We start from the raw sequence: 112,900 nt of genomic DNA, 5'->3' as shown, positions 1-112,900 counted from the left end.
GGGTCACCTCCGTCTCCGGTAACGGGGACGGCCGCTGGAGCGTCCAGGTGCCGGGCGAGACGCTGGACGCCGACGCGGTGGTGCTCGCCGTACCGCAGCGCGAGACCCACGACCTGCTTCCCGCCGGTGCCCTCGACGCCCCCGAACGGCTCCTGGAGATCGGCACCGCGCCCATCCTCAACGTCCATGTGGTCTACGACCGGAAGGTGCTGACCCGGCCGTTCTTCGCCGCGCTCGGCAGCCCGGTGCAGTGGGTCTTCGACCGCACCGCGGCATCCGGTCTGCGTGACGGGCAGTACCTCGCCCTGTCCCAGTCGGCGGCCCAGGACGAGATCGACCAGCCCGTGGCCGTGCTCCGCGAGCGGTACCTGCCCGAACTGGAGCGCCTGCTGCCGCTCACCCGCGGTGCCGAAGTGAGGGACTTCTTCGTCACCCGGGAGCGCACCGCGACGTTCGCTCCCACCCCCGGCGTCGGGCGCCTCAGGCCCGGCGCCCGCACCAAGGCATCCGGCCTCTGTCTGGCCGGAGCGTGGACCGCCACAGGGTGGCCCGCGACCATGGAGAGTGCGGTCCGCAGTGGCGTCGGCGCGGCGGACGCCGTGCTGGACGCCCTGGGCCGGCCCCGCCCTCGCCACCTCTTCGAGTTCGAGGAGGCGGCGTGACGCTCGATCAGGGCAACGCGGCGGGCGGCCCCCGCACCCTCGGTACCGCAACAAGAGGAGAGACTGTGCCCACTGTGCCCCCGGCCTCGAAGGCCGCTCGAGAGACCGCGGTGGACGTGGCCGCGCTCCTGGAGCGCGGCCGGACCCTGGCCTCGCCGGTACTGCGGGCGGCCATCGACCGCCTGGCACCTCCCATGGACACTGTTGCCGCCTACCACTTCGGATGGATCGACGCCCAGGGCAGGCCGGCCGAGGGCGACGGCGGCAAGGCCGTGCGCCCCGCCCTCGCCGTGCTGTCCGCCGAGGTCATGTCCGCCGCCCCCGAGACCGGCATCCCCGGCGCCGTCGCCGTGGAACTCGTCCACAACTTCTCCCTCCTCCACGACGACCTGATGGACGGCGACGAACAGCGCCGGCACCGCGACACCGTGTGGAAGGTGCACGGCCCCGCCCAGGCCATCCTGGTCGGCGACGCCCTGTTCGCCCTCGCCAACGAGATGCTCCTCGAACTCGGCACCGTCGAGGCCGGCCGCGCCACCCGCCGGCTGACCACCGCCACCCGCGCCCTGATCGACGGTCAGGCCCAGGACATCTCCTACGAGCACCGCGACCGCGTCACGGTCGAGGAGTGCCTGGAGATGGAGGGCAACAAGACCGGCGCCCTGCTCGCCTGCGCCAGCTCCATCGGCGCGGTCCTCGGCGGCGCCGACGACCGCACCGCCGACACCCTCGAGAGGTACGGCTACCACCTGGGCCTCGCCTTCCAGGCCGTCGACGACCTCCTCGGCATCTGGGGCGACCCGGACTCGACCGGCAAGCAGACCTGGAGCGACCTGCGCCAGCGCAAGAAGTCGCTGCCGGTGGTGGCCGCGCTCGCGGCGGGCGGGTCCGCCTCCGAGAGGCTCGGCGAGATCCTCGCCGCCGACGCCAAGAGCAGCGACTTCGAGAACTTCTCCGAGGAGGAGTTCGCGGCCCGGGCCGCCCTCATCGAGGAAGCCGGCGGCCGCGAGTGGACCGCCGACGAGGCGCGCCGTCAGCACACCATCGCCATCGAAGCCCTCGACGCCATCGACATGCCCGACCGGGTGCGGGACCAGTTCACGGCGCTCGCCGACTTCGTTGTCGTACGAAAGAGATGATCACTATCGGCCGAATAGCCCTCGCGTAGTCGCCGGCCGGTGCCGCGAGACACCACGGAGCACCGGCCGACGGCGGACCCACAGCAGCTGCACACCTTGCACCACTGCACGAAGGGGAAGCCATGACAGCGACGACCGACGGAAGCACCGGGGCCCTGCCACCCCGCGCCGACGCGGCCAGCGAACACGACATCGAGACCCCCGAGGCGGCCGGGGTACGAGAAGCCGCCGCACACGCCGCACGGCGCGCCACCGACTTCCTGCTCTCCCGCCAGGACGCCCAGGGCTGGTGGAAGGGCGACCTCGAGACCAACGTCACGATGGACGCCGAGGACCTGATGCTACGTCAGTTCCTCGGGATCCTCGACGAGAAGACCGCACAGGCCGCGGCGCTCTTCATCCGCGGCGAGCAGCGCGAGGACGGCACGTGGGTCTCCTTCTACGGCGGACCGGGCGAACTCTCCACCACCATCGAGGCGTACGTCGCCCTGCGCCTGGCCGGTGACGCGCCGGACTCCCCGCACCTGGCGAAGGCCTCCGCCTGGATCCGCGAGCAGGGCGGCATCGCCGCGGCCCGGGTCTTCACCCGGATCTGGCTGGCCCTGTTCGGCTGGTGGAAGTGGGAGGACCTGCCCGAACTCCCGCCGGAGCTCATCTGGTTCCCGAAGTGGATGCCGCTCAACATCTACGACTTCGGCTGCTGGGCCCGGCAGACCATAGTGCCGTTGACGATCGTCTCCGCGAAGCGGCCGGTACGTCCCGCGCCCTTCCCGCTCGACGAGCTGCACACCGACCCCGGCCGGCCCGACCCGCCCAGACCCCTCGCGCCGGTGTTCAGCTGGGACGGGGCCTTCCAGCGCATGGACAAGGGCCTGCACGCCCTGCGGAAGATGGCGCCACGCAGACTGCGCCGAGCCGCCATGAACAGCGCCGCCCGCTGGATCGTCGAGCGGCAGGAGAACGACGGCTGCTGGGGCGGCATCCAGCCCCCCGCCGTGTACTCGATCATCGCCCTGCACCTGCTCGGCTACGACCTTCAGCACCCCGTGATGCGCGAGGGCCTGGCCTCCCTGGACCGGTTCGCCGTGTGGCGCGAGGACGGGGCCCGGATGATCGAGGCCTGCCAGTCGCCGGTGTGGGACACCTGCCTGGCCGCGATCGCGCTCGTCGACGCCGGACTGCCCGCCGACCACCCGCAGTTGGTGAAGGCGGCGGACTGGATGCTGGGCGAGGAGATCGTCCGCCCCGGTGACTGGTCGGTGCGCCGGCCCGGGCTGCCGCCCGGCGGCTGGGCGTTCGAGTTCCACAACGACAACTACCCCGACATCGACGACACCGCCGAGGTGATCCTCGCGCTGCGCCGGATCACCCACCACGACCCGGTGCGGGTCGACAAGGCCGTGGGGCGCGGGATGCGCTGGACCCTCGGCATGCAGTCGAAGAACGGGGCGTGGGCCGCCTTCGACGTCGACAACACCAGCCCGTTCCCGAACCGGCTGCCGTTCTGCGACTTCGGCGAGGTCATCGACCCGCCCTCCGCCGACGTCACCGCGCACGTCGTCGAGATGCTCGCGGTGGAGGGCCTCGCCCACGACCCGCGCACCCGGCGCGGCATCGAGTGGCTGCTGGCGGAGCAGGAACCGGACGGCTCGTGGTTCGGACGCTGGGGCGTCAACTACGTCTACGGCACGGGATCCGTCGTCCCCGCCCTGGTCGCGGCCGGCATCCCCGGGGCGCACCCGGCGATCCGGCGGGCGGTGAGCTGGCTGGAGTCGGTCCAGAACGACGACGGCGGCTGGGGCGAGGACCTGCGCTCCTACAAGTACCCCAAGGAGTGGAGCGGCAGGGGCGCCTCGACCGCCTCCCAGACGGCATGGGCCCTGATGGCCCTGCTCGCGGCGGGGGAGCGGGACTCCAAGGCCGTCGAACGCGGCGTCGAATGGCTCGCCGCCACCCAGCGGGAGGACGGCTCCTGGGACGAGCCGTACTTCACGGGGACGGGCTTCCCCTGGGACTTCTCGATCAACTACCACCTCTACCGGCAGGTGTTCCCGCTCACCGCGCTCGGCCGGTACGTCCACGGGGAGCCCTTCGCCGACCGGCTCCAGGACAGCTGATGAGCACCCGGCCCGCCCCGGCCCCGCTGCTGATCGCCTGCGCGCTCGGCATCGAGCAGCTCGCCCTGCGGGCGGGGGAGCGCGGCGGCGCGGGCGGGCCGGTGACCGTGCTGCGCACGGGCATGGGGCCCGCGGCGGCCGAGCGGTCCGTCACCCGGATGCTCGCCGACACGGCCCTGCGCGACGCCGCCGTCCTGGCCACCGGCTTCTGCGCGGGACTCGCCCCCGGCATGCACCCCGGGGACCTGGTCGTCGCCGAGGAGACCCGCGACCCGCACGGCACGACCGCCTGTGTGGGGACCGAGCGGCTGGTCAAGGAGCTGGCCCGCGCCGTGCCCGGACGGACCGTGCACACCGGTCCGCTCACCGGCTCCGACCATGTCGTGCGCGGCCACGAACGCTCCGATCTGTTCGCGACCGGCGCGATCGCGGTCGACATGGAGTCCGCTGCCACGCTGCTGAGCGCCGTGCGCGCGGGCGAGCGCCCGGTTGCGGCCGTCCGGGTGGTCGTGGACGCTCCTGAACATGAACTGGTCCGGATCGGCACGGTGCGCGGTGGAATATCAGCTTTCCGTGTCCTTCGCTCCGTCTTTCCCGCTTATCTCGAATGGCACCGTTCCTTGCTGCTCCCCAGGAGGTGAGCCAGATGGCCATGCCGCTCCGACAGTCCATCAAGGTCGCTACGTACTTGGCTGAACAGAAGCTTCGCCGGCGGGACAAGTTCCCGCTCATCGTCGAGCTGGAGCCGCTGTACGCCTGCAACCTCAAGTGCGAGGGGTGCGGCAAGATCCAGCACCCGGCCGGGGTGCTCAAGCAGCGGATGCCGGTCGCCCAGGCGGTGGGGGCGGTGCTGGAGTCCGGTGCCCCGATGGTGTCCATCGCCGGCGGCGAGCCGCTGATGCACCCGCAGATCGACGAGATCGCGCGTCAGCTGGTGGACAGGCGGAAGTACGTCTTCCTGTGCACCAACGCACTGCTCCTGCGCAAGAAGATGGACAAGTTCAAGCCCTCCCCGTACTTCGCCTTCGCCGTGCACATCGACGGGCTGCGCGAGCGGCACGACGAGTCGGTGGCGAAGGAGGGCGTGTTCGACGAGGCCGTGGAGGCCATCAAGGAGGCCAAGCGGCGCGGCTTCCGGGTGACCACGAACTCGACCTTCTTCAACACCGACACCCCGCAGACCGTCGTGGAGGTGCTGAACTTCCTCAACGACGACCTGAAGGTCGACGAGATGATGATCTCGCCCGCCTACGCCTACGAGAAGGCCCCCGACCAGGAGCACTTCCTGGGCGTGGAGCAGACCCGCGAGCTGTTCAGGAAGGCCTTCGCGGGCGGCAACCGGCGCCGCTGGCGGCTCAACCACTCGCCGCTCTTCCTCGACTTCCTGGAGGGCAAGGTCGACTTCCCGTGCACCGCGTGGGCGATCCCGAACTACTCCCTCTTCGGCTGGCAGCGCCCCTGCTACCTGATGAGCGACGGGTACGTGCCGACGTACCGGGAACTGGTCGAGGACACCGACTGGGACAAGTACGGCCGTGGCAAGGACCCGCGCTGCGCCAACTGCATGGCGCACTGCGGCTACGAGCCCACCGCCGTCCTCGCCACCATGGGGTCCCTGAAGGAGTCGCTGCGCGCCATGCGCGAGACGGTCTCGGGAAACCGGGAGTGACGCCATGACCGCCGTCCCCCTGGGGGTCCCCGAGGTACCGGCCCGGCCGATCGCGGAGCGGCGCGTCTCGCGCCGGATCCAGGTCGGTCCGGTGGCGGTCGGCGGCGGGGCCCCGGTGTCGGTGCAGTCGATGACGACGACCCGCACCTCCGACATCGGCGCGACCCTCCAGCAGATCGCCGAGCTCACCGCGTCCGGCTGCCAGATCGTCCGGGTCGCCTGCCCCACGCAGGACGACGCGGACGCGCTGGCGACCATCGCCCGCAAGTCGCAGATCCCGGTCATCGCCGACATCCACTTCCAGCCCAAGTACGTCTTCGCCGCCATCGAGGCGGGCTGCGCCGCCGTCCGCGTCAACCCCGGCAACATCAAGCAGTTCGACGACCGGGTCAAGGAGATCGCCAAGGCCGCCCAGGACCACGGCACCCCGATCCGGATCGGCGTCAACGCCGGGTCGCTGGACCGGCGGCTGCTCCAGAAGTACGGCAGGGCGACACCGGAGGCGCTCGTCGAGAGCGCGCTGTGGGAGGCGTCCCTGTTCGAGGAGCACGGCTTCCGGGACATCAAGATCTCCGTCAAGCACAACGACCCGGTCGTGATGATCGAGGCGTACCGGCAGCTCGCGGAGGAGTGCGACTATCCGCTGCACCTGGGCGTGACGGAGGCGGGCCCGGCCTTCCAGGGCACGATCAAGTCGGCGGTGGCCTTCGGGGCGCTGCTGTCGAGGGGCATCGGCGACACCATCCGGGTGTCGCTGTCGGCGCCGCCGGCCGAGGAGGTCAAGGTCGGCATCCAGATCCTGGAGTCCCTGGGGCTCAGGCAGCGGCGGCTGGAGATCGTCTCCTGCCCGTCCTGCGGCCGCGCCCAGGTCGACGTCTACAAGCTCGCCGACGAGGTCACGGCCGGACTCGAAGGCATGGAGGTGCCGTTGCGCGTCGCCGTCATGGGCTGTGTGGTCAACGGCCCCGGCGAGGCCCGGGAGGCCGATCTGGGGGTGGCCTCCGGCAACGGCAAGGGCCAGATCTTCGTCAAGGGCGAGGTCATCAAGACCGTCCCCGAGTCGAAGATCGTCGAGACGCTGATCGAAGAGGCGATGAAGATCGCCGAGCAGATGGAGCAGGACGGCGTGGGGTCGGGGGAGCCGGCCGTCACCGTGAGCTGAGCAGCACGGATTTCGAAGGGGGCCCGAGCGTGACGATTCTGGAGAGCATCCGGGGACCACGTGATCTGAAGGCGCTGTCCGAGGCGGAACTGGGGGAACTGTCCGACGAGATCAGGGAGTTCCTGGTGCACGCGGTCGCCAGGACCGGCGGGCACCTGGGACCCAACCTGGGCGTGGTCGAGCTGACCGTCGCCCTGCACCGGGTGTTCGAGTCACCGGTCGACCGCATCCTGTGGGACACCGGCCACCAGAGCTACGTCCACAAACTGCTCACCGGACGCCAGGACTTCTCCAAGCTGCGCGGCAAGGGCGGCCTGTCCGGCTATCCCTCTCGCGAGGAGTCCGAGCACGACGTCATCGAGAACAGCCACGCCTCCACGGCGCTCGGCTGGGCCGACGGACTCGCCAAGGCCCGCCAGGTGCGGGGGGAGAAGGGCCATGTCGTCGCGGTGATCGGCGACGGCGCCCTGACCGGCGGCATGGCCTGGGAGGCGCTGAACAACATCGCCGCGGCCAGGAACCGCCCGCTGATCATCGTCGTCAACGACAACGAACGCTCCTACGCCCCGACCATCGGCGGCCTCGCCAACCACCTCGCGACGCTGCGCACGACCGACAGCTACGAGCGGGTGCTGGCCTGGGGCAAGGACGTGCTGCAAGGCACGCCCCTGGTGGGCAACACCCTCTACGAGGCGCTGCACGGAGCGAAGAAGGGCTTCAAGGACGCGTTCGCGCCGCAGGGCCTCTTCGAGGACCTGGGCCTGAAGTACCTCGGGCCGATCGACGGGCACGACATCGGGGCCGTGGAGTCCGCGCTGCGGCGCGCGAAACGCTTCCACGGGCCGGTCCTCGTCCACTGCCTCACGGAGAAGGGCCGCGGCTACGAACCCGCCGTCGCCCACGAGGAGGACCACTTCCACACCGTCGGCGTGATGGACCCTCTGACCTGCGAGCCGCTCGCGCCGTCGGGCGGCCCTTCCTGGACCTCCGTGTTCGGCGAGGAGATCGTGCGGATCGGCGAGGAACGGGACGACGTGGTCGCGATAACGGCCGCCATGCTGCACCCGGTCGGTCTGGGCAGGTTCGCGGAGCGTTTCCCGGACCGGGTGTGGGACGTCGGCATCGCCGAGCAGCACGCCGCCGTCTCCGCGGCGGGCCTGGCGACGGGCGGCCTGCACCCGGTCGTCGCCGTCTACGCCACCTTCCTCAACCGCGCCTTCGACCAGCTCCTGATGGACGTGGCCCTGCACCGCTGCGGGGTGACCTTCGTGCTGGACCGGGCCGGCGTCACCGGCGTCGACGGCGCCTCCCACAACGGCATGTGGGACATGTCCGTCCTCCAGGTCGTCCCGGGCCTCAGGATCGCCGCGCCCCGCGACGCCGACCAGCTGCGCCTTCAGTTGCGCGAGGCGGTCGCCGTCGACGACGCGCCGACCCTGCTGCGGTTCCCCAAGGAGTCCGTCGGCCCGTCGATCCCGGCGGTCGACCGGGTGGGCGGACTCGACGTGCTGCACCGTTCTCCCCGACCGGGAGTGCTCCTGGTGGCCGTCGGGGTCATGGCGCCCGTCTGCCTCCAGGCCGCCGAGCTGCTTCAGGCCCGCGGCATCGGCTGCACCGTCGTCGACCCCCGCTGGGTCAAACCCGTGGACCCGGCGCTCCCGGCCCTCGCCGCCGCACACCGCCTGGTCGCCGTCGTCGAGGACAACAGCCGGGCGGCCGGGGTCGGTTCGGCCGTCGCGCTGGCCCTCGGCGACGCCGACGTCGATGTCCCCGTACGGCGCTTCGGGATCCCGGAGCAGTTCCTCGCGCACGCCAAGCGCGGCGAGGTGCTCGCCGACATCGGCCTGACACCCGTGGAGATCGCAGGGCGGATCAGCGCGAGCCTGACCGTCAAGGAAGAGCTGTCCAAGGAGCCACAGGAATGACAACCGCCGAACCCGCGTCGGAGTCGTCGCAGGCCGGGGCGTTCGACCTCGGCGAGCTGCTGGCCGAACGCGGAGCCGAGCGCTACGAGCTGCACACCCGGTACCTCAACCACCAGCTCCCGCGCATGCTGCACACCATCGGCTTCGACAAGGTCTACGAGCGCGCCGAGGGCGCCTACTTCTACGACGCGGACGGCAACGACTACCTGGACATGCTCGCCGGGTTCGGGGTCATGGGGCTCGGCCGCCACCACCCCGTCGTGCGCAAGGCACTGCACGACGTCCTCGACGCCGGACTCGCCGACCTCACGCGTTTCGACTGTCAGCCACTGCCCGGCCTGCTGGCGGAGAAGCTGCTCGCGCACAGTCCGCACCTGGACCGGGTGTTCTTCGGCAACAGCGGCACGGAGGCGGTGGAGGGCGCGCTGAAGTTCGCCCGGTTCGTCACCGGCCGGCCCAGGATCCTGTACTGCGCGCACGCCTTCCACGGCCTGACCACCGGCTCCCTCTCCGTCAACGGCGAGTCCGGCTTCCGGGACGGCTTCGCCCCGCTGCTGCCCGACACGGCCGTACCACTCGGCGACCTCGACGCGCTGGAGCGGGAGGTGAGGAAGGGCGACGTCGCCGCCCTGATCGTGGAGCCGATCCAGGGCAAGGGCGTGCTGGCGCCCTCGCCCGGCTATCTGCGGGCCGCCCAGGAGCTGCTGCACCGGCACAAGGCGCTGCTCATCGCCGACGAGGTGCAGACGGGCCTCGGCCGGACCGGCGACTTCTACGGCTACCAGCACGAGGAGGGCGTGGAACCCGACCTGGTGTGCGTGGCCAAGGCGCTCTCCGGCGGCTATGTGCCCGTGGGCGCCACCCTCGGCAAGGACTGGATCTTCAAGAAGGTCTACTCGTCGATGGACCGGGTGCTGGTCCACTCGGCGAGCTTCGGGTCCAACGCACAGGCCATGGCGGCGGGACTCGCGGTGCTGTCGGTGCTGGAGGACGAGCAGATCGTCGCGGGCGTGCGCGGCACCGGGGAACTGCTCAGATCGCGGCTCGCGGCGCTGACGGACAAGTACGAGATGCTCGCCGACGTGCGCGGGCGGGGCCTGATGATCGGGATCGAGTTCGGCCGGCCGAAGTCGCTGAAGCTGCGTGGCCGCTGGGCCATGCTCCAGGCCGCGCGCAAGGGACTGTTCGCTCAGATGGTCGTCGTCCCGCTGCTCCAGCGGCACCGGATCCTCACCCAGGTATCCGGCGATCACATGGAGGTGATCAAGCTGATCCCGCCGCTGATCATCGGCGAACGGGAGGTGGACCGGTTCGTCGACGCCTTCACCGCCGTGATGGACGACGCGCACGACGGCGGGCTGGTCTGGGACTTCGGCAGGACGCTGGTCAGGCAGGCGGTCGCGAACCGCTGATGTGCCGCCGTTCGACGGCCGGCCCCGAGTTTTGCCTGTGAGGCAAGAAATTTGCCGCAGAGGCAAGACTCGGGCTGAATGGAGTCATGAGCTCCTCCGAGCCCGAGCGTACCTCCGGGCCGCACACCGAGTCCGGGCCGCACACCGAGTCCGGGCCGCATCCCGCGTCCGGGCCGCACACCGAGTCCGAGCCGTCCGACGGTCCGGCCGGTGCGCTGCCCGCCGTCGCGCCACGGCTGCGGGCGCTGCGGCGCCAGGCCTCCCTGACGCTGGAGGCCGCCGCCCGCGCCGCCGGGCTGTCGCCCGCGCACCTCTCCCGGCTGGAGACCGGGCAGCGCCAGCCCTCGCTGCCGATGCTGCTCGCACTCGCCCGTGTCTACGGTACGACCGTCTCCGAGCTGCTCGGTGAGACGGCCGCGGACCGGGACGCCGTGGTGCGCGCGGCCGACATGGAGCCGACCGCGGCGGGCGGCTGGACGTACTGGCAGGCCGGCGCCTCCGGGCGCGGGATGCAGGCGCTGCGCGTCCACGTCCCGTACGGCTCGCAGGGGGACATCGTGCGCGTCCATCCGGGCGAGGAGTGGCTCCATGTGCTGCGGGGGCGGCTGCGGCTGCGCCTCGGGGACACCACTCACCGGCTGGCGCCCGGCGACAGCGCGCACTTCGACTCGCTCACCCCGCACCGGATCGCCGCCGAGGACCACGACGGCGTCGAACTGCTCTTCGTCCACACCCTGTTGCAGAGTCCCACGGCCGCACTGTGCCTGGGCCCCACCCCTGGAGATCTGTCATGACCGACATGGAGGAGAAGTTTCCCCGCGCGCTGTGGGTGCGATTGCTGATCTACCTCGTGGTGGGGCACATCTTCGCCGCGTTCGTGTGGTTCCTGTTCGAGGCGGGGGCCCGCTAGCCGCGCCCCGTCATTCGAGCAGCCGCTCGCGCAGCCGCTTCCGGTCCTGCGGCGTGAGCCCGAGACCCTCCTCCAGATAGGCGTCGACACCGCCCCAGTTCTCGTCGATGGTGTCGAAGGCCGCCGTCAGGTACTCGGCGCGCGCGTCGAACAGGGGGCTGAGCAGCTCCATGACCTCGGGGGAGTAGGCCGAGGCGGCGGAACTGCTGCGGTGCACCTTGTAGCGGCGGTGCTTGGCGTTCGACTTCAGGTAGTCGTCGATGATCGCCTCGCGCTCGACGCCCAGGGCGAGCAGCGTCACCGCGATGGACAGGCCCGCGCGGTCCTTGCCCGCCGCGCAGTGCATCAGCGCGGGGACGCTGTCCTCCGCGAGCGCGTGCAGCACCTGGGAGTGCTCGGCGGTGCGGTGCTTGATGATCGTGCGGTAGGAGGCGATCATGCGGCCCGCGCCCTTGCCGTCCGAGAGGATCTCCCGCAGCTGGTCCAGGTCCCCGTCGCGGACCATCCTCCAGAACTCCGCGCCGTCGGCCGGGTCGCTCAGCGGCAGGTTCACATTGCGCACGCCCGGGAGCTCGACGTCCGGCCCTTCGAGCTTCTGGTCGGCCGCGTTGCGGAAGTCGAAGATCGTGTGCAGGCCCAGGCCGGTCAGGAACGCGGCGTCCTCCCCGGTCGCGTGCGCGAGGTGGCCGCTGCGGAAGAGCACCCCCTGCCGCACCCGACGCCCGTCCACGGTCGGCAGCCCGCCCACGTCACGGAAGTTGCGCACTCCGGCCAGCTCGGGTTCGGTCGACGGGACCTGCTGTGTCACGGGGGCTCCTCCCATTCGGCGCCCGTCGCCGCGGCTCGGCGACGGGCACCACTCGACGATACGACATGGCTGCCAGGGGCAATCAGTTGTCCACAGGCGTTGCCTGGAGCCCCCGAAGCACTCGATGATGTTGGGGCCTGGTCGCACCTGGTCGGGCTTGTTCGAATCTGTGAGGCCTTGATGCTGGACATCTCCGAAGACGGTCGTACCTGGCTCCTCTCGGGGCCGGCCAGCAGCTACGCCGTCCACGTCACCGACCGGGACGAGCTGCTGCACCTGCACTGGGGCCCGCGGATCGGCCTCGCCGACGCCGAGGCCCTCGCGGTCAGCCCCCTGCCCGACTACTGGCCTTTCGAGTCCCCGCTCGACGGACGCGAGGAGTACCCGGTCGAGGGCGGGCCCCGGTTCGTCCGCCCCGCCCTGTCCCTGCGCACCGGCGAGCGGCGCGGCACGGAGTGGACCTATGAGGGACATGACACCGAGGGCGGCGAGCTGCGGCTCCGTTTCCGCGACGGAGACCTGGCCGTCACACTGCACTACCGGATGCGCGACGACGTGATCGAGCGCCGGGTGACCCTGGAGAACCACGGTCCGGCCGTCGAGGTGCTGCGCGCCGACTCCGCCACCTGGACCCTGCCCGACCGCGACAGCTGGCGGCTGTCCCAGCTGCACGGCCGCTGGGGCGCCGAGTCCCGCCTGGAGCGCTCCCTCCTCACCCACGGCGAGAAGGTCATCGGCAGCCGCCGCGGCCACACCTCCCACCAGCACCTGCCATGGGTCGCGCTCGACACCGACGCGACCGAGGAGCGCGGCGAGGTCTACGGATGCGCCCTGGGGTGGTCCGGGTCCTGGCGGATCGCCGTGGCCCAACTCCCCGATGCCCGCGTGCAGATCACCGGCGGGGCCGGGTACGACGACTCGGGCCTGCTGGCGCTGGGCACGGGGGAGTCGTACACCACCCCCGTCTTCGCCGGGCTCTGGAGCGACGGCGGCTTCGGCGGGGCCAGCCGCGCCTGGCACGCCTACCAGCGGACCCACGTCGTCCCGGACGCGGACCAGGACCGGCCGGTGCTGTTCAACTCCTGGGAGGCCACCGAGTTCGACATCTCCGAGGAGCAGCAGCGGGCGCTCGCCGAGCGGGCCGCCGCCATGGGCGTCGAGCTGTTCGTGGTCGACGACGGCTGGTTCGGGACGCGTACGAGCGACCGGGCCGGGCTCGGTGACTGGACGCCGAACCCCGACCGCTTCCCCGGCGGGCTCAAGCCGCTCGCCGACCAGGTGCACGGCCTCGGCATGCAGTTCGGGATCTGGGTCGAACCGGAGATGGTCAATCCGGACAGCGACCTGTACCGCGCCCATCCGGACTGGGTGCAGTACCAATCGGGACGAAAGCGGACGGAATTCCGTAATCAGCTCGTACTGAACCTCGCCCGTGAGGACGTCCAGGAGTACCTCTGGGAGCAGCTCGACGGGCTGCTCTCCAGCGCCCCGATCGACTATGTCAAGTGGGACTTCAACCGCTGCTTCTCCGACGCCGGCTGGCCGGACGACCCCTACCCGCAGCGGCTGTGGGTCGACCACGTCCGGGCCCTGTACGCCCTGCTCGACCGGCTGCGGGCCGCCCACCCGGGGGTGGCCTTCGAGTCCTGCTCGGGTGGCGGTGGCCGGATCGACCTGGGTGTGCTGGGCCGCACGGACCAGGTGTGGACCTCCGACAACACCGACCCGCTCGACCGGCTCGCCATCCAGCACGGCTTCAGCCAGATCCACCCGGCCCGGGTCATGGCCGCCTGGGTCACCGACAGTCCGAACGCCATGCTCAACCATCGCGCCAGCTCCCTGCGGTTCCGGTTCGTCAGCGCCATGGCCGGTGTGCTCGGAGTCGGCGGTGACCTCACGAAGTGGACCGAGGAGGAGCTCGCGGAGGCGCGGGGCTGGGTGGAGCTCTACAAGGAGATCCGGCCCGTGGTGCAGCGCGGCGACCTCTACCGGCTGCGCGCGCCGGAAGGCGGCCTGAGCGCGGTGCAGTACGTCCTCGGCGGCGAGACCGTCGTCCTCGCCTGGCTCCACGCGCAGCGCTACGGCGAGCCCGTTCCGGCGCTCAGGCTGCACGGCCTCGACCCGTCGGCGACGTACGAATGCCTCAAAACGGGCGAAGTTCACCGAGGGGCCGTGCTGCTCCATCACGGATTGCGGGTCGGTCTGCGCGGGGACCTGGACGCCACGGTCGTCCGGCTTAAGCGGAAGTAGTCGTTCTGTCCGAATAAGGCGCTTCGGTGGCTTCGATATAACGTGCCCCAAAAGTAAAGGAGATGGGGTTCAGGTGTGTGGGCATCGTCATATTCGTGACGATGTGTTGTCGCCATGTTCACGTAATTCTGGCGATATTCAGGGCCTTTGAGGGGAGCGGGAGGCCGGCAATCCACGCTCGGTGACGGGAAATGTGCCGACGCGTCAAGGAAAACGCCGTCATGCGCAACCGCAAGCTTGTCCCATTGCGTCTTGGTCGCTTACGTTCCACACCAATCCGGACGGACGCCCAATCCTGCCGCCGCCCGGAGCCCGCACACACTGACCCGTGAACGGCAGGAGCGGGGGACCCACAGGTACGACGCCTGTTCCGGTTCCCGGAACGGCTTGGGGTTAAGCCGCGCCTCGGCGCGGCCGGGCATCTCCAGCCCGAACCCGACAGCTCACCTCGCAGGCGCCGGAGAGGAATTCGCCATGCCCGCGAAGGGTAAGCACCGCCGTCCCAAGACCCAGCGTTTCACCCGCTCCATAGCCGTCGCCGGAACCGGCGGCGCCGCCCTCGCCCTTCCCCTCATGGGGGCCGCCGGCGCCCACGCCGCCACTGTGCAGTCCGCCCCGGAAAAGGCCGTCCAGTCCGCTCCGGCCGCCGAGAAGACGACCGCCGAAAAGGCCACGGGTGACCACACCTACACGGTGAAGGCCGGTGACTGGCTCGCGAAGATCGCCGACGACCAGCACGTCAGCGGCGGCTGGAAGAAGCTCTACGCGGACAACCGCGACGCCATCGGCGACGACCCGTCGCTGATCCACCCGGGCCTGAAGCTCTCCGTCGGTGAGAAGGCGGCGAGCGCGCCCGAGGCGAAGCCGTCCGCGCCGAAGGCGTCGGCCGAGAAGTCGTCCGCCGCCGAGTCGTCCCCCAAGACCGGCACCGCCGCGAAGCCCGCCGCGGCCAAGCCGGCCGCCGAGACCAGCGCCGGTGGCTTCACCCTCCCGGTGGACGGGGCCACCGTCGGCACTCCGTACCACATGTCGGGCAGCATGTGGTCCAGCGGCTACCACACCGGCGTCGACTTCGTCGTCCCGACGGGTACCTCCCTCAAGGCCGTCGGCGCGGGCACGGTCGTCTCCGCGGGCTGGGGCGGCGCGTACGGCAACCAGGTCGTCATCCAGCTCGAGGACGGCAAGTACGCGCAGTACGCCCACCTGTCCCAGCTCTCCGTCTCGGCCGGCCAGACCGTGACGGCCGGGCAGCAGGTCGGCCTGTCCGGCGCCACCGGCAACGTCACCGGACCGCACCTGCACTTCGAGATCCGCACCACGCCGGACTACGGCTCGGACGTGGACCCGGTCGCCTACCTGCGCGCGCACGGCGTCTCCGTCGGCTGACCGACCGCACCACCTGCCTGACACGCCTCCGAAGGCCGGGCCCCGATCCCCGGGTCCGGCCTTCGGTGTGCGCGCGGCGGCGATCGCCTCAAGGGATCGACAGCGGGCGGCAGTTGGGCCACAGTGATCCCGTCGTGAGTGCAAGCGCTTTCTGAAGGAGCTGTGTCCCGTGCCGACCACCCGCAGAACGTTCGGAGCCCTGGCCGCCGGAGCCGCGCTGGCGGCCCTCACCCCGACCGGGAGCGCCGACGCCGCACCCCGGCACCGACGCCTCGTCGCCCACGACGACTTCCGCCACGGCCTCGCCCAGTGGGTGACCGAACTCCAGACCGGCGGCACCGTCACCGCCTCCCGCGGCGTGCTGGAGATCGACGTGCCCGGCGGGGCCACCGTATGGTTCAAGCGGCGACTCCAAGGCCCGTACGTCCTCGAATACACCGCCACACCCGTCTCCGAGGGCGGGGCCAACGACCGGGTCTCGGACCTCAACAACTTCTGGAACGCGACCGACGTCCGCTCCCCGGACGACCTCTTCGCGACACCGCGCGGCGGGGCGCTCGAAGAGTACGACCACCTGACGACGTACTACGCGGGTTACGGCGCCAACTACAACACCACGACCCGGCTGCGGCGTTACGTGGGTCAGCCCGGCGTCCGTCCCCTCGTCCTCGACTACACCGAGCCGCTGCTCGTGCCGGGCGAGCCGAACCGGGTCCGGATCGTCTCCGACGGCTCGACGGTCCGGTGGTGGAACAACGGGCGGCTCGTGTTCGACTACCGCGACCCGGAGCCCTACACGGGCGGGCACTTCGCCTTCCGGACCGTGTGGAGCCACTTCCGCATCACGGGCTTCCGGGTCTGGTCGACACCCCAACATCCCTGACATGCAGCCTATTCCGGAGTTGGTGAACACTTTAGGAGTGGCTTATGTCACCGCCCGTCAACCCCTTCCTACGGTCGCGTAGGTCACATTCGAAGGTGAATCATGAGCTGCTGTGGCAGACGATTCGAAGAGTGACAGCAGAGCAGTGATCGGGTCGTACGTGGCAGTGGGGGACAGCTTCACCGAGGGCGTCGGTGATCCCGGCCCCGACGGGGCGTTCGTCGGCTGGGCCGACCGGTTCGCCGTCCTGCTCGCCGACCGCCGGCCCGAAGGCGACTTCCAGTACACCAACCTCGCCGTGCGCGGAAGGCTCCTCGACCAGATCGTGGCGGAGCAGGTCCCGCGGGCCGTCGACATGGCCCCGGACCTCGTCTCGTTCTGCGCCGGCGGCAACGACATCATCCGGCCCGGCACCGATCCGGACGAGGTGGCCGAGCGTTTCGAGCGGGCCGTGGCGCGACTCGCCGCGGTGGCGGGCACGGTCATGGTGACGACCGGGTTCGACACCCGGGGCGTGCCCGTGCTCAAGCATCTGCGCGGCAAGATCGCCACCTACAACGGGCATGTCCGGGCCATCGCCGACCGGTACGGCTGCCCGGTGCTCGACCTGTGGTCCCTGCGCAGTGTCCAGGACCGCAGGGCCTGGGACTCCGACCGGCTGCACCTGTCCCCGGAGGGGCACACCCGGGTGGCGCTCCGCGCGGGGCAGGCGCTCGGCCTCGACGTACCGGCCGACCCTGAGCAGGAATGGCCCCCGCTGCCGCCGCGCGGCACGCTCGAGGTCCGGCGCGACGACGTGCACTGGGCACGGGAGTTCCTGGTGCCGTGGATCGGGCGGCGGCTGCGCGGGGAGTCGTCGGGGGACCACGTGACGGCCAAGGGCGCGCTGTCGCCGGACGACATCAGGCTGCGGATCGCTTCGGTCGCGTGACGGTGCGGGTGCCTCCGGCGGTCGGGCCGGGGCACGGGCGCCGTCGCCGGGCTGGTGCGTCGGGCCGCGCCGGGGGCAGGCATCCTCCGGCGCGGTGCGGCGCGACGGTGCCGGACACCGGTGCTGTTCAGCCTCGGACGGGTCTGAACACTTCGTCTTCGACGCGCCGCGGTACGGCTTCCTCCTGGCCGGTGCCGCCGTCACCCCGCTCGGCGCCTCGGCTTGCCGGGCCCTTTCAGGCATGGGACAGGGCGAAGGAGACCAGGAAACCGCTGACGGTGACCAGTCCGATCGCCACATGGGCTTCCTCGAACGCCTCCGGGATCATCGTGTCGGCGACCATGGCCAGGATCGCGCCCGCGGCCACGGCTGTCACCGCCGCGATCACAGTGGTGGAGAAGCCCCCGACGACGGTGTAGCCGAGCACCGCGGAAACGACGCTCGCGGCGGCTATGGCCCCCCATACGCCGAAGACGTAGCCCTTGCCGCGTCCGGCCCTCTTCATTCCGGCCGAGCTGGACAGCCCCTCCGGGACGTTGCTGATGAACACCGCCGCCACCGTCACCATGCTGACGGCGCCGCCCTCGAGCAGGCTGACACCGATGACGGCGGATTCGGGGACGCCGTCGAGCAGCGCGCCCAGCGCCAGGGCCAAGCCGGAGCCGCCGTGCTCTTCCTCCGAGGGCTGCGCCTGATCGGAGCGATGGCCGGAACGCTTGCGGTGGCGCGCGCCGCGGCCTGCCAGCCACAGGTTGCCGACCGTGTAGGCCGCCGCCCCCGCCAGCGTTCCGACGACCGCCGGGGCGAGTCCGCCCTCCTCGTAGGCTTCGCCGACCAGTTCGAAGGACACCGCTGAGAGCAGCACGCCGGCACCGAAGGCCATCACCAACGCGATGACTTTCTGCGGCACGCGCAGCCGGTAGCCGAACACCGCTCCCAGCAGCAGCGCGGATCCGGCCAGCAGCCCCCAGCCGCCTGCTTGAATCACCTCTGGCATGGCGCCCGTCTACCCGCGCCGGGCGTGCCCACCCACGCACCCGGTGGGCTGATCGGTGGCCGGCCTGCTACGACCCGGTCGAGCCGACCGGGTGCAGGCCCAGTTCGCGGACCAGCAACTCGTCCACCCACTCCTGGGCACGGGCCCGCGGCACCGCGTCCGCGTAGGACGTCAGCTGCACGGCCAGACCGTCGAGGAGAGCGGTCAGGCGGAGGGCCGTGCCGTGCGGGTCGGGGCAGTGGAACTCGCCCGCGGCCACGCCCTCCGCGATGACCTCGGTGATGGCCGCCTTCCACTGTCGGTCGAGGTCCTGGGTGACCTCCCGCAGCGCGGGCTCGCGCAGGGCCGCCGCCCAGCCCTCGATCCACAGCCGCCAGCCCTTGGCCTGGCCCGTGGGGGCGTACCACCGGACGGCCGACCGCAGCCGGCGCAGCGCCGACGTACGGCGGCCGAGCAGCTTGCGCAGCTGCGCGAGGTCGCCCTCCGCCGCGTGCCGGAACGCGGCGGCGACCAACCGCTCCTTCGTCGAGAAGTGATAGAGCACCAGCGCGTTGCTCACGCCGAGCGCCGACGCCACGTCGGCGATCCGCACCGCCGCCACGCCCCGGGCCTCGATCTGCTCGACGGCGGCCCGCAGCAGTTCCCCGCGCCGCTCCGCCACGCTCAACCGGACTCTCGTCACGCCGTCACCCTACACACGCGCCCGCGCCCCCTCGACGCCGTGATTCGGCCGCTCCGCACGGCCCGCGGCGCCTCAGCGGTACCAGCCGAACCGGTCCGCCAGCTCCGGCAGCCGGTCCTCGACGATGGCGTGGGCGGCGGCCCGCGGAGTCGTCCCGTCGGCCTGCGCGCGGGCCAGCATCCGCTCCACCAGGGCCCGCATCGAGCGGCGCACGTGCGCGAACGCCTCCTGCGCATCGGCGCCGACGTCCCCGAACAGCGTCCACCACCACCAGGCGTTCGTCCCGGAGTTGACGACGACGTCCGGCAGCACGGTCACCCCGCGCGCGGCCAGCAGCAGCTCCGCCTCCGGCCGTACGGGCATGTTGGCCGCCTCGACCACCCAGCGGGCGGTGATCCGATCCTGGTTGCCGGCGTCGATCGCGTACGAGACGGCCGCCGGCACCAGGACGTCCGTGTCGGCCGACAGCCAGGCCTCGCCCGGCAGTTCGCGGTCGCCGGACCGCAGCGCGGAGCGGTCCACGGTCCCGTACGCGTCCCGTGCGGCGAGCAGCGCCTCGACGTCGAGGCCCGCCGGGTTGGCGATCGTGCCCTTGATGTCGGCCACGGCCACGACCGTGAGCCCAGCGCGGGTGAGGAAACGTGCGGTGGCTCCGCCCATGGTGCCCAGCCCCTGGAGGGCGACCCGCGTCCCCGTGTACGGAACGCCGGCCCGGTCCAGTGCCGTGAGGGTCGCCTCGGCGACACCGCAGCCGCCGGCCAGCTCGTCCAGCCCGATGCCGTCCACCTCGACCGCGAACGCGTCCGCGAGCCGCCGCCGTGCCTCCGCCTCGTCGTCCAGCAGCGGATACACGGCCTGGACGGAGGAGACCAGCCCCGCCTCGGCCGCGGCCCGGTCCACCAGGTCCTGGGTGAGCCCGAGGTCCTCGCCGGTCGTCCAGACGCTCTCGACGTACGGCCGCATGGCGCGCAGGTAGCGCACCAGCAGCGGGTAGGCCTCGGGGTCCCGCGGGTCGCAGTCGATGCCGCCCTTGGCGCCGCCGAGCGGGACGTAGCGGCTGTCGGGGTCGTAGTGCAGGGCTTCCTTCATGGTCATGCCGCGGGCCAGCCCGGTGACCTCCTCCAGGGTGCAGCCGGCCCGCATCCGCAGTCCGCCGCTGGCGACGCCGCGCACCAGCCGGTCGACGACGAGAAAGCCCTGGTGGCCGGTGAGGTGGTCGGTCCAGGTGAGGGACAGCAGGGGGGCGGCCATGCGGGCTCCTTCGCCGGGTTACTGAATCAGCGTTCAGTATGACCCTCGGCGGGACCCCTGTGTCCCGGTGTTGTCGGAGGGGGCGACCATAATGGAAAGCCTGACCGACTCCACCTGGAGGTACCGTGGCCGGTTCCCGTTCCCTGAGCTCCGGGCTCCGTGTGCTGCAGCCCGGGGCGTTCGGCGCGGATCCGCGCGGTGAGCGCATGGCCCGCATCCGCAGATCGCCCCACTTCAAGGACGGGGTCTTCCAGAACCCCGGCGGCCCCGCACGCACCCGCCCCTCGGGCTCGACCCTGGACTTCGCGAAGGTCTTCTTCGACAAGGAGACCCGGCCCCGGCGCAGCCCGAAGGGCACGGTGCCGGTGCACCCGACCACGCTCGCCGACATCGCCCGGCCCCCGGCCACGGGACTGCGACTGACCTGGATGGGGCACTCCAGCGTGCTCGCGGAGATCGACGGCACACGGGTCCTGTTCGACCCGGTGTGGGGCGAGCGCTGCTCCCCGTTCTCCTTCGCCGGCCCCAAGCGGCTGCACCCCGTGCCCCTGCCGCTGGCCGCGCTCGGCCCGGTCGACGTCGTGGTCATCTCGCACGACCACTACGACCACCTGGACATGCCCACCATCAAGGCCCTGGCCGGCACGGACACGCTGTTCGCCGTGCCGCTCGGCGTCGGCGCGCACCTGGAGCACTGGGGCGTGGCCGAGAGCCGGCTGCGTGAGCTGGACTGGCACGAGTCGACCAAGATCGGCGGCCTCACCCTGACCGCGACCCCCGCCCGGCACTTCTGCGGCCGCGGGCTGCGCAACACCCAGCACACGCTGTGGGCCTCCTGGGTCGTCGCCGGTGACGAGCACCGCGTCTACCACAGCGGCGACACCGGCTACTTCGAGGGCTTCAAGGAGATCGGCGCCGAGCACGGGCCGTTCGACGCCACGATGATCCAGCTCGGCGCGTACTCCGACTTCTGGCCCGACATCCACATGACGCCAGCGGAGGGGCTCCGGGCCCAGCTCGACCTGCAGGGCGGCAAGCCGCACGGCGTGCTGCTGCCGATCCACTGGGCCACGTTCAACCTCGCCACGCACGCCTGGGCCGAGCCGGGGGAGTGGACGAAGGACGCGGCCGAGGAGGCTGGTCAGGCGGTGGCGTTCCCGCGGCCGGGTGAGCCGTTCGAGCCGGCGGGGAAGCTCCCGGTGGAGGCGTGGTGGCGTGGGGTGTCCCATCCGATCGCTCACCCCTGGCGTCGGCCCCAGCTGACGCAGGCTGCTGCCGAGGTCCCCAGGGAAGATCTCGACCTTGCGGGGGAGCGCTGACAGCAAGCGAGGCCGACCTCCGTCAGACCGCGGTGTGAGATCCGCCGGCCGGCTCGCCCGGACGGGCTCGGGCCACAGCAGTCAGGTCGTAGCCAGCCATGCCAGGTACCAGTTTCGGAAGTCCGGCCCCGGTGTCGGGCCGCCCCAGTCAGGATCGTCGAACCAGACCTGGCCGGCGTTCCTCCCTGTGACGACCAGCCGGTGGAACATGCCGCAACCGGACTCCCCGATGACCAGACTCCCTCCGACCGAGTAGGTGGCCTCACCGTCCTTACCCGGCCCCGGCCACTCGTGCGTGTGCGGAAACGGCGTGGACAGGAAGCCCGCGCGCCGGCCCTCTTCTCGAGGTCGTGCAGAGCCTCTTCGTCGTCCACTTCCTCTGAGAGGCCCACAAGCCCGTAGTCCGGTCCCGCTCCTCCGTCGGCGACATCCTTGAGGAGCTGCGGTAGGAAGCGGGGAGCCGGACACCATGCTGCTGCTCGAACAGCCGGATCGTGTCCTCTGGGAGAGGATCGCCGCCGTACAGGCCGTTATGCAGATGGGGCGGCGTCCGACGCCGTCTTCGGCGGCCGCCGGTGTGGTGGCGGCCCGTGTCGCCCTGCCCCGCACGGGCGAAGTGCGGCACCCCTGGCCCAGGCCGACACGGTGAGTGACGAAGGGTGCCATCGGGAGAAGGGTGCCGGAGGCCCTCGGGCGCTCCCGGCGAGCCGACCCGGGGTTGTCGGCGGATCGACGGCGAGGGTCCGGGGGTGAGAGGCTTCCCGGCCCTCGCCGCCTGCGTGTGACCGCTTCTGACCAGGTCAGATCGGATCGGGTTCGTTCGTGAACCGATACGCGAGGGAGTTATCGGTCTGTCGTGCGAGACCTCATACCAGGGCAGGACGCTTGCCGTATGAGTTTGTCAACTGCCCACCGCACATGATGCGCTGACGACTACTGTCAGTGTCCGTCGGTAAGCAGGCGGATCAGGGAGTGGGGACCGGCACGTGCAGGCGCAAGGCGGACGAGGGAGTCGACGCGAGGGAGAGCCCCGCTCCCCGCGCACGACGGACGCCGGCGACGGGCGGAAGCGACCGCGCGAGCCCGGTCGTACCCCCGCACGCCCCCCTGGCGACCAGGCCCGACGGACCAGTACGAGGACACCGATGTCTCACCTCCGTGCCCCGGCCGCACGCGCGGACCGCCGTGAGGGCGGGCGCCACGGGCGGCCGGCCTCACGCACCGCACCCGCGCTGCCCGAGACCCACATACGGCCCCAGCTGCTGCGGATCGCCGTGCTGCCGCCCGTCGCCGTAGCCCTCAGCGGCTGCGCAGCCGTCCTCTTCACCGTCCGGTCCACCGGGACGCGGCCGGGCCCCACGCTGTGGGCCGTGCTCGCCGGGGCGGTCTCGGTGGCCCTGGTCGGCATCATCGTGGCCGCCGTGGCCGCCAACCGCGCCGCCCGGTCCGTGCACGACCGCGTCGGCGTCCTGCGCCGCACCACCGCACGGCGCGAGGCCGACCTGCGCGCCCTGGTCGAGACACTGCGCCGCGGCGACGGACCGCCCCAGCACGTGCCGTACGGCCCGCGGGGCGGCACCCCCGACGACGCGGACGACTTCGACCTGCTCGCCGCCGACCTGACCCGGGCGCACGACGGCGCCGTCACCGCCGTCGTCCAGGCCTCGCAGCTCTCCAGCCAGGCCGGCAGCGAACAGAAGCTCGACGTGTTCGTGAATCTGGCCCGGCGCCTGCAGTCTCTGGTGCACCGCGAGATCTCCATTCTCGACGAGCTCGAGAACGAGATGGAGGACCCCGAGCTGCTCAAGGGGCTCTTCCACGTCGACCACCTCGCCACCCGCATCCGCCGCCACGCCGAGAACCTCGCCGTGCTCGGCGGGGCCGCCTCCCGCCGCCAGTGGAGCAACCCGGTCCCCATGACCGAGGTGCTGCGCTCGGCCATCGCCGAGGTCGAGCAGTACTCGCGGGTCAAGCTGGTGCCGCCGATCGAGGGCACCCTGCGTGGACACGCCGTCGCCGACGTCATCCACCTGCTGGCCGAACTCGTCGAGAACGCCACGGTGTTCTCCGCGCCGCACACCCAGGTGCTGCTGCGCGCGGGCCTCGTCACCTCGGGGCTCGCCGTCGAGGTCGAGGACCGGGGGCTCGGCATGCCCCTGGAGGAGCAGACGCGGATGAACGCCCTGCTGGCCGATCCCGACCAGGTGAACGTGGCGCGGCTCCTCGCGGACGGCCGCATCGGGTTGTTCGTCGTCTCGCAACTGGCCCGGCGGCACGGCATCACCGTCCGCCTCCAGAGCAACATCTACGGCGGAGTGCAGGCGGTGCTCGTCGTGCCGCAGGCGCTGCTCGGGAGCGACGCCAATGCGGCCGATGGCGGCGCGGGCCGGCCGGAGATTGTGGCGACGGGTATGGGCGGTCCGGCTGTACCGGCGCGGCAGCACGGGCAGCAGCCCGTGCCGGCCGGGCAGGGCGGGACGGACGGGCACACCGTTGCGGAGTCCCGCGCGGCGTCCGTGCCCGGATTCCCACCGGCACCGGCACCGGCACCGGAATCGGCCTCGACCTCGGCGTCGGGTTCGGTGCCCGTGACCGCGTCCGACTCGCCGTCGCCGGTCCCGCTCGCCGCACCCGCCCCACCTCCGGGCCTCCAGCAGGAGTTCCAGCCGGCCCGGGGCGCAAGCCCGTCGAGCGGCCGGCCCGCGCCCCTGCCCATGCGCGGAACCCGCCGGGAACGTCCCAACCCGGCCGAGGCGAGGCCCGGCATCCGGCCCGACGACCGGCACGTCCTCGCCGAGAACGTGACCGAGCTGCCCACCGCGCGGGGCGCCACCGTGCGCGGCACCATGGGCAAGCCGCGACTGCCCCGGCGCCGCGCCCAGGAACACATCGCGCCCCAGCTGCGTGACGGCCCGGTGCCCCGCCAGGAATCGGACCACCTCGTCGGCCACGACCCGGGCCTGATGGCGGCTTTCCAGCGCGGCATCAGCCTCGCCGAGGCACAGCAGCACTTCGAGGCCGGAAACGCCGAGAACGCCGACAACGGGCAGTGGGACGCCACCCAGACGGAGCCCACCCACGCCGAGCCCGCCCACACGGAGCCCGCCCACGCGGAGCCGTTCCCCGCAGAGCCGTCACTCCAGGACCACCTCACCATCCGGCCCGACGGGAGCGCGCCCGCCGGATGACCACCCCCGTTTCCACCCCCACCCCCAGCGCTCCCGCAGACCTTCGTACCCCAAGGAGTCGATCCACCATGGCGAGCGATGCGCCGACCGCCCAGGTATCCGATCTCGACTGGCTGATGAGCGGCCTCGTGCAGCGCGTACCGCACACGACCGCCGCCGTGCTGCTGTCCTGCGACGGGCTGGTGAAGTCCGTGCACGGCCTCGACCCGGACAGCGCCGACCACATGGCCGCCCTGGCCTCCGGCCTCTACTCCCTCGGCCGCAGCGCCGGTGTCCGCTTCGGCGACGGTGGCGACGTACGGCAGGTCGTCGTCGAACTCGACTCGACGCTGCTGTTCGTCACCACCGCGGGCTCCGGCACCTGTCTGGCCGTGCTCGCCGGCCGCGAGGCCGACGCGGCGGTGCTCGGCTACGAGATGGCGATGCTGGTCAAGAGCGTCCGGCCGTATCTGGTGACCGCTCCCCGCCAGCAGTCCGCCGGATCCCCCGCGATGAGGCCTTGAACGTGGCGGCGGCCGGCGACGGGCCCTGGCTCGACGACGCGGCCGGGCGGCTGGTGCGCCCGTTCACGGTCAGCGACGGCCGAACCCGTCCGACCGTCGCGCTCGACCTGATGTCGCAGCTGATGGCCACCGGGGCGACCCCCCTCGGCTATCTCGGCCCCGAGCACACGCAGGCGCTCGATCTGTGCCGCGCGCCCGTCCCGGTCGCCGAGGTCGCCGCCCATCTGAAACTGCCGGTGGCCGTCACCAAGGTGCTGCTGGCGGACCTCGTCGACTGCGGGGCGCTGACCACCAAGCCCCCCGCGTTCCACCACAACCCGACGGACCGGGCCCTTCTGGAGGCAGTGCTCGATGGACTACGACGACAGCTCTGACTACACCGACGGACCCGGCCACGGCGCCGACCCGTTCCCCACCGCACTGAAGATCCTGGTCGCGGGCGGGTTCGGCGTGGGCAAGACGACCTTCGTCGGCGCGGTCAGCGAGATCGCGCCGCTCAGCACGGAGGAACTCCTCACCACCGTCAGCGCCGCGACCGACAACCTCGACGGCATCGAGAACAAGGTCGAGACGACCGTGGCCATGGACTTCGGCCGCATCACGCTCGACCCCGAACACGTGCTGTACCTGTTCGGAACCCCCGGCCAGGAACGGTTCTGGTTCATGTGGGACGAGCTGTGCGAAGGCGCGCTCGGGGCGGTCATCCTCGCCGACACCCGCCGGCTCCAGGAGTGCTTCGCGGCCGTCGACTTCTTCGAGCAGCGCGGCCTCGGTTTCGTCGTCGCCGTCAACGAGTTCGACGGCGCCCATCGCTACGACCCCGAGGAGGTGCGCGGCGCCCTCGACCTGACCGAGGAGATCCCCGTCGTGTGCTGCGACGCCCGGATCTCCAGCTCCGGGGTCCGGACCCTGCTGACCCTCGTACGCCACCTCATCGCCCACACGCCGGCCCCCGCGACGGGGTATGGCGCCCACATGTGACACCCCAACACCTCCCAGGGAGCCCGTATATGACACATGACCACCACCCAGGAGCACGCCCATGAGCTACGACCCGCCCCGCCCGGCCGGTCGTCTGCTGCTCACACCCGAGGACAAGGAGGCCCCCGCCCGCGTTCGCCGCCTGCGCGAGCTCGGCCTGGGGGAGCACCCCGAACCCGCGCTCGACGCCTTCGCGCAGCGCCTCGCCGAGCTCACCGGGGCGCCGTACGCCATGGTCAACTTCCCGCACGAACGAGGGCAGTTCTACGCGGGACTGTACGTCCCGGACGTCGTGCCGGTCGTGCGCGGCGACGGCACCAGCCCCCGGGTGGGCCGTGCCCTGCCCCGCGATCACGGGTTCTGCCCCCACGTGGTGGCGCGACGCAAGGCCCTGGCCCTGGAGGACGTCCGCGACTACCCGCGGTTCGCGGGCAATCCGATGGTCGACGAGTTCGGCGTCCACTCCTATCTCGGGGCACCGCTCATCGACGGCACGGGTCTCGTGCTGGGCACGGTCAGCGTCGCCGACGTCGCCCCACGGCCGTGGGGTCAGCCGGGCCTGACCACCATCAAGGAACACGCCGCACAGCTCGCCCTGGAACTGGAGGGCCGGGACGGCCGGCTGCCCTACTGACCGCCCGGCGCTCCGCGGCGCACCCGGGCGGGCGTGAAGCAGAGCTGAGGCGGCGCTTAAGAAATCCTCGATGGACCGGCGCGGCCGCCGTACGGCAGATTGCAGTGCGATCCCACTCCTCTCCCGGCTCAGGGGTTTCTTCGGCATGCCCGGAGCCGGGACTCACCCCCAGGAGCCGTAGCGGTGAAGGCGCTGGTCAAGCAGAAGGCGGAGCCCGGACTCCGGCTCACGGACGTCCCGGAGCCCGAGGTCGGGCCCGGCGACGTACTGATCAAGGTGCTGCGCACCGGTATCTGCGGCACCGACCTGCACATCAGGGCCTGGGACGGCTGGGCGCGGCAGGCGATCCGCACCCCGCTCGTGGTCGGCCACGAGTTCGTCGGCGAGGTCGTCGAGACCGGACGCGACGTCACCGACATCGCCGTCGGCGACCGGGTGAGCGGCGAGGGCCACCTGGTGTGCGGCAAGTGCCGGAACTGTCTGGCCGGCCGGCGCCACCTGTGCCGGGCCACCGTCGGGCTGGGTGTCGGCCGGGACGGGGCCTTCGCCGAGTACGTGGCCCTGCCCGCCGGCAACGTCTGGGTGCACCGGGTGCCCGTCGACCTCGACGTGGCCGCCATCTTCGACCCGTTCGGCAACGCCGTGCACACCGCGTTGTCGTTCCCGCTCGTCGGCGAGGACGTCCTGATCACCGGCGCGGGCCCCATCGGCCTGATGGCCGCCGCCGTGGCCAAACACGCCGGCGCCCGCCACGTCATGATCACCGACGTCAGCGAGGAGCGGCTGGAACTGGCCCGCAAGATCGGTGTGAGCCTCGCACTCGACGTCTCGGGTGCCACCGTCGCCGACGGGCAGCGCGCGCTCGGACTGCGCGAGGGCTTCGACATCGGCCTGGAGATGTCCGGCCGCCCCGAGGCGATGCGCGACATGATCGCCAACATGACGCACGGCGGCCGGATCGCGATGCTCGGCCTGCCCGCCGGGGAGTTCCCCGTCGACTGGGCCCGGATCGTCACCTCGATGATCACCGTCAAGGGCATCTACGGCCGCGAGATGTTCGAGACCTGGTACGCGATGTCCGTGCTGCTCGAAGGCGGCCTCGACCTCGCGCCCGTGATCACCGGCCGGTACGGCCACCGCGACTTCGAGGCCGCGTTCGCCGACGCGGCGAGCGGCCGCGGCGGCAAGGTCATCCTCGACTGGACCGCGTAAGTCCCCCTGTCCCGCAAACACCTCAGGAGCCCCCTGTGTTCGACTCCGTGCGCGACGACCTGCGCGCCACCCTCGACGAGATCCGCGCCGCCGGACTGCACAAGCCCGAGCGCGTGATCGGCACACCGCAGTCCGCCACGGTGAACGTCACCGCGGGCGGGCGGCCGGGCGAGGTCCTCAACTTCTGCGCCAACAACTACCTCGGCCTCGCCGACCACCCCGAGGTCGTCTCCGCCGCCCACGAGGCCCTGGACCGCTGGGGCTACGGCATGGCGTCCGTCCGCTTCATCTGCGGCACCCAGGAGGTGCACAAGGAACTGGAGGCGCGGCTGTCGGCGTTCCTCGGCCAGGAGGACACGGTCCTGTACTCCTCCTGCTTCGACGCCAACGGCGGCGTCTTCGAGACGCTGCTCGGCCCGGAGGACGCGGTCATCTCCGACGCGCTCAACCACGCGTCGATCATCGACGGCATCCGGCTCTCCAAGGCCCGCCGCCTGCGCTACGCCAACCGTGACCTGGCCGAGCTGGAGGCCCGGCTCAAGGAGGCCTCCGACGCCCGGCGCCGGCTCATCGTCACGGACGGCGTCTTCTCCATGGACGGCTACGTGGCCCCGCTGCGCGAGATCTGCGACCTCGCCGACCGCTACGACGCGATGGTCATGGTCGACGACTCGCACGCCGTCGGCTTCGTCGGCCCCGGCGGCCGCGGCACGCCCGAGCTGCACGGCGTCATGGACCGCGTCGACATCATCACCGGCACCCTCGGCAAGGCGCTCGGCGGTGCCTCCGGCGGCTATGTCGCCGCCCGCGCCGAGATCGTCGCCCTGCTGCGCCAGCGCTCCCGGCCCTACCTCTTCTCGAACACCCTCGCCCCGGTCATCGCGGCGGCCTCCCTGAAGGTCCTCGACCTGCTGGAGTCGGCGGACGACCTGCGCGTCCGGCTGGCCGAGAACACGGCCCGCTTCCGGAGCCGGATGACCGAGGAGGGCTTCGACATCCTCCCCGGCGACCACCCCATCGCCCCGGTCATGATCGGCGACGCGTCGGTCGCCGGTCGCATGGCGGAGCTGCTGCTGGAGCGCGGTGTGTACGTGATCGGCTTCTCGTACCCGGTGGTGCCGCAGGGGCAGGCCCGGATCCGCGTCCAGCTGTCGGCCGCGCACTCGGCGCAGGACGTCGACCGCGCCGTCGACGCCTTCGTGACGGCACGGGCGGAGCTGGCCGGCTGAGCGACGCCGGGAACCTGAGAGAATCGATCGCATGATCGAAGCGCGGCGGCTCCACATCCTCCGTGCGGTGGCGGACCACCGTACGGTGACGGCGGCTGCCGCCGCGTTGTATCTGACCCCGTCGGCGGTGTCCCAGCAGCTCGCCGCGCTGGAACAGGAGACCGGCCACCGGCTCGTCGAGCGCGGCGCCAAGGGCGTACGGCTCACGGCCGCAGGAGAGATCCTGCTCGGCCACACCAACGCGGTCCTCGCCCAGCTGGAGCGGGCCGAGGCCGAACTGGCCGCGTACAGCTCGGGCGCGGCCGGCACCGTCACGGTCGCCTCCTTCGCCACCGGCATCGCCCTGGTCGTCGCGCCCGCGGTGGCCCGGCTCGCCGAGTCGGCGCCCGGGATCCGCATCCGCGTCCAGGACGCCGAGGGCGACGCGAGCCTGCCGATGGTGCTGGACCGGCAGCTCGACGTCGCCGTCGCCGTCGAGTACCGGGGCGCCCCGCCCGCCGACGATCCGCGACTCACCCACGTACCGCTGTACGCGGAACCCTTCGACGCGGTCGTCCCGGTCACCCACCGCCTCGCCGATGCGGCGGAGATCCCGCTCGCCGAGCTGGCCAAGGACCCGTGGATCGGCCCGTACCCCGGCAACCCCTGTCATGACGTGGTCGTCCTGGCCTGCGAGAACGCCGGCTTCCAGCCCCGTATGGAGCACTCCTCGGACGACTTCCGCGCGGTCGTCGCCCTCGCCTCGGCCGACGCCGGCGTCGCACTGGTGCCGCGCTCGGCGCTGCGCGGCATGGACCTCACCGGGGTGCTCGTCCGCCCCGTCGACGGCACGGCTCCCACCCGGAGGGTCTTCGCCGCCGTACGCCGGGGAGCCGAGGAGCACCCCCTGATCCGCCCCGTACTGGACGCGCTCGGCGCGTCGGCCCAGGCGCAGCCCCTGCCGGTGTGAGGACTCCGCAACAGCGGCGTCTCATATCCGGGATAACGTCCCGGATATGAGAACGGATGACGACCTGGACGCCGTCGACGCCCGGCTCGGCGCCCGCCTGGCCGAGCTGCGGGCCGAACGCGGCTGGTCCCTGGGCGAGTTGGCCGAACGCAGCGGAGTGAGCCGGTCCACCCTGTCCCGGGCCGAGCGCGCCGAGACCAGCCCCACGGCCGCGCTCCTGAACCGCCTGTGCGCCGTCTACGGGCGGACCATGTCCCAGTTGCTCAGCGAGGTCGAGGCCGAACCGGCGCCGGTGACGCGCGCCGCCGACCAGCCCGTGTGGCAGGACCGCACCTCCGGATTCGTACGGCGGTCCGTGTCGCCTCCGCACCCCGCCCTGCGCGGCGAACTCGTCGAGGGACGGCTGACCGCCGGCGCCGACATCGCCTACGACCGTCCGCCCGTGGCCGGCCTGGAGCAGCACATCTGGATCCTGGAAGGGGCTCTCGTGGTGACCGCGCAGGAAACCGAGCACCGTCTCGGCACCGGTGACTGCCTGCGGATGCGGGTGTGGGGGCCGACCCGCTTCCGGTGTGCCGCTCCCGACGGCGTCCGGTACCTGCTGGCGGTGGTGCGGCCGTGATCGTCGACCGACTCGACGCGGTCCGGCTGGCCGCGAGCACGGGCCCGTTGGCCGACCTGCTGGCCGATACCGTCGACGCCGGCGCCTCGGTCGGCTTCCTCGCGCCCCTCCACCGCGCGGCGGCACAGAGGTGGTGGGAGGAGCGGGCCGCGGACGTGGCCGCGGGCCGGCTCGCCCTGTGGGCGGCGTACGACGGGGACCGGGTGCTCGGCACCGTGAGCCTGGCCTTCCCCGACAAGGCCAACAGCCGTCACCGCGCCGAACTCGTCAAGCTCATGGTGCACCGGGACACCCGGGGCCGAGGCCTCGGACGCCGGCTCCTGGGCGTCGCGGAGGACGCGGCGGCGGCCGCCGGAATCACCCTGCTGCACCTCGACACCGAGACCGGCAGCCCCGCCGAGCATCTCTACCGGTCCGCCGGCTGGACCGCGATCGGCGCGATCCCCGACTACGCGGCGAACCCCGGCGGAGAGCTGCGGCCGACGACGATCTACTACAAGCAGGTACCGGCAGGCGCTCTCACCAGGTGAGTGTCAGTGGCAGCGGCTACCGTGCCTGCCATGCCGGATGCCGAAGACGTACGCCGTATCGCCCTGTCCCTGCCGGACACCACGGAGAAGATCGCCTGGAGCATGCCCACGTTCCGGGTCGCGGGGAAGATGTTCGCCACACTGCCGGAGAACGAGACGTCCCTCGCCGTGCGCTGCCCCAAGGTCGAGCGGGACGAGCTGGTGCTCGCCGAGCCGGGGAAGTTCTGGATCGCTTCCCACGAGGCGCAGTTCGCCTGGGTGCGGGCCCGGCTCGACGCGCTGGAGGACGAGGGCGAGCTGCGGGACATCCTCGCCGACTCCTGGCGCCAGGCGGCCCCGACCAGGCTCCTGGAAGCACACCCCCGGCTGGGCCTCCCGGCGGCGGAGTGACGGCACCCGGGTCTCATACGGGGGCGACGGCCGCCCCCGTCCCGAGAAAGCTCCCGATGCGCTCCCGCAGTGACCGGGCGTCGAGGCCGTGGGCGGCGACATGCTCCTCGAGCTGCCCGTACCGGCGCAGTTCGCGACGGCCCACACCCAGCCCCAGGACGCGGTGGGGCACCTCGGACAGCGCGTCGTTCGCGGCGCCCGTCGAGGTGCCCGCCAGGTAGGGCTCGACGAGCACGACATCCGTCCCGGCGGCCCGGACGGCCCGGCGCAGGGCGGCCCCGTCGAACGGTCGGACGGTGGTCGCGTACAGGACGGTGACGTCGAGACCCTCGGTGGCGGCGAGCACGGCGTCGAGCACCGGCCCGACGGCGACCACGACACCGGACCGCCCCTCGCGGACGGTCCGGAACCGATCCCCGTCGACGGGCAGGGCCCGCGCGTTGGCCTGGAGCGACAGCCGCACGTACACCTTGTCGTCGCCCGCGGCGACCGCCTGCCGGAGCAGCGTCTCGGCCTCGTCCGGGTGTCCCGGCACATGGACGGTCCAGCCGTCCAGGGTGTCCAGCAGTGCCACGTCGCCCGGCGCCATGTGGGTGTAGCCGCCCGCGGGCCAGTCGAAGGAGGCGGCGGCGCTCACCAGCACCGCGCCCGCCTCCTGATGACCGAGGTCCAGCTTGATCTGCTCGAAGGGCCGCTCGACGAGAAAGCTGGCGAAGGTGTGCACGACGGGCCGCAGCCCCGTGAGGGCCAGCCCCGCCGCCGCCCCGACCAGGAGCTGCTCGCGGATGCCGACGTTGACGACCCGGTCGGGATGGCGGCGGGCTGCCTCGTCGAAGCCGGCCGCGCCGATCTCGGCGAGGACCACGGCGACCCGGGGGTCCTCGTCGAGCAGCCGCGAGACGACAGGGGCGAAGCGGTCACGCATGGTGTCCATGGAGTTCGGGTTCCTTTCGGGCAGGGAGGTTCAGGCGGACTTGGGCTCGACCCGGGCCACGACCACGTGCGGACGGCCCGGGTGCGGCGCGGTGAACGCCCCGTACAGCGCCTCGTGGTCACGGCCGTCGACGGTCAGCGCGGACCAGCCGGCCGCCTCGAAGCGCGCGGCGATCCCGCCGGGCCGCGGGTACGACGCCGAGGAGTTGTCGACCACGACGGTGTGCAGCCGGTCGAGTCCGGCCGGCCCGGCGAAGGCGATCGCCTCGTGGTTGCTGCCCTCGTCCAGCTCCGCGTCACCGATCAGCGTCCACACCCGCGGCTCGTGGAGCCCCTGGGCGCGCAGCCCCAGCGCGGTGCCGACGGCGATCGGCAGCCCGTGCCCCAGTGATCCGCTGCCGATCTCGGCCCCCGGCACCAGCGTGCGGTCGGGGTGGTGGCCGAGCGGGGAGTCGTACGAGCCGAAGCCCGGCAGCCACTCCACCGGCACGAAGCCCCGGGCGGCCAGCACGGCGTAGTACGCCATCGGCCCGTGCCCCTTCGACAGCAGGAACCGGTCCCGCTCCGGGTCGGCCCACCGCTCCGGGCTCACCCGCAGCACCCGGTCGTAGAGCACCCACAGCACGTCCAGCGTGGAGGTCGCGGCCGGGCCGTGCTTCTCGTCGCCGGTCATCAGGCCCATCAGCCCCGGCAGGTCGGCGTAGGTGTACGTCGTGTCCGTCGCGTTCGTCATGCCGACAAGCGTGCAACCTCAACCAAGATTGAGGTCAAGTGCGGGCCGCCCGGAAACGGATGCGCGATCACCGGTGTGAGTGCGGTATTGTTTCCCTGCGCGCTCGGCCGGGGGAATCCCCAGGTCAGACGGGCAACGGGACGTGGCGCAGCTTGGTAGCGCACTTGACTGGGGGTCAAGGGGTCGCAGGTTCAAATCCTGTCGTCCCGACAGAATCGACAGCGGGCCCGCCGGAAACGGCGGGCCCGCTGACGTTTCCCGGGTCAGCCGCCGCCGTCCAGATCCTCGCGTCGGCGCAGCACCGACAGCTCATGGCCGCGCAGTTCCATCTCGTAGAGCTTGCCGCGCGCGTTCTCGAAGGGCCGGTGGAGGATCATCATCAGGCGGCCGTCGAAGGTGTGGAACAGCATGCCGTGGCCGCTGTCGTCGCGGACCAGCGGGCGCTGCTGCTGCCAGGGTCCCGTGAGTGCTCCCGAGCGGGACACCGCGTACGTCTGCACGTACCCGCCGCTGACGGTGCCGTCCTGGCCGGCCGTGTTCTTCTCGTAGGTCGACCAGAGCATGAGCAGTGACCCGTCGGGGGCGCGGTACAGCTGGGGGCCGTCGGTGATGTACGGCGGGAGCTGGTGCGGTACGCCGGCGGGGATCTGCTCGGCGGTCCAGGGCGCGTCCGAGGCCTTGAAGAGGTAGACCGGGTCGCCGACCGTCCGGGACAGGTCAGGGGCCAGCCGGACGGCCTCCATGGTTCCGTCGATCGTCTGCAGCCACTCGTGCGCGTACACCATCCAGGGCTGCCCGGTCGGGTCCACGTACAGCGTGCCGTCGAGGGTCATGAGGTGCTCGGGCGGGACGGGCCGTGAGGGGTCGAGCACGGTGAAGGGGCCGAGCAGTGAGTCGGAGACGGCGGTGATCGTGCCGCGCATGTGGGTGGGGGTGCGGAACGGCACCCCCCACTGGTTCGGTGCCGGGACCGGGAGGGGCCGGTTCTCGTCGTGCAGCGTGGTGAACAGGTAGTACCTGCCCTCCCAGGCGTGCACCTCCGGCGCCCACGCGCCGTCCGTCGCCCAGATGCCCTCCTGCCCGGCGGTCCGGAACACCACGACGGGGCGGGTCCAGTCGCGCAGGTCGGAGCTGCGGTAGACCATCGTGCCCGTGCCGTCCACGCCCGACACGGACGGGACGTTGGACGTGTAGAGGTGGTAAGTGCTGCTCTCGTCGTCGGCGACGACGAACGGATCGTGCAGCGGCATGTCGGGAAGCCGCATCGGCTCACCCCCTCGTGACGGCCCGCCCTCGGTCAGATCGCGCAGCCCGCGTGCGCCAGCGCCTGCTTGAGCAGCACCCCGTGGCCGCCCGGCATCTCGCTCTGCACCGCTTCCGACACGGCGTCCTGCGGGCTGAACCACACCAGGTCGAGCGCGTCCTGCCGGGGCCGGCAGTCGCCCGTCACCGGCACGATGTAGGCGAGGGACACCGCGTGCTGGCGGGGGTCGTGGTACGGGGTGATGCCCTGCGTCGGGAAGTACTCCGCGACCGTGAACGGCTGGAGGGACGCCGGGACGCGGGGCAGGGCGACCGGGCCGAGGTCCTTCTCCAGGTGGCGCAGCAGGGCGTCACGGACGCGTTCGTGGTGCAGTACGCGGCCGGAGACCAGTGTCCGGCTGACCGTACCGTCCGGCCCGATGCGCAACAGCAGGCCGACACTGGTGACTTCGCCGCTGTCGTCGACGCGGACCGGGACGGCCTCGACGTACAGGATCGGCATGCGGGCGCGTGTCATCTCCAGTTCGTCGGAGGACAGCCAGCCGGGCGTGGTTTCGGTCATGTCAGACATTGCTTGATCATACTTTCAGCCGTTCGGACTTCCTGGATAGCCGCTCCTGGAGAACTGTGACCGGCCCCACGTCGTTCAATCGTCATTCAGCCCGTAGATCCGCAGGGCGTTGTCCCGTCCGGCCCACCGGGCGAAACGCAGCGCGTCCGGCAGGGACAGCTCGTCGGCGTCCACCCGCTCCTGGAGCAGCCCCGCCAGGCCCTGCCGGAAGGCGAGCGCACCGAGGTGGTGGAACTCGGCCACACCGTAGGCGTCGGAGCTGTACAGCAGTTTGCGGAACGGTGTGATCTCCAGGGCCTCGGCGAGCACCGCACCCGCCCGGGCGGGGCCGACGTGGTGGAGCGTGAGGCCGACGTCGAGGTACACCTGCTCGAAGACGGCCGACAGGTAGGCGGCCTGCCGCTGGTAGGGCCAGCAGTGCAGCAGCAGCACCGGGATCGTCCCGGCGGTCAGGTGCAGCCAGTCCGTGAGCAGGGCCGGGTCGGCCCGGTGCAGCCGGATGTCGTTGTCGCCGAAGCCGGTGTGCAGCTGGAGCGGCAGACCGAGGTCGACGGCCGTCCACAGCAGGTGCCTTACCAGGACCGGGTCGTCCAGGCGGCCGCCCCGGAGCAGCCAGTGCCGGGCGGCCTCGGTGATCTCCGCGTCCGGCGGGCGGGCCGGATCCAGACCGAAGCCGGTGCGGTAGGCCGCCACCGACTTCACCGCCACCACGCCGGGCCGCCGCACGGCGTCCAGTGCCGCCGCGCGGAAGGCGTCCGCGTACGCGTCCGGCTCCACCCCGGCGGCCCGCACCGACTCCGCGACGCTCTCCAGCCGTACGACCTCGTACGCGGACCCGCCCGCCGCCTCGGCGACCTCGTGCGGAGTGGTCAGCGGCTCGGGCGAGTAGCCGGTGTCGACGCAGAAGACGTCCGCGCCCGAGGCACGCAGGAAGCGCAGTTGCACCTCCCGCCAGCCCAGTCCGGAGCGCCGGGCGAGGTACTCCTCGGCGGGGGCGTGCCGTGGCAGGTCCAGCACCGGAGCGCAGTGGCGGCGCACGGCCACGCCCACCGGGCTGTCGAAGGGCGAGACGCCCGGCCAGGCGTCGCCCTCCGTGAGGAGCGGCTCGAACGCTTCCCGGCCGAGGTCGCCGGTCACCGTGCCGTGGCAGTGGTGGTCGACCAGCCTCAAGGCGTCGAGCGCCTCGCGGACCGCGCTCACCTCAGTACTTCCAGCGGTACGCCGCCGCCACCTGGTCGTCGTCCAGTCCGGCGACGGACTCCAGCTCCCCGAGCCGCACCGCGATCACCGCGTCGGCCAGGACCGGACCGAGGGCGGCCCGCAGCGGTTCGTCCGCGCGGAACTCCTCGACGGCCTGCTCCAGCGAGATCGGCAGCCGCCGGACGCCCCGGGCCGCCGCCTCCACCGCGGTCAGCCGCGCCGGGTCCCCGGTGATCTCCCCGGGCAGCGCGGCGGAGGACGTCAGGCCGTCCAGCCCGGCGGCGATCAGGCAGCCGAGCGCCAGGTAGGGGTTGGCGGCCAGGTCGACCGGCTTGACCTCCAGGTTGGCCGCCTGGTCGCGCAGGCCGGCGGTGCCGGTGACGACACGCAGGGCGGTCTCCCGGGTCTCGCGGCCCCAGGCGGTGAACACCCCGGCCCACTGGGAGGGCCTGAGCCGCAGATAGCTGGCGGGGCTCGGCGCGGTCACCGCCGTGAGGCCGGGCAGATGAGCCAGCAGTCCGGCCGTGAACGACTCGGCCCCGGCCGTCATGCCGTACCGGCCCTCGCCCCCGGAGTGCAGATTGACCCCGTCGCGCCAGACGGAGAGGTGGACGTGCCCGCCGTTGCCGACGCCCTGCCCCACGACGGCCGGGGCGAAGGAGACGCGCAGCCCGTGCCGCTGCGCCACCGCCCGGACGGTCTGCCGCACCAGCACGCTGCGGTCGGCCGCGGCCACCGGATCGACGGCACCCACCGAGATCTCGAACTGCCCGGCCGCGTACTCGGGATGTACCTGCTCGACGTCGAGGCCCTGGGCCGCGCACGCCGCCAGCAGGTCGGCGGTGTAGTCGCCGAGTTCGACCTGCCGGGCAGCCCCGTAGGCCGGTGCGGTCGTCGCCGGTACGAACGCGTCGCCGGGCGCGTCGCCCCGGGCCACGGTCCACTCCACCTCCACGGCCGCCTTGAAGGCCAGACCGTGCCGCTCGGCCGCCTCGGCGACGACATGGCGCAGGAACGTGCGGCTGCAACCGGGGTGCCGCTCCCCGTCCTGAGTGACCCGGTCGACCGGCGCCCACGCCCAGCCGGGCTGCCCGGCCAGCACCACGAGCTGGTCGAGGTCGGGGTAGAGACGCAGGTCGCCGTCGGGGGAGCCGAGCACGTCGGTGGTGACGATGGAGTCGTTCGCCAGGAACGTGTCGAACACCGGGGACATCCCGACGCCCCAGGCCGCGGCGGAGGCGAGCCTGGCCGTCGGGACGGTCTTCACCCGGCCGATGCCCGCGGTGTCGACGTAGGCCAGTACGACGCCGTGCACGCCCCGCCCGGAGAGCTCGCCGGCCGCCGCGGTGGCCCGCTCGACATCGCCGGGAAGGCCGCCGGGCACGGGGTCGGCCAGCGTGGTCATGCGTCCTCCTCGACGAGCGGGCTTCAGGCCTTCACGGCCACCGCGCCGTACTGCGGCACCAGCACGGCGGAGCCGGCCTCGGCACGCCACTGCCCGCACGACACCATGCCCGGCTCCAGCAGCTCCAGGCCCTCGAAGAACGCGGCGATGTCCGCGCCGCCGCGAGCGGTGATCGGGGGAGTGGCGTTCTCATTCCAGAACTTCATGGCCGGGATCTGGCCCGCGCCGCCGAGCTCGTCGTCGAAGGTCGGGTGGGTGAGGACCAGAAAGCTGCCGGAGGGGACCGCGGCCATCACGCGGCGCACGATGTCCCGGGCCTTCTCGGAGTCCAGGACGAAGTTCAGGATGCCCAGCATCATCACGGCGACGGGGCGGTCGAAGTCGAGGGTCTGCCGGGCCCGTTCGAGGATGGCGTCCGGGGCGTGCACGTCCGCGTCGACGTAGGCGGTGACACCGTCGTGGCTGCCGGTCAGCAGGGTGCGGGCGTGCACCAGCACGATCGGGTCGTTGTCGACGTAGACGATCCGGGAGTCGGGCGCGATCCGCTGGGCGATCTCGTGGGTGTTGTCCGCCGTGGGCAGCCCCGTGCCGATGTCGAGGAACTGCCGCACCCCGCGCTCGCCGGCCAGGAACGACACGGCCCGGCCCAGGAAGTCCCGGTCCGCCCGGGCGATGTCCCGGATGATCGGGAACATGCCGGCGACGTGCTCGCCGACCTGCTGGTCGACCTCGTAGTTGTCCTTGCCGCCGATCCAGTAGTTCCACACGCGCGCGTTGTGCGCCACACCGGTGTTCAGCCGCGCCGAGCCGCTCGGCGGGGTGTGGCTCTCACTCACGTCTCTTCCTCTCCTCGCACGAGCGACCGAGGCCGGTCGTCGCCGCCCATTGTGCCGCTCCGGTGATCACGCTGTCCCGGGATTCGGCGGAGCCGGCGGGGCCGTCGGCGCGCTGCGGGGAGAGGCGCGGGGCCGGGCTAGTCGAACTCGCTGGGATTCGACGAGGGCGTCTTGCCGGCCAGCACGTCCTTCAGGCGCTGGGTGCCGAGCTTCACCGCCTGGTCGACGGAGTCCTGCTCGCCGCCGTCGAGCCCGCCCGCCGTGACGGTGATCGCGTCCTCGCCGACCCGGACGGCGGCGACGTCCAGGGTCAGCGTGGCCTGCGTGCCCCCGGTCGTGCCCTGAACCGTCACGCGCAGCCCCTCACGGGCGTCGCCCACGTTAGGCAGCGACGTCTCGACGACCTGGACGGTGCGCTGTTCGCCCTTCTGGGTCGCGGTGAACTGGGCGCACTTCTCCGGCAGGGTCGCCATCCACTTCAGGGAGTCCTGCGGGTCGGTCCGGTCGTAGGAGGCCACCTGGTACAGCAGCCGCGAGTCGCCCTGTGTGAAACCGCGCAGTGCGGACACGCCCGACGGCCTGCCCAGGAGGTCGTCGCCGAAGAGCGAGTCGAGCAGCCGCTGGCAGTCGGCCGCGTCGGTCTTCGCGGTGAGGAAGTCGGAGACGTCGACCGTGCCGATGAGCAGGGTGTCGTGCCAGTCCTCGGCCTCCGTCTGCTTGACCTGTGTCCAGTCCTCCTCGATGTCCGCCTCGGTGATCAGTGCGGCCCGGGCGCCGTCCTCGCTGAGGGTGGCGGTGGGAGAGGGGGACGGGGTCTGCCGCTTCCCGGCCACCTGTGACGCGGTGACGCCCGACACCCGCGAGCCGTCCCGGTCGCCGTCCCCCGACGAGCAGGCCGCGATGGTCAGCAGCGTGCCCGCCGCCAGGGCGCAGGACAGGACGCGGGCAAGCCGGGGCGGACGACGGGTCATCGCGAGTGCCTCCTGGGAACGTGGCGCGTGACCTCAGCGCACCACCGGCACCGACGGCCCACCACCGGCACCGGACCGTTCGGGTGAGTGCCGCCCGCGACGCCGGCGCCTCATGCCTGGAGCCGCCGGTGTCGCGTGCTGGTACGCGTCCGACGGTGTCATCGGCACGCACGACCACCCCTTCGAGGAGTCGTACCTGATCATCGAGGGCGTGGCGGAGGCGACCCTCGACGGCGAGCGGTACCGGCTGGAACCCGGGGACCTCGCCTGGGCGGGCACCGGTTGCGTGCATGGGTTCGTCAACGCCGGGCAGGGGCTCTCGCGGTGGCTGGAGACACAGGCGCCGCAGCCGCCGTCACGGCACTCGTACCGGTGCACCAGGGACTGGGAATACCTGCGCCTGGCGCTTGAGGAGGGCTCATGAGCAACGTCCTTGTCGTCGGCGGCACGTCGGGGATCGGCCTCGAGTTCGCGCGGACCCGCGCCGAGCGCGGGGACGAGGTCGTCCTCACCGGCCGCGACGCCCACCGCGCCGGCACGGTGGCCAAGGAGTTCGGCGCCCGCGGCATCGCCCTGGACCTGTCGCGGCCGCTGGAGATCGCGGCGGCCGTGGCCGACGTCGGGCGGGTCGACCATCTGGTGATCGCGGGCGTCTCCCGGGACGACAACAAGGTGACCGAGTACGACATCGGCGCCGCCCTGGACCTGGTCACCCTCAAACTCGTCGGCTACACCGAGGTCGTGCACGCGCTGCGTCCCCGGCTGCACGACGACAGCGCCGTCGTGCTGTTCGGCGGCCAGGCCAAGGAACGCCCCTACCCGGGCGCGACGACGGTCGCGACGGTCAACGCGGGGGTGCGGGGCCTGATGAACTCCCTCGCCGTCGAACTCGCCCCCATCCGGGTCAACACCGTGCATCCCGGTGTCGTCGGCGACAGCCCGTACTGGCAGACCAAGCCGGAGAAGGTCCTGGCGACCCTGCGCACCGAGACGCCCACCGGGCGGCTCGCCTCGATGGCGGACGTGGTGGACGCGGTCGACTTCCTGCTGCGCAACCGGTCGGTCAACGCGGTCGAACTGACCGTGGACGGAGGGTGGTTGCTGGGCTGACCCGGTTCGTCACCCGGCGCGCCGCAGCGTGTCCTCGGCCACGTCCTTGTCCACCGCCGCCCGCACGAGCGCCGCGGCGAGAACGGCCGGATCGGTGCTCCCCGCCAGGTCGACGAGGCGCTCCGGGTCCTTCGGCAGGTTCAGGCGCTCGGCGCCCTGGAGGGCCCTGGCGTCCAGGCAGGGTGCCGCCTCCGGCCAGACGCCCTGCGCCTCGCGCAGGAAGATGTCGGTACCGGCCGGCCCCATCCCGGGGAACTCCTGGAGCAGATGGCGCAGTTCGGTCACCTTGCCGTCCGCCTCCCGGCGCAGCCGCCGCAGGTCTCCGCCCCACCGCTCGGTCAACAGCTCGGCCCCCTCGCCGAGTTGGGTGGCGGTGCGTTCGTCGTAGCGCCGGTAACCGCCCCGGCCGAGCGCGTCGACGCGTTCCTGCCAGGTGGCCTCGGCCATGCGGCGCGGATCGCGCAGCCCCGCCTCGTGCAGGGCACGGGCGGTGGCCAGCGCGATCGAGCCGCGGATGCGGGCGCTGAGCAGATGGGACAGCACCAGCAGCCGGTACAGCGGCTGCGGGGTGTCCTTGAGCGGGATGCCCGCCTCGTCCGCGTAGGTCCGGCCGTGCGCGCCGACGAGTTCGCGGACGACGCGCTCCTGCCGGCGCACGGCTCAGCCCTTCAGCGGGTCGTGGCCGACGGTCATCAGCCGGCGGCGACGGCGGGTGTCGGCCTCCGTCACCTCGGGCTCCGGCTCGTTCTCCAGGTCCACCTGCGAAGTGACCGTGTCCACGACCTTCCGCATCACCCGCAGATCGTCCTCGGTCAGGTCGGTGCGCCGCTTCTGGAGGATCGCCAGGACGTGCTGCCCGGTCTTCGTGCCCGCCTGCTCGGGCAGCGGCTCCGTCTCCTCGTCGGCGTCCCGCATCCGCAGCCAGGCCGCGAGCTCCTGCGAGGTCATGTTCACCACGCGGTGGAAGTCCTCCCACAGCGCGTCGAGTTCAAGGGCGTCGGTCATCGGGTGCCCCTTCCGTACGGTACGTGCGCGCCGGTCAGCCCTCGCCGGGGCCGTTCTCCGCCTCGAACATCCAGCGCTGCTTCTCCAGCTCGGCGGTGATGCCGATGAGCAGGTCCTGGGTGACCGGGTCGGCCTTCTCGGTCGCGTCGATGCGTTCGCGCAGCCGGCCGACCGCGTCCTGGAGCGAGTCCACCATCACCCGCACGGCGTCCGAGTCACGCACCCAGCCCTCGTCGGGGGCGGGCAGGGTGAAGGTCTTGGCGATGGTCTCGGGACGGCCGTCCGGCGGGACGCCGAGCGCCGCGGACCGCTCCGCCACCGTGTCGGCGAAGGTCCGCGAGGCCGAGACGACCTCGTCGAGCTGGAGGTGGATCGACCGGAACCGCGGTCCGACGATGTTCCAGTGCGCCTGCTTGCCGATCAGCGACAGTCCGAGCAGGTCCACCAGGGTGTCCTGGAGTGCCTCGCAGACGACGCGCCGGGCGTCGTCGGGCAGCGTGCTCCTCACTGGCGTCATAGGGCGCTTCTCCTTCCCGCGTCGTTCGTGGTCCGGAGCAGTGCGTCGCGCTCCTCCTCGCAGGTCCCGCCCCACACGCCCGAGGTCCGGCCACTGCTCAGCGCGAAGCTCAGGCACTGGTCGGTCACCGGGCAGCGCGAGCAGATCCGCTTCGCGGCCGAGATGTCCCGCAGGGACGGGCCCGTGGTGCCCACGGGGAAGAACAGCTCGGGGTCCTCGTCCGCGCAGGCGGCGCTCCGCAACCACTCCATGGACGCGCGGGTGCCCCGGGCGCCCTGGTGCAAACGCGACATGCGACGGATCCGGGCCGCTCCCGTGGCGACGCCGCTGCCTGCGACAACGTCCTCCGTGAGCGCCTGGGCCCGCGAAACCTTCCCTGGAGGGGGCCGAGGGGCTATAGTCCGAAACTAGCAGTGCTAATTAATGTGCGGTGTGAGGAGTCCTCTCGTGCGTCCCGTCCACTTCGCGGCCGCCCGCCGCACCCCCATCGGCAAGCTGAGGGGCTCGCTCTCCCCGGTACGGCCCGACGACCTCGCCGCGACCGTCGTCCGCGCCCTCGTCGCCGGCGTGCCGGCGCTGGACCCGGCCCGCGTCGACGACGTCTACTGGGGCGCCGCCAACCAGGCCGGCGAGGACAACCGCAACGTCGCCCGCATGGCCGCACTGCTCGCCGGCCTCCCCGAGTCCGTGCCCGGCGCCACGGTCAACCGGCTCTGCGCGTCCGGCCTGGAGGCCGTGACGACCGCCGCCCGCACCATCGCCGCCGGCGAGGCCGACATCGTGATCGCGGGCGGCTCCGAGTCGATGAGCCGCGCCCCCTTCGTCCTGCCCCGCCCCGACGAGGCCCTGCCGCACCGCATCGAGACCGCCGACACCCGCCTCGGCTGGCGCCTGGTCAACCCCGCGATGCGCGACCTGCACGGCCTGCTGTCCATGGGAGAGACGGCGGAGGAGGTCGCCGCGCGGTACGGCATCCCGCGCGAACGCCAGGACGACTTCGCCCTGCGCAGCCACCGACAGGCCGCCCTGGCCCGCAAGGACGGCCACTTCGACGACGAACTCCTGCCCGTGGAACGCCCCGACGGGGTGGTCGTCGACACCGACGAGTGCGTCCGTGAGGACACCTCCCTGGAGAAACTGTCCCGGCTGAAGCCGGTGTTCCGGGACGGCGGCACGGTCACCGCAGGGAACGCCTCCCCGATGAACGACGGCGCCGCCGGCCTCCTCCTGGTCAGCGAGGACGCTCTGAACGAGCTGGGCCTGGAGTCCCTCGGCCGCTACGTCGCCGGCGCCTCCGCCGGAGTCCACCCCGACGTCATGGGCATCGGCCCGGTCCCCGCCACCCGCAAGGCGCTCACCCGCGCCGGCTGGAGCATCGGCGACCTCGACGAGGCCGAGTTCAACGAGGCCTTCGCGGCCCAGGCCCTGGCCTGCGTCGACGAACTCGGCATCGACCCCGGCCTCGTCAACCCGAGCGGCGGCGCGATCGCCCTCGGCCACCCCCTGGGCTGCTCGGGCGCCCGCATCCTGACGACGCTGCTCCACCGCATGCGGCGGACCGGGGCCGGGCGTGGGCTGGCGACGATGTGCGTCGGGGTCGGGCAGGGGAGCGCGCTCCTGGTCGAACGGGCGTAGCGCGGGGGCAGCGCAACCACCAGGCGAGACGGCTCTGCGCGCCCCGGTTCGTTGCACATAGCATCAGTGTTCGCATGAACACCATGACGCTCTGGCACATCACCGGCTGGGAGTTCGCCGCGCTCGCCTTCGCGGCCCTGCTCGTCGGCTTCTCCAAGACCGCCGTGAGCGGGGCCAACACGGTCAGCCTCGCCGTCTTCGCCGCGGTGCTGCCCGCCCGCGCCTCCACCGGCGTCCTGCTGCCGGTCCTGATCGCCGGGGACCTGCTGGCCGTCGCCACCTACCGGCGGCACGCCCACTGGCCCACGCTGTGGCGGCTGTTCCCGGCGGTCGCCGCGGGCGTCGTCGTCGGCACCGTGTTCCTGATGTGGGCGGACGACGCGATCATGCGGACCTCGATCGGCGCGATCCTGCTGCTGATGGCGGCCGTGACGGTGTGGCGCAGGCGTACGGCGGACAAGGCGGAGGAGCCGGACTCGGTCACCAGCCGGGCGGGCCGCCTCAAGGCCCGTTCGTACGGAGTCCTCGGCGGGTTCACCACCATGGTCGCCAACGCGGGCGGCCCCGTGATGTCGATGTACCTGCTGTCCGCCGGCTTCCGCAAGCTCGGCTTCCTCGGCACCTCGGCCTTCTTCTTCCTGATCGTCAACGTCTCCAAGCTGCCCTTCAGCGCCGGGCTCGGCCTGATCGACGCCCGCTCGCTCCTGCTCGACCTGGCACTCGTGGTGTTCGTCGTGCCCGGCGCGCTGTTCGGCAAGTGGGCCGTGCACAGGATCAACCAGCGGCTGTTCGAGCAACTGGTCATCGCGGCGACCGTCGTGGGCGGTCTGCAACTACTGCTGCGCTGACCCCCGCAGCAGCCCGGGCAGGTCCGCGAACGAGTCGATGACGTGGTCGGGCGTCCCATCGGCGGCCCGGAGCGTCTCCGGCTGGAACTTGCCGGTCCGCACGAGGACCCCGGTGACCCCGGCCCGCTGGGCCGCGAGCACGTCGGACTCGACGTCGTCCCCGACCATCACGGCATCGTCCGCACCGACGCCCAGCCGGGCGAGCGCCGCCTCGAAGAACGCCCGCGCCGGTTTGCCGGTGACCTCGGCCTCCACCCGGGCGGCCTGCTCCAGACCGGCCAGGAACGCCCCGGAGTCCAGCCGCAGCCCCTCGGCCGTACGCCAGTACAGGTTGCGGTGCATCGCCACCAGCCGTGCCCCGCGCTGCAGCTGCCCGAAGGCCCGGTCCAGCGCCTCGTACCCGAACTCCGGCCCCGCCCCGCCGACCAGCACGACATCCGGCACGGCACCGGAGTCCGCCGCGTCCACCACGGTCACACCCTCGAGGTCCTCCTCGATGTCGCCGCTGTTCAGCAGGGCGCACCGGGCTCCGGGACAGTGCTCGGCGAGATACGCGGCGGTGGCGGCCGGCGCGGTCAGGATGTCCTCGGCGGACACCGGGAACCCCGCCTCACCGAGCGTCGCGGCGATCGACGCCCGCGTACGCGAGGTGGTGTTCGTGACCAGCAGGACGGCGAGCCCGGCCTCCCGGACCTCCCGCAACGCCTCCACGGCCCCCGGCAGGGGCCGCCAGGACACGGTGAGCACCCCGTCGATGTCGACGAGCACGGCACGCACGGACTCCATGCCTGGACGATAGCCAACTGGAGCCGGTCAGTCGCGGGAGCGCCGGCGCAGCAGATACGTGTCCATGATCCAGCCCTTGCGCTCGCGGGCCTCGGCGCGCAGCCGCTCGATACGGGGCGCGGCCTCGGCGATCGGGCCGGAGACGAGGATCTCGTCCGGGGTGCCCACGTAGGCGCCCCAGTAGATGTCGATGTCCTCGTGCGCGTACCGCCGGAAGGCCTGGTGGGCGTCGAGCATCACCACCACGTCGTCCACGCCCTCCGGAAAGCCCTCGGCGAGCCGCCGTCCGGTCGTGATCTGTACCGGCCGGGCCACCCGGTTGAGCCCCGTCCGGTGCCGGGCGGCGAGCGCCGAGACGCTGGAGACGCCCGGGACGACGTCGTACTCGAACGCCACCGAGCCCCGCTCCAGCACGTCCTCGAGGATCCCCAGCGTGCTGTCGTACAGCGAGGGGTCTCCCCACACGAGGAAGGCCCCGGTCTCGTCCTCGCCGAGCTCCTCGCCGATCAGCCGCTCGTAGACGCCGGCCCGGGCGCTGCGCCAGTCCCCGACGGCGGGGGCGTAGGCCGCGCCCCCGGCGGTACGGTCACGCTCCGGGTCGCTCGCCTCGACGACCCGGTACGTCCTGTCCGGTACGTGCGTGTCGAGCAGGTCCCGGCGCAGCCCGGTGAGGTCCGCCTTGATCTCGCCCTTGTCCAGGACGAAGAACACGTCCGTGCCGCGCAGTGCCCTGACCGCCTGCAGGGTCAGCTGCTCGGGGTCGCCCGCGCCGATACCGATGACCTGAATCCTTCGCACGTCCCGAGTCTGCCGCACACCGCCGACCACCCCCACCCCGGCGCCGTCCGGAGTCAGGGACGCGCGTCCGCTCCCCGCAGCCGGGGCGCCCGCGCCCCCGCGTCCACCGGACGGCCGTCCCGCTCCACGTCCCGGGCCAGCTCCCGCGCCCACGCGGCGACCTGCGCGACGTCGATCCCGTACGGGACCGCCCGCCCTGAGCCGGACACCCACGCCTCGGCCGCGCCCGCGCCGCGCCGCAGCAGCCGCGCCCCGCCCGTGAGGTTGCCGCGGGCGGCGTGCGTCAGCCCCACGGCGAGCTGCGCGAGCCCGCGCCACAGCTCCCGCTCCTGGTCGGGCCCCGACTTCCAGGCGTCCTCGAAGACCTCGTGCGCGTGGAACGGTTTCCCCTCGTCCAGCAGCCGCTGCGCCTCGGCCACGGTCTCCTCCGGGGCGCGGACGACGCCCTCGGGCTGCCGGGGCACGCCCGGCGCGTCGTACGGCAGGGGCCGTCCGAGACCGTCACGCGGACGGGCGTTGCGCGCCCGGCCCTCGCTGTCGCGGTCCCGTGCGTCGGCCCGCCTTCCTGTGCTGCCGCTGCTCGTGTTGCCCATACGCCGATTGTCCCGCCCGGGCCGTTTTCGGTGCGGCCAGGGGTGTGGGGTAAAGTGCTGTTCGCGCGATCACGCGGTCCACCGCGGCCGAACGCGCACCGGGACGTGGCGCAGCTTGGTAGCGCACTTGACTGGGGGTCAAGGGGTCGCAGGTTCAAATCCTGTCGTCCCGACTTGCGAAGCGGCAGGTCGGAGGTCATTTCCGTGTGATCGGAAGTGGCCTCTTCGTCGTTCTGGGGCCGGGCCGTCACCGTGACGTAGGCCACCCATGTGCGGCCACGTCGTGCGGGTTTGGCGTCGCGTATGGCTGGAAAGCGGCTCTGTGGACACCGGACGTGACAATCCGGTGGATAGAGGCCCAAAGCAGAAAGAGGAGGTTCGATGTCCTCGAAGCGACGTCGTAAGAAGAAGGCCCGCCGCAAGAACGGCGCGAACCACGGCAGCCGTCCGCAGTCCTGAGCGAGTCCTGCGGGCGCGTCGACGCCTTCGGGTGGGTGGCAGTCGCCACCCACCTTCGTCATTTCCGGGCCGTGTCCCTCGCCGCCCCCTCCTCCTCACCTGCGGGCAAGGTCGGGCGGCGGTCACTGCTGGAGACCATGGTGACCATCGAGGCGAGCTGTCTGCAGGCCAGCGCGATCTCCCTTTCCGCCTGGGCGCGTTCGCTGACCGCCGCCGCGAGCAGGAGGGCGGTCAGCGAGGCGGAACCGTTGAACGCCTGAAGGGAGATCATGTTGGTGAACAGGTCGTGGCCGGCGAACGGACCCGTCTTCTGGCCGGCCGCGATGATCGCGAAAGTGGACACGGCGAGAGCGCAGGGCGCGGCCCCGGCCAGCTGGAAGCGGAAGGCCGCCCAGATCAGCAGGGGGAAGCCGAGGAACAGCAGCGGCGTACTGCTGGTCTCGACGAACCCGACGCAGACCGTGGCCGCGAGCAGCAGGACCCCCTCCGCCCAGCGGGACGGCGAGGCGCCCCCGGGCCGGCGTGCCGAGCGGAGGACGAGCAGGACAGGCGTGACGGCCAGCACGCCCATCGCGTCACCGGTCCACCAGACCGACCACGTGGGCCAGAAGTCGCCGGCGTCCAGCGCACCGGTGAGCAGGAGCGTCCCGGTGCCGACCGTGGAACTGACCAGCATGCCGGTGAAGGCGCCGAGGAAGATCAGGGCGAGGGCGTCCCGCAGGCGGTTCATCTCGTGCCGGAACCCGACACGGCGGAGCAGGGCGTGCGAGCAGACAGGTGCGAGCGTGTTGCCCGCCGCGATGGCGAAGACGGACAGGACCGAGGGCCCCAGCCAGACGTTGGCCAGGAACGCGCCGATCGCGATCCCGGGCCAGACCCGCCGCCCGAGCAGGAGCAGGCCGGCCAGCGCGATACCGCTCGGCGGCCACAGCGGGGTGACCTGGCCGCGCACCAGCTGCTGGAGCAGTCCGAGCTCGGCCGAGCCGTAGTACAGCGCGGCGACGGCGCAGATCTCCAGGGCGACCAAACCGTGGCGCCGGGGCCAGGTGTGCCGCGCGACAGTCATCGGGGACCTTCCCGTCGACATCCCCTCGACCATCATCCACCGGATGCACCGGAACCTCCACGGCACCATCCTCAGGCGAAGGAGCCTCAGGCGGGCGGGGTGCGCACGGCGAGGACGGCCATGTCGTCGTGACCGTCGCTCGGGTGGTGATCGGCGAGTGCCCGCACGAACTCGGGCAGGGGCCGCGCCGCGTGAGTAGTGGCGAGATCGGCGAGCACGTCCAGGCTCTCGTCGATGGGGCGGGCGGGATGCTCGACCAGCCCGTCGGTGAAGAACACCACGGTGGAGCCGGGGACGAGGAACCGGGAGTGGTCGGGCCGGGGTTCCTCGAGGTCCACACCGAGCGGCAGCCCGGGCTCGGCCAGCAGGTACTCCGCCGGACCCCCAGGGGGGATCAGCAGGGACGGCACGTGGCCCGCCGTACTCCAGTGGATGCGCCAGCCCGGTTCCTCCGGTTCGATACGGGCCAGGGCGGTGGTCGTGACCGGGTTGGTGGTGATGGCCTGGAGCGTGCGGTCCAGCCGGGCCAGGAGCGCACCGGGTGTGCTGCCCCGGTCGAACACCAGGGCCCGCAGCATGTTGCGGGTGGAGGCCATGGCGGCCGCGGCCTTCAGATCGTGGCCGACCACGTCACCGATGACGACCGCCACCGCGTCGCCGGACAGGGGGATCGCGTCGTACCAGTCCCCGCCCAGCTTGCTGGGCTCGGCCGCCGGCCGGTAGACGGCCGCCGCGCTGAAGGGCCGCAGGTCGGGCAGCGCGGGCAGGAGGAGCCGCTGGAACTGCTCCGCTCCGACCCGCACCTGCTCGAACAGGCGGACGTTCTCGATGGCGATGCCGGCGGCGCTGGCCAGAGCCGTGACGACGTTCTCGTCGTGGATGTCGAAGGGCTGCCCGTCGCGCCGCTCGGAGAGGTACAGGTCGCCGTAGACCTCGCCGCGGACGCTGATGGCGACACCGAGCAGCGTGCGCAGGCGCGGATGGCCGGGCGGGAAGCCGACGGAGGCCGGATGGGCCTCGATGTCGTCGATCCGGTGGGGTTCGGGATGGCTGATCAGGTGCCCGAGGACGCCCAGCCCGCGCGGCAGGTCGGTCCCCGCCAGATCGGTGCGTTCCCGCTCGGAGAGACCGGCCGTGATGAACTTCTCCAGGCGCTCGCCGGACTCGTTGAGCACCCCCAGCGCCCCGTAACGTGCGCCCACCAGCTCCATGGCGGTGGTCACGATGCGGTGCAGCACCGCGGTCAGCTCCACCTCCCGGCTGATGGCCACTACCGCGTCCAGCAGCCCCTGCATCCGGTCCATGGCGTCCACCAGGGCACGCAACTGCTCGTCGATCCGGCCCAGCTCCGTACGCAGGCGCACATGCAGGTCGGGCAGCTGCGGCTGCCTCGGCTGCGGTCCTCGCCTCTCTCCTGCCATCACGAGCGCCTCGTGGCCTGGTGTCACGCCGCCATGGCGTGCTTTCCCGCCTGGTTCAGCTTAGTGCGCGCCGAGTTCGTGGGACCGTGGAGAGAACCGGACATCCGGACCTCCGGAAGGAGCACCGGCCATGACCACCCGTCCCGCCCACCCCGGCGCCCGGTCGATCAGGACCACCCCCGAAGGCCTCATGTGGGAGCCCAGCGAGCGCTGGGTGCGCGGCCGCAAGGGCGACGTCACGGTCGTCGACAGCCGGCATCCGGTCCTCGTGTGGGAACCCCACCTGCCCGTGCCGCAGTACGTCTTCCCGGACGCCGACGTCCGCACCGACCTGCTCCGCCCGGCGAAGCACCCGCCCAACGGCACCCACACCGGCTCCCGGACCTTCTACGACCTCGACGCCGACGGCGAGGTGCGCGCCAACGCCGCCTGGCGGTTCCCCGCCGACGACCTGGCCGGCCATCTCGCCTTCGAGTGGTTCCTGCGCACCGACACGGGCCTCGACCACTGGTACGAGGAGGACGAGGAGATCTTCATCCACCCCCGTGACCCGCACAAACGCGTGGACGCGCTGCCGAGCAGCCGCCACGTGCGGGTCGAGATCGACGGGCGGCTCGTCGCGGAGACCCGCGAGCCCGTCCTGCTCTTCGAGACCTCCCTGCCGACCCGGTACTACGTCCCCCGCGAGGACGTCCGCCTCGACCTCTTCGACGCCACCGACCACAGCACCGGCTGCCCCTACAAGGGCACCGCCGAGTACTGGTCGTGGCGCGGCGAGGGCGACGTGCCGCCCAACATCGTCTGGAGCTATCCCGACCCGCTGCCCGCGGTGGCGGCGGTCCAGGGGCGCCTCGCCTTCTTCAACGAGGCCGTGGACATCACGCTGGACGGCGAGCGCCTGGAACGCCCGGAGACGCCCTTCAGCCGGATGCTGCGCAAGCGGTGACCCGGCCCCCTCACGGCCTCACCAGCAACTGGAAGTCGAAGGTGTAGCGCGAGGCCCGGTAGATGTGCGTGCCGTACTCCACCGGGCGCCCGGTGTCGTCGTACGCGGTGCGCTGCATGGTGAGCAGCGCCGCGCCCTCCTGCTCGTCCAGGCGGGCGGCCTCCCCGGCGGTGGCCGCGCGGGCGCCCACGGTCTGGCGGGCGCTGTGCAGGGTGATGCCCGCCGCCCGCATCATCCGGTACAGCCCGGTCGACTCCAGGCGGGCGCCGTCGAGGTCCAGCAGCGACGCCGGCAGGTAGTTGCACAGCAGGGCGACCGGCTGGCCGTGCGTGCGGCGCAGCCGTTCCAGGAAGGCGACCTCGCTGCCCTCCGCGACACCGAGAGCGGCGGCCACGTCGCAGGAGGCCGGGACCACCTCGTGCCGCACGACCTGCGTGGTCGGCCCCTGCCCGGCCGCCTCCAGGTCGTCGTAGAGGCTGCTCAGTTCCAGCGGTCGCCTCACCTGGCTGTGCACCACCTGCGTGCCCACCCCGCGCCGCCGGACCAGCAGCCCCTTGTCGACGAGGGACTGGATGGCCTGGCGGACGGTGGGGCGGGACAGGCCGAGGCGTACGGAGAGGTCGACCTCGTTGCCGAGGAGGTTGCCCGGCGCCAGTGCCCCGTGCTCGATCGCCGCCTCCAGCTGCTGCGCGAGCTGGTGGTACAGCGGCACGGGACTGCCCCGGTCCAGGGCGAAGTCCAGCGAACTGAGTGCGGCAGCGGGCGTGGTGCGCGCCCGGTCACCGGTCTTCGCCATGGCCGAACCCCCCTACGGGTGTCAGGAGTTGCTCGGGAAACCGAGGTTGATGCCGCCGTCGGACGGGTCCGGCCAGCGGGTGGTGACGACCTTGCCCTGGGTGTAGAAGGCGATGCCGTCGTTGCCGTAGATGTGCAGGTCTCCGAAGAGGGAGTCCTTCCAGCCGCCGAAGGAGTGGTAGCCGACGGGAACCGGGATCGGCACGTTGACGCCGACCATGCCCGCCTTGACCTCCAGCTGGAAGCGGCGGGCCGCGCCGCCGTCCCGGGTGAAGATCGCGGTGCCGTTGCCCCAGCGGGAGTCGTTGATCAGCTTGATGGCCTCCTCGTACGTCTCCGCGCGGACCACGCACAGCACCGGGCCGAAGATCTCGTCCCGGTAGGCGTCCGCCGTCAGCGGCACCCGGTCCAGCAGCGAGACGCCGAGGAAGAAGCCGTCCGCGCACTCGGGGTGTCCCTCGACCGAGAAGCCGGTGCCGTCGACCACGACCTCGGCGCCCTGCTCGGCCGCGCTCGCCACGTAGGAGGCCACCTTGTCGCGGTGCTCACGGGTGATCAGCGGGCCCATCTCGCTCGCCGGGTCGTTGCCGGGGCCGATCCTGAGGTTCTTCGCCCGCTCGGTGATCCTGCCGACCAGCTCGTCACCGATGTCGCCGACCGCGACCACGACCGACACGGCCATGCAGCGCTCGCCCGCCGAGCCGTACGCCGCGTTGATCGCCTGGTCGGCGGCGAGGTCCAGGTCGGCGTCGGGCAGCACCAGCATGTGGTTCTTGGCACCGCCCAGGGCCTGCACGCGCTTGCCGTGCTCGATGGCCGCTCGCTGGATGTACTTGGCGATCGGGGTGGAGCCGACGAAGGACACCGCCTCGATGTCCGGGTGCTCCAGGATGCGGTCCACGGCCGTCTTGTCGCCCTGCACGATGTTCAGGACGCCCTCCGGCAGACCGGCCTCGGTGGCCAGTTCGGCGAGCTTGAGGGACGCCGACGGGTCCTTCTCGCTCGGCTTGAGGACGAAGGTGTTGCCGCAGGCGATGGCCAGCGGGAACATCCACATCGGCACCATCGCCGGGAAGTTGAACGGCGTGATGCCGGCGACCACGCCCAGCGGCTGCCGGATCGAGGCCACGTCGACCCGGTTGGAGACCTGGGTGGACAGCTCGCCCTTGAGCTGGACGGAGATCCCGCAGGCGAGCTCCACGATCTCCATGCCGCGCGCGACCTCGCCGAGCGCGTCGGAGTGCACCTTGCCGTGCTCGGCCGTGATCAGCTCGGCGATCTCGTCGCGGTGGGCGTCCAGCAGCTCGCGGTACTTGAACAGGATCGCCGTGCGCTTGGCGAGCGAGGACACTCCCCAGGACTCGAAGGCGGCCTTGGCGGAGGCGACCGCGGCGTCCACCTCGTCGACGGTCGCGAAGGCGACCTGCTTCTCCTGGGCGCCGGTGGCCGGGTCGTAGACGGGGCCGAAGCGGCCCGAGGTGCCCTCGACGGGCTTGCCGTCGATCCAGTGGGTGATGGTCTTCATGGTGCGCAAGGGCCTTTCGTGGAGCCTGAGTTCAGCGGGAGAGTTCGGCGAGGGAGTGCGGCGGGGCTTCAGAGGTGGCGGCGGCGGTCCGCCACCTGGCGGTCGTAGCGCTCGCGGGCCTCGACGGCGGCCTCCCGTGAGGCGGTCTCGGCCACGGGCACGTCCCACCAGGCCTCGGCCGGGGGAGCGGTCGGGGCCGGGTCGGTCTCGACGTACACACATGTCGGACGGTCGGAGGAGCGGGCCGCGGCCAGCGCCTCGCGCAGCTCGCGCACGGTCTTGGCCCGCAGCACGTCCATGCCCAGGCTGGCGGCGTTGGCGGCGAGGTCCACGGGCAGCGGGGCGCCCGTGAAGGTGCCGTCGGCGGCCCGGAAGCGGTAGGCGGTGCCGAACCGCTCGCCGCCGGTCTCCTCCGACAGACCGCCGATGGAGGCGTAGCCGTGGTTCTGGAGGAGGACGATGTTGACGGGCAGGCCCTCCTGTACGGCCGTGACGATCTCCGTCGGCATCATCAGGTAGGTGCCGTCGCCGACCAGCGCCCACACCGGTGTGCCGGGAGCGGCCTGCTGGACGCCGATGCCGGCCGGGATCTCGTAGCCCATGCAGGAGTAGCCGTACTCCAGGTGGTACTGGCGCGGACTGCGGGAGCGCCACAGCTTGTGCAGGTCGCCGGGGAGCGAGCCGGCCGCGTTGATCACCACGTCGTCGTCGCCGACGGCCGCGTCCAGCGCGCCGAGCACCTGCGTCTGGGTGGGCACCGCGCTCTCGTCGCCGGCGCGGTAGGCGGCCTCGACGACCTCGTCCCAGCGCTCCTTGCCGGTCCGGTACTCCGCCTCGTACGCCGTGCCGACCCGGTGACCGGCGAGTCCCTCCAGCAGCCTCTCGAGACCGGACCGCGCGTCGCACACCAGCGTGCGCGCGGCCAGCTTGTGCGCGTCGAAGCCGGTGATGTTGAGGTTGAGGAACCGTACGTCCGGGTTCTGGAAGAGGGTTCCGGAGGCCGTGGTGAAGTCCGTGTAGCGCGTGCCGACGCCGATCACCAGGTCGGCGGTACGGGCGAGTTCGTCGCTGACGGCCGTGCCGGTGTGGCCGATGCCGCCGAGGTCGGCGGGGTGGTCGTACCGCAGGGAGCCCTTGCCGGCCTGGGTGGAGGCGACGGGGATGCCGGTGGCGTCCACGAACGCCTTCAGCGCCTGTTCGGCCTCGCTGTGGTGGACGCCGCCGCCCGCCACGATCAACGGGCGCTGCGCGGACCGGATCGCCTCGACGGCCGCCGTGAGCTCCACCGGGTCCGGCGCCGGACGCCGTACGTACCAGACGCGCTCGGCGAAGAACTCCTCCGGCCAGTCGTACGCCTCCGCCTGCACGTCCTGGGGCAGGGCGAGGGTGACGGCGCCGGTCTCGGCCGGGTCGGCCAGCACACGCATGGCCTGGAGCGCCGACGGGATCAGCGCCTCGGGGCGGGTGATCCGGTCGAAGTACCTCGACACCGGGCGCAGCGTGTCGTTGACCGACACGTCGGCCTCGACGGGGTGCTCCAGCTGCTGGAGCAGCGGGTCGGGGGCGTGCGAGGCGAAGTAGTCGCCGGGCAGCAGCAGCACCGGCAGCCGGTTGACGGTCGCGAGGGCGGCGCCGGTGACCAGGTTGGTGGCGCCGGGGCCGATGGAGGTCGTCACCGCCTGCGCGGAGAGGCGGTTCAGCTGCCGGGCGTAGCCGACCGCCGCGTGCACCATGGACTGCTCGTTGCGGCCCTGGTGGTAGGGCATCACATCGGCGTACTCGACCAGCGCCTGGCCGACCCCGGCAACGTTGCCATGGCCGAAGATGCCCCAGGTCCCGGCGATCAGCCGGCGCCGCACGCCGTCGCGCTCGGTGTACTGGGCGGACAGGAACCGCACCAGGGCCTGGGCGGTCGTCAGTCTGCGGGTGGCGGCGCTCATACGGAGGTCTCCGGGGCGGTGTAGAGGGGGAGCCGGGCATCGACCGGCTGGTCCGGCCAGGTGTCGCGGACCCAGGCGTGGTCGGGGTGGTCGCAGATCAGCCAGGCGCGCTCGTCCTCCGGGCCCGCCATGACGTTCAGGTAGTACATGTGGTGGCCGGGCGTGGCCATCGAGGGCCCGTGCCAGCCGTCCGGGATGAGGACGACGTCGCCGTCGCGGACCTCGGCCAGCACGTCGGTGTCCCGGCCCGGGCCGGACGGTGAGACCCGCTGGTAGCCGAGGCCGGGGATGCCGTCGTGGCCGGAGAACTCGAAGTAGTAGATCTCCTCCAGCACCGACTCCTCGCCCGGCCGGTGCTCGTCGTGCTTGTGCGGCGGGAACGACGACCAGTTGCCGCCCGGGGTGATCACCTCGACCGCGATGAGCTTGTCGCACTCGAAGACGCCGGCCGCGCCGAAGTTGTTGACCTGCCGGGAGCAGTTCCCGGTGCCCCGCAGCTCCACGGGCACCTCGGAGGCCGGTCCGTAGCGGGCGGGCAGCCGCCGCGAGCAGCGGGCGCCGGTCAGCGCGAACCGCCCGCCCGCGGCGGACGTCACGGTCGCCCGGGCGTCGCGCGGCACGTACGCGAAGTCGCTGACGCCGCTGAACACATCGGCACGGCCCTGGAGCTCGAAGGTGTCCTGCCCGAAGTCGTCCGCCGCCGTGACCGTGCAGCCGCCGCTCAGCGGGACGACGATCCACTCGCTGTCGTCGGTGTCGAAGGTGTGGGTGCCGCCCGGCGGCAGCTCCAGGATCCGCAGGCTGGAGTGGCTCCAGCCCGCCTTCTCGGGCGTGACGTCGACGGTGTAGGGGCCGCCGAGGGCCTTACCGGCGGGAAGGTGATACGTCATCGTGTGCCTTTCGGATCACAGCGGGTGCCACTCACGGCAGATGCCTTGTGCGACACAGCGGATGCCTCGTGCGTCACAGCAGGCCGACGGCCGTGTCCACGGCCTGTGCCACGCTGCCCTCGGCCGGGTAGAGCAGCGAGCGCCCGACGACCAGGCCCTGGACGGTGGGCAGGCGCAGGGCCTTGCGCCAGCGTTCGTAGGCGCCCTCCTGGTCGTCGCCGACCTCGCCGCCGAGCAGCACCACGGGCAGTGTGGAGGTCTCCAGGACCTCCGCCATGTCGTCCGGGTCGTCGGTGACGGGCAGCTTCAGCCAGGTGTAGGCGGAGGTGCCGCCGAGGCCCGAGGCGATCGCGACGGACCGTGTCACGGCCTCGGCGGACAGGTCGTTGCGGACCCTGCCGTCGACCCGCCGGGAGATGAACGGCTCGACGAACAGGGGCAGTCGCCGGGCCGCCATGGCGTCGATCGCCCGGGCGGTGGACTCCAGGGTGGTCAGCGACCCCGGGTCGTCGTAGTCGATGCGCACCAGGAGCTTGCCCGCGTCGAAGCGGAGCCGGGCGATGTCCTCGGCGCGGTGTCCGGTGAAACGGTCGTCCATCTCGAAGGAGGCCCCGGCGAGTCCGCCGCGGTTCATCGAGCCCATGACGACCTTGTTCTCCAGCACCCCGAGCAGGAGCAGGTCCTCCAGGATGTCGGCGGTGGCGAGCACCCCGTCGACGCCTGGCCGCGACAGCGCGACGCACAGCCGTTCCAGCAGGTCCGCGCGGTTGGCCATGGCCAGGCGCCGGTCGCCGACCGCGAGGGCACCGCGCGCCGGGTGGTCGGCGGCCACGATCATCAGCCTGCCGCTGTCGCCGAGCAGCGGGCGGCGCACCCGGCGGGCCGCCGCTTCGGCGACGGCCTCGGGGTTGCGGGCTCTGACCGTGGTGAGGTCGGGGATGCCGATGTTCAAGGAAGGCTCCGTTTCAGTGGCTCGTGCTCGGCGACGGCAGCCCGGCGAGGAGGTCCTCGACCTCGGACTCGGTGGGCATCGCGGAGGAGCAGGCGAGGCGGGAGGCGACGAGGGCGCCGGCGGCGTTGGCGTGGCGCATGGTCTTCTCCAGGTCCCAGCCGGAGAGCAGACCGTGGCAGAGCGAGCCGCCGAAGGCGTCGCCCGCGCCCAGGCCGTTGACCACCTCGACCGGCACCGGCGGCACCTCGGCGCGGCTGCCGTCGCGGTGCACGGCCAGGACGCCCTTGGGGCCCTGCTTGACGACGGCCAGCTCCACGCCCGCCTCCAGCAGCGCGTCGGCGCAGGCCTGCGGCTCGCGCACACCGGTGGCGACCTCGCACTCGTCGAGGTTGCCGACCGCGACGGTGGCATGGCTCAGGGCCTCGCGGTAGTACGGGCGGGCCTCCTCGGGGTCGCGCCAGAACATCGGCCGCCAGTCGAGGTCGAAGACGGTGATGCCCGCCTTGTCGCGGGCCTTGAGGGCGGCGAGCGTGGCGGAGCGGCTCGGCTCCTCGCTCAGGCCGGTGCCGGTGATCCAGAAGATGCGGGCGCCGCGGATCGCGAAGAAGTCCAGCTCGTCGGTGTGGATCTCCAGGTCCGGTGCCTTGGGGCGGCGGTAGAAGTACAGCGGGAAGTCGTCCGGCGGGAAGATCTCGCAGAACGTGATCGGTGTGGGGTGCGCGTCGACCGGGGTGACCCACCGGTCGTCGACGCCGAAGGACTTCAGCTCCTCGTGCAGGTAGGTGCCGAAGGGGTCGGCGCCGGTCCGGGTGATCACCGCCGTACGGCGCCCGAGGCGGGCCGTCGCGACCGCCACATTGGCCGCCGAACCTCCCAGGAACTTCCCGAACGTCTCCACTTGGGGCAGCGGGACGCCGGTCTGGAGGGGATACAGGTCGACCCCGATGCGGCCCATCGTGATCAAGTCGAAATACTGGGCTGGCTCGGCCATGCGCGACCTCCTCGGGAAGCTGGGGATGCGGGTCCCGGGGCGCCCTGACACGGTGGGGGGCGTGGATCCATGGACCTGCCGCCTCCCAGATTTAGGTCTCCGAGGGCGGCCCTGTCAAGACTTTGTACTTACATTCGGACCTGCTTGTGAAATGATGTCTTAACAAAGTATTGACAGCGGGCGCGGCAAGGACTTGGATCCCGTGGCATCGCAACAGTGTGTTTGCGGCATCATGATCCGGACTCCGTAAGGCTCCGGGACCACGGATCCTCGTGATCCCTCCCCTTTCCCCCGCAGTAGCACAGTGAGGTGCCAGGAAAGATGGACCGCTCTTCTCACCCCCGCTCTCGCAGGATCGCGCCCGTCGTCGCCGTGGCCGCAGCGGCGGCCCTGACCCTCGCCGGCTGCTCCAGCAGTTCCGGGGGCAAGAAGTCCGAGGAAGGCGCCGCGAACGCCTCCGCCGGCAAGGCGACCACGCCGCGCATGACCGTCGCCCTGGTCACCCACCAGGCGCCCGGTGACACCTTCTGGGACACCGTCCGCAAGGGTGCCGAGGCCGCGGCCGCCAAGGACAACATCAAGCTCGTCTACTCCGCCGACCCGAACGCGGGCAACCAGGCCAACCTGGTCCAGAACGCGATCGACCAGAAGGTCGACGGCATCGCGGTGACCCTCGCCAAGCCGGACGCCCTCAAGGGCGTCATAGGCAAGGCCGAGAAGTCCGGCATACCCGTCGTCGGTCTCAACTCCGGCCTGAGCGACTGGAAGAAGCTCAACCTGCTGGAGTTCTTCGGCCAGGACGAGTCCGTGGCCGGCGAGGCCTTCGGCAAGAAGCTCAACGAGGTCGGCGCCAAGAAGGTCCTCTGCGTCATGCAGGAGCAGGGCAACGTCGGCCTGACGCAGCGCTGCGACGGCGTGGCGAAGACCTTCGAGGGCAAGGTCGACCCGCAGAACGTCAACGGCACCGACATGCCGTCCGTGAAGTCGACGATCACCGCCAAGCTGAAGCAGGACCCGTCCATCGACTACGTCGTCACGCTCGGCGCCCCCTTCGCGCTGACCGCGGCGCAGTCGGTCGGCGACGCCGGAAGCAAGGCGAAGGTCGCCACCTTCGACCTCAACAAGGACCTGATCAAGTCCATCAAGGCCGGCGACATCCAGTTCGCCGTCGACCAGCAGCCCTACCTCCAGGGCTACCTGGCCGTCGACGGCCTGTGGCTCTACAAGAACAACGGCAACTACAGCGGTGGCGGTGAGCAGCCCGTGCTGACCGGCCCGGCCTTCGTCGACAAGTCCAACGTGGACAAGATCGGGGAGTTCGCCGCGAAGGGCACCCGGTGATGAGCATGACCCAGCAGGCCACGCCGGCGGTGGACACACCGCCGGCCCCCGGCCCGAAGCAGTCCGACGGCCGGACGCGGCAGCGCCCGCTGGCGCTGCGGCTGCTCGCCCGGCCCGAGGTCGGCGTGTTCCTCGGCGCGGTCGCCGTGCTCGTGTTCTTCCTGTTCGCCGCCCCGCCGGTGCGCGACGGCAGCTCGATGGCCAACATCCTCTACCAGTCGTCGACCATCGGGATCATGGCCCTGCCGGTCGCGCTGCTGATGATCGGCGGCGAGTTCGACCTCTCGGCCGGTGTCGCCGTGGTCACCTCGGCGCTGACCGCGTCGATGCTCAGCTACCAGCTCACGCTGAACGTCTGGGTGGGTGTGATCGTCGCCCTGCTGGTCTCGCTCGGCATCGGCGCCTTCAACGGCTGGCTGCTGGTCAAGACCGGCCTGCCGAGCTTCCTGGTCACCCTGGGCACCTTCCTGATCCTGCAAGGGGTGAACCTCGCGGTGACCAAGCTGGTCACCGGCAACGTCGCCACCGACGACATCAGCGACATGGACGGCTTCACGCAGGCGCAGAAGCTCTTCGCCTCGACCTTCGAGGTCGGCGGGGTCAACGTGAAGATCACCGTGGTGTGGTGGCTGGTCTTCGCGGCCCTGGCCACCTGGGTGCTGCTGCGCACCAAGTACGGCAACTGGATCTTCGCGGTCGGCGGCAACAAGGAGTCGGCGCGGGCCGTCGGCGTCCCGGTGACCTTCACCAAGATCTCCCTGTTCATGCTGGTCGGCTTCGGCGCCTGGTTCGTCGGCATGCACCAGCTGTTCTCCTTCAACACCGTGCAGTCCGGTGAGGGTGTGGGCCAGGAGCTCATCTACATCGCCGCGGCCGTCATCGGCGGCTGCCTGCTCACCGGTGGTTCCGGCAGCGCGATCGGCCCGGTCTTCGGCGCCTTCATGTTCGGCATGGTGCAGCAGGGCATCGTCTACGCCGGCTGGAACCCCGACTGGTTCAAGGCCTTCCTCGGCGTGATGCTCCTCGGCGCCGTCCTCATCAATCTGTGGGTCCAGCGCACGGCGACCCGGAGGTGACCGCAATGATCAGCGAAGCAACCGCCACCGACGAGGCCGCCACCCAGGACGCCGCTCTCGTCGAACTCAAGGGCGCCGGCAAGTCCTACGGCAACATCCGCGCCCTGCACGGCGTCGACCTCACCGTCCACCCCGGCAAGGTGACGTGCGTCCTCGGCGACAACGGCGCCGGCAAGTCCACCCTCATCAAGATCGTCTCCGGTTTGCACCAGCACACCGAGGGCGAGTTCCTCGTCGACGGCGCACCGGTGCGCTTCTCCACCCCGCGCGAGGCCCTCGACAAGGGCATCGCCACCGTCTACCAGGACCTCGCGGTCGTCCCGCTGATGCCGGTCTGGCGCAACTTCTTCCTCGGCTCCGAGCTGACCAAGGGCCCCTGGCCCGTCCGCCGGCTCGACATCGACACGATGAAGAAGACCGCCGATCAGGAACTGCGCAACATGGGCATCGTCCTGGACGACATGGAGCAGCTCATCGGCACGCTCTCCGGCGGCCAGCGCCAGTGCGTGGCCATCGCCCGCGCCGTCTACTTCGGCGCCCGCGTCCTGATCCTGGACGAGCCCACCGCCGCCCTCGGAGTCAAGCAGTCCGGTGTCGTGCTGAAGTACATCGCCGCCGCCCGCGAGAAGGGCCTCGGCGTCATCTTCATCACCCACAACCCGCACCACGCCTACATGGTCGGCGACCACTTCAGCGTCCTGCGCCTCGGCACCATGGAACTCTCCGCCGCCCGCAGCGACGTCAGCCTCGAAGAACTCACCAACCACATGGCCGGCGGCGCCGAACTCGCCTCACTCAAACACGAACTGGCACAGGTCCGCGGCGTCGACGTCGAAGAACTCCCCGAGGCGGGAGACCTCACCGCCTCCGTAGCCTCGTCTTCGGAAGGAAAGTCCTGACATGGCCCTCGCGCTCGACCGTATCCGGGTCGGCTCCGCCCCCGACTCCTGGGGCGTCTGGTTCCCCGACGACCCCCAGCAGGTGCCCTGGGAACGCTTCCTCGACGAGGTCACCGAGGCCGGCTACTCGTGGATCGAACTCGGCCCCTACGGCTACCTGCCCACCGACCCGGCCCGGCTCACCGACGAGGTGACCAAGCGGAACCTGAAGGTCTCCGCCGGCACGATCTTCTGCGGACTGCACCGCGGCCCCTCCGAGTGGGACTCCACCTGGGAGCAGGTCAGCCGGGTCGCCGCCCTCACCCAGGCCATGGACGCCAAGCACCTGGTCGTCATCCCGTCCTTCTGGCGGGACGACAAGACCGCCGAGATCCTGGAGGCGCCGGAGCTCACCACCGAGCAGTGGCGCAACCTCACCACGGGCATGGAGCGCCTCGGCCGTGAGGTGAAGGACAGGTACGGCCTGGACATCGTCGTCCACCCGCACGCCGACACCCACATCGACACCGAGGAGCACGTCGAGCAGTTCCTCGACTCGACCGACTCCGACGCGGTCAACCTCTGCCTGGACACCGGGCACTACGCCTACTGCGGCGGCGACAGCGTCAAGCTGATCGAGACGTACGGGGAGCGCATCGGCTACCTCCACCTCAAGCAGGTCGACCCGGAGATCCTCGCCGACGTGGTGAAGAACGAGGTGCCGTTCGGCCCCGCGGTGGCGCGTGGCGTCATGTGCGAACCGCCCGCCGGTGTCCCGGAGCTGGGCCCGGTCCTGACGGCCGCGCAGAAGCTCGGCGTGGACCTCTTCGCCATCGTCGAGCAGGACATGTACCCCTGCGAGCCGGACAAGCCGCTGCCGATCGCGGTGCGCACCCGCAAGTTCCTTCGGTCCTGCGGCGCCTGACGACCCGAAAGGACGGCCATGACTGAGCGCGCCACCACCCTCGGAGTCGCGGTCATCGGTACCGGACGGATGGGCGCCGACCATGTGCGCCGCATCCACGACGTCACCAGCGGGGCGCGGGTGGCGGCCGTCGTGGACGTCGACGCGGAACGCGCGAAGGCCGTAGCCGCCCGCGTCGACGGCTGCACCGCCTACACCGACCCGGCCGCCGCGCTGGCCGCGGCCGACGTCGACGCCGTGCTGATCGCCTCACCGGGCCCGGCCCACGAAGCCACCCTGCTCGCCGCCTTCGAGCGCGACCTGCCCGTCCTGTGCGAGAAGCCCCTCACCCCCGACGCGGCCTCCGCCCTGCGCGTCCTCGAAGCCGAACTGCGCCTCGGCCACCGCCGGGTCCAGGTCGGCTTCATGCGCCGCTACGACCCCGAGTACGTGAAGCTGAAGGCCCTGCTGGCCACCGGCCAGCTGGGCAGGCCGCTGATGGTGCACAACCGGCACCGCAACGCGGCCAGCCCGCCCTTCTTCACCAGCTCCATGCTCATCAGCGACTCCGTCGCCCACGAGGCGGACGCGACCCGCTGGCTCCTGGGTCACGAGATCACGGCGGTCACGGTGCTGCGACCGACCCCGTCCGCCAACGCCCCCGACGGGCTGCGCGATCCGCAGTTCGTGGTCTTCGAGACCGACGGCGGCGCCCTCTCCGACGTGGAGATCTTCGTCAACTGCGGCTTCGGCTACCAGGTCCAGGCCGAGGTGGTCTGCGAGCGCGGCACCGCCCGCATCGGCGACGGCCACGCCCTGGTCACCCACATGGCCGGCCGCTGGGGCGGCACCATCGCCCAGGACTTCACCGAACGCTTCGAGACGGCCTACGACCAGGAGATCCAGACCTGGGTCGACGCCACCCGCCGAGGCGAGGTCACCGGCCCGAGCGTCTGGGACGGCTACGCCGCGGCGGCGGTGTGCGAGGCCGGGGTACGGGCGCTGGAGGACGGGGGCCGGGTCGAGGTCGAACTCGTGGAGAGACCCGCGCTGTACGCGTGAACGTCGTACGCGTGAAGCTGTATGTCGTACGCGTGAAGCTGTATGCGGAAAAGGGCCCGGGGTCACGCCCCGGGCCCTTTCCGTGAGTGCGTCAGATCTTGGTCCGAGGCCGGGGCTCGAACCCGGCCTCCCGGTAACAGGCGTCGATGAGTTCCATCGTCGTCACCGCGTCGTCCGGACCCAGTGGCAGCGGCGGGGATCGGCCACCAGCTCGGCGTACGACCCAGCCACCCGCTCCACGCCGTGCCGGGCCGCGAACGCCTCGGCGCGGGCACGGTCGCGGGCGGCCACCGCGACGAGGCGGTGGCCGGTCGCCCGGGCCGGTTCGATCAGGGAGCGTTCGGTGATGCGTGCGACTCCCAGCAGTCCTGTGCGCAGTGGTTCCCGGACTCGTTCGCTCATGCCTGCCATCTCTCCTGGCTCGTCGCGGGAGGGTGCTCGTGCGTCGACAGTGTGGACAAAGATCCTTCTCGCCCCGCGGGCGGCAGCGGCGTAGCGTGATCAGTGCCTTCGAGGGGAGTCGTGATGGGCACAGCACGCGACCTGATGATCGTGGCGATGGACGCGGCCACGAGCCGGCCGGTGACGCAGGGCGACCTGTCGCTCGGGCTGGCCGGCGCCGAGGTGATCGACCTGCTCGGTGCCGAGGTGGTGACGCTGGACGGCGACCGTATGGTGTCCCGCCTGGCGCCGCCCCTGCACGACCCGCTGCTGGACCGGGCCGCGACGGCACTCGTGCGCGACAAGCCGTACGAGCCGATCGAGGACTGGCTCTGGCGCAGGGGCCGTGGACTGGCCCAGGAGTATGCGACCACCCTGGAGGAAGAGGGGCTCGTCTCACGGCCCCGGGCCTCCTGGCTCTCCTTCCGCGGCACCCCCTGGCCGACACCGGTCGAGTCCCCTGCCCGGCAGCGCGCCCGGCACCGCCGGGCGACCGACGAGCCGGTGCTCGCCACACTCGCGGCCGCCGTCGGGGTGCGCGACGAGGTGCCCGAGGACCTCCCGGCGCCCGACGACGCGGCCGAGGCCGTGCTCGCCGCGGTGGTCGACGCCGTGACGGAGCTGGACGCCGTCCGCCGCCGCCGGGCCATCGAGGACGACGCGTTCGCCAACGTCTGGCGCGGTGCCTGAGCCGCGGCGGCCGCCACGTCAGGCCGCCCGTACCTCCTCGATGGTCACGGGACGGTGCTCGTGCAGCGACAGTGTGCACGCGTCGGCGATCCAGCCCGCCTCCAGGGCGTCCTCGATCGTGCAGGGGGAGGGGCGGGTGCCGGCGACGACCTCGGTGAACGCGGTCAGTTCGGCGCGGTAGGCCTCGGTGAAGCGGTCCATGAAGAAGTCGTGCGGCGTGCCCGCCGGGAAGGTCACGCCGGGCTCGACCGAACGCAGCGGAAGCTTGTCCTCCAGGCCTACGGCGATGGAGTCCTGGAAGCCGTGGAGCTCCATACGGACGTCGTAACCGCGGGCGTTGTGCCGGGAGTTGGAGATCACCGCGATCGTGCCGTCGTCGAGGGTGAGGATCGCGCCGGTGGTGTCGGCGTCACCGGCCTCCTTGATGTAGTCGGCGCCGCGGTTGCCGCCGACGGCGTACACCTCCGTCACCTCACGGCCGGTCACCCAGCGGATGATGTCGAAGTCGTGCACCGAGCAGTCGCGGAAGATGCCGCCGGAGGCGGCGATGTACGCGGCCGGCGGCGGGGCCGGGTCCAGCGTGGTCGACCGCACGGTGTGCAGCTTGCCCAGCTCACCGGCCTGGACGGCGGCCCGCGCGGCGACGAACCCGGCGTCGAAACGCCGGTTGTAGCCGATCTGGATCGGCACGTCCCTGCCGCGGACGGCCTTGAGCACCTCGACGCCCTCGCTCATGGTCTTGGCGACGGGCTTCTCGCAGAAGACCGGGACCCCGGCCTCGACCCCGGCCAGGATCAGCGCCGGGTGTGCGTCGGTCGCCGCCGCGACGACGATGCCGTCCACGCCGGCGGCCAGCAGGGCCTCGGGCGAGTCCACGACCTCGGCCCCGAACCGCTCGGCCGCGGCCTTGGCGGCACCCGCGAACGGGTCGGTGACGACGAGGGACTCGACAGCGTCCAGCCCGGAGAGGGTCTCGGCATGGAACGCGCCGATACGGCCGAGACCGAGGATTCCGATACGCATGAATTGCTCCTTGGTGTGGTGCACGCCTTCAGGGGCGCGGGGCTGTTTCGATGTGCGGCTCCGCCGCGTGGGCGCGACCAGCCACGACGGCGCCGCACACGACAGACGGACCAAGCGCGGCAGATGCCTAGTCGAGTCCGCCCAGCACGTTCTGATCCCAGTCGATGATCGACCCGGTGACCACCCCGGACCGCTCCGACAACAGGAAGACCACGAACTCGGCGATTTCATCCGGCTGGCCCAACTTGCCCATGGGCAACTTCGCAGCAGCCTGCTCACGCCAGTCGTCCCCGGCCCCGTGGAAGGCCCGCTGCGTCGCATCCTCCCCTTCGGTCGCGGTCCAGCCGATGTTCAGCCCGTTGATCCGAACCCGGTCCCACCGATGCGCGTGCGCGGCATTCCGGGTCAGCCCGATCAACCCCGCCTTGGCGGCGACGTACGGCGCCAGGAACGCCTGCCCACCGTGCGCCGACGACGTGATGATGTTGACGATCGTGCCGGGCGCCTCACGCGCCACCATGTCCGCGACCGCCGCCTGCATCGCGAAGAACGGCCCCTTGAGGTTGATCGCGATGTGCTGGTCGAACAGGTCGGGCGTGGTGTCCAGCAGCGTGCCGCGGGACGTCAGCCCGGCGGCGTTCACCAGGCAGTCGACACGGCCGTACGCCTGCACGACCCGGCTCACGGAGGCCTTCGCCTGCTCGGCGTCCGACAGGTCGGCCCGTACGTACAGGGCCTTGCCGCCCGCGGCGATCAGCTCCTCCACCAGGGCCTCGCCGGGCTCGGGGCGCCGCCCGGTGACGGCCACCACCGCCCCCTCGCGGACCGCGGCCCGCGCGACGGCGGCACCGACGCCCTGGCTGCCGCCGTTGACCAGGACGACCTTGTCGTCGAGAAGTCCCACGAATGTCCTCAGCTCTCTCGCCGTTCGGTACCGGATCGCAGCTCCGCACGGAGCGCTTCCGGCGTCCACTCCTCGCGCAGCGCCCGCCGCAGCAGATCCGCCTGGGAGGGCGGGGCCAGGCCGTCGACCGGCGGGTCGCTGTCGAGGTTGGTCGGGAAGGGGTAGCCCTCGGCGCTCGCCGCGATCACCCGGTCCAGCCACGCCTGGTCGGCACCCTCGGCCCGGCGCTTGAGCAGGGCCGGGTACACCGCGTTCGCCACGGCCTCCCGGTCCACCGTCTCCATCGCCCGCCCGAACGCGGACGACACCTGCAACAGGTTCGCCATGCGCCGGATGTCCGCCGAGCGGTTGGTGCCGGCGGCGTGGAAGAGGGCCGGGTTGAAGAAGACGGCGTCGCCCTTCGCGAGCGGCAGCTGCACCTGGTGCGCCTCGAAGTACGCCCGGAACGGAGGGAGCCGCCAGGCGAGATAGCCCGGCGCGTACTTCTGCGAGTGCGGCAGGTACATCGTCGGCCCGGACTCGACCGGCATGTCGCAGTGCGCGACCGCGCCCTGGAGGGTCAGCACGGGGGAGAGGCGGTGCACGTGCGCGGGGTAGGCGGCGGCGACCTCGTTGGACAGGAAGCCCAGGTGGTAGTCGCGGTGCACGGTCTGGGCGGCGCCGCCCGGGTTCACCACGTTGAGCTGGGAGGTGACCTGGTAGCCGGGGCCGAGCCAGGCCGTGGACACCAGCGCGAGCACCTCGTTGGCGTAGTAGTCGGCGAAGGCCTCCGCGTCGTACAGGGCCGCCTTCTCCAGCGCGTTCCACACCCGGTCGTTGGCACCCGGCTCGGCGAAATGGTCACCGGCCGTGGCACCCGAGGCGCGCTGTTCGGCGATCAGGGCCTCGAACACGGCGGTGGCCCGGTCCACGACCTCCGGATCGGGAAAGGCACCGCGGAAGACGACGATGCCGGGACCGTCGGCGAGCGCCCGGGACAGTTCGGCCTGGACCACCCGGTCGCCCTCGAGGAGACCGGTGTCGTAGACCGGCACGTTCCGCTCCACGGCGGAGGCGTGCGGATAGTCGGCGGGGTCCGTCGTCTGTTCGACCAGCGCGCGGAACGCGTCGAGATCGCAGTCCTGCTCGGACAGCCAGGCACGGTGGTGGACGGAAGTGAAGGACATCGTCGTCCCTTCGGGGTCACGGAGCGACGGAGCCCTGTCATTCTTGTCAGTACAAACCCCTCGAACAACCAGCAGCGACCCATCAAAAACCCCTCAAGGAGCCGGCGCATGGGCCACCCGTTCCCGATCCGGGAGATCGCACGCCAGGCGGGCCTGAGCGAGGCGACCGTCGACCGGGTGCTCAACGGCCGGGGAGGGGTGCGGGAGAGCACCGCGCAGGAGGTGCGCCGCGCGATAGCCGACCTCGACCGGCAGCGCACCCAGGTCCGGCTCGTCGGCCGGACCTTCATGGTCGACATCGTGATGCAGGCACCCGAACGCTTCACCACGGCGATCCGCGCCGCCCTGGAGGCCGAGCTGCCGTCCCTGCACCCGGCGGTGCTGCGCTCCCGCTTCCACTTCCGCGAGACCGGCCCGGTCGGTGAACTGGTGCGGACCCTGGACCGGATCGCCCGGCGCGGCTCGCAGGGCGTGATCCTCAAGGCGCCGGACGTCCCCGAGGTCACCGCCGCCGTCGGCCGGCTCGAAGCCGCCGGCATCCCGGTCGTGACCCTGGTGACCGACCTGCCCACCAGCGCCCGCCGCGCCTACGTCGGCATCGACGACCGGGCCGCGGGCGCGACGGCCGCGTATCTGACGGGCCAGTGGCTCGGCGACCGCCCGGGCAACATCCTCACCAGCCTCAGCAGCGGCTTCTTCCGCAACGAGGAGGAGCGGGAGATGGGCTTCCGCAGCGCGATGCGCGCCCGGCACCCCGAGCGCACGCTGGTCGAGATCGCCGAGGGACAGGGACTCGACGCCACCCAGTACGACCTCGTCCGGGCCGCACTCGAACGCGACCCGGACATCCGCGCGGTGTACTCGATCGGCGGCGGCAACATCGCCACGCTCAGGGCGTTCGAGGACCTCGGCCGCGAGTGCGCCGTGTTCGTCGCGCACGACCTCGACCACGACAACACCCGGCTGCTGCGCGAGCACCGCCTGTCCGCCTTGCTCCACCACGACCTGCGCCAAGACGTGCGCGAGGCCTGCCACACCGTCATGCGGGCGCACGACGCGCTGCCACCGGCGGGACCGACCCCGCCGTCGGCGATCCAGGTGGTGACGCCGTACAACATGCCGCCGCAGGCCGCGGGTGTGTGAGGTGGGGTGAGGCCGGGGCGTGGCCGGGCGTGGATGCCGAACGTGACGCGACGCGGCCCTTACCGTCGTGCCCATGTGGACATCGCGCCCGGACGGCGGTCCCGGACGGCTGCTGACCCTCGCCGACGGTGTGTTCGCCATCGCCATCACGCTGCTGGTGCTGGACCTCTACGTGCCGCGGGGACTGGACGCGGCCCAGTACGACCAGGCCCTGCGCCGGCTGCTCCCGGACCTCGCGGCCTACGCGCTCAGCGTCACCGTGCTCGGCAGTTTCTGGCACGAGCACCGCAGGATCTTCCGTGACGTGCGGGAGGTCGACGGACAGGTGATCACCCTGTCCATCGCCGGCCTCGGTGTCGCGGCCCTGGTGCCCTTCCCGACCAGGCTGCTCGCGGAGTACGGAGACCGGCCCGTCTCGGTCGCCGTCTACGCGGGCGCGGTCGCCGCGATGGGGGCCGGCCACCTGGCGCTGGCCGCCGTCCTGGCCAGACGCCCCTGGCTCCGCGACGGCACTCCCTCGGAGGCCGGCACCACGCTCTACCTCGTCGACAGCGCCACGCTGGTGGTGGTGTTCGCCGCGACCGTACCGCTGGCCCTGATCATGGGGTCCCACGCCATGTGGCTCTGGCTCGTCCTCGTCCCGGTGAGGTTCCTCCTCGGCCGCCGCCTCCAGCGGCAGGTCTGAACGTCACGCCCCGGCGGACACGTCCGCCCATGACCCGCTGCGCACCGAGCGCGTCATCGCGTCCAGCGCGGCGGCGCTGTGCACCGCGTCCGTCAGCGTCGCTCCGTGCGGGGTGCCCTCGGCCACCGAGCGCAGGAAGCGGTACGCCTCGATGACCTTCAGGTCGTCGTAGCCCATGGCGTTCGCCGCACCCGGCTGGAACGCGGCGAACTCGCCGTGGCCCGGTCCGACGTACACCGTGGTGACGGACTGGTCCTGGTACGTCGTGCCACGGCTGAGGCCCAGCTCGTTCATGCGGCGGAAGTCCCAGAACACGGCCCCCTTCGTGCCGTGCACCTCGAAGCCGTAGTTGTTCTGCTCACCGACCGACACCCGGCAGGCCTCCAGGACACCTCGTGCCCCCGAGGCGAAGCGCAGCAGACAGCTGACGTAGTCCTCGTTCTCGACCGGGCCGAGCTCGCCGCCGGAGGAGCGGCTGTGGCCGGCCGTGGCGCCGGTGGGCCGCGACCGCTCCGGCAGGAAGATCGCCGTGTCGGCGGTGAGCGACGTGATGTCGCCCAGCAGGTGGCGGGCGAGGTCGGCCCCGTGCGAGGCCAGGTCGCCCAGCACCCCGCTGCCGCCCCGCTCCCGCTCGTACCGCCAGGTCAGCGCGCCCTCGGGATGGGCCGCGTAGTCGCTGAACAGCCGGACCCGGACGTGCGTGATCGTGCCGATCTCCCCGGAGGCGATCAGCTCGCGGGCCGCCTCGACGGCAGGCGCGTTGCGGTAGTTGAAGCCCACCGTGCCCTGCACGCCCGCCTTGGCCACCGCGTCCGCCACCGCACCGGCGTCCTCGGCGGTCAGACCCACCGGCTTCTCGATCCAGATGTGCTTGCCCGCCTCGGCCATGGCGACGCCGATCTCGCGGTGCAGGAAGTTCGGCGCGGTGATGCTGACCGCCTTGACGCGCGGGTCGGCGGCCACGTCGCGCCAGTCCCGTGTCGTCGAGGCGAACCCGAACTGCGCGGCGGCCTCCTCCGCCCGGCCCGGCACCTCCTCGGCGACCGTCACGAGCTCAGGAACGAGGGGCAGCTGCGGATAGTGGTGCCGCACGCGCGCGTAGGCCTGGGTGTGCACACGTCCCATCCAGCCGAAACCGACGACGGCGACGCCGAGCGTGTCCACCATGAGAACCCCTCTTTGGACCGTTCCAGAACTTGTCCAGCCCACCCTGAGCGCGGTTTCCCGCAGCTGTCAACCCTTTGACAAGCCGCCGACCCGCATGGAACGGTCCAACCATGAGACCGCCGACGATCCGGGACGTGGCCGAGCGGGCCGGCGTCTCCAAGTCGCTGGTCTCCCTGGTGCTGCGCGGCTCCGACCAGGTCCGGCCCGAGAAGCGGGAAGCCGTGCTCCGCGCCGCCCGGGAGCTCGGCTACCGGCCCAACGCCGCCGCCCGCAGCCTCAGCGAACAGCGCACCCGCACGGTCGGCGTGCTGCTGAACGACCTGCGCAACCCCTGGTTCGTCGACCTCCTCGACGGCCTGAACTCCCTGCTGCACGCCCACGGCCTGCACATGCTGCTGGCCGACGCGCGCCTGAACCGCCGCACCGGCCAGGATCCGGCCGACCCGCTGCTGGACCTGCGCGTCGACGGTCTGGTCGTGGTCGGCACCCTGCCCGACCCGGCGGCCCTCGGCGCGGTCGCCGCGCGCATGCCGGTCGTCCTGGCGGGTGCCCGGGAGCCGGTGCCGCCCGGCGTGGACCAGGTCGCGGGCGACGACGAGCAGGGTGCCCGGCTGATCACCGAGCACCTGATCGGCCTCGGCCACCGCCGCATCGCGCACCTCGCCGGTTACGGCGCCGTCGGCGAACTGCGCCGCCGCAGCTTCGAGGCGACGATGCGGGCGCACGGCCTGGCCGACCGGGCCCTCGTCGAGACGGGCGACATGACCGAGGAGGGCGGCTACCGCGCCACCGTCCGCCTCCTCAACCGCACCGACCGGCCCACGGCCGTCTTCGCCGTCAACGACATCACCTGCGTCGGCGCCCTCTCGGCGGCGGAGGAACTGGGCCTGCGCGTCCCGCGGGACGTGTCCGTGGTCGGCTACGACAACACGAGCATCTCCCGCCTGCGCCACCTGTGGCTCACCACCGTCGACAGCGCGGGCCACGAGGTCGGCCGCCGGGCCGCCCGCTTCCTCCTCGACCGCTTCGAGCGCCCCGGGGGAGTGGGCCGGCTGCACCTGACGGCGCCGACGCTGGAGATCCGGGGGACGACGGCGCCGCCGCCCTGACCCCGGGGCCGATGGTTGAGCGGGCCGCTTTTTCGTTTTCAACGACGGCGATTCCGGCGGGATTTCCCAAGTCGCCGCCCCCTGGGCGCGCGACTAGAATTTATTCCGACACCCCCAAATCCGAGCGTGCCAAGGCGGCTTGGCGTGTTCTTCTCTTTCCCTCCACGTTCGCTGGAGGAGGCATCTCATGAATTCACATCACACCGAACCGCAGAGGAACATGCCGGGCCCTCAGGCCGACAAGCCGCTGAGAATGGTTCCGGGTGTGGGTGAACACGCCGATTCCGACGGTGTTCTGCGGGCGTACGTGGATCCCGGAGCGACTCTGAACCGCGCGCCCACGGCACGCAAGGCCATCGACCGTTTCATGAAGGCGCGGTCCGGCGCCCTGCGGACCGACCGCGTCGACCTGCGCGAGGTGGACTCCAGCGAGGGCGCGGCCACCCTGCGCGTGCGCTACCAGCAGTTCCACAACGATCTCCCGGTCGTCGGCGCCACCGTCCAGGCCGTGGCCGATGTGAAACAGGCCGCCGTCATCCAGGTCGACCACACGGCGGAGGTCGACGTGTCGGACGCCCCCGACCCCGGCACGGCCCACCCGCTCGACGCCGTGCGGAAGAACGCCCTGGCGCCGTTCCGGGAGGACTTCGCCTCCGCCGAGGTCATCAGGGACGAACTCGCGTACCTGCGGGACACGTCCAGGCCGGCGTTGCCGGAGACCGACTACCCCACCGCATCGGTCGCTCTGCTGAAAAAGGGGCGGAAGCCCGACGGCGCCCTCCACCTCGTCCACGATCTGCTCGTCGAGACCACCGGCCCCTTCGAACATTTCCGTGTCGTCCTGGACGCCGTCTCCGGGAAACTGCTCTGGCTCGCGCTCGCCGGGAAATTCGTGACCGCCGACCTCAAGGTCTTCCTGCCCGACCCCGTCACCGAGTCCGACGACGGAACGCTGCACGGCCACTCCAGCGCGGCCGTCCTCGACGCCTTCCGCCACGACGTGCAGGCCGAGGTCGCCGCGGCCGACGGGGACGGCTTCCGGCTCGACGGCGACTGGTTCAGGTGCACCGACTGGGACCCCCCGGCCTTCCCCCAGCCCCAGGAGACCTCGCCGGACTTCACCTACCGGACCTACCCCGCCGACCGCTCGTTCCTGAGCGCGAACGCCTACTACTGGCTCGACTCCTTCGCGCGCTATCTGCGCAGTCTGGGCAACGCGACGCTCAACGCCCACATGGTCAAGGTCGAGGTCGACGCCCAGGCCTACGACGGCCAGGACCAGAGCGAGTGGCACGGCACGCTGACGCCCCCGCGGATCCGCTTCGGCGAGGGCGGTGCCCCCGACGCGAGCGACTTCGGCGTCATCGGCCACGAGTACACCCACGGTGTGTTCGACTGGCTCGACGCCCAGCACGGCGGATCCAGCTCGTACGAGCACAGCGTCTGCGACGCGCTTCCCGCGATCTACCGCGACAGGTTCAACCCCGGCGGGCACCGGCGCACGGAGACCTTCCCCTTCGACAACAACGCGACCGACCGGTGGAGCACCGAGCGCCGTCTCGACGTCACCGAGCGTTTCGACGACCCGGCCTTCGACGACTTCGGCATCAACCTGCGCAACTCGATGCTCGGCACGGCACTGTGGCGCTGCTACCTGGGCATGGGCGGCGACTCATCCGATCCCGCCGTACGGATCGCGGCGGCCGACGCCGTCAACCGGACGATCCTCGAGATGCTGCTCGTCGTACCGGACGACATCTCCCCGGACGCCGCTCATGCCGTGAGCATGGCCAAGGGCTGCATCACGGCCGACTCCACACTCACCGGAGGCCTCTACAGCAAGGTCATGGACGAGGCCTTCGTGAACCAGGGGCTGTGGGCTCCGCGGCCCGTGGACGTCTACATCGGCGACAACCCCGCCGACCTCGGCGCGGTGCCGAGCGGCGTCCAGTTCTGGACGTCGCCCGACATCTGGGTCCGCAACAACGACCTCAGCACGGGCGACAACCCCGAGCTCGGCCACGAGCCGCCCGTCAACAACCGGCCCAACTACCTCTATGTGCGGGTGCACAACCGAGGGACCGAGGCCGCCGCGAGCGGAGCGTTCCAGGTGGAGGCGTTCCGGTGCGATCCGGGCACCGGGATGATCTGGCCGACGCACTTCCAGTCGCTGGGCACCCTGGTGATCGACCAGCCGATCCCGGCGGGCGGATCGGTGCGGGTGGGGCCGTTCGTGTGGACCCCGCAGATCGCCGACCACGAATGCCTGGTCGCCGTCGTGCACGGGGCTCCCGATCCCGCCGTCTCCGCCACCCTCAACGAACCGGTGCCGCTCGGTCAGCTGGTCCGGTTCGACAACAACGTGGGTCAGCGGAACGTGGTGCCGCAGCTCGCCGCACCCGGCGGCAAGACCCGCACGACGGTCACGCTGCACGGCGGTCTCGCCCGCGGCTCCGGTTCCTGGCACCTGGACGCGACCGCCCTGCCGGACGACACACGGATCTCCGTGCGAACGCTGAGCCGCCTCACCGAGGACGCGGCGCTGAGCGGGCTCACCGTGACCGAGCCGGGCCCGGTGCGTTCCACGCTGGAGATGCCCGGAGGCGGGAAGGCCGTCGTCGACGGGTTCACGCTGGAGCCCGGCGACCGGGTGGCGGCGGACCTCTCGATCGACTTCTCCCACCACGCGGAACACCTCCAGATGTATCCGCTCGTGGTCACCCAGTACCGGGACGGGCAGCTCGTGGGGCGGATGACGATCCAGATCACGGCGGTGAAGGAGCTGGAGGACTTCTTCTTCGGCAACCCGCACAGCGGCGAACTGCACCTCTCCACCTGCCCGCACTGGTCCAGGCTCGGCGCCGGCAGCAAGGTGCCCTTCCCGCGCGCCGAGGACGCGCTCGTCCGTGGATACAACGGCTGCGCCTCCTGCCTGCCCGCGCTCAACACCGGCTGAGGACGGCCGAGATGAACCACGACGTACTCGCGGGCCTGCCGCTCGCGCCACCCCTCAAGGGAAACCCGCCCAGCCCGGCCGAACCCTTCGTACCCGCGGAACGCCGGGCGAGGGGCAAGCGGGCGGACGAGTCCGTCGCCGCGCTCGTCGGGTCGGTGTCGGCACCGGCGCTGCGCGACACCGTGGAGACACTGGCCGCGTTCCACACGCGGCACACCTTCTCCCCGCTCATCGGACCCGCGGCCGACGAGGTCGTGGACCGGCTGTCGTCGGCGGGATACGCGGACGTGACCCGACGGACCTGGACCAACGCCGGTCACAGCGCCGACAACGTGATCTGCACCAAGCCCGGCACGGTGACGGACGGGGCCGACATCGTCCTGTGCGCCCACTACGACTGCCGCACGGCGGACCTGGACGACGCCGCGGCACGCGCGCCGGGGGCGGACGACAACGCCAGCGGGGTGGCCGCGATCCTCGAGATCGCCCGCCTGCTCGCCCCGGTCGCACTGGCCCGCACCGTCCGGTTCGTGGCGTTCTCCGGGGAGGAACAGGGCCTGTGGGGCTCCACGGCGTACGCGGCGGCGCTGAGTGCCTCCGGGGCCGGGGCCTGCCGGGTCGTGAACCTGGACATGGTGGGCAGGCCCCCGGCGGACGGCACGGTGACGGTCGAGCGCGACCTGGGGAACGCCGTGCCCGGCAATGACGCCGCCTCGTTGGCCTTCGGCGCGGTCATGGCCCAGGCGGCGGCGGACCACACGACGCTGCCGGTGCGCCTCGGCCCCATCTACGCCAGCGACTACATGCCGTTCGAAGCGCGAGGCGATGTGACGATCGGCGCGTACGAAGGGGACGGGAACCCGCACTACCACCAGACCTCCGACGCGCCGGCCACCCTCGACTACGAGTACCTCGCCGACGTCACGAGGTTCACCCTGGCGACCGTCCTCGCCGAAGCACTCGACGCCACCGGCTAGGCGACACCCCCGGCACGTGCCCGGCCACCCCTGTGCCGAGTGCCTGCGGACCCGCCGTGTCCGTCTCAACCCGTATGCCCCGGTAGGTGGTTGCCGTCGGCCTCGCGTATTGTTTGCGGCATATGCCCGGGAGTTGGGACGCCCGGGGCATCGCGATCGCGCGGGCGAAGGGGGACCAGGACGTGGACGAGACGGGGCACCGGCGGCGTGCCGGACTGACCGGAGGGGCCGTCACGGCGCTCCTGGCCGTCGCTGCCTGCGCCGGTCACGCGACCAAGGCGGAGATCCCCTGGTGGGCCGTCCTCGCCGTGGCCGTCTCGACAGCGGGACTCGCCGGCTGGACCGGGGCCAGGACCGGACGCCGCCGGCCGCACGACGAGTTCCCGGACCCCGGCGAGCAGGTGTTCGGCACCCACGCCCTCCGCGCCCCACACCCCGAACACCGCGCGGCTGAGCTCCGCTCCGCCCATGAGGTAGGGTTGACCTGCGTGATCACGCGGTTCACCCGCGCGAGACGCATCGGGACGTGGCGCAGCTTGGTAGCGCACTTGACTGGGGGTCAAGGGGTCGCAGGTTCAAATCCTGTCGTCCCGACAGCTGAGGCAGCAGGCCGGAGGCCGTATCGGAGTTCGCCGATACGGCCTCCGGCCGTTTCGATCACACCCTTCGGTCACGCCGGCAGCACGGCCGTGAGACCGTGCTGCCGGCCCGTGGGGAGAATCCACACCACCCGGCCGGTGCGCCCCGTGTCCGCCCCGCCGCCCTCGGGGAGGACCAGGAAGTGAAGCGTGGCGGCGACCGTGCGCCCCCGCACCGGCCGGACGACGGCCGTGAACGAGCGGACGGCGGCGCACGCGCTGGTACACCGGCGCCCGGTCCCGGACATGGCGTGGTCGAGGACGTCACCCACCCCCATGGACGACGTCCTCGACCGCTCCCCCGGTGCCGGACTGTGGCTCAGCTGTCCGCGTGGCGCGTCCGTGCCGTCACCAGCACATCACCGCCGTTTCGCCGGAACCCCAGGCGGAGTACAGGCGGACACGGACGACATAGCGGCGGCCCTTGACGAGCCGGGCGCTGATCGTGGCGTTGTGCGGAGTTCCCCCGTCGTCCCGGCCGGCGAGGTAGCGGGGCTCGCCGTCCCGCTCCTCGAAGAGCACGACGACGGTGTCACTGTCGCCGAAGGTGCCCAGCCTGTAGGTGCGGGTCTCCGGCGGGTCGACGACGAAGTCGGCCTGCTCGCCCGGTCCGAGACCGAGCGGTGCCGAACGGAACGGCACCAGCGCGGGCGGGTCGGGCAGTTCCGCCGGCGGATACCAGCGGAGCACGAACTCCTTGTCGGCGGCGGACAGGGTCCCCGGCGGGTGCAGACCCGCACGGTACTGCTCCGGCTCCAGGACCAGGCCCGACGAGAACGGGTACTCCATGATCGACTGTGGGTCCCAGACGGAGCCGTTGACCTCGTCGGGGCCGAGCTTGCGCAGGATGTTGTAGTGCGTCTTCTCCCGGCTCCAGTGGTGGGGCGGGCCCGCCAGTTCGGCGTACACGGCCTCGTCGTCGAAGTGGATCCCGGCGCACGGGCTCTGGTGCTCGTGCAGCATGCCGAGCGCGTGCCCGATCTCGTGCAGGGCCGTCCCGCGTCCCCCCGGAGCGGTCAGGTCCCAGCCGAAGTTCATGGTGCGCTCGTTCCGGCCGGCCAGGAGCGCGTCCCGGCCGACCGCCGACCAGGAGCCGTCGCCGAGCTGGAACCCGATGCGCAGTTCGGCCTCCGAGCGGTCGTCGACCTCGGTGAAGACGAGCCCGATGCCGAGGTCCTGCCACTGCTGGAAGCACGCGCGCACCACGTCCCGCTGCTCCTCGGCGCCGGCCCACGGCACCCGCCCTGTCATCCCCGTCCCCGGCACGGGGATGACGGACGCGTCGGTGTCGCGGCCGAAGAACCAGTAGTGCAGAACGGTGCCGTTGACCCACATCCGCCGCCCGCCCACGAGCGCGCTCAGCCGCTCGGCCGCCAGCCCCGGTGCGAAGGCGGGCGCCGGCGCCTGGGCCAGCGAGCAGTAGCGTGCGGTCATGGCCACAGCCTGCCCTGCCTCCGGTCCCGGGCGCCTGAGTCGGGGGCTACTCAAGTCGCCCTGTATCAGAAGTGAGCAGCCGCGCTCATGTCTGTGTGACGACTTACGAGAGGGACGCGACAACGCTGGAACCGCCCTGGCCGTTCGCCGGGCGGGAGAACGAACTGGAGCTCGTCCGCCGGTCCCTGACCGGCGGGCCCCGCGGCATCGTGGTGACGGGACCGGCGGGCTGCGGCAAGACCCGCCTCGCCAGGGAGGCCGTCCGCGGCACCGACTGTGCCCGGGCCGCCGGTACGCCGGAGAGCCGTGCCATCCCCTTCGCCGCGTTCGCCCATCTGCTGCCCGAGTCGGTCACCCTGCACCGCGCCGTCCACCTGCTGTCCGGCGTCCGCACGCTGCTGGTGGACGACGCGCACCTCCTCGACGACGCCTCCGCCGCCCTGGTCCACCAGCTCGCCGTGCACGGCCGCACCCGTCTGCTGGTGGTCGCCACGGACGGCGCCCCGGTGCCCGGCGCGATCTCCCGGCTGTGGACCGGTGAACTCCTGCCCCGCCTCGCCCTGGAACCGCTGCCGGAGGAGGAGATCACGCAGCTCCTCACGGCCGCCGCCGGCCCGCTCGATCCGCTCACCGCCGCCCGGCTGCACCGGCTCAGCCAGGGCGACCTGCGGCTGCTGCGCGAGCTGCTCGGGGCGGTGCGCGGGCTGCTGACTCCCGTCCAGGGCACAGAGGAGCGCGCGTGGCGGGGCCCGGTTCCGCTGACCACGGCCCTCCGCGAGCGCACCGCTCCCGTCCTCGGCCGCACCCGCCCGCTCGAACGCGAGACCCTCGACCGCCTCGCCTTCGCCGAACCCCTCGCGCCGGACCTGGAGGACCTGGACATCGGGGCCCTCGAAGTCCTGGAGTCCGACGGCCTGATCGAGGTCGACGACCGGGGCGGGGTCCGCCTCGCCCACCCCCTGTACGGCCCGGTGCTCAGGGCCGCGGCGGGGCGGCTGCGGGCACGCCGGCTGTCCCGCACGCCGGACGCCTGCGCCCGCGCACTGGACGCCGAGTCGGCCGCACTGGCCGCGCGGATCGAACGGGACGACGTACGGGCGACGCCCACACCGGTGGGGGAGTGGCTGGTCGCCGAGGGCGCCCCACTGCCCGGCCGGTACGCCGCCGTACGCGCCGGATTCGCCCGCCTGCGGGGGGAGTTGAGAGAGGCGGCGGCCTGGGCGAGAGAGGGCCTGCGGACAGAGCCCGGGCACGCCTCGTGCCGCGAGGAACTCAGTCGCGCCTCCGCGACGGTGGACGACCCGACGGACCTCGACACCGCCCTCGCGGACCTCACCGACCCCTACGACGCCGTCCGGCTCGGCGCTCCCGAGAAGGTCATCGACCGGCTGAGTGGCGTGTTCGCCCGGCACGCCGACGCGCTCACCCGCGCGGACGGCCCGGACCTGGACCGGGTGGCCGAGGAGCTGGAGCGGCGCGGCTTCACCCTGTTCGCCGCGGAGGCGCACGCCCAGGCCGCACACGCCCACCGCGATCCGCGCGCCGCCCGGCACTCCCGCACCCGGGCCGTCGCCCTGGCCCGCCGCTGCCAGGGCGCCCGCACCCCCGCCCTGTCCGGGCTGGCCCTCGGCGAACTCACCGCACGGCAGCGCCAGATCGTCACCCTCGCGGCCGCGGGCCTGAGCAACCGGCAGATCGCCGAACGCCTCACCCTGTCCATCCGCACCGTCGGCAACCACCTGTACAGCGCCTACGCCCGGCTCGGCGCGAGCGACCGCCACGCCCTGCCCTGGCTGACGGAACTGCCGGAAGCCCGACCGGCCTAGGCACTGCCGTCCCTCAACCGGCGGCCTGACCCGAACAGGGGACGGGTCAGGCCGCCCCGAACGCCGCGAACGCCCACCCCGTGGCCTGGTGCAGCGCGTCGCCCGGAAGGGCGGCCCGGGCGTCGCGGAGGGCCTCCGCCAGCGACAGGCCGGCGCCCAGGCCCTTGTGCAGCGCGAGCATCAGTGGCACCACCGCCGCGTCGTTCACGGGCGCGCTGCACGCCACCACCCCGGCCGTGCCGAGCGGCAGCAACGCGGTGACCAGCCCGAGCAGTTCGTCGGCGCCGACCGAGGCGAGGCGGGCGGTGTCGCAGCAGGACAGGATGATCCGGTAGGGGCTGCGGTCCAGCCGCTCGAAGTCGTGCACGACGATCGGCCCGTCGGCCATCCGCAGGGAGGAGAACAGCGGGCTGTCCGCCCGGAACGTGCCGTGCGCGGCGATGTGTGCCAGCGCGGCCCCGTCCAGCTCCTCCAGCACGCGCGGCACCCGCGCCTCGCCGTCCTCCAGAACCGTGGCGCAGGTGTACCGGCCGGCCAGTTCGGGCACCTCGGCGCCACCGGTCGCGAGGCCCGGCCCGCGCACCAGCACATGCCGGCCGTCCGGCGGGGGAGCGGTCTCCCGGGCGCGCAGCCAACTGCCCGCCGAGGGCGACACGCTGAGCACCCGTTCCCGCAGCGAAGGCAGCAGTGCCCACGGCACCCGGTGCAGCCGCCCCGGCGGCACGACCACCACCGGGCCACCGCCCAGCTGCGCCGCGGCCGGTCCCAGCAGCAGCTCCTCCAGACGGCGCCCGGCCGCCTCCACCACCGCGAGCCGCGCCTCGGCCCCGGGATGGGCCAGCCGCCGCAGCCCGGCCTGGACGTGCTCGGCCTCGGCCTCCGCCTCGGCGAGCAGCCCCGCCTCGAACCTGCGCACTCGCCCCCGCCCGCACAGCAGCACCTGCACCCGCCCGTCGAGCACGGCGAGCTCTACCAGACGCACCTCGTCGCCCAGCCGCTCCAGCAGCCGGCCGACGTCGAACCGGTCCCCCTCTCCTGGCGCCTCGCCCCGCATGTGCAGCGTCCGGGAGCGGATCCGCCGCTCCAGGCGCCGCTGTTCACGCTCCAGCGCCGGAACCGGCCGGCCCTCCATCCGGGCGGCCTCCGCGCGGGAGGCGATCTCGCGGAAGGCGGTCATGCCGCTGAGCAGTTCCGGATCGGCGGGCGGCCGGGTCGGCGGCGTGGACAGCACGGTGGCCCGCCAGCGCTCGCTCCACACCAGCAGCCGCCGCGGCCCGCCCGAGACGAGACTGGCCTCCTGCGCCAACGCGGCCAGTTCCGCGCCCTGTTCGGTGGCGCGGGCCCTCAGCTCCGAGGCGCCCAGCGTCGTGCGGTGGTCGTCGAGCACGTCCAGGCCGCGCCGGCAGGCCTCCAGCACACCCCGCGCCGACCCCGCGGCCCGTGCCCGCAGCGCCTGCGCCGCCCAGCCCGTCATCCGCGCCAGCGGCGGCCCGCTGCGCCGGCTGCGCGCGGCCACGGCCAGATGCCGCTCCGCGTCCGCCGTCCAGCCCAGGTCCAGCGCGATCCGGCCCGCGAGCAACGACGCCTCGGGCGCGGCCGGCGCGCCGAAGGCGGCCAGCTTCTCGGCCACCGCGGCGGCGTCGGCGACCAGCCGCCCCGAGTTCCGTCCGGCCGCGTGCCGCGCCTCGATCAGCACCAGCCGGGCGTGCGCCTCCCACCAGGTGCGCCGCTGCCCGGCGAACAGCCGTACCGCGAGGGCGGCACGGGCGATCGCGGTGTGCGGGTCGCCGGCCGGACGCGCGGCCCGGGCGGCGGCCAGCAGGAGCTCCGCCTTGCGGGTGGACTGCCCGCCGATCCCGTCGAGCCTGCCGATCGCCGCGTCCGCCTCGGCCAGCGCCTCGGGCGCGAGCCCGGCCGCCATGAGCACCTCGCAGCGCCGGATGTTCAGCATGAACGTCGGCGTGCCGAGCCGGGCGTAGCGCTCCTCCGCCTCGTCTAGCAGTCGCAGCGCCGCAGGTACGTCACCGGATCGGAACGCGGCGAGCCCCCGGCTCTCCACCGCGTCGGCCTTGTCGTGCTCCTGGCCCGTGGTGTCCCACAGCGCCTCGGCCGCCGTGAAGTCCGCCTCGGCCCGCTCCACCGCCCCCAGCGCCAGATGCACGGTGGCCCGCAGGGTCAGCGCCCGCGCCGTCCAGATCACGTCCTCCGCCTGCCGCAGCACGGGCACCGCCCGGCGTACGTCCTCCAGCGCCTCGCGATGGTGACCGAGCACCCACCACACGTACGCCCTCCGGTACAGCACCCGCGCCCGGGTGTGTCCGCCGCCGCGCGCGACTCCCCGCTCGAACGCCGCCAGGCCTTCCCGGGTGCGGCCCGCGTGCACCAGCGCCACGCCCAGGGTGGCCAGTACGTCCGCCTCCCGGTCGGCGGAGTCCGCCCGTGCCGCGAGCTCCCGGGCCCGCCGCAGGTGGTTCAGGGCCAGCCGCAGGTCGCCGAAGTCCCGCTGCCAGATGCCGACGACCTGGTGGGCGACGGACGCGTCCAGCGGGGAGGGATCGGTGTCGAGCAGCGCCCGGGCCCTCGTGAGGGCCTCGCGCGGGTCGGCGAACACCATCGGCAGCAGTTCCGGCACCGAGTCGCTTCCCGCTGTCACTCCAAGGATGGTAGTGGGCCGCGACCCTGCCACACAGGTTCGGCGCTGTATCAAAGGGCGGCCCGGCGGCTCATGTCGAGGAGTACCGACGACCGCTCGCCCGCACCGACCGACGCCGTCGCACAGTGGGAGGACACCGCCATGGCACCTCAGCGATTCCACGAGCAGTTCGACCAGATCCAGCGCTCCATGCCGGACGTCCCCCTCGCGATGGGCCCGGACGACTCGGCCGAGTTCATGTACGAGAAGGGCGTCGTCCTCGTCCGCGACGGCGAGGAGGCCCGGTTCGTCGAGGACACCGTACGGGCGCACTTCACGGCGGCACCCGACCTCGACCAGGACCAGATCCGCCGGGCGGGCCCGGAGACGAACCGCAGCGGCGTCAGCCGGATCCGGGTCGGGGACCCCGGCGAGGGACACCGGGGCGCCGACCGGGCCGTCGCGCAGGCGCTGCGGTCGGTACGCGAGCACGAGGCCAGGGCCGGGCACCGGATGGTCGCCCGCAATCACGTGGTGCACATCGCGGTCAACGCCTGCCCCGGCGACGAACCCGTGCCCGCCCCGCTCAGCGAGCCACCCAACCCGGCCGCCGCGGACACGCCGTACGACCCGGACACCGCCGTCGGCGTCCTCGTCGTCGACACCGGCCTCACGCACGACTACCGCTCCTGCCCGCTGCTCGCCCACACCGGCGGCGACGCGCAGCTCCAGGAGTGCGACGACCAGGGGGTCCTCCGGCAGTACGTCGGCCACGGCACGTTCATCGCCGGCCTCGTCGCCGCCGTGGCGCCCAGCACCGACATCACCGTGCGCGGCAGCCTCAACGACGCCGGCGCCGTCCTGGAGTCGGAGTTCGGCGAGAAGCTCTTCGAGGCCGTCGACGCCGACGGCTGGCCCGACATCCTCAGCCTTTCCGCGGGCACCTCCAACGGCCGCACCGACGGCCTGCTCGGCGTGGAGAACTTCATGCGGGAACTGCGCGGGCAGCGCACCCTGCTGGTCGCCGCCGCCGGCAACAACGGCAGTGCCACCCCGTTCTGGCCCGCCGCCTACGCCGACCTCCCCGGCTGGGAGGACTCCGTGCTCTCGGTCGGCGCCCTGCGCAGCGACGGCGAGTTCGGCGCCTGCTTCACCAACCACGGCCCCTGGGTGAAGGTCTACGCCCCCGGCGAGCGCCTCACCAGCGCCCTCACCGGCTTCGAGTCGCCCGTCCCGTACGTGTACCAGCACTCCACGTACGACGCCTGCCGCTACGGTTTCACGTACGACTGCACCTGCCGGCACCCCCGCCACTCCGGCGTACTGAGCGACGAGAACGCCTCGGCGAAGCCGGACCAGGTGATGTTCGAGGGGTACGCGCAGTGGAGCGGCACCTCCTTCGCCACCCCGGTGGCCGCCGGACTGGTCGCCGCCCACATGACGGCGCACAAGGAGACCGACCCGCGCGCGGCCCGGCGGCAACTGCTCGCCGGGAGCGCCGGTTTCGCGGAGGTGCGCGGTGCGCACGTGCCCGCGCTGCGCCCGCCCACCTGGCGCCCGGTCCCGGTCGTGCGCCTGGCGCCCGGCCTGTGAGGACCGGAGTCGTCCCCTCCGCGGCGTACCATGACGTGCCGTACACGAGGGGTGAGGCTGCCGTGGACCGTACCGATGCCGGGGCACTCGTCCAGGCCGCCGCCGACGGCGACGCGGCGGCCTGGAAGACACTCGTGGAAGGGCTGAGCCCCCTGGTGTGGTCCGTGGTCCGGGCCCACCGGCTCTCCGACGCCGACGCCCACGAGGTGTACCAGACCGCGTGGTTCCGCTTCGCCCAGCACCTCGGGCGGATCCGCGAGCCCGGCAAGGCGGGGGCGTGGCTCGCGGCCACCGCGCGCAACGAGTGCCTGAAGGTGATCCGGAGTTCGCGACGACTGACCCTGACGGACGATCCGCAGGTACTGGACCGGGCGAGCGAGGACGGCACGCCGGAACAGTCGCTGCTCGACTCCGAGGAGGCCGCCGCCCAGAGCGAACGGGTACGGCGGCTGTGGCAGGAGTTCGAGGAACTGGGCGAGCGGTGCAGGCAGTTACTGCGTGTGCTGATGGCCTCGCCGCCGCCCAGCTACCAGGACGTGTCCGCCGCGCTGGGTATCGCGGTGGGCAGCATCGGGCCGCTGCGGCAGCGCTGCCTGCGGCGGTTACGGGCCCGGCTCGAGGCGCGGGGGGCGATGTGAGCGGCATGCACGACGACGGCCTGCACGACGAGGTGCTCGACGAAGACGGCTGGGACGACGAGGAGTTCGACGCAGGGCTGCTGGAGGAGGAGCTGCGGCAGGCCGCGGCGGTCCTGGACCCCGTACCGCCGGAGCTCCAGCAGATCGCCGTCGACGCCTACGCGTTGCACGACCTTCAGGCCCGCGTCGCCGAGCTGACCTTCGACTCGCTCGTCGACTCCCTCCCGGTCCGGGGAGCCGGCGACACGCCCCGGATGCTGACCTTCCGGGCGGGCGAGGTGACCGTCGACGTGGAGGTGACCGCGCACGGACTGATGGGACAGGTGCTGCCACCGCAGCCGGCCCGCGTCGAGGTGCTCGGCGGCCCCCGCCCCGGTTCCTCGCTCACCGCCGACGACCTGGGCCGCTTCACCGCCGCCGCGCCGCCGCCCGGCCCGTTCGCCCTGCGCGTGCGCACCGGAGGGGACGTGGTGGTGACGGAGTGGCTGCGGGCCTGAGCCGGGCCCGTGCCGGCCGGCCGGTACGGCCTCGCCTCAGCCGGACACGGCGTCGACGAGGCGGGCCAGGGCGCCGGCGAGCCGTTCCAGCCCGGGCCCGGCGGGTCCCCCCGGCTCGGTCATGTAGGTGTCCCGGCGGATCTCCACCATGAGCGCCTCGACCCGCGGGTCGGTCCCGTAGAACTCCAGCGGGACGTAGGCCCCGCTGAACGGGCTGTCGAGCTCGGTCTCCCCGAACGCCGTCCGCGCGGCGTCCAGCAGCCGGTCCGTGGTGTGGAAGGAGTCGGTGCCGAGACACACCGGCGGCCGGGGCCCCTCGCCGTGCAGCTCGTACGGCAGCCGGGCACTGGGATACGAGTGCACATCGACGATCACCGCCCGCCCGGTGGCCGCCAGGCGCTCCGCAACGGCCCGCGTCATGGCCCGCGCGTACGGCAGGAAGTACCGCTCGACGAGCGGCCCGGCCTCGACGTGCTCGGGCCGCAGCGCGTCGCCGTGCGTGGTCCGCGTGTACACCGCCCCCATGCCGACGACCCGCATCTCCTCCCGCTCGTCCGGGAACCGCTCGGGGTCGACGACCAGCCGCGACAACCGGTTGACGAACCGCCACGGCGTGATTCCGGCCAGGCCGGCCGCCACCTCGGCGATCTCCGCCGTGTGCGCGTCGGTGATGTGGTCCAGCTCCCGGGCGAGCTGCTCGTCGTCGAGCACGATGTCCGCCCGTACGGACGGCGGCACCTCCCGCGCCGCGTGCGGCACATGCAGGATCACGGGGGAGTGCCCGGCGCCGGGCAGGACGTCGAAGGGCTGCGGGTCGTCGGTCATGCGGCGGCTCCACGGACGGTGTCAGGGGGGTCCCCCACGGGGCTCCAGCTTCTCCGAGAACGACCCCGCCCCGACCGGACGGCGTGCCGGTCGGGGCGGGGTCGCGTGCCGTCGGGCCGTCTGTCAGCCCGGGGCCGGTGGCGTCAGCTCAGGGACGCCAGGGCGCCGTTCCAGGTCGCGGACGGGCGCATGACCTCGGCCGCCTTCGCCGGGTCGGGCTGGTAGTAGCCGCCGATGTCGGCCGGCTTGCCCTGCACGCCGACCAGCTCGTCGACGATCTTCTGCTCGTTGGCGGCGAGCGTCTCGGCGAGCGGGGCGAAGGCCTTCGCCAGCTCCGCGTCGTCGGTCTGCTGGGCCAGCTCCTGCGCCCAGTACAGGGACAGGTAGAAGTGGCTGCCGCGGTTGTCGATGCCGCCGACGCGCCGGGTCGGGGACTTGTCCTCGTTGAGGAAGGTCGCCGTGGCGCGGTCGAGGGCGTCGGCCAGGATCTGGGCGCGGGCGTTGCCCGTCACCTTGGCGTACTGCTCGAAGGACGGCACCAGGGCGAAGAACTCACCCAGGGAGTCCCAGCGCAGGTAGTTCTCCTTGACCAGCTGCTGGACGTGCTTCGGGGCCGAGCCGCCCGCACCCGTCTCGAACAGGCCGCCGCCCGCCATCAGCGGGACGACCGACAGCATCTTGGCGCTGGTGCCCAGCTCCAGGATGGGGAAGAGGTCGGTCAGGTAGTCGCGGAGCACGTTGCCGGTGACCGAGATGGTGTTCTCGCCGCGGCGGATGCGCTCCACCGACAGCTTGGTGGCCTCGACGGGGTTGAGGATCCGGATGTCCAGGCCCTCGGTGTCGTGCTCCGGCAGGTAGGTCTTGACCTTGGCGATCAGGTTGGCGTCGTGCGCGCGGGTCTCGTCCAGCCAGAACACCGCCGGGTCGCCGGTGGCGCGGGCGCGCGTGACGGCCAGCTTCACCCAGTCCTTGATCGGCGCGTCCTTGGTCTGGCAGGCGCGGAAGATGTCACCGGCCGAGACGACCTGCTCGATCAGAGCGGTGCCGTTCTGGTCGACCAGGCGGACCGTGCCCGTGGTGGCGATCTCGAAGGTCTTGTCGTGGCTGCCGTACTCCTCGGCCTTCTGCGCCATGAGGCCGACGTTCGGCACCGTGCCCATGGTGGACGGGTCGAAGGCGCCGTTGGCCTTGCAGTCCTCGATCACGGCCTGGTAGACGCCCGCGTAGGAGGAGTCCGGGATGACCGCGAGGGCGTCGTGCTCCTGGCCGTCCGGGCCCCACATGTGGCCGGAGCTGCGGATCATGGCCGGCATGGAGGCGTCGATGATGACGTCCGAGGGCACGTGCAGGTTGGTGATGCCCTTGTCGGAGTCGACCATCGCCAGCTCCGGGCCCTCGGCGAGCTCGGCGTCGAAGGAGGCCTTGATCTCGGCGCCCTCCGGCAGGGCGTCCAGGCCCTTCCAGATGCCGCCCAGACCGTCGTTCGGGGTCAGGCCGGCCGCGGCGAGCTTGTCGGCGAACCGCGCGAACGTCTTCGGGAAGAAGGCGCGCACCACGTGGCCGAAGACGATCGGGTCGGAGACCTTCATCATCGTCGCCTTCAGGTGCACCGAGAACAGCACACCCTCGGCCTTGGCGCGGGCGACCTGCGCGGTCAGGAACTCGCGCAGGGCGGCGACGCGCATCACGGAGGCGTCGACGACCTCGCCCTGCTGCACGGGTACGGACTCGCGCAGCACGGTGGTGGTGCCGTCGTCGCCGACCAGCTCGATGCGCAGCGTGCCGTCCTCGGCGATCACCACGGACTTCTCGGTGGAGCGGAAGTCGTTCTGGCCCATGGTCGCCACGTCCGTCTTGGACTCGCCGGACCAGGCGCCCATGCGGTGGGGGTGGGACTTGGCGTAGTTCTTGACCGAGGCGGGGGCGCGGCGGTCCGAGTTGCCCTCACGCAGGACCGGGTTCACGGCGGAGCCCTTGACCTTGTCGTAGCGGGCGCGGATCTCGCGCTCCTCGTCGGTCTTCGGCTCGTCCGGGTAGTCCGGCAGGGCGTAGCCCTGGCCCTGCAGCTCGGCGATCGCGGCCTTGAGCTGCGGGATGGACGCCGAGATGTTCGGCAGCTTGATGATGTTGGCGGCGGGCGTCTTGGCCAGCTCGCCGAGCTCCGCGAGGGCGTCCGGGATGCGCTGGTCCTCGCTCAGGTACTCCGGGAACAGGGCGATGATGCGCCCGGCCAGCGAGATGTCGCGGGTCTCGACGGCGACACCCGCCTGCGAGGCGTACGCCTGGACCACCGGCAGGAAGGAATACGTTGCCAGGGCCGGGGCCTCGTCAGTGTGCGTATAGATGATGGTCGAGTCAGTCACCGGGTGCTCCGCTCCACGTCTGCAACATTGCTCGACATCAAGATATCTCGTGATCGACCGTGTCTCGACAGGGGTCCGCGACCGATTTCGGGCAAGCGTCCGACGCACTGTGCCCGACGGACCACGAGGCGTCGCCGACGGCCCGCACCGGGGTGGCGCGGATCACCGTCGGCGACGCAACGGCGCCGGAGGGTCTCAGTCGAAGCGCGCCGCGGTGATCCCGCCCGGCTCGATCTCGCCGGTCCGCTGCTGCGGGATGACGGCCGCGCCCTGCTGGAGCGCCACCGTCCGGGCCGGGGCGGGGATGCGGATGCCCTCGGCGCGGTAGCGCTTGTGCAGGCGCTTGATGAACTCGTGCTTGATCCGGTACTGGTCGCTGAACTCGCCGACGCCCAGGATCACGGTGAAGCCGATGCGGGAGTCGCCGAAGGTGTGGAACCGGATGATCGGGTCGTGGTCCGCCACGGCTCCCTCGACCTCGGTCATCGTCTCGGCGATGACCTCGTTGGTCACCCGCTCCACATGGTCCAGATCGCTGTCGTACGCCACCCCGACCTGCACCAGGACGGTCAGCTGCTCCTCGGGGCGCATGAAATTGGTCATGTTCGTCTTCGCGAGCTGACCGTTGGGGATCACGACGAGGTTGTTGGACAGATTGCGGATCGTCGTCTGCCGCCAGTTGATGTCCTCGACGTAACCCTCCTCGTTGCTGCTCAGCCGGATGTAGTCACCGGGCTGGACGGTCTTGGAGGCGAGGATGTGGATGCCCGCGAAGAGGTTGGCCAGGGTGTCCTGCAACGCCAGCGCCACCGCCAGACCGCCGACACCCAGGGCGGTGAGCAGCGGGGCTATGGAGATGCCCAGCGTCTGCAGCACCACCAGGAAGCCGATCGCCAGGACCAGGATCCGCGTGATGTTGACGAAGATCGTGGCCGATCCCGCCACACCGGAGCGGGACTGCGTGACCGTGCGCACCAGTCCGGTGATCACCCGCGCCGCCGACACCGTCGCGACGAAGATCAGCAGCACCGTCAGCACCTGGTTGGTGTTGTGCTGCACCGTGCGGGTCAGCGGCAGCACCGCCGCCGCGCCCGCCACCCCGCCCACGACCGCGGCCCACGGCACCACGGCCCGCAGCGCGTGCACGATGACGTCGTCCCCCGTCCAGCGGGTGCGGTCGGCGTGCCGGCCCAGCCAGCGCAGCAGCATGCGCAGCGCGAAGGCCGCCAGCAGACCCGACCCCAGGGCGATCCCGGCGAAGACCAGGTCGTCCACGGTGAGCGTACGGTTCACCGGTCACCTCCGGGGCGCGGAACTGCGGCGAACACCGTCACCTGCGGCGGGATATGAAGTCTCGTCACGTCGTCACCTGCTCGTCTTGCCGGGATGTTCCGTTCGTGCCGGACCACCCTGACCCGCGGCCGGCACGATCGTTCATCCTGCCGTATCCCGCACGGGGTTCCGTACCGGGGAACGGGCCATTCCGGGACAGGACGTGACGGAGTGGGACCGTGGAGGGACGGGTGAACCCGCTCGCCTGCCGGGCGGTCAGATCACCTTCAGCCGCACCAGCGCGGCCAGCGTCACCGCGCCGGGCACCAGCGGCAGCCACACCGTGATGACCCGGAAGGCCAGCACCACGGCCGTCGCCACCGCGGCCGGGCCGCCCGCCGCCACCAGCGCCACGACCAGCGCCGCCTCCACCGAGCCGATCCCGCCGGGTGTGGGCACCAGCGCGACGGCGACCGTCGCCGCCAGGTAGGCCACCGCCATGTGCGCGGGCGGCACCGACAGGCCCAGCGCCTGACCCACCAGGACCAGTACGGAGGCCTGCAGCGCGGGGAAGGTGAGCGAACCGCCCCACAGGGCCAGGGCCCGGGCCGGGCGCGTGTGGACCGAGCGCGCCTCGCCGAGCGCCGTCCGCAGGAAGGACACCAGGGCGGAGCGCACCCGCCGCACGAGGGCCAGCACCGTCACCGCGACGACCAGCACCACGCCGGCACCGGCCAGCAGCGGGCCGAACGCCGCGTCGGGCAGCAGCGTGCCGAGCCGCAGCGCGTCCGGGAACGCGACGAGCAGGGCGCCCAGCAGGGCCACCCGGCCGACGCTCTCCGCCAGCAGATACAGCGCGAGGGCGGCCGAGGAGCGGGCGAGCGGCAGCCCGCACACCGTCATGAACCGCAGGTTCACGGCGCTCGCGCCCAGCCCGGTCGGCAGCAGGTGGTTGGCCGCGCCAGCGGCGAACTGCGTCGCGAGCAGCCGCCGTCGGGGCAGCCGTTCGACCACCGCGCCCTGCCGGGTGCAGGCGGCGGCGACCCAGGTCAGACAGGTCGCGCCGACCGCCGCCAGCAGCCACGGCCACTCGGCGGTGCCCAGATGCGCGAAGCCCTCGGCGAGTACCGACCGGTGCCGCACCGCGACCACGGTGACGAGCAGGAGCGGAAGCAGACACAGGATCTGACGCACGCGGCGGACCGGGACGCGACGGGGGAGCCGTCCCGGGCGGATGTCGGGGAGTTGTACCGCTGTCACGTCCGAAGAGGCTTCCCATGCCCCGCCAACGGCGGGTTGCGGAAGCGGGGACGGCGTCTTACGCGCGGGAAGCGGCTGTGAGGAGAGCGTCATCGGGGCCTTTGCACGGGGAACGGGGAGAGGTGAGCGAAAGGGAGGGGGATCGGGCCGATTGTGCGGTATGCCGGGGCGATGCGCGAACCTCTTGACCTCAAGATTGCTTGAGGTTCTATCTTCCCTGCCATGAGCATGGAGACCACAGCGTGGACACAACTGCACAGCGTCATGAACGCCGAGCGGGAGCGCCGCCCCTTCGCCCTCGCCACCCTGCGCCGCATCGGTGCGTTCGCCCGGCCGCACCGGCGCCGCATCGCCCTCTTCGTCCTGCTCGGCGTGGGGACCGCCCTGCTCGCCGTGGCGACGCCCGTCCTGGCCGGGCGGGTCGTGAACGTGATCGTCGCGGACGGCGACGAGGACACCGTCGTCCGCATGGCCCTGCTCATCGCGCTGATCGCGGTGGCGGAGGCGGCGCTCGGCATCCTCGGCCGGCGCCTGTCCGCGACGCTCGGGGAGCACCTCATCCTCGACCTGCGCACCGCCGTCTTCGACCATGTGCAGCGCATGCCGGTGGCGTTCTTCACACGCACTCGTACGGGAGCCCTCGTCTCCCGTCTCAACAACGACGTCATCGGCGCCCAGCGCGCGTTCAGCAACACCCTCTCCGGAGTGGTCAGCAACCTCGTCACCCTGCTGCTCACGCTCGCCGTGATGCTCACCCTGTCCTGGCACATCACCCTGCTGGCGCTGGTGCTGCTGCCGGTGTTCGTGATCCCGGCCCGGCGCATGGGCAGCAGAATGGCCCGTATGCAGCGGGAGGCCGCGACGCTGAATGCGGCGATGGGCACCCGCATGACCGAGCGCTTCTCCGCACCCGGCGCGACCCTCGTCAAGCTCTTCGGACGCCCGGAGGAGGAGTCGGCGGAGTTCGCGCAGCGCGCCCGCCGGGTCGCGGACATCGGCGTCCGCACCGCCACGGCCCAGGCGGCCTTCATCACCGCCCTCACCCTCGTCTCCGCCCTCGCCCTGGCCCTCGTCTACGGCCTCGGCGGCTACCTCGCCCTGCGCGGCACCCTGGAACCGGGCGCGGTCGTGTCGCTGGCACTGCTCCTGACCCGGCTGTACGCGCCGCTGACCGCACTGGCCGGCGCCCGCGTCGAGGTGATGAGCGCCCTGGTCAGCTTCGAGCGGGTCTTCGAGGTGCTCGACCTCCGGCCGCTCATCGAGGAGAAACCGGACGCCCGCCCGGTGCCCGACGGACCCGTCGCGGTCGAGTTCGACGACGTCCGCTTCGGCTACCCGGCCGCCGACAAGGTCTCGCTGGCCTCCCTGGAAGAGGTCGCCGCCCTGGACGGACGCGGCGGTGACGAGGTCCTGCACGGCATCTCCTTCCGCGCCGAACCGGGCCAGACCGTGGCCCTCGTCGGTTCCTCCGGCGCGGGCAAGTCGACCGTCGCGCAACTGCTGCCGCGCCTCTACGACACGGACGAGGGCAGCGTGCGCGTCGGCGGCGTCGACGTCCGCGACCTGAGCGCCCGGTCCCTGCGGGAGACCCTCGGCATGGTCACCCAGGACGGCCACCTCTTCCACGACACCATCCGCGCCAATCTCCTCCTGGCCCGCCCCACCGCCACGGAGACCGACCTGTGGGACGCCCTGCGCCGGGCCAGGCTCGACGACCTCGTCCGGTCCCTGCCCGACGGTCTCGACACCGTGGTCGGCGAACGCGGCTACCGCCTCTCCGGCGGGGAACGCCAGCGCATGACCATCGCGCGGCTGCTGCTGGCCCGGCAGCGCGTCGTCATCCTCGACGAGGCCACCGCCCACCTCGACAACACCTCCGAGGCCGCCGTCCAGGAAGCACTCTCCGAAGCCCTCGAAGGCAGGACCGCGGTCGTGATCGCCCACCGGCTCTCCACCGTCCGGGCGGCGGACCAGATCCTGGTCGTCGAGGCCGGCCGGATCGTGGAACGCGGCACCCACGAGGAACTGCTGGCGGCGGGAGCACGGTACGCGCAGCTGTACCGGACCCAGTTCGGCGGGACGGAGAGTACGGAGAGTTCCGTCGCGGAAAGCGTGTGAACGGCTCCGGGCGCACGTCCGTACCTCTTCCGAGTACTCCTGACCGCCCGCCAGGGCAGAACCGTCCGCACCCGGAGAGGCGACGTGTCCCAGCAGCAACCGCACGCACGACCCACTGGCCGGACCCCGTCGCGCACCCGCAGGCTGCGCGCGGCGGCGCCGGCCGCCGCGCTGGTCGTACTGTCCCTTGCCACCGCCTGCGACGGTGGCGACGACGAGCCGGCCGGCGGCGGCAAGGCGGCGAAGCCGAGCGGGGCCGCCGCTCCCGCAGCCGGGGTCGTCGCGCCGGCGAAGGTGGAGGTGATCGCCGGCCTGGCAGGCTGCAAGGTGAAGATCCGCACCGAGGCGGACGAGCTGCGCGAGGGCGTGTGCCACACCGAGAAGGGCGACTTCCTCATCACCACCTTCCCCGAGGAGAAACTCAAGGAGACCTGGCTGGAGTCGGCCCGCGTGTACGGGGGCAAGTACCTCGTCGGCATGCGCTGGGTGGTCAGCGCCAAACCGGGGATGCTCGAGCCCCTCCGCGCGAAACTCGGCGGCACCGTCCGGGAGCTGAGCGGCATCGGCCCCACCGCGAACGGCTCCTGACGTCACGGCCGCCCCAGACGGCGGACGAGACCGGCGACCTGCGCGTCCTGCCGGGCGAGAAAGGACTCGAAGGCGCGGCCGGTGGCGAACACGTCGGTCCACCCGTGCCGGCGGAGCTCCTCCTGCCACCGGCGGGAGGCGTGCAGCTCGGTCAGCGCCTCGACCCAGCGCCGCCGGTCGGTGGCGCTGATACCGGGCGGGGCCACGATGCCCCGCCAGTTGTCGAAGACCAGGTCGATCCCGGCGGACTTCAGCGTCGGGACGCCCGGCAGGACACCCACCGGCCGTTCGCCGGTGACGGCGAGCACCCGCACCCGGCCGGCGCGTCGCTGGTCGAGGAACTCGCCGAACCCGCTGGTGGCGACGTCGACCCGGCCCTCCAGCAGCGCGGGCAGCAGATCACCGCCCCCGCCGTCGTACGGCACGTAGCGGACCTTCCTCGGGTCGATGCCGACCGCCTGCGCCAGCTCCATCGGCAGGAGATGGTCGGGACCGCCGACGGAGGAGCCACCGCCGACCCTGAGCCGGCCGGGGTCCTCACGCCAGGCGTCCACCAGGGCGCCGATCGTCCGGTACGGCGAGTCCGCGCGCACGACGACCGCGCCGGCCTCCTCGATCAGACGGGCGATCGGGGTGGTCCCGGTGACGGTCACCCGTGACCCGGCCGCGTGCGAGGCGCCCACGACCCCGAGGCCCATCTGCAGCGCGAGATCGCCGTTGCCCCTCTCGTCGGCGAGGCGCTGCAGCCCCACCGTGCCCCCGGCACCCGGCAGGTTGAACACCTGCACGTCCGGGGCGATGCCGGTCTCGTCCAGCACCCTGGCCGCGGTGCGGGCGGTGGTGTCGTAGCCGCCGCCGGGAGTGTTGGGCACCATGAGCCGCACATCCCGCGCGGGCCCGTCGCCCGGCCACCCCCCGCATCCGACGGCCACCAGCAGGACCAGGGCGGCGAGGGCGCAGCGCAGAGCGCGTGCGGGACGTCTCATGCCACTCCCTTCCGGTTTTCCCTGGCCGGGGTCATGATTGTGCGACTCGGCACATGAGCCGCCCCACTTGTGTCAGCAGTAAAGATTGAGTTTGTTGTGGTCGCCACCTTCCGTCGCCATTCGCTCGCGGGCGAGATGCTGGTGCTCCAGCTCGCCATCGTCGTGGTGGTGCTGCTGGCGGTCGCCGCGGTCTCGCTCGCCCAGTCGCAGGCCACCTTCAACCGCGTCGAGGGACGCCGGGTGAGCGCACTGGCCGAACAACTGGCCGCCAACCCCCTCGTCCGCAGCCAGCTGGTGCGACCCGCCCCCGGGGAGACGCTCGCCCCGCTGGTGCACGCCACACAGGCGCAGTCCGGGGTGACCTCGGTGACGGTGGCCGACGCGGCCGGCCGGATCGTCAGCTCCACCAATCCCACGGTGGTCGGCGAGCGACTGCCCCCGCGGCAGGGCGCCCTCCCCGGGCGCGGCTGGGCCGGGCAGCTGACCTTGGACGGCAACCGTGAGCTGGCCGCCCAGGTTCCCGTCCTCGGGGCGACGGAGGAGAACCTCGGCCGGGTCCTCGGCACGGTGATGATCGGTGAGGCCGACCCGACGGTGTGGCAGCGGCTCAGCGGCGCCTCCTCGTACCTGCTCGCCTACCTGGGCATCGCCAGCGGACTCGGCGTGGCGGGCTCCTGGCTGCTCGCCCGGCGGGTGAAGCGGCAGACCCTCGGGCTGGAGCCACGGGAGATCGCCGGGCTCGCCGAGCACCGGGAGGCGATGCTGTACGGGATCGCCGAGGGCGTGATCGCCCTGGACCCGCAGCAACGGCTCACCCTCGTCAACGACATGGGCCGCCGCCTGCTCGACCTGCCCGAGGACTGCGTCGGCCAGAGCCTCGACGGCCTGGGCATCGACGGACGGCTGCGGGACGTGCTGGCCGGCACCACCGCCGCCGGCAAGCCGGACGAGGTCGTCGTCCGCCACGGCAGGGTCCTGGTGATGAACCGCATGACCGTCACCAAGGACGGCAGGCTCCTCGGCTCGGTCACCACCCTGCGCGACCGCACCGAACTCGCCCGGCTGGAACGGGAGATCGGCTCCTTCCGCAGCTCCTCGGAGCTGCTGCGGGCACAGGCGCACGAGTTCGCCAACCAGTTGCACACCATCTCGGGGCTGATCCAGATCGGCGAGCAGGACGAAGTCGTGCGCTACATCCGCGCGTTGAACCAGCGCCGCCAGTCGCTCGACGTCACCCTCAGCCGCCGGGTCGGGGACACCGCCGTGGCGGCGCTGCTGATGGCGAAGGCGTCCCTCGCGGCCGAACGCAAGGTCAGCCTGCGCATCTCCGACGACACCGCGCTGGAGCGGCTGGCCCCCGAGGACGCCGCCGACCTGGCGACCGTGGTGGGCAATCTCGTGGACAACGCCGTCGACGCCGCCGCCCCCGACGGGGAACGGTGGGTCGAGGTGGCGCTGCGGCAGGACGCCTCCAGCGTGGAGATCGTGGTCCGCGACTCCGGGCCCGGCGTGGCTCCCGAACTGGCCCGCGAGGTGTTCTCGCACGGCTTCACGACCAAGGCGGCGCGGGAGGGCGAGCGGGGCATCGGACTGGCCCTGACCAAGCTGGTCTGCGAACGGCACGGGGGTGAGATCTCGGTGGCCAACACCCCCGACGGGGCCGTGTTCACCGCACGCCTGACCGTCGGCCGGCTCGCCGAGCAACTGGCGGAAGGAGCGGCCCCATGACCACCGGAACCCGCGACAAGGCGGACGGGAGGGCGGGCGGCATCGACGTCCTCGTGGTCGACGACGACTTCATGGTCGCCCGGGTCCACCGCACGTTCGTCGAACGCGTCGAGCCGTTCCGCGTCGTCGGCGTGGCCCACACCGGCGGCCAGGCGATCGAGGCCGTGGGCGCGCTGCGCCCCGACCTCGTCCTGCTCGACCTGTACCTCCCCGACATGTTCGGCCTCGACGTCGTCCCCCGGCTGCGCACCGCCGGCCACGACTGCGACGTCATGGTCATCAGCGCCGCGCAGGAAGCCGACACGGTACGCGGCGCCGTCCGCCGCGGCGTGGTCGACTACCTCCTCAAACCCTTCGACTTCGAGGATCTGCGCCCCCGCCTGGAGCGCTACGCCGCCCAGCGGGGCCGGCTGCTCACGGCCGTCGTACGCGGCCAGGCGGACGTGGACCGCGTCCTGGCCGGAGCGGTCGTCCCCGCACCGGCACCCACCCTGCCCAAGGGGATGAGCGTGGAGACCGCGGACCTGGTCGAGCGGGCCCTGCGCGCGGCGGACGGCACCCTCTCCGCCACCGAGTGCGCCGCCCCGACCGGCGTGTCCCGCGTGAGCGCCCGCCGCTACCTGGAGCACTTCCACACCGTCGGCCGCGCCGAGGTGTCCCTGCGCTACGGCGTGGCCGGACGGCCGGAACGGCGGTACGCCTGGCGGGCCTGATCCGGAAGTCGGCCTACGGAGGCTCCGGCGCCGGCAGGGGTGAGGGTGAGGGGGAGGGGGCCGGGGCGAAGACCGTCGTGGCGGAACCGGGCCCGCCGCGCGGCGCCGAGGCGCCCGGTCGCCCGGGCGCCTCCTCCACGGCCTTCACGGTGTAGACGCCCGGGCTCCGGTCACGCCACTGCCCGGCGTCCGGCTCGAGTGCGGTCGCGGCGGCGAGCGGCAGCACCACCGCGCCGGTGAGCGCCAGGACCCACCCGAGGGCGGGGCTCAGGAAGGCGCCGGCTGTCCGCCCGTACGTGTCGTGGTAGGCCAACTGTCGTCCCGGTGCTGTGACAAGACGTCATGTGTCGCCCCCGTGGGACTCACTGTCGCAGCCGCCGTGACGCATTTGAAGTTTGAAACTTAAAGTCTCCTCCTCGCGCACAGAAGTTTCACGACGCCCACCCCTCGCGTGCCGCGCGGCTCACCCGGTGTGGATCTCCAGGGCGGTACGCACGGCGGACTCCACCGCTCCCTCGATCCACGCCGGCTTGACCGACGTGTGGTCCCCGGCGAAGTGCAACGGGCCCTCGGACGCCGGAATAGCGGGCAGCAACTCGGTGTGCTGCCCGGGCAGGAGCACGGACGCCTCACCGTAGGCGTAGGGATCGCGCAGCCAGCTCTGTGTGCGGCCCGCGCCGGTGTAGAAGACCTCGATCCGCTGTCCGTAGACCTGTTGCAGACCGCACAGAGCGTGCGGGTACCGGGCCTCCTCCTCCAGGGAGTCCCAGCGCAGCGCGTCGTCCGCCCAGCTGTAGGAGGCCAGGACGACACCCCCCGCGCTGCCCGGGACCGGGTGGGACGGGTGGAACATGAACCGGTTGGCGTTGTCCGACACCGAGCCGCCCCCCACGACGTCGACCGCCTCCGGCTGCTCGCGTGTGATCGCGCGGTTGGCGGCGTAGTGGGTGCGCTGCCCCGGTGTGATGTGCCCGGCGGGCACGGAGGGGTGGGCGCCGAGCAGACTGCCGTCCGAGGCGGCGCGGCCGGTGCGGTACGCCTCGTACAGGCCCGGGTCGACGGCGTTCAGCTCGCGCTTCCAGTCGGCCTCGTCGAACACCCACCAGCGGCGGCTGAACTCCAGCAGCACCTTGGTCGCGCTGTCGTAGTGCAGTTCGCAGACCGCGCGGCGCTTGCCGTACGACAGGGGCGGCGCGATCTGCACGTGGCGCAGTCCGGAGAACGGCACCGTCACCACGGCCACGTCCGCGGTGAACTGCTCGCGCACCACGGGACCGCCCCGCCCCTCGGACACCGTGTCCACCCATACGTGCGGGCCCTTGCTCCGGACGTGTCCGCCGTCCGGCGCGGGGCGGTCGGGGTGGTGGTAGGCGATCCGCGTGACCCGACGGTCGAACCGCACGTCCTTGCGTACGCGCTCCAGAAGGGCGTCCGGCAGCACGGCCGTCCCGCCCTCCAGCTCGTAGAAAGGCGTGTCGGGGCTGATGAGGGAGGAGCCGATGAAGCTGTGGATGAAGGACAGCGGAAGGCGCGAGGTGAGGTTCTCCAGGGTGCCGATCAGGTCGATGGTCCGCTCGTCGAAGCCGGCGTGCTCGGTCAGGAAGCGGAACATCGACCAGTCCCCGAACCGCCGCACCACACGGGCCCAGCCCCGCAGCCGCTCGGGGAGCGGCTTCTCGACCCGCTTGCCGTGGCGGTCGACATAACTGAACTCGTCGCGCACCGGGTCCAGCACGGAGCGCAGGATGGCGGCGGCCGGGGTGTCCCAGTGCACCTCGGGGACGCCGAAGGACCGGTTCACGCGCCGGGGCGCGCGGGCGTAGTCTGCGCGCCGCACGCGGATCCCGTTGACATGGATCCAGGCGCGGGCGGCGGCCCGCCCCTCGGTGTCGACGTCGACGTAGTGGAATCGCCGCTTCTTCAGGCCGAACTGGTCGATCAGCTCCATCACCAGGGGATGGCTGCCCGGGATGCGCATCGCGCCCGCCTCGGCGTACTGACGCGGATCGGCGAAGGGCTGCTCGGCCTGCTCGTGGCCGCCGCTCCGGAAGGTCTTGATACGTCCGCCCGCGCGGTTGCCGTTGGCCTCCAGTACGGTCACCCGGTGCCCTGCGTTCTTCAGCAGCCAGGCGGTCACCAGACCGGCCGGGCCGGCACCGATGACCAGGACGTCCTTGGGACGCGTCCGCCGCTGAGCCGGCAGCCCCTCCTGGAGGACGCGCTGGTAACGCGGGACGAGAGGGCGGTCGTCGGAGTCCAGTACGAGCAGTGCGCGAGCGACGGCGAGGCACCGGTCGAAGTCGACACCACGGCGCTCGCCCTGCGCGGCCGGCGCTGCTGTTGCGGCCGCTGCGGGGACAGCCGCGGCGGTACCGCCGGTCAGGGCCGTCGCCACCGTGGCCGTGCCGGCCGCCGCGGCGAAGCCCCTCCGGGAGAGACCGCCGTCTGCACGTAAAACCGCATGATCTTCAGTCATGGCGGCCTTTGTACTGGCGGCCGGCACCAGCCACCCGCCCTTCGCACCGGCGTTGACTCGAAGGAGCGAAGAGGCGACAAACCCTGACGTCAGGACACGTCCGCCGGCGTGGACGGCTCGGGAGACCCGAAGGGATGAATGCCGAGCGAACTCCGTCTGCCGCTTCGACCGATCTCCGAGACTGCCCCAAGAGCGCGGGGCGACAGAGGGGGGAAGGGTGGCGCAGCGGCGCACTCCGTTCGGTGCCAGAGCCCGCTACTGGTTCGACAGCACGCTGACCCGCGGCGCCTCCGCGCTCGTCGGGTGGATGGCGCTGCTGTGTCTGGCCGTCGTCGTCCCGGCCAGCGCGGTGCTGGTGTGGACCGACCCCGACGCGCCCGCGTCCCCGGCGGACCGGCTGGCGGAGGTATGGCACCTCACCGGGGAGACACTGAGGCTGGGCGGTGCGACGGGCCCGCCGCTGCGCGTGACCATGTCGGTGCTGCTCGCCCTGGTCGCCCTGCTGTACGTCTCGACGCTCGTGGGCCTGATCACGACGACGCTCACGGATCGGCTCACCGCGCTGCGGCGGGGTCGTTCCACCGTGCTCGAACAAGGGCATGCCGTGGTCCTGGGGTGGTCGGAGCAGGTCTTCACGGTGGTGAGCGAACTGGTGGCCGCGGGCGCCAACCAGCCGCGGGCGGCGGTGGCCGTACTGGCCGACCGGGACAAGACCGAAATGGAGGAGGCCCTGAGCACGAAGGTGGGACCCGTCGGCCGGACACGGCTGATCTGCCGCAGCGGCCCCACCACCGACCCGTCGGTGCTCACCCTGACCAGCCCGGCCGCGGCCGGTGTCGTGCTGGTCCTGCCCCACGACGAGCCCGACGCGGACGCCGAGGTGGTCAGGACGCTGCTGGCGCTCAGGGCGGCGCTGGCCGGGGAGGGAACCCGTCCGCCTGTCGTCGCCGCCGTCCGGGACGACCGCTACCGACTGGCCGCGTCTCTCGCCGCCGGACCGGACGGTGTCGTCCTGGAGAGCGACACCGTCACCGCCCGGCTGATCGTCCAGGCCGCCCGCCGCCCCGGCCTCTCCCTCGTCCACCAGGAACTCCTCGACTTCGCAGGCGACGAGTTCTACCTGATCACCGAACCGGCGCTGGCCGGCCTGCCGTTCGGCGACGCGCTGCTGTCCTACCCGACGTCGAGCGTCGTCGGGATCATGCGCGGAGCCACCCCACTGCTCAACCCGCCACCGCAGACACCCATCACCCCGGGCGACCAGCTCGTCGTCATCTCCCGCGACGACGACACGGCCTGGCTCCGCGACTGCGCGGAGTCGGTCGAGAAGGCGGCGATGGCGTCCGGCCCCGCGACGCCCGCACGACCGGAGCGGGTCCTCCTGCTGGGCTGGAACCGTCGGGCGCCGCTCATAGTCGACCAGTTGCGCCGCCGCGCCCGGCCCGGGTCAGTCGTCGACGTGGTGGCGGACGGCGACGCGGCGACGGTCCGGCAGGTGAGCGAGACCGAGGCCCGAGGCGGCACCGACCTGACCCTGACACTGCACCACGGGGACGTGACCCGTCCCGAGACCCTGCGGTGTCTGGACGTTCACTCCTACGACAGCCTGATCGTGCTCGGCCAGGACCCCGCCCCCGAACAGCCGCCGGACGCCCCCGACAACCGCACGCTCGTCACCCTCCTGCTGCTGCGTCAGCTGGAGGAGACCACCGGGCGCGAACTGCCCGTCGTCACCGAACTGATCGACGACCGCAACCGGGCGCTGGCCCCCATCGGCCCCGGCGCCGACGTGATCATCAGCGGCAAGCTCATCGGCCTTCTCATGGCACAGATCTCCCAGAACCGGCACCTGGCAGCCGTCTTCGAGGAACTGTTCTCGGCCGACGGCACCGGTATCCGCCTGCGGCCGGCCGGCGACTACGTGCTGCCGGGGTGTGAGACGTCCTTCGCCACGGTCGTGGCCGCGGCCCGTCAACGCGGCGAATGCGCCATCGGTTACCGCAGCCACGACGAGGCGTCGACGAGTCCCGGCTACGGCGTGCGGATCAACCCGCCCAAGGCCGAGCGGCGCCGCTGGGCGGCTGGGGACGAGGTGGTCGTGGTCGGCAGGGACTGACGACGCCGTCTGCTTCTCCAGGGGCGGCTGGAGCACCTGGAGACGCCGGATGTCGACCCTGGACGAGCTGGAGGCGTGGGTGCCGGCCTGACGTACGTTCCTTGGAGCGTCTCATACCGGGAGCTGTCCGAGCGCTCGTGTGAGCGGGGCCCGGTGACGGCGCATGTCGCGCGGTTCCCGGCGCGATCAGGTAATCAGGAACGGTGAACAAGGACGCGACCGACCCCTTCGTGCATGTCCGGGGCGCCAGTGAGAACAATCTGCGGAACATCGATGTCGACGTTCCGCGGGACGCGATGGTCGCCTTCACCGGCGTCTCCGGTTCGGGCAAGTCCTCGCTCGCGTTCGGCACGCTCTACGCGGAGGCCCAGCGGCGCTACTTCGAGTCCGTGGCACCGTACGCCCGAAGGCTGTTGCAACAGGTCGGCGCACCGCACGTGCAGGAGATCACCGGACTGCCACCGGCCGTGGCCCTGCAGCAGCGACGCGGGTCGCCCAGCTCGCGCTCGACGGTCGGCACCCTCACCACGCTGTCCAATCTGCTGCGCATGCTGTACTCCCGCGCCGGCACCTATCCGCCCGGGGCCGCACGGCTGGAAGCCGAGTCGTTCTCGCCCAACACCGCGGCCGGCGCCTGCCCGGAATGCCACGGACTGGGCGTCGTGCACGACGTCGCCGAGGACCTGCTCGTCCCGGACCCCTCGCTGAGCATCCGCGAGGGAGCGATCGCCGCCTGGCCGGGCGCCTGGCAGGGCGCCAACCTGCGCAGTGTCGTGAAGGGCCTGGGGATCGACATCGACCGCCCGTGGCGCAGGCTCAGGAAGAGGGACCGGGACTGGCTGCTGTACACGGACGAGCAGCCCTCCGTGTACATCGAGCCGGAGGAGGACCGTATCGACTACGGCTACCAGGGCAAGTTCTGGAGCGCCCGCAAGCACGTCATGCACGTCCTCGCCGACTCCAAGAGCGAGAAGATGCGCGAACGGGCGCTCCGGTTCGTCAGGAGTGTGCCCTGCCCCGAGTGTCACGGCAGCGGACTGCGGCCCGAGGCGCTCGCCGTGACCTTCGCCGGACGCTCCATCGCCGAGATCAACGCGATGCCGCTCACCGAGGTCGTGGCGCTGCTGCGGCCCGTCGCGGGGCGGTCCGAGGCCGACGCCACCACGTCGACCGCCCGATCCGGGGAGACGACCGAGGTCGCCGTCCGGATCTGCGGCGATCTGGTCGCGCGGATCGACGTACTGCTCGACCTGGGCCTCGGATATCTCAGCCTCGGGCGCCGCTCGACGACCCTGTCGCCAGGCGAGGCGCAGCGTCTGCGGATCGCCACTCAGCTGCGCTCGGGGCTGTTCGGCGTCGTCTACGTCCTCGACGAACCCTCCGCGGGCCTGCACCCGGCTGACGCGGAACCGCTGCTGGACGTGCTGGACCGTCTCAAGGCGGCGGGCAACTCCCTGTTCGTCGTCGAGCACGACATGGACGTCGTACGGCGGGCGGACTGGGTGGTCGACATCGGCCCCGGTGCGGGCGAGGGCGGCGGACGCGTGCTGTACAGCGGCCCGGTCTCCGGTCTTGAGCAGGTCGGGGAGTCGGCCACGAGCCAGTACCTGTTCGGGCGCGCCCAACCGGTCGATCACCGCCCGCGCACACCGCACGGCTGGCTGCACCTGCGTGGCGTCTCCCGCCACAATCTGCGCGATGTGTCCGTCGACGTACCGCTCTGCGTGCTGACGGCGGTGACGGGCGTGTCCGGTTCCGGAAAGTCGACGCTGGTGACGCAGGTGCTCGCCGAGGTCGTCCGCGGCCACCTCGGACTCGTACCCGAGGAACCCGACGAGGCGCAGCTGGAGGTCGACGTCCAGGACGCGTCGGGGGTCGAGTCGTTCGACCGGCTGGTCCTGGTCGACCAACGGCCCATCGGCCGGACTCCCCGGTCCAACCTGGCCACGTACACCGGCATGTTCGACGCGGTGCGCAAGCTGTACGCGGCGACGGACGAGGCCAGGGCGCGCGGCTACTCGGCCGGGCGGTTCTCCTTCAACGTGCCCGAAGGGCGGTGCGAGACCTGCCAGGGCGAGGGTTTCGTCGCGGTGGAACTGCTGTTCCTGCCCGGCACCTACGCGCCGTGCCCGACCTGCCACGGCGCCCGGTACAACGCCGAAACGCTGGAAGTCACCTACCGAGGCAAGAACATCGCGGAAGTACTGGCGCTGTCCGTCGACGCCGCCGCCACGTTCCTGTCCGCCGTCCCGGCCGCCTCCCGCAGTCTGGAGACGTTGCGCGAGGTGGGACTGGGGTACCTGCGGCTGGGCCAGCCCGCGACGGAACTCAGCGGCGGTGAGGCGCAACGCATCAAACTGGCCACCGAACTGCAGCGAGCCCGCCGCGGGCACGCGCTCTACCTGCTCGACGAGCCGACGGCGGGGCTGCACCCCTCGGACATCGCGCTGCTGCTGCGACAGTTGCACCGGCTCGTCGACGCCGGCAACACGGTCGTCCTCGTCGAGCACGACCTGGCCACGATCGCCACCGCCGACTGGGTCATCGACCTCGGTCCGGGCGGCGGCGACGCGGGCGGGCGGGTGGTCGCGACGGGTCCGCCGGCCAAGGTGGCGAGGGCCCGCCGCAGCGCCACCGCGCCCTATCTCGCGGCCCGGCTCGCGCGCTCCTGACGACAGAATCGCCATCGCGGATCCCCGAGCACCTGCGGCGCGACCCGGTGGCCGGGTGGTCTCGCGCACCAGCTCGGTGCACGAGTACGCCGACATTGCGGCAACCGCGGGACCCGACCTGCCGCGGCAGTGCCGCAGCCCGGCGTGAGCGGTCGCGTGTGGCAAGAATGACCCCATGCACATCGTGATCGCGGGTGGACACGGAAAGATCGCGCGCCGGCTGACCCGGCTGCTCTCAGCGCGCGGCGACAACGTCACAGGATTGATCCGCAACCCGGACCACGCCGACGACCTGCGCGCGGACGGCGCGGAACCGGTGGTGTGCGACCTGGAGCACGCCTCGGTGGACGAGGTGGCCGGCCACCTCGGCGGCGCCGACGCGGCACTGTTCGCCGCGGGCGCCGGACCGGGCAGCGGCGCGGCCCGCAAGCAGACGGTGGACCGGAACGCGGCCATCCTCCTCGCCGACGCGGCCGAGCGCGCCGGGACGCGCCGCTTCCTGGTGATCTCCGCGATGGGCGTGGACAGCCCGCCGCCGCCCGGCACCGACCCGGTGTTCGCCGCCTACCTGAAAGCCAAGGGCGAGGCGGACGCCGACATCGCCTCCCGTCCGGGACTGGACTGGACGATTCTGCGCCCGGGGACGCTGACCGACGACCCCGGTAGCGGCCGCGTCACGCTCGCCGAGCACACCGACCGCGGCCAGGTGCCGCGCGATGACGTGGCTGCGGTGCTCGCCGCCCTGTTCCACGAGCCCAGGACCGCCGGGCGCATCCTCGAGCTGATCAGCGGGTCCACCCCGGTCGAGGAGGCGGTGCGCGCCGTGGCCGGCGGCTGACGCCGCACTCCGCCACGGTGTTCCGCAAGCTGAGGGACATCGCCGCGCCGAGCGGTACACCCTTCGGGTACGTCGAGGCGAAGTCGGAGAAGGGACACGTCGCGGAGGTCCCGGACAAGCTGGGAGGATGGACGTGAGCGACGAAGGAGGCCCCTCATGAAATCCGGAGCCCCTGATTACGACGCCTGGTACTCGCGCACACCCTCGCAGGCCGAGGGCGAGCGGGACGAGACGGGCGAGCGTACCGAAACGGAACGGCACCCGGACGTCCCCCGGAGCGAGCCATCCCAGGCCGAGGGCGAGCGGGGCGAGGACGCCTAGCGCCACTGGACCACCCGTCGCCTGGGCGAGGGTGCGCTTTCCCGCGCTGTCACCGGTTCCCGGAACCCCTCGCGATCCACCGCAGCACGCTGCGCTATCGGCTCCAGCGCATCCGCGACACCAGCGGCGACGACCTCGCGAACGTCGAGGACCGGCTGAACCTCCTGGCGACCAGCAGCGCTGCCAGTGGGTGGGCCGGGCGGCGGAGGAACACCTGGGCCGCCCTGCGGATGCCGGGACGGCCGGCGACCGGGTCGAGCAGCCGGGTGCCGGCTGCGGAGTCCTGGATACCGGCCGCGGTGAGAAGCACCGCCAGGAGGGAAAACCGGCGAGTGAAGGAGGTGAGTGAGCGGCCCCTGCCGGTTACCCGGGTGGCCCAGGATTCCGGATTCCGATGAGGGAGAAGGGGCCATGACTCACAGTACGAGCGCCCGGGACGTGGTGAAGGCCATCAAGGATGTCGACTTCCCCGCCGGCAAGGACAAGCTGATCGAAGCGGCGAGCCGGTCGGGCGCCGCGCCGGAGGTCGTCAAGGCGCTGCGCGGCATCCCGGCCGAGCAGTACGCCAACCGCGAGGAGGTGGCCCGGTCGGTCCGCGTGGACCCCGACTCCGACCTCGGGCTGAGCCCGGCACAGCGAGCCGAGCAGGCCCGGGAGGGAGGCAGGCCGGGACAGTCCCAGCATCTGCGCGAGGTGCCGAAACCGCCGATCGAGGAGGAGCTGGACAGCTGACGGGCCGGGCCGCGCGGCGCCGGTCGCGCGTCGGGCCGCCGCCGCTGGGTGATCGAACGCAGTCAGCCCAGCACTTCGGCGATCGGGGCGTCGGCGTCCACGTAGCGCACAAGCTTGCGGTTCGCGAATTCCATGATGCCCACGTCGCCGAGTTCGCGCCCGTAGCCGGAGCGCTTGATGCCGCCGAAGGGCAGCTCCGGTCGGGACGCGGTCGGATGGTTGATCCATACCATGCCCGCCTCCAGCCGGTCCGCGACTCCGCGAGCACGTTCCGGGTCGGCGGCGAAGACCGCGCCTCCCAGGCCGTAGGGAGAGGTGTTGGCCAGTGCCACGGCCTCGTCCTCGTCGGCGACCCGGTAGACCGTGGCGACCGGGCCGAAGAGCTCTTCCCGGTAGGCCCGCATGTCCGGTGTGACGTCGGTGAGAAGGGTCGGCTCGACGAAGGCGCCCGGCAGGTCGGGCCGCCCGCCGCCCAGCACCACCGTGGCCCCCTTGTCCACCGCGTCACGAACCTGCTCCATCAGGAGTTCGGCCGCGGCCTCGGAGGACAGCGGGCCGAGCGTGGTGGCGGGGTCTACCGGATCTCCCGGTTGCACCTCGCTCATCCGGTCACGCAGCCCGGTGACGAAGGCGTCGTAGACGTCGGCAAGGGCGATGAAGCGCTTGGCCGCCACGCAGCACTGCCCGGTGTTGCCCATCCGGCCGAGGAACGCGGCGTACACGGTGCGCTCGAGGTTGTGATCGTCCAGCACGACGAAGGGATCACTGCCACCCAGCTCGAGGACGGACTTCTTGACATTGCGGCCGGCGATCTCGCCCAAGCTCACGCCCGCCCGCTCGCTTCCGGTGAGTGACGCTCCCTGCACTCGAGAGTCATCGATGATCTTCCCGACGTCTTTGCCCCGCACGAAAAGATTGGTGTAGACCCCGGTCGGCACACCCGCATCCGTGAACAGCTGCTCGAGTGCCAGTGCGGACTGAGGGCAGCTACTCGCGTGCTTGAGCAGGATCGTGTTGCCGAGGACGAGGTTCGGACCCGCGAATCGGACGACCTGGTACAGCGGGAAGTTCCACGGCATCACCCCGAGAAGGACGCCGAGCGGCTCGTTCACCAGCACGGCCATGCCCTCGGGCACCGGCAGGGGGCGTTCTTCCAGCAACTCGGGGCCGTGCTCGCCGTAGTAGGTGAGGATGTCGGACGCGAGGTCGACCTCTGCACGGCTCGAGTCGATCAGCTTGCCGACCTCAAGGGTCAGGAGGTGCGCCAGTTCCTCCTTGCGCTCCCTCATGAGCCGGCCGGCACGTTGCACGAGGGCCCCCCGGTCGGCCGTCGACCGAGCACGCCAGTTCGGAAAGCTACGGTGCGCCGCGTCGATCGCGCGCCCTACGTCCTCCGCGCTCAGCGCCGGGAACTCCCGAACCCTTTCACCGGTGTACGGGTTGACCGTGGCGATGGGGCTTCCCTGGGCAGTGACATGGGCGTCCATGACGCCTCCCTGAAGTCGGTGCACCTCGGGTTTCCACGCCCGGACCCGCTTACACGTGCTGATTCGTCCCCTCCCACGGCAAGCTGTGGCACCAGGGTCCTCTGTGGTTCACGTCGAATGCGCAGAGTCGCCGCCCGAGTTCGGCTCCGTCGGCGCTCTCATGGTGGTCGTGGTCACCGCCGTCCGTGGGCGGGCGCGGGCCGGGCGGGCGTGGCAGGCTTGCAAGGGATCCGCGCCGTTCGTCGCAACACAGCAGCGAAGGAGGACGACGCATGGATGAGCAGGATTTCGTCCGTACCGTCGCCGAGCGCACCGGACTGAGCCGGCAGGAGGCGGGGGACCTGACGTGGGCCACGCTCGAGACGCTGGCCCACAGGCTGAGCCCGGGGGAGGCCAGGGACCTGATCACCGAGCTCCCCGAGGGCCTCGCGGAGGCGGTGCGCCGGGGAACCACGGACCGCATCGAGCGCTTCGGCCACCACGACAGCGTGCGGCGCGTGGCCGAACGCACCATGCTCAAGGAGGAGGAAGCCGACCGGGGTGTGCGGACCGTACTGGCCGTGCTCCGCGAGGCGATCAGCGAGAAGGAGTTCAATGACCTGATGTCGCAGCTCGGAACGGACTTCTCCCAGGCCCTCGAATCCGCCGGGTGATGCGCCCAGGCGATCCTCACGCTGGCCATGGCAATGTGCCTGGCGCTGGTGCTGTGCACCCCCGAGACCCGGGACTTGGCTCTACCTGGTCGTCGTGTCCCTGTCGGGAGCCGGCTCCGGGCTGTTGTTCCGCTCGCCCTTCCTGACCTCCCTCCAGCGCGTGCGACACGGCTGTCTGGGAGGCGCGGACCTGGGCACCCGGTGCGGGTGCCCGTGACACGGATCCGCGGCGGACGGGAGGTCCGAGATGTCTGCGGAATCGGCCAGAACGATTGCGCTCCCCGGCGGTGAGGAGATCGCGGCGCTCGGGCAGGGCACCTGGTACCTGGGCGAGGACCCGGCCCGGCGTGAACAGGAGATCGCCGCACTGCGGCTCGGCGTGGACCTGGGGATGACCGTCGTCGACACGGCGGAGATGTACGGCGACGGCGCAGCCGAGGAACTCGTCGGGGAGGCCCTCCGCGGACGCCGGGAAGAGGTCTTCCTCGTCAGCAAGGTGCTGCCCGGCCACGCCGACCGGAAGGGCACCGTCGCCGCCTGCGAGGGCAGCCTGCGGCGGCTCGGCACGGAACAGCTGGACCTGTACCTGCTGCACTGGCGGGGACGGTGGCCACTCGAGGAGACCCTTGCGGGATTCACCGACCTGATGGAGGCGGAGAAGATCCGTTACTGGGGCGTGAGCAATCTGGACCTCGCCGACATGGCCGAGCTGACCACCCTCCCCGGTGGCGACGCCGCGGCCGTCGACCAGGTGCTGTACAACCTCTCCCGGCGCGGCATCGACTGGGATCTTCTCCCCTGGTGCCGCGAGGCCGGGGTGACGGTCATGGCCTACTCCCCGATCGAGCAGGGGCGGCTCCTGAAGGTCGAGGCACTGGGTGCCGTGGCCCGGGCCCTCGGAGCAACGCCGACCCAGGTGGCACTCGCCTGGGTGCTGGAACAGGGGGTGGCCGCGATCCCGCGTTCCGGATCACCCGACCACGTTCGGGAGAACCGCGGCGCAGTGGACCTCCACCTTCCCACCGAGGCGCTCGACGCCCTCGACGGGGCGTTCCCGCCACCCGGCGGGCCCACGCCCCTGGAGATGCTCTGAAGGAGTGGACAGGATGACGCGCCCGCTCGTCGTCGGAATGGGAGGTTCGCTGCGCACCCCGTCGACCAGCCTCACCGCACTGGGTGTGGCGGTCGAGGGGGCGGCCGATGCGGGCGCCGGCACCCTGGTGATCGACCTCAAGCGGCTGGCTCTTCCGTTCTACACGTCCGAACACCAGATCCCCGCGTCCGCCCGCCGGTTTGCGGACACCGTTCAGGCCGCCGACGCCCTGCTGTGGAGCAGCCCGACCTACCACGGGTCGGTCAGCGGCGCGTTCAAGAACGCGGTGGACTGGCTCGCCCTCCTGGCCGACCACGACCCGCCCTACCTCAGCAACAAACCCGTGGGGATGCTGACGACCGCCGGTGGAGTGCAGGGCCTGCAGGCGATCAACGCGATGGAGTTCATCGTGCGGTCGCTGCGCGGCTGGGCCGTGCCGCTGGTGTTCGCGGTCCCGCGGTCCTCCCGGGTCTTCGACGGCGACGGACGCCTCACGGACCAGGCGGTCGCGGACCAATTGCGCGGCCTCGGCGCGGAGGTGACCAGGGCGGCCCTGCAGTTCCGGACGGAGGGCACGTGCGACTACGCGCAGGAGCGGCCGTCCGGGGCGGTCCGGGACTGAGCCCAGCGCTCTCACGCAGGGGGCGCCGGGGGGCGTGCTTCCTCAGGGCCCGGTCCGCTCCACGGGCCGGTGCTCGCCGCGCGCCCCGGAGCGCCCGGGTGGGAAGTGCGGCAGCACGTGTTCGGCCAGTTCGTCGATCACTTCGGAGACCGGACGGCGGCTGTGCTTGAAGTTGATCATCAGCTGGTCGACGCCGATGCCCTGCCAGGCCCGCATCATCGCCAGGAACGACACCCGGCCCACCGAGAAGCCCTGGTGGATGGGCCGGGGCAGGGCCAGCGGGTCCTCGGCCAGATCCAGATAGGTGGCCTGCGCGTACGGCTTGAACCCACCGTCATCGCCCCGGGTCAGCTCCCGCCACCGCTCGATGTTCTCGGCCTGCTGCTGGAGCGGCGGGGTGTAGTACAGCCAGCCGTCTGTGTTGTCGGCGATCCACCGGACGTCCTGCCTGCCGCGTCCCGTCATCAGTACGGGGATCCGCCGGTACACCGGCTTGGGCAGCAGATCGGTGCCGTGCATCCGGCCGAGCGGCGACTCCACGTGCGGGAAACGGTGCTCGAGGACGACACGGAAGTACTCCAGCGACTGACGGAACCTCTCGGCCCGGCCGCCCAGATCCTGACCGAAGGCCGGGAACTCCACGGGCCGGTCACCGGTGGCCACCCCGAGCAGGAGCCGCCCGCCTGACAGCTGGTCCACCGAGGCGGCCGCCTTGGCGGTGTGCAAGGGATGCCGCAGCGGCATGACGATGCTGGCGGTCCCCAGTGTGATCGAGGTGGTGCGGGCACTGAGCTGCCCCAGGTACACCCAGGGGTCGAAGATCTGCCCGGTGTCCCCGAAGCTCGGGTCCAGCAGCGGCACGTCACGGACCCACACCGAGGCGAAGCCGGCCCGCTCGGCCTGCTGGATCCGCTCGATGTGCCCGGCCAGGGACGGCACGGGCCCCTCGAAGCCCTCCAGGGGCGTGATGGCGCCAACGGTCATCCTGCCGCCGGGATACGCCCTGGCCATGGCCGCGTGCTCGGAGAACGGCCGCTGCGCCCCGCCTTCGACGTCCACGGGTGCGCCGGCTGAAGGAACCGTCGATTGCGTCATGCGATCCTCCGGCGATTTCATGCCGAGTCCGAGTCCGCCGGTGGCCGTCCCCCCGGATCTGCCAGTCGGAGAGGACCCGCACGTCGCACGTCGCGGAAGCACAGCCCCTACGGTACCTCGGCCTCGATGTCGCCGGAGGTGCCCGAGACGCAGAACGTCCGCCCCTCGACCAGTGGGAAGGTGGCCGCAGTGAGTACGGCCGGTTCCGTCTCCTCGATGATGGCGCCGACCTCGTCGGTCTTGGCTCCTTCTAGCCCGGGGGGCCGACGAGAGCCTCGAAATCCCGGGGCAGCTGGGACATCACGTGGCGGAACTCGCCATCACTGACCGCGTCCCTCAGGGTGCTCAGCTCCGCCCGTACGCCCTCGCGGGCCTCGTCCGGGCTCACCCCTGCTCGCTGGCTCACCCGATTGATGAACTCGTCGAGTCCGAAGGACTCGGCCTCCGGAGTGGGAGAGACCAGCGGTTCCTTCAGCGGCTTGGGCAGTTCGGACGCGAGGTCCTCCGCCTCACCCCTGGTGAGCCGCTCGGCCAGGGTTTCCAGCGTGGCACGGGTGAGGGGCTCCGCCTTCTCCGGGGGGACAGAGGCGCGCCGGGTGATGGTGTCGAGGAAGGTGTTGTAGTCCATGAGCCGTTCCCTTTCTGAAGCCTTGCAACTGCCTGGCTTGGGACCTGAGACAGCCACCGAAGGGTGCGACGTGCGTATGGGGTGGCGGGCTGATACGCGTCATGGTGCATACGTCTCAGCCGAGGCCAATTCCATGCTCCGGATGCGGGCCACACCCTGCCTGCTCCCGACGGGCGGAAAAGCGGCGGGCTCCATGGACCTCCGAGCACAAGTGCAGACGGTTTCCGCCACGGCAAAAGGGACACCGCCGCCGGTCTGCCGGATGTACGTCAGGGCGCTGTGCCTGTGAGCGCGGTCGGCTTTCCCGCCGTCGCGTTTTCCGGCCGGCCCGGCCGGCCCGGTATTTCCCCTGCTCGTCCCCGCGACCGGCGTGGTCACGGCGGTCATCGGCGTCCTGACACCGTCAGTCCCTGGCCTCGCGTATCGGCCTCACGGACGATGGAGCCGACGAGCTGCTTTCAGCGAACGGAGCATCCACGATGGACGTTTTCATCATCGGCATCACCGGCGGCGTCGGCGGTCTGCTCGCGCAGAAACTACGCTCGCGAGGAGACGCCGTCCGCGGGCTCGTTCGCCGAGAAGACCAGCAGGCCGAGCTCGCAACGCGAGGCATGACCGCACGAGTCGGCGATCTCTCCAGCATCACCGTGGAAGAGCTGGCGGCAACGTTCGGCAGTGTCGACGCGATCGTCTTCAGCGCCGGGTCGAACGGCGGTAGCAAGGAGGTCACGAAGGCTGTCGACGGCGACGGGGTCGCGAAAGCGATCGAGGCGGCACGCCTGGCCGGTGTCGAGCGCTTTGCACTGGTCTCAGTGCTCCCAGAATCATGGCGGGAACGCGACCTCGGCGAGGAGGTCGAATACTACTTCGCCGTGAAGAAGGACGCAGACATCGCGCTCAGCCGCAGTGAGCTGAACTGGCTGATTCTCCGTCCCTCCCTGCTTCTCGATGGTCCAGGAACCGGCGCCGTGTCCCTCGGTCCAGCAGAGTTCCACGGCCAGATCACCCGCGACGACGTTGCCGGCACCCTCGCCGAACTGCTCCACGAGCCCCGTATCGGTCGGCAGATCCTCGAACTCAACACGGGTTCGACACCGATCGAAGAGGCGGTCCGAGCGAATGTTCGCTAGCCTCGCGCTTCCACGAGGCGTCCAGCTGGTGACCAAGAATGCAGAAAGTGCCTCTGACCAGCGAGAATGAGAAGAAGTGTATCGGGTCCTACCCGCCTGTCCGCGTCGAGGGCGGCGGTCGCGGAGCCGTCTCGCAGGCCGGCGCGGTGCTCCTGGTCGAGACGGTCCGCAGGTCCGGTCCGGATGCGGCGATATCGGCGGCGCTTGAGCCGTGGCGCAAGCCGCGGGCGGTGCACGATCCGGGCAAGATCCTGCTGGATGTGGCGCTCGCGGTGGCGCTGGGCGGGGACCGCCTGGCCGATGTGGGCATGTTGCGGGCCGAGCCGGCCGTGTTCGGGCCGGTGGCCTCCGACCCGACGGTCTCCCGGCTGATCGGCACGCTGGCGACGGCGGGCAGCGGGTCCTGGCCGCGCTGCGCACGGCCCGTGCTGAAGTACGCGAAGATGTCTGGCAGTTGACAGGGGATGCGGCGCC

At 72.0% G+C, this 112,900-nt stretch carries 105 protein-coding genes, 3 tRNA genes, 3 pseudogenes and 1 riboswitch (1 of these 112 cut by a window edge); of the genes and pseudogenes, 66 read left to right on the top strand and 45 right to left on the bottom strand.

Going from position 1 to position 112,900, the window contains the following annotated elements; translation table 11 throughout:
* The 10 genes from hpnE to ABEA82_RS20580 all read left to right on the top strand — a co-directional run.
* A protein-coding gene (gene hpnE / locus ABEA82_RS20625) for a hydroxysqualene dehydroxylase HpnE (protein ID WP_345663045.1) crosses the window boundary here: on the top strand, positions 1-662 show its 3' end. The gene continues 745 nt to the left of window position 1, outside the view; only the last 662 of its 1,407 coding nucleotides appear in the window; its start codon lies off the left edge, out of view; it ends in the stop codon at positions 660-662.
* A gap of 74 nt (positions 663-736) precedes the next feature.
* Positions 737-1,801: a polyprenyl synthetase family protein gene (locus ABEA82_RS20620; protein WP_345663463.1), complete on the top strand. Its 1,065-nt coding sequence runs from the start codon at positions 737-739 to the stop codon at positions 1,799-1,801.
* 122 nt (positions 1,802-1,923) lie between these two features.
* On the top strand, positions 1,924-3,918 hold the full coding sequence (shc, locus tag ABEA82_RS20615; protein ID WP_345663044.1) for a squalene--hopene cyclase: 1,995 nt from the start codon (positions 1,924-1,926) through the stop codon (positions 3,916-3,918).
* The gene (locus ABEA82_RS20610; RefSeq protein WP_345663043.1) at positions 3,918-4,559 is read left to right on the top strand and encodes a phosphorylase family protein; all 642 of its coding nucleotides are present in this window, start codon (positions 3,918-3,920) and stop codon (positions 4,557-4,559) included. The genes shc and ABEA82_RS20610 overlap by 1 nt, the downstream gene beginning before the upstream one ends.
* 5 nt (positions 4,560-4,564) lie before the next feature.
* On the top strand, positions 4,565-5,587 hold the full coding sequence (gene hpnH / locus ABEA82_RS20605) for an adenosyl-hopene transferase HpnH (protein WP_345663042.1): 1,023 nt from the start codon (positions 4,565-4,567) through the stop codon (positions 5,585-5,587).
* Between the two features lie 4 nt (positions 5,588-5,591).
* Positions 5,592-6,749: a flavodoxin-dependent (E)-4-hydroxy-3-methylbut-2-enyl-diphosphate synthase gene (ispG, locus tag ABEA82_RS20600; RefSeq protein ID WP_345663041.1), complete on the top strand. Its 1,158-nt coding sequence runs from the start codon at positions 5,592-5,594 to the stop codon at positions 6,747-6,749.
* Between the two features lie 29 nt (positions 6,750-6,778).
* A complete protein-coding gene (gene dxs / locus ABEA82_RS20595; RefSeq protein WP_345663040.1) occupies positions 6,779-8,674 on the top strand; it encodes a 1-deoxy-D-xylulose-5-phosphate synthase in 1,896 nt (631 codons plus the stop codon).
* A complete protein-coding gene (locus ABEA82_RS20590) occupies positions 8,671-10,086 on the top strand; it encodes an aspartate aminotransferase family protein (protein ID WP_345663039.1) in 1,416 nt (471 codons plus the stop codon). Before dxs ends, ABEA82_RS20590 begins: the two co-directional genes overlap by 4 nt.
* Before the next feature lie 86 nt (positions 10,087-10,172).
* On the top strand, positions 10,173-10,880 hold the full coding sequence (locus tag ABEA82_RS20585) for a helix-turn-helix domain-containing protein (protein WP_345663038.1): 708 nt from the start codon (positions 10,173-10,175) through the stop codon (positions 10,878-10,880).
* Positions 10,877-10,996: a DUF6126 family protein gene (locus ABEA82_RS20580; RefSeq protein WP_345663037.1), complete on the top strand. Its 120-nt coding sequence runs from the start codon at positions 10,877-10,879 to the stop codon at positions 10,994-10,996. The genes ABEA82_RS20585 and ABEA82_RS20580 overlap by 4 nt, the downstream gene beginning before the upstream one ends.
* Positions 10,997-11,006: 10 nt before the next feature.
* Here the strand turns inward: ABEA82_RS20580 and ABEA82_RS20575 are convergent, their stop codons facing one another.
* Positions 11,007-11,804 (bottom strand): tyrosine-protein phosphatase, encoded by a 798-nt coding sequence (locus ABEA82_RS20575; protein ID WP_345663036.1) that lies wholly within the window; start codon positions 11,802-11,804, stop codon positions 11,007-11,009.
* Between the two features lie 180 nt (positions 11,805-11,984).
* Here ABEA82_RS20575 and ABEA82_RS20570 point away from each other — a divergent pair, with 180 nt between their 5' ends.
* From ABEA82_RS20570 to ABEA82_RS20555, 4 genes are all read left to right on the top strand, one after another.
* The gene (locus ABEA82_RS20570; protein WP_345663035.1) at positions 11,985-14,054 is read left to right on the top strand and encodes an alpha-galactosidase; all 2,070 of its coding nucleotides are present in this window, start codon (positions 11,985-11,987) and stop codon (positions 14,052-14,054) included.
* A 309-nt stretch (positions 14,055-14,363) separates the two neighbouring features.
* Positions 14,364-14,524: riboswitch (cyclic di-AMP (ydaO/yuaA leader) on the top strand.
* A gap of 4 nt (positions 14,525-14,528) precedes the next feature.
* Positions 14,529-15,440, top strand: a complete 912-nt coding sequence (locus ABEA82_RS20565) for a M23 family metallopeptidase (RefSeq protein ID WP_345663034.1) — start codon at positions 14,529-14,531, stop codon at positions 15,438-15,440.
* A 169-nt stretch (positions 15,441-15,609) separates the two neighbouring features.
* Positions 15,610-16,323, top strand: coding sequence for a DUF6250 domain-containing protein (locus ABEA82_RS20560; protein ID WP_345663033.1), 714 nt, complete (start codon positions 15,610-15,612; stop codon positions 16,321-16,323).
* A gap of 145 nt (positions 16,324-16,468) precedes the next feature.
* Positions 16,469-17,254 (top strand): SGNH/GDSL hydrolase family protein, encoded by a 786-nt coding sequence (locus tag ABEA82_RS20555; protein ID WP_345663462.1) that lies wholly within the window; start codon positions 16,469-16,471, stop codon positions 17,252-17,254.
* Positions 17,255-17,489: 235 nt separating this feature from the next.
* Here the strand turns inward: ABEA82_RS20555 and ABEA82_RS20550 are convergent, their stop codons facing one another.
* The 3 genes from ABEA82_RS20550 to ABEA82_RS20540 all read right to left on the bottom strand — a co-directional run bounded on the left by ABEA82_RS20550 (position 17,490) and on the right by ABEA82_RS20540 (position 20,184).
* Positions 17,490-18,251, bottom strand: coding sequence for a ZIP family metal transporter (locus ABEA82_RS20550; protein ID WP_345663032.1), 762 nt, complete (start codon positions 18,249-18,251; stop codon positions 17,490-17,492).
* A 67-nt stretch (positions 18,252-18,318) separates the two neighbouring features.
* Entirely contained in the window at positions 18,319-18,933 is a 615-nt protein-coding gene (locus ABEA82_RS20545; RefSeq protein ID WP_345663031.1) for a TetR/AcrR family transcriptional regulator, read from the bottom strand.
* A gap of 72 nt (positions 18,934-19,005) precedes the next feature.
* Positions 19,006-20,184 carry a glutamate dehydrogenase gene (locus ABEA82_RS20540; protein ID WP_345663030.1) on the bottom strand — a complete coding sequence of 393 codons (1,179 nt, stop codon included), beginning with the start codon at positions 20,182-20,184 and terminating at the stop codon, positions 19,006-19,008.
* Positions 20,185-20,309: 125 nt separating this feature from the next.
* Between ABEA82_RS20540 and ABEA82_RS20535 the strand changes: the two genes are divergently transcribed.
* From ABEA82_RS20535 to ABEA82_RS20475, 13 genes are all read left to right on the top strand, one after another.
* Entirely contained in the window at positions 20,310-21,503 is a 1,194-nt protein-coding gene (locus tag ABEA82_RS20535; protein WP_345663029.1) for an MBL fold metallo-hydrolase, read from the top strand.
* A 469-nt stretch (positions 21,504-21,972) separates the two neighbouring features.
* Complete coding sequence (locus tag ABEA82_RS20530; protein WP_345663028.1) at positions 21,973-22,152, top strand: hypothetical protein; 180 nt, start codon at positions 21,973-21,975, stop codon at positions 22,150-22,152.
* A 496-nt stretch (positions 22,153-22,648) separates the two neighbouring features.
* The gene (locus tag ABEA82_RS20525; protein ID WP_345663027.1) at positions 22,649-24,691 is read left to right on the top strand and encodes a sensor histidine kinase; all 2,043 of its coding nucleotides are present in this window, start codon (positions 22,649-22,651) and stop codon (positions 24,689-24,691) included.
* Between the two features lie 68 nt (positions 24,692-24,759).
* On the top strand, positions 24,760-25,194 hold the full coding sequence (locus ABEA82_RS20520; protein WP_345663026.1) for a roadblock/LC7 domain-containing protein: 435 nt from the start codon (positions 24,760-24,762) through the stop codon (positions 25,192-25,194).
* 2 nt (positions 25,195-25,196) lie between these two features.
* Positions 25,197-25,568 carry a DUF742 domain-containing protein gene (locus ABEA82_RS20515; RefSeq protein WP_345663025.1) on the top strand — a complete coding sequence of 124 codons (372 nt, stop codon included), beginning with the start codon at positions 25,197-25,199 and terminating at the stop codon, positions 25,566-25,568.
* Positions 25,546-26,175: a GTP-binding protein gene (locus ABEA82_RS20510; protein ID WP_345663024.1), complete on the top strand. Its 630-nt coding sequence runs from the start codon at positions 25,546-25,548 to the stop codon at positions 26,173-26,175. The genes ABEA82_RS20515 and ABEA82_RS20510 overlap by 23 nt, the downstream gene beginning before the upstream one ends.
* Before the next feature lie 61 nt (positions 26,176-26,236).
* Positions 26,237-26,809, top strand: coding sequence for a GAF domain-containing protein (locus tag ABEA82_RS20505; RefSeq protein WP_345663023.1), 573 nt, complete (start codon positions 26,237-26,239; stop codon positions 26,807-26,809).
* A 183-nt stretch (positions 26,810-26,992) separates the two neighbouring features.
* A complete protein-coding gene (tdh, locus tag ABEA82_RS20500) occupies positions 26,993-28,021 on the top strand; it encodes an L-threonine 3-dehydrogenase (RefSeq protein ID WP_345663022.1) in 1,029 nt (342 codons plus the stop codon).
* Positions 28,022-28,056: 35 nt separating this feature from the next.
* Positions 28,057-29,250: a glycine C-acetyltransferase gene (locus ABEA82_RS20495; protein ID WP_345663021.1), complete on the top strand. Its 1,194-nt coding sequence runs from the start codon at positions 28,057-28,059 to the stop codon at positions 29,248-29,250.
* Between the two features lie 31 nt (positions 29,251-29,281).
* Positions 29,282-30,199: a LysR family transcriptional regulator gene (locus ABEA82_RS20490; protein ID WP_003994408.1), complete on the top strand. Its 918-nt coding sequence runs from the start codon at positions 29,282-29,284 to the stop codon at positions 30,197-30,199.
* 46 nt (positions 30,200-30,245) lie between these two features.
* Complete coding sequence (locus ABEA82_RS20485; RefSeq protein ID WP_345663020.1) at positions 30,246-30,821, top strand: helix-turn-helix domain-containing protein; 576 nt, start codon at positions 30,246-30,248, stop codon at positions 30,819-30,821.
* On the top strand, positions 30,818-31,351 hold the full coding sequence (locus ABEA82_RS20480) for a GNAT family N-acetyltransferase (RefSeq protein WP_345663019.1): 534 nt from the start codon (positions 30,818-30,820) through the stop codon (positions 31,349-31,351). Before ABEA82_RS20485 ends, ABEA82_RS20480 begins: the two co-directional genes overlap by 4 nt.
* A gap of 30 nt (positions 31,352-31,381) precedes the next feature.
* The gene (locus tag ABEA82_RS20475; protein WP_345663018.1) at positions 31,382-31,741 is read left to right on the top strand and encodes an MmcQ/YjbR family DNA-binding protein; all 360 of its coding nucleotides are present in this window, start codon (positions 31,382-31,384) and stop codon (positions 31,739-31,741) included.
* A 13-nt stretch (positions 31,742-31,754) separates the two neighbouring features.
* Here the strand turns inward: ABEA82_RS20475 and ABEA82_RS20470 are convergent, their stop codons facing one another.
* Together ABEA82_RS20470 and ABEA82_RS20465 are read right to left on the bottom strand one after the other, a co-directional pair.
* Entirely contained in the window at positions 31,755-32,675 is a 921-nt protein-coding gene (locus ABEA82_RS20470; RefSeq protein ID WP_345663017.1) for a transketolase family protein, read from the bottom strand.
* A 30-nt stretch (positions 32,676-32,705) separates the two neighbouring features.
* Positions 32,706-33,407 (bottom strand): transketolase, encoded by a 702-nt coding sequence (locus ABEA82_RS20465; RefSeq protein WP_345663016.1) that lies wholly within the window; start codon positions 33,405-33,407, stop codon positions 32,706-32,708.
* Between the two features lie 136 nt (positions 33,408-33,543).
* Between ABEA82_RS20465 and ABEA82_RS20460 the strand changes: the two genes are divergently transcribed.
* Positions 33,544-33,617 (top strand) — tRNA-Pro (locus ABEA82_RS20460).
* Positions 33,618-33,670: 53 nt separating this feature from the next.
* On the opposite strand, the gene ABEA82_RS20455 is transcribed toward ABEA82_RS20460, so the two are convergent.
* The 6 genes from ABEA82_RS20455 to ABEA82_RS20430 form a co-directional block, all read right to left on the bottom strand.
* On the bottom strand, positions 33,671-34,672 hold the full coding sequence (locus tag ABEA82_RS20455; protein ID WP_345663015.1) for a glycoside hydrolase family 43 protein: 1,002 nt from the start codon (positions 34,670-34,672) through the stop codon (positions 33,671-33,673).
* Between the two features lie 32 nt (positions 34,673-34,704).
* Complete coding sequence (locus ABEA82_RS20450; RefSeq protein WP_031107824.1) at positions 34,705-35,241, bottom strand: NUDIX hydrolase family protein; 537 nt, start codon at positions 35,239-35,241, stop codon at positions 34,705-34,707.
* A 75-nt stretch (positions 35,242-35,316) separates the two neighbouring features.
* Positions 35,317-36,441, bottom strand: coding sequence for an amidohydrolase family protein (locus ABEA82_RS20445; protein WP_345663013.1), 1,125 nt, complete (start codon positions 36,439-36,441; stop codon positions 35,317-35,319).
* A 1-nt stretch (position 36,442) separates the two neighbouring features.
* On the bottom strand, positions 36,443-37,846 hold the full coding sequence (locus ABEA82_RS20440; RefSeq protein WP_345663012.1) for a type I glutamate--ammonia ligase: 1,404 nt from the start codon (positions 37,844-37,846) through the stop codon (positions 36,443-36,445).
* A 23-nt stretch (positions 37,847-37,869) separates the two neighbouring features.
* The gene (locus ABEA82_RS20435; protein WP_345663011.1) at positions 37,870-38,682 is read right to left on the bottom strand and encodes an SAM-dependent methyltransferase; all 813 of its coding nucleotides are present in this window, start codon (positions 38,680-38,682) and stop codon (positions 37,870-37,872) included.
* A gap of 137 nt (positions 38,683-38,819) precedes the next feature.
* Positions 38,820-39,653 (bottom strand): hypothetical protein, encoded by an 834-nt coding sequence (locus tag ABEA82_RS20430; protein WP_345663010.1) that lies wholly within the window; start codon positions 39,651-39,653, stop codon positions 38,820-38,822.
* Between the two features lie 112 nt (positions 39,654-39,765).
* Here ABEA82_RS20430 and ABEA82_RS20425 point away from each other — a divergent pair, with 112 nt between their 5' ends.
* Complete coding sequence (locus tag ABEA82_RS20425; RefSeq protein WP_345663009.1) at positions 39,766-40,077, top strand: cupin domain-containing protein; 312 nt, start codon at positions 39,766-39,768, stop codon at positions 40,075-40,077.
* Positions 40,074-40,763 (top strand): SDR family oxidoreductase, encoded by a 690-nt coding sequence (locus tag ABEA82_RS20420; RefSeq protein ID WP_345663008.1) that lies wholly within the window; start codon positions 40,074-40,076, stop codon positions 40,761-40,763. Before ABEA82_RS20425 ends, ABEA82_RS20420 begins: the two co-directional genes overlap by 4 nt.
* A 9-nt stretch (positions 40,764-40,772) precedes the next feature.
* On the opposite strand, the gene ABEA82_RS20415 is transcribed toward ABEA82_RS20420, so the two are convergent.
* Genes ABEA82_RS20415 through ABEA82_RS20400 form a run of 4 tightly spaced genes read right to left on the bottom strand, consistent with a single transcriptional unit; the run spans position 40,773 to position 42,578 of the window.
* Positions 40,773-41,420 carry an HhH-GDP family DNA glycosylase gene (locus tag ABEA82_RS20415; protein WP_345663007.1) on the bottom strand — a complete coding sequence of 216 codons (648 nt, stop codon included), beginning with the start codon at positions 41,418-41,420 and terminating at the stop codon, positions 40,773-40,775.
* Between the two features lie 3 nt (positions 41,421-41,423).
* A complete protein-coding gene (locus tag ABEA82_RS20410; RefSeq protein WP_345663006.1) occupies positions 41,424-41,768 on the bottom strand; it encodes a DUF3140 domain-containing protein in 345 nt (114 codons plus the stop codon).
* Between the two features lie 34 nt (positions 41,769-41,802).
* Complete coding sequence (locus ABEA82_RS20405; protein ID WP_345663005.1) at positions 41,803-42,285, bottom strand: Dps family protein; 483 nt, start codon at positions 42,283-42,285, stop codon at positions 41,803-41,805.
* Positions 42,282-42,578, bottom strand: coding sequence for a WhiB family transcriptional regulator (locus tag ABEA82_RS20400; RefSeq protein ID WP_345663003.1), 297 nt, complete (start codon positions 42,576-42,578; stop codon positions 42,282-42,284). Before ABEA82_RS20400 ends, ABEA82_RS20405 begins: the two co-directional genes overlap by 4 nt.
* 154 nt (positions 42,579-42,732) lie before the next feature.
* Here ABEA82_RS20400 and ABEA82_RS20395 point away from each other — a divergent pair, with 154 nt between their 5' ends.
* On the top strand, positions 42,733-43,920 hold the full coding sequence (locus tag ABEA82_RS20395) for a thiolase family protein (RefSeq protein ID WP_345663002.1): 1,188 nt from the start codon (positions 42,733-42,735) through the stop codon (positions 43,918-43,920).
* Positions 43,921-43,994: 74 nt separating this feature from the next.
* Complete coding sequence (locus ABEA82_RS20390; RefSeq protein WP_345663001.1) at positions 43,995-44,768, top strand: sulfite exporter TauE/SafE family protein; 774 nt, start codon at positions 43,995-43,997, stop codon at positions 44,766-44,768.
* On the opposite strand, the gene ABEA82_RS20385 is transcribed toward ABEA82_RS20390, so the two are convergent.
* Genes ABEA82_RS20385 through ABEA82_RS20375 form a run of 3 tightly spaced genes read right to left on the bottom strand, consistent with a single transcriptional unit; the run spans position 44,754 to position 46,945 of the window.
* Entirely contained in the window at positions 44,754-45,554 is an 801-nt protein-coding gene (locus tag ABEA82_RS20385; RefSeq protein ID WP_345663000.1) for an HAD-IIA family hydrolase, read from the bottom strand. The two genes, ABEA82_RS20390 and ABEA82_RS20385, sit on opposite strands and share 15 nt — an antisense overlap.
* A 27-nt stretch (positions 45,555-45,581) precedes the next feature.
* Entirely contained in the window at positions 45,582-46,352 is a 771-nt protein-coding gene (gene cobF / locus ABEA82_RS20380) for a precorrin-6A synthase (deacetylating) (RefSeq protein ID WP_345662999.1), read from the bottom strand.
* Positions 46,353-46,405: 53 nt separating this feature from the next.
* On the bottom strand, positions 46,406-46,945 hold the full coding sequence (locus ABEA82_RS20375; protein WP_345662998.1) for a DUF309 domain-containing protein: 540 nt from the start codon (positions 46,943-46,945) through the stop codon (positions 46,406-46,408).
* Positions 46,946-47,044: 99 nt separating this feature from the next.
* Between ABEA82_RS20375 and ABEA82_RS20370 the strand changes: the two genes are divergently transcribed.
* A tRNA-Pro gene (locus tag ABEA82_RS20370) sits at positions 47,045-47,118 on the top strand.
* Between the two features lie 208 nt (positions 47,119-47,326).
* Positions 47,327-47,404: a 50S ribosomal protein bL37 gene (locus ABEA82_RS38695; RefSeq protein WP_370443954.1), complete on the top strand. Its 78-nt coding sequence runs from the start codon at positions 47,327-47,329 to the stop codon at positions 47,402-47,404.
* A gap of 58 nt (positions 47,405-47,462) precedes the next feature.
* Here ABEA82_RS38695 and ABEA82_RS20365 read toward each other — a convergent pair whose 3' ends face one another.
* Together ABEA82_RS20365 and ABEA82_RS20360 are read right to left on the bottom strand one after the other, a co-directional pair.
* Positions 47,463-48,470 carry an MASE1 domain-containing protein gene (locus ABEA82_RS20365; RefSeq protein ID WP_345662997.1) on the bottom strand — a complete coding sequence of 336 codons (1,008 nt, stop codon included), beginning with the start codon at positions 48,468-48,470 and terminating at the stop codon, positions 47,463-47,465.
* Between the two features lie 86 nt (positions 48,471-48,556).
* Positions 48,557-49,891, bottom strand: coding sequence for a PP2C family protein-serine/threonine phosphatase (locus ABEA82_RS20360; protein WP_345662996.1), 1,335 nt, complete (start codon positions 49,889-49,891; stop codon positions 48,557-48,559).
* Between the two features lie 130 nt (positions 49,892-50,021).
* Between ABEA82_RS20360 and ABEA82_RS20355 the strand changes: the two genes are divergently transcribed.
* Positions 50,022-50,837 carry a DUF427 domain-containing protein gene (locus ABEA82_RS20355; protein ID WP_345662995.1) on the top strand — a complete coding sequence of 272 codons (816 nt, stop codon included), beginning with the start codon at positions 50,022-50,024 and terminating at the stop codon, positions 50,835-50,837.
* A 10-nt stretch (positions 50,838-50,847) separates the two neighbouring features.
* On the opposite strand, the gene ABEA82_RS20350 is transcribed toward ABEA82_RS20355, so the two are convergent.
* From ABEA82_RS20350 to iolC, 6 genes are all read right to left on the bottom strand, one after another.
* Positions 50,848-51,633: a GntR family transcriptional regulator gene (locus ABEA82_RS20350; protein ID WP_345662994.1), complete on the bottom strand. Its 786-nt coding sequence runs from the start codon at positions 51,631-51,633 to the stop codon at positions 50,848-50,850.
* 21 nt (positions 51,634-51,654) lie between these two features.
* The gene (locus ABEA82_RS20345) at positions 51,655-53,157 is read right to left on the bottom strand and encodes a CoA-acylating methylmalonate-semialdehyde dehydrogenase (protein WP_345662993.1); all 1,503 of its coding nucleotides are present in this window, start codon (positions 53,155-53,157) and stop codon (positions 51,655-51,657) included.
* Between the two features lie 68 nt (positions 53,158-53,225).
* Positions 53,226-55,097, bottom strand: a complete 1,872-nt coding sequence (iolD, locus tag ABEA82_RS20340; RefSeq protein ID WP_345662992.1) for a 3D-(3,5/4)-trihydroxycyclohexane-1,2-dione acylhydrolase (decyclizing) — start codon at positions 55,095-55,097, stop codon at positions 53,226-53,228.
* Positions 55,094-55,987, bottom strand: coding sequence for a 5-deoxy-glucuronate isomerase (iolB, locus tag ABEA82_RS20335; RefSeq protein WP_345662991.1), 894 nt, complete (start codon positions 55,985-55,987; stop codon positions 55,094-55,096). Before iolB ends, iolD begins: the two co-directional genes overlap by 4 nt.
* Positions 55,988-56,060: 73 nt before the next feature.
* Complete coding sequence (locus tag ABEA82_RS20330; RefSeq protein ID WP_345662990.1) at positions 56,061-56,939, bottom strand: Cgl0159 family (beta/alpha)8-fold protein; 879 nt, start codon at positions 56,937-56,939, stop codon at positions 56,061-56,063.
* Between the two features lie 13 nt (positions 56,940-56,952).
* On the bottom strand, positions 56,953-57,930 hold the full coding sequence (gene iolC / locus ABEA82_RS20325; RefSeq protein ID WP_345662989.1) for a 5-dehydro-2-deoxygluconokinase: 978 nt from the start codon (positions 57,928-57,930) through the stop codon (positions 56,953-56,955).
* A 321-nt stretch (positions 57,931-58,251) separates the two neighbouring features.
* Between iolC and ABEA82_RS20320 the strand changes: the two genes are divergently transcribed.
* The 5 genes from ABEA82_RS20320 to ABEA82_RS20300 are packed head-to-tail and all read left to right on the top strand — an operon-like array spanning position 58,252 to position 63,191.
* Positions 58,252-59,271: a sugar ABC transporter substrate-binding protein gene (locus ABEA82_RS20320; protein WP_345662988.1), complete on the top strand. Its 1,020-nt coding sequence runs from the start codon at positions 58,252-58,254 to the stop codon at positions 59,269-59,271.
* Positions 59,271-60,347: an ABC transporter permease gene (locus ABEA82_RS20315; RefSeq protein WP_345662987.1), complete on the top strand. Its 1,077-nt coding sequence runs from the start codon at positions 59,271-59,273 to the stop codon at positions 60,345-60,347. The genes ABEA82_RS20320 and ABEA82_RS20315 overlap by 1 nt, the downstream gene beginning before the upstream one ends.
* Positions 60,348-60,352: 5 nt before the next feature.
* The gene (locus tag ABEA82_RS20310) at positions 60,353-61,246 is read left to right on the top strand and encodes an ATP-binding cassette domain-containing protein (protein ID WP_345662986.1); all 894 of its coding nucleotides are present in this window, start codon (positions 60,353-60,355) and stop codon (positions 61,244-61,246) included.
* Position 61,247: 1 nt separating this feature from the next.
* Positions 61,248-62,150, top strand: coding sequence for a sugar phosphate isomerase/epimerase family protein (locus ABEA82_RS20305; RefSeq protein ID WP_003994453.1), 903 nt, complete (start codon positions 61,248-61,250; stop codon positions 62,148-62,150).
* 18 nt (positions 62,151-62,168) lie between these two features.
* Positions 62,169-63,191: a Gfo/Idh/MocA family protein gene (locus tag ABEA82_RS20300; protein ID WP_345662985.1), complete on the top strand. Its 1,023-nt coding sequence runs from the start codon at positions 62,169-62,171 to the stop codon at positions 63,189-63,191.
* Positions 63,192-63,386: 195 nt separating this feature from the next.
* Here ABEA82_RS20300 and ABEA82_RS20295 read toward each other — a convergent pair.
* Positions 63,387-63,593: pseudogene (locus tag ABEA82_RS20295) on the bottom strand (Gfo/Idh/MocA family protein); the annotation flags it as partial.
* A gap of 123 nt (positions 63,594-63,716) precedes the next feature.
* Here ABEA82_RS20295 and ABEA82_RS20290 point away from each other — a divergent pair.
* Entirely contained in the window at positions 63,717-64,322 is a 606-nt protein-coding gene (locus ABEA82_RS20290) for a GOLPH3/VPS74 family protein (protein ID WP_345662984.1), read from the top strand.
* Between the two features lie 18 nt (positions 64,323-64,340).
* Here the strand turns inward: ABEA82_RS20290 and ABEA82_RS20285 are convergent, their stop codons facing one another.
* The 3 genes from ABEA82_RS20285 to ABEA82_RS20275 all read right to left on the bottom strand — a co-directional run bounded on the left by ABEA82_RS20285 (position 64,341) and on the right by ABEA82_RS20275 (position 67,415).
* Positions 64,341-65,345: a Gfo/Idh/MocA family protein gene (locus ABEA82_RS20285; protein WP_345662983.1), complete on the bottom strand. Its 1,005-nt coding sequence runs from the start codon at positions 65,343-65,345 to the stop codon at positions 64,341-64,343.
* A gap of 127 nt (positions 65,346-65,472) precedes the next feature.
* Positions 65,473-66,249 carry an SDR family oxidoreductase gene (locus tag ABEA82_RS20280; RefSeq protein ID WP_345662982.1) on the bottom strand — a complete coding sequence of 259 codons (777 nt, stop codon included), beginning with the start codon at positions 66,247-66,249 and terminating at the stop codon, positions 65,473-65,475.
* An 8-nt stretch (positions 66,250-66,257) separates the two neighbouring features.
* On the bottom strand, positions 66,258-67,415 hold the full coding sequence (locus ABEA82_RS20275; RefSeq protein ID WP_345662981.1) for a phytanoyl-CoA dioxygenase family protein: 1,158 nt from the start codon (positions 67,413-67,415) through the stop codon (positions 66,258-66,260).
* A gap of 108 nt (positions 67,416-67,523) precedes the next feature.
* Here ABEA82_RS20275 and ABEA82_RS20270 point away from each other — a divergent pair, with 108 nt between their 5' ends.
* Together ABEA82_RS20270 and ABEA82_RS20265 are read left to right on the top strand one after the other, a co-directional pair.
* Positions 67,524-68,558 (top strand): LacI family DNA-binding transcriptional regulator, encoded by a 1,035-nt coding sequence (locus ABEA82_RS20270; RefSeq protein WP_345662980.1) that lies wholly within the window; start codon positions 67,524-67,526, stop codon positions 68,556-68,558.
* Positions 68,559-68,631: 73 nt separating this feature from the next.
* Positions 68,632-69,243 carry a TMEM175 family protein gene (locus tag ABEA82_RS20265; protein WP_345662979.1) on the top strand — a complete coding sequence of 204 codons (612 nt, stop codon included), beginning with the start codon at positions 68,632-68,634 and terminating at the stop codon, positions 69,241-69,243.
* A gap of 3 nt (positions 69,244-69,246) precedes the next feature.
* Here the strand turns inward: ABEA82_RS20265 and ABEA82_RS20260 are convergent, their stop codons facing one another.
* On the bottom strand, positions 69,247-70,410 hold the full coding sequence (locus ABEA82_RS20260; RefSeq protein WP_345662978.1) for a Gfo/Idh/MocA family protein: 1,164 nt from the start codon (positions 70,408-70,410) through the stop codon (positions 69,247-69,249).
* Positions 70,411-70,520: 110 nt separating this feature from the next.
* Here ABEA82_RS20260 and ABEA82_RS20255 point away from each other — a divergent pair, with 110 nt between their 5' ends.
* The 4 genes from ABEA82_RS20255 to ABEA82_RS20240 all read left to right on the top strand — a co-directional run bounded on the left by ABEA82_RS20255 (position 70,521) and on the right by ABEA82_RS20240 (position 76,046).
* On the top strand, positions 70,521-71,519 hold the full coding sequence (locus ABEA82_RS20255) for a LacI family DNA-binding transcriptional regulator (protein WP_345662977.1): 999 nt from the start codon (positions 70,521-70,523) through the stop codon (positions 71,517-71,519).
* Positions 71,520-71,784: 265 nt separating this feature from the next.
* A complete protein-coding gene (locus ABEA82_RS20250; RefSeq protein WP_345662976.1) occupies positions 71,785-74,475 on the top strand; it encodes a hypothetical protein in 2,691 nt (896 codons plus the stop codon).
* Positions 74,476-74,486: 11 nt separating this feature from the next.
* Positions 74,487-75,452: a M28 family metallopeptidase gene (locus ABEA82_RS20245; RefSeq protein WP_345662975.1), complete on the top strand. Its 966-nt coding sequence runs from the start codon at positions 74,487-74,489 to the stop codon at positions 75,450-75,452.
* Positions 75,453-75,972: 520 nt separating this feature from the next.
* Positions 75,973-76,046: transfer RNA gene (locus ABEA82_RS20240), tRNA-Pro, on the top strand.
* A 76-nt stretch (positions 76,047-76,122) separates the two neighbouring features.
* Here the strand turns inward: ABEA82_RS20240 and ABEA82_RS20235 are convergent.
* Positions 76,123-76,368: a hypothetical protein gene (locus ABEA82_RS20235; RefSeq protein ID WP_345662974.1), complete on the bottom strand. Its 246-nt coding sequence runs from the start codon at positions 76,366-76,368 to the stop codon at positions 76,123-76,125.
* A 70-nt stretch (positions 76,369-76,438) separates the two neighbouring features.
* A complete protein-coding gene (absR1, locus tag ABEA82_RS20230; RefSeq protein WP_345662973.1) occupies positions 76,439-77,524 on the bottom strand; it encodes a beta-glucuronidase AbsR1 in 1,086 nt (361 codons plus the stop codon).
* A 95-nt stretch (positions 77,525-77,619) separates the two neighbouring features.
* Here absR1 and ABEA82_RS20225 point away from each other — a divergent pair, with 95 nt between their 5' ends.
* The gene (locus ABEA82_RS20225; RefSeq protein WP_345662972.1) at positions 77,620-79,350 is read left to right on the top strand and encodes a LuxR family transcriptional regulator AbsR2; all 1,731 of its coding nucleotides are present in this window, start codon (positions 77,620-77,622) and stop codon (positions 79,348-79,350) included.
* Between the two features lie 46 nt (positions 79,351-79,396).
* On the opposite strand, the gene ABEA82_RS20220 is transcribed toward ABEA82_RS20225, so the two are convergent.
* Positions 79,397-81,964: a CHAT domain-containing protein gene (locus ABEA82_RS20220; protein WP_345663461.1), complete on the bottom strand. Its 2,568-nt coding sequence runs from the start codon at positions 81,962-81,964 to the stop codon at positions 79,397-79,399.
* Positions 81,965-82,144: 180 nt separating this feature from the next.
* On the opposite strand from ABEA82_RS20220, the gene ABEA82_RS20215 reads away from it, so the two are divergent.
* From ABEA82_RS20215 to ABEA82_RS20205, 3 genes are all read left to right on the top strand, one after another.
* Positions 82,145-83,575, top strand: coding sequence for a S8/S53 family peptidase (locus tag ABEA82_RS20215; protein ID WP_345662971.1), 1,431 nt, complete (start codon positions 82,145-82,147; stop codon positions 83,573-83,575).
* Between the two features lie 62 nt (positions 83,576-83,637).
* Positions 83,638-84,213 (top strand): RNA polymerase sigma factor, encoded by a 576-nt coding sequence (locus ABEA82_RS20210; protein ID WP_345662970.1) that lies wholly within the window; start codon positions 83,638-83,640, stop codon positions 84,211-84,213.
* A 5-nt stretch (positions 84,214-84,218) separates the two neighbouring features.
* Positions 84,219-84,710 (top strand): hypothetical protein, encoded by a 492-nt coding sequence (locus ABEA82_RS20205; protein ID WP_345662969.1) that lies wholly within the window; start codon positions 84,219-84,221, stop codon positions 84,708-84,710.
* 36 nt (positions 84,711-84,746) lie between these two features.
* On the opposite strand, the gene ABEA82_RS20200 is transcribed toward ABEA82_RS20205, so the two are convergent.
* From ABEA82_RS20200 to ABEA82_RS20185, 4 genes are all read right to left on the bottom strand, one after another.
* Positions 84,747-85,535 carry an N-formylglutamate amidohydrolase gene (locus ABEA82_RS20200; protein ID WP_345662968.1) on the bottom strand — a complete coding sequence of 263 codons (789 nt, stop codon included), beginning with the start codon at positions 85,533-85,535 and terminating at the stop codon, positions 84,747-84,749.
* Positions 85,536-85,678: 143 nt separating this feature from the next.
* Positions 85,679-87,898: an NADP-dependent isocitrate dehydrogenase gene (locus ABEA82_RS20195; RefSeq protein WP_345662967.1), complete on the bottom strand. Its 2,220-nt coding sequence runs from the start codon at positions 87,896-87,898 to the stop codon at positions 85,679-85,681.
* Between the two features lie 195 nt (positions 87,899-88,093).
* Complete coding sequence (locus ABEA82_RS20190) at positions 88,094-89,191, bottom strand: mechanosensitive ion channel family protein (RefSeq protein ID WP_345662966.1); 1,098 nt, start codon at positions 89,189-89,191, stop codon at positions 88,094-88,096.
* A gap of 255 nt (positions 89,192-89,446) precedes the next feature.
* On the bottom strand, positions 89,447-90,346 hold the full coding sequence (locus ABEA82_RS20185) for a lysylphosphatidylglycerol synthase transmembrane domain-containing protein (protein WP_345663460.1): 900 nt from the start codon (positions 90,344-90,346) through the stop codon (positions 89,447-89,449).
* 312 nt (positions 90,347-90,658) lie between these two features.
* Between ABEA82_RS20185 and ABEA82_RS20180 the strand changes: the two genes are divergently transcribed.
* Both ABEA82_RS20180 and ABEA82_RS20175 read left to right on the top strand, forming a co-directional pair.
* Entirely contained in the window at positions 90,659-92,548 is a 1,890-nt protein-coding gene (locus ABEA82_RS20180; RefSeq protein WP_345663458.1) for an ABC transporter ATP-binding protein, read from the top strand.
* A gap of 84 nt (positions 92,549-92,632) precedes the next feature.
* Positions 92,633-93,136, top strand: a complete 504-nt coding sequence (locus ABEA82_RS20175; protein WP_345662965.1) for a hypothetical protein — start codon at positions 92,633-92,635, stop codon at positions 93,134-93,136.
* Positions 93,137-93,138: 2 nt separating this feature from the next.
* On the opposite strand, the gene ABEA82_RS20170 is transcribed toward ABEA82_RS20175, so the two are convergent.
* Complete coding sequence (locus ABEA82_RS20170) at positions 93,139-94,122, bottom strand: tripartite tricarboxylate transporter substrate binding protein (RefSeq protein WP_345662964.1); 984 nt, start codon at positions 94,120-94,122, stop codon at positions 93,139-93,141.
* A 96-nt stretch (positions 94,123-94,218) separates the two neighbouring features.
* On the opposite strand from ABEA82_RS20170, the gene ABEA82_RS20165 reads away from it, so the two are divergent.
* Both ABEA82_RS20165 and ABEA82_RS20160 read left to right on the top strand, forming a co-directional pair.
* Positions 94,219-95,850, top strand: coding sequence for a sensor histidine kinase (locus ABEA82_RS20165; RefSeq protein WP_345662963.1), 1,632 nt, complete (start codon positions 94,219-94,221; stop codon positions 95,848-95,850).
* Positions 95,847-96,563, top strand: coding sequence for a response regulator (locus tag ABEA82_RS20160; RefSeq protein ID WP_345662962.1), 717 nt, complete (start codon positions 95,847-95,849; stop codon positions 96,561-96,563). The genes ABEA82_RS20165 and ABEA82_RS20160 overlap by 4 nt, the downstream gene beginning before the upstream one ends.
* A 13-nt stretch (positions 96,564-96,576) precedes the next feature.
* Here ABEA82_RS20160 and ABEA82_RS20155 read toward each other — a convergent pair whose 3' ends face one another.
* Entirely contained in the window at positions 96,577-96,876 is a 300-nt protein-coding gene (locus tag ABEA82_RS20155) for a hypothetical protein (protein ID WP_345662961.1), read from the bottom strand.
* Positions 96,877-97,026: 150 nt separating this feature from the next.
* Positions 97,027-99,039, bottom strand: coding sequence for a flavin monoamine oxidase family protein (locus ABEA82_RS20150; protein WP_345662960.1), 2,013 nt, complete (start codon positions 99,037-99,039; stop codon positions 97,027-97,029).
* Positions 99,040-99,256: 217 nt separating this feature from the next.
* Here ABEA82_RS20150 and ABEA82_RS20145 point away from each other — a divergent pair, with 217 nt between their 5' ends.
* The 6 genes and pseudogenes from ABEA82_RS20145 to ABEA82_RS20120 all read left to right on the top strand — a co-directional run bounded on the left by ABEA82_RS20145 (position 99,257) and on the right by ABEA82_RS20120 (position 105,718).
* A complete protein-coding gene (locus ABEA82_RS20145; protein ID WP_345662959.1) occupies positions 99,257-101,155 on the top strand; it encodes a CASTOR/POLLUX-related putative ion channel in 1,899 nt (632 codons plus the stop codon).
* Positions 101,156-101,358: 203 nt separating this feature from the next.
* A complete protein-coding gene (uvrA, locus tag ABEA82_RS20140; RefSeq protein ID WP_345662958.1) occupies positions 101,359-103,827 on the top strand; it encodes an excinuclease ABC subunit UvrA in 2,469 nt (822 codons plus the stop codon).
* 175 nt (positions 103,828-104,002) lie between these two features.
* Positions 104,003-104,665 carry an SDR family oxidoreductase gene (locus ABEA82_RS20135; RefSeq protein WP_345662957.1) on the top strand — a complete coding sequence of 221 codons (663 nt, stop codon included), beginning with the start codon at positions 104,003-104,005 and terminating at the stop codon, positions 104,663-104,665.
* 156 nt (positions 104,666-104,821) lie between these two features.
* On the top strand, positions 104,822-104,986 hold the full coding sequence (locus ABEA82_RS20130; RefSeq protein ID WP_345662956.1) for a hypothetical protein: 165 nt from the start codon (positions 104,822-104,824) through the stop codon (positions 104,984-104,986).
* A gap of 62 nt (positions 104,987-105,048) precedes the next feature.
* Positions 105,049-105,150: pseudogene (locus ABEA82_RS20125) on the top strand (helix-turn-helix domain-containing protein); the annotation flags it as partial.
* A 247-nt stretch (positions 105,151-105,397) separates the two neighbouring features.
* Positions 105,398-105,718: a DUF2795 domain-containing protein gene (locus ABEA82_RS20120; protein ID WP_345662955.1), complete on the top strand. Its 321-nt coding sequence runs from the start codon at positions 105,398-105,400 to the stop codon at positions 105,716-105,718.
* 62 nt (positions 105,719-105,780) lie between these two features.
* On the opposite strand, the gene ABEA82_RS20115 is transcribed toward ABEA82_RS20120, so the two are convergent.
* Entirely contained in the window at positions 105,781-107,205 is a 1,425-nt protein-coding gene (locus tag ABEA82_RS20115; protein WP_345662954.1) for an NAD-dependent succinate-semialdehyde dehydrogenase, read from the bottom strand.
* Between the two features lie 272 nt (positions 107,206-107,477).
* Here ABEA82_RS20115 and ABEA82_RS20110 point away from each other — a divergent pair, with 272 nt between their 5' ends.
* The 3 genes from ABEA82_RS20110 to ABEA82_RS20100 all read left to right on the top strand — a co-directional run bounded on the left by ABEA82_RS20110 (position 107,478) and on the right by ABEA82_RS20100 (position 109,573).
* A complete protein-coding gene (locus ABEA82_RS20110) occupies positions 107,478-107,858 on the top strand; it encodes a DUF2267 domain-containing protein (RefSeq protein ID WP_345662953.1) in 381 nt (126 codons plus the stop codon).
* A gap of 247 nt (positions 107,859-108,105) precedes the next feature.
* A complete protein-coding gene (locus ABEA82_RS20105) occupies positions 108,106-108,951 on the top strand; it encodes an aldo/keto reductase (RefSeq protein ID WP_345662952.1) in 846 nt (281 codons plus the stop codon).
* 13 nt (positions 108,952-108,964) lie between these two features.
* A complete protein-coding gene (locus ABEA82_RS20100; protein WP_345662951.1) occupies positions 108,965-109,573 on the top strand; it encodes an NADPH-dependent FMN reductase in 609 nt (202 codons plus the stop codon).
* Positions 109,574-109,615: 42 nt separating this feature from the next.
* Here ABEA82_RS20100 and ABEA82_RS20095 read toward each other — a convergent pair whose 3' ends face one another.
* Together ABEA82_RS20095 and ABEA82_RS20090 are read right to left on the bottom strand one after the other, a co-directional pair.
* A complete protein-coding gene (locus tag ABEA82_RS20095; RefSeq protein ID WP_345662950.1) occupies positions 109,616-110,668 on the bottom strand; it encodes an LLM class oxidoreductase in 1,053 nt (350 codons plus the stop codon).
* Between the two features lie 250 nt (positions 110,669-110,918).
* A complete protein-coding gene (locus ABEA82_RS20090) occupies positions 110,919-111,296 on the bottom strand; it encodes a DUF2267 domain-containing protein (RefSeq protein ID WP_345662949.1) in 378 nt (125 codons plus the stop codon).
* A gap of 479 nt (positions 111,297-111,775) precedes the next feature.
* On the opposite strand from ABEA82_RS20090, the gene ABEA82_RS20085 reads away from it, so the two are divergent.
* Positions 111,776-112,426, top strand: coding sequence for an NAD(P)H-binding protein (locus ABEA82_RS20085; protein ID WP_345662948.1), 651 nt, complete (start codon positions 111,776-111,778; stop codon positions 112,424-112,426).
* Between the two features lie 38 nt (positions 112,427-112,464).
* A pseudogene (locus ABEA82_RS20080) lies at positions 112,465-112,900 on the top strand (transposase); the annotation flags it as partial.

Source organism: Streptomyces venetus, from assembly GCF_039540295.1.
GTDB classification, from domain to species: domain Bacteria; phylum Actinomycetota; class Actinomycetes; order Streptomycetales; family Streptomycetaceae; genus Streptomyces; species Streptomyces venetus.
The sequence above is the reverse complement of the archived record's forward strand: the minus strand, read 5'-3'. Positions and strand labels throughout refer to the sequence as shown.

Bases quoted from the DNA above. Each gene is read 5' to 3' on its own strand.
- ABEA82_RS20170 (WP_345662964.1), bottom strand. From the start codon at position 94,122: ATGAGACGTCCCGCACGCGCTCTGCGCTGCGCCCTCGCCGCCCTGGTC.
- ABEA82_RS20315 (WP_345662987.1), top strand. From the start codon at position 59,271: ATGAGCATGACCCAGCAGGCCACGCCGGCGGTGGACACACCGCCGGCC.
- ABEA82_RS20610 (WP_345663043.1), top strand. From the start codon at position 3,918: ATGAGCACCCGGCCCGCCCCGGCCCCGCTGCTGATCGCCTGCGCGCTC.
- ABEA82_RS20150 (WP_345662960.1), bottom strand. From the start codon at position 99,039: ATGACTGAAGATCATGCGGTTTTACGTGCAGACGGCGGTCTCTCCCGG.
- ABEA82_RS20465 (WP_345663016.1), bottom strand. From the start codon at position 33,407: ATGACGAACGCGACGGACACGACGTACACCTACGCCGACCTGCCGGGG.
- iolD (WP_345662992.1), bottom strand. From the start codon at position 55,097: ATGAGCGCCGCCACCCGCAGACTGACGACCGCCCAGGCCCTGGTGCGG.
- ABEA82_RS20365 (WP_345662997.1), bottom strand. From the start codon at position 48,470: ATGACTGTCGCGCGGCACACCTGGCCCCGGCGCCACGGTTTGGTCGCC.
- ABEA82_RS20200 (WP_345662968.1), bottom strand. From the start codon at position 85,535: ATGACCGACGACCCGCAGCCCTTCGACGTCCTGCCCGGCGCCGGGCAC.
- ABEA82_RS20510 (WP_345663024.1), top strand. From the start codon at position 25,546: ATGGACTACGACGACAGCTCTGACTACACCGACGGACCCGGCCACGGC.
- ABEA82_RS20490 (WP_003994408.1), top strand. From the start codon at position 29,282: ATGATCGAAGCGCGGCGGCTCCACATCCTCCGTGCGGTGGCGGACCAC.
- ABEA82_RS20255 (WP_345662977.1), top strand. From the start codon at position 70,521: ATGAGACCGCCGACGATCCGGGACGTGGCCGAGCGGGCCGGCGTCTCC.
- ABEA82_RS20100 (WP_345662951.1), top strand. From the start codon at position 108,965: ATGACGCGCCCGCTCGTCGTCGGAATGGGAGGTTCGCTGCGCACCCCG.
- ABEA82_RS20410 (WP_345663006.1), bottom strand. From the start codon at position 41,768: ATGACCGACGCCCTTGAACTCGACGCGCTGTGGGAGGACTTCCACCGC.
- ABEA82_RS20090 (WP_345662949.1), bottom strand. From the start codon at position 111,296: ATGGACTACAACACCTTCCTCGACACCATCACCCGGCGCGCCTCTGTC.
- ABEA82_RS38695 (WP_370443954.1), top strand. From the start codon at position 47,327: ATGTCCTCGAAGCGACGTCGTAAGAAGAAGGCCCGCCGCAAGAACGGC.
- ABEA82_RS20355 (WP_345662995.1), top strand. From the start codon at position 50,022: ATGACCACCCGTCCCGCCCACCCCGGCGCCCGGTCGATCAGGACCACC.
- iolB (WP_345662991.1), bottom strand. From the start codon at position 55,987: ATGACGTATCACCTTCCCGCCGGTAAGGCCCTCGGCGGCCCCTACACC.
- ABEA82_RS20470 (WP_345663017.1), bottom strand. From the start codon at position 32,675: ATGGACACCATGCGTGACCGCTTCGCCCCTGTCGTCTCGCGGCTGCTC.
- ispG (WP_345663041.1), top strand. From the start codon at position 5,592: ATGACCGCCGTCCCCCTGGGGGTCCCCGAGGTACCGGCCCGGCCGATC.
- ABEA82_RS20120 (WP_345662955.1), top strand. From the start codon at position 105,398: ATGACTCACAGTACGAGCGCCCGGGACGTGGTGAAGGCCATCAAGGAT.
- ABEA82_RS20135 (WP_345662957.1), top strand. From the start codon at position 104,003: ATGCACATCGTGATCGCGGGTGGACACGGAAAGATCGCGCGCCGGCTG.
- ABEA82_RS20345 (WP_345662993.1), bottom strand. From the start codon at position 53,157: ATGAAGACCATCACCCACTGGATCGACGGCAAGCCCGTCGAGGGCACC.
- ABEA82_RS20505 (WP_345663023.1), top strand. From the start codon at position 26,237: ATGAGCTACGACCCGCCCCGCCCGGCCGGTCGTCTGCTGCTCACACCC.
- ABEA82_RS20420 (WP_345663008.1), top strand. From the start codon at position 40,074: ATGAGCAACGTCCTTGTCGTCGGCGGCACGTCGGGGATCGGCCTCGAG.
- ABEA82_RS20270 (WP_345662980.1), top strand. From the start codon at position 67,524: ATGGGCCACCCGTTCCCGATCCGGGAGATCGCACGCCAGGCGGGCCTG.
- ABEA82_RS20430 (WP_345663010.1), bottom strand. From the start codon at position 39,653: ATGACCCGTCGTCCGCCCCGGCTTGCCCGCGTCCTGTCCTGCGCCCTG.
- ABEA82_RS20110 (WP_345662953.1), top strand. From the start codon at position 107,478: ATGGATGAGCAGGATTTCGTCCGTACCGTCGCCGAGCGCACCGGACTG.
- ABEA82_RS20360 (WP_345662996.1), bottom strand. From the start codon at position 49,891: ATGGCAGGAGAGAGGCGAGGACCGCAGCCGAGGCAGCCGCAGCTGCCC.
- ABEA82_RS20585 (WP_345663038.1), top strand. From the start codon at position 10,173: ATGAGCTCCTCCGAGCCCGAGCGTACCTCCGGGCCGCACACCGAGTCC.
- ABEA82_RS20540 (WP_345663030.1), bottom strand. From the start codon at position 20,184: ATGGCCGCCCCCCTGCTGTCCCTCACCTGGACCGACCACCTCACCGGC.
- ABEA82_RS20205 (WP_345662969.1), top strand. From the start codon at position 84,219: ATGCACGACGACGGCCTGCACGACGAGGTGCTCGACGAAGACGGCTGG.
- ABEA82_RS20085 (WP_345662948.1), top strand. From the start codon at position 111,776: ATGGACGTTTTCATCATCGGCATCACCGGCGGCGTCGGCGGTCTGCTC.
- ABEA82_RS20115 (WP_345662954.1), bottom strand. From the start codon at position 107,205: ATGGACGCCCATGTCACTGCCCAGGGAAGCCCCATCGCCACGGTCAAC.
- ABEA82_RS20580 (WP_345663037.1), top strand. From the start codon at position 10,877: ATGACCGACATGGAGGAGAAGTTTCCCCGCGCGCTGTGGGTGCGATTG.
- ABEA82_RS20450 (WP_031107824.1), bottom strand. From the start codon at position 35,241: ATGTCTGACATGACCGAAACCACGCCCGGCTGGCTGTCCTCCGACGAA.
- ABEA82_RS20570 (WP_345663035.1), top strand. From the start codon at position 11,985: ATGCTGGACATCTCCGAAGACGGTCGTACCTGGCTCCTCTCGGGGCCG.
- ABEA82_RS20180 (WP_345663458.1), top strand. From the start codon at position 90,659: ATGGAGACCACAGCGTGGACACAACTGCACAGCGTCATGAACGCCGAG.
- ABEA82_RS20405 (WP_345663005.1), bottom strand. From the start codon at position 42,285: ATGACGCCAGTGAGGAGCACGCTGCCCGACGACGCCCGGCGCGTCGTC.
- ABEA82_RS20525 (WP_345663027.1), top strand. From the start codon at position 22,649: ATGTCTCACCTCCGTGCCCCGGCCGCACGCGCGGACCGCCGTGAGGGC.
- absR1 (WP_345662973.1), bottom strand. From the start codon at position 77,524: ATGACCGCACGCTACTGCTCGCTGGCCCAGGCGCCGGCGCCCGCCTTC.
- ABEA82_RS20485 (WP_345663020.1), top strand. From the start codon at position 30,246: ATGAGAACGGATGACGACCTGGACGCCGTCGACGCCCGGCTCGGCGCC.
- ABEA82_RS20160 (WP_345662962.1), top strand. From the start codon at position 95,847: ATGACCACCGGAACCCGCGACAAGGCGGACGGGAGGGCGGGCGGCATC.
- ABEA82_RS20550 (WP_345663032.1), bottom strand. From the start codon at position 18,251: ATGCCAGAGGTGATTCAAGCAGGCGGCTGGGGGCTGCTGGCCGGATCC.
- ABEA82_RS20590 (WP_345663039.1), top strand. From the start codon at position 8,671: ATGACAACCGCCGAACCCGCGTCGGAGTCGTCGCAGGCCGGGGCGTTC.
- ABEA82_RS20305 (WP_003994453.1), top strand. From the start codon at position 61,248: ATGGCCCTCGCGCTCGACCGTATCCGGGTCGGCTCCGCCCCCGACTCC.
- ABEA82_RS20300 (WP_345662985.1), top strand. From the start codon at position 62,169: ATGACTGAGCGCGCCACCACCCTCGGAGTCGCGGTCATCGGTACCGGA.
- ABEA82_RS20285 (WP_345662983.1), bottom strand. From the start codon at position 65,345: ATGCGTATCGGAATCCTCGGTCTCGGCCGTATCGGCGCGTTCCATGCC.
- ABEA82_RS20215 (WP_345662971.1), top strand. From the start codon at position 82,145: ATGGCACCTCAGCGATTCCACGAGCAGTTCGACCAGATCCAGCGCTCC.
- ABEA82_RS20350 (WP_345662994.1), bottom strand. From the start codon at position 51,633: ATGGCGAAGACCGGTGACCGGGCGCGCACCACGCCCGCTGCCGCACTC.
- ABEA82_RS20400 (WP_345663003.1), bottom strand. From the start codon at position 42,578: ATGTCGCGTTTGCACCAGGGCGCCCGGGGCACCCGCGCGTCCATGGAG.
- iolC (WP_345662989.1), bottom strand. From the start codon at position 57,930: ATGGCCGAGCCAGCCCAGTATTTCGACTTGATCACGATGGGCCGCATC.
- ABEA82_RS20260 (WP_345662978.1), bottom strand. From the start codon at position 70,410: ATGGTGGACACGCTCGGCGTCGCCGTCGTCGGTTTCGGCTGGATGGGA.
- ABEA82_RS20475 (WP_345663018.1), top strand. From the start codon at position 31,382: ATGCCGGATGCCGAAGACGTACGCCGTATCGCCCTGTCCCTGCCGGAC.
- shc (WP_345663044.1), top strand. From the start codon at position 1,924: ATGACAGCGACGACCGACGGAAGCACCGGGGCCCTGCCACCCCGCGCC.
- ABEA82_RS20520 (WP_345663026.1), top strand. From the start codon at position 24,760: ATGGCGAGCGATGCGCCGACCGCCCAGGTATCCGATCTCGACTGGCTG.
- ABEA82_RS20130 (WP_345662956.1), top strand. From the start codon at position 104,822: ATGAAATCCGGAGCCCCTGATTACGACGCCTGGTACTCGCGCACACCC.
- ABEA82_RS20245 (WP_345662975.1), top strand. From the start codon at position 74,487: ATGAACCACGACGTACTCGCGGGCCTGCCGCTCGCGCCACCCCTCAAG.
- ABEA82_RS20455 (WP_345663015.1), bottom strand. From the start codon at position 34,672: ATGCGGCTTCCCGACATGCCGCTGCACGATCCGTTCGTCGTCGCCGAC.
- ABEA82_RS20390 (WP_345663001.1), top strand. From the start codon at position 43,995: ATGAACACCATGACGCTCTGGCACATCACCGGCTGGGAGTTCGCCGCG.
- ABEA82_RS20095 (WP_345662950.1), bottom strand. From the start codon at position 110,668: ATGACGCAATCGACGGTTCCTTCAGCCGGCGCACCCGTGGACGTCGAA.
- ABEA82_RS20320 (WP_345662988.1), top strand. From the start codon at position 58,252: ATGGACCGCTCTTCTCACCCCCGCTCTCGCAGGATCGCGCCCGTCGTC.
- ABEA82_RS20385 (WP_345663000.1), bottom strand. From the start codon at position 45,554: ATGGAGTCCGTGCGTGCCGTGCTCGTCGACATCGACGGGGTGCTCACC.
- ABEA82_RS20425 (WP_345663009.1), top strand. From the start codon at position 39,766: ATGCCTGGAGCCGCCGGTGTCGCGTGCTGGTACGCGTCCGACGGTGTC.
- ABEA82_RS20265 (WP_345662979.1), top strand. From the start codon at position 68,632: ATGTGGACATCGCGCCCGGACGGCGGTCCCGGACGGCTGCTGACCCTC.
- ABEA82_RS20220 (WP_345663461.1), bottom strand. From the start codon at position 81,964: ATGGTGTTCGCCGACCCGCGCGAGGCCCTCACGAGGGCCCGGGCGCTG.
- hpnH (WP_345663042.1), top strand. From the start codon at position 4,565: ATGGCCATGCCGCTCCGACAGTCCATCAAGGTCGCTACGTACTTGGCT.
- ABEA82_RS20440 (WP_345663012.1), bottom strand. From the start codon at position 37,846: ATGACCACGCTGGCCGACCCCGTGCCCGGCGGCCTTCCCGGCGATGTC.
- ABEA82_RS20235 (WP_345662974.1), bottom strand. From the start codon at position 76,368: ATGGGGGTGGGTGACGTCCTCGACCACGCCATGTCCGGGACCGGGCGC.
- ABEA82_RS20105 (WP_345662952.1), top strand. From the start codon at position 108,106: ATGTCTGCGGAATCGGCCAGAACGATTGCGCTCCCCGGCGGTGAGGAG.
- ABEA82_RS20290 (WP_345662984.1), top strand. From the start codon at position 63,717: ATGGGCACAGCACGCGACCTGATGATCGTGGCGATGGACGCGGCCACG.
- ABEA82_RS20375 (WP_345662998.1), bottom strand. From the start codon at position 46,945: ATGGGCAACACGAGCAGCGGCAGCACAGGAAGGCGGGCCGACGCACGG.
- ABEA82_RS20565 (WP_345663034.1), top strand. From the start codon at position 14,529: ATGCCCGCGAAGGGTAAGCACCGCCGTCCCAAGACCCAGCGTTTCACC.
- ABEA82_RS20275 (WP_345662981.1), bottom strand. From the start codon at position 67,415: ATGTCCTTCACTTCCGTCCACCACCGTGCCTGGCTGTCCGAGCAGGAC.
- ABEA82_RS20310 (WP_345662986.1), top strand. From the start codon at position 60,353: ATGATCAGCGAAGCAACCGCCACCGACGAGGCCGCCACCCAGGACGCC.
- ABEA82_RS20530 (WP_345663028.1), top strand. From the start codon at position 21,973: ATGCTGCTGCTCGAACAGCCGGATCGTGTCCTCTGGGAGAGGATCGCC.